The sequence below is a fragment of the Mucilaginibacter sp. Mucisp73 genome (assembly GCF_059491465.1).
In genome coordinates this window covers 5,305,637-5,420,979 of sequence record NZ_CP168507.1, presented here as the reverse complement: position 1 = coordinate 5,420,979, position 115,343 = coordinate 5,305,637, and the positions used below count along the sequence as shown (strand labels likewise).

The 115,343-nt window shown below is 43.1% G+C and carries 110 protein-coding genes (2 of these 110 running past the window's edge); 58 read left to right on the top strand and 52 right to left on the bottom strand.

The window, feature by feature from the left end; genetic code table 11:
* The 3 genes from ACEN82_RS22390 to ACEN82_RS22380 all read right to left on the bottom strand — a co-directional run.
* A protein-coding gene (locus ACEN82_RS22390) for an aminopeptidase P family protein (RefSeq protein WP_413322617.1) crosses the window boundary here: on the bottom strand, window positions 1-278 show its beginning. It extends 1,339 nt beyond the left edge of the window; only the first 278 of its 1,617 coding nucleotides appear in the window; it begins with the start codon at window positions 276-278; the stop codon falls past the left edge of the window.
* Window positions 279-530: 252 nt separating this feature from the next.
* Complete coding sequence (locus ACEN82_RS22385; protein WP_413322616.1) at window positions 531-1,526, bottom strand: glycoside hydrolase family 43 protein; 996 nt, start codon at window positions 1,524-1,526, stop codon at window positions 531-533.
* A gap of 203 nt (window positions 1,527-1,729) precedes the next feature.
* Window positions 1,730-2,959 carry a DEAD/DEAH box helicase gene (locus tag ACEN82_RS22380; protein WP_413322615.1) on the bottom strand — a complete coding sequence of 410 codons (1,230 nt, stop codon included), beginning with the start codon at window positions 2,957-2,959 and terminating at the stop codon, window positions 1,730-1,732.
* Window positions 2,960-3,122: 163 nt separating this feature from the next.
* Here ACEN82_RS22380 and ACEN82_RS22375 point away from each other — a divergent pair, with 163 nt between their 5' ends.
* Window positions 3,123-3,650 carry a GNAT family N-acetyltransferase gene (locus ACEN82_RS22375; RefSeq protein WP_495644024.1) on the top strand — a complete coding sequence of 176 codons (528 nt, stop codon included), beginning with the start codon at window positions 3,123-3,125 and terminating at the stop codon, window positions 3,648-3,650.
* 37 nt (window positions 3,651-3,687) lie between these two features.
* Here ACEN82_RS22375 and ACEN82_RS22370 read toward each other — a convergent pair whose 3' ends face one another.
* From ACEN82_RS22370 to ACEN82_RS22345, 6 genes are all read right to left on the bottom strand, one after another.
* Entirely contained in the window at window positions 3,688-4,128 is a 441-nt protein-coding gene (locus ACEN82_RS22370) for a low molecular weight protein-tyrosine-phosphatase (RefSeq protein WP_413322891.1), read from the bottom strand.
* Between the two features lie 86 nt (window positions 4,129-4,214).
* On the bottom strand, window positions 4,215-5,009 hold the full coding sequence (locus ACEN82_RS22365) for a S1/P1 nuclease (RefSeq protein ID WP_413322892.1): 795 nt from the start codon (window positions 5,007-5,009) through the stop codon (window positions 4,215-4,217).
* Window positions 5,009-5,593: a fumarate hydratase gene (locus ACEN82_RS22360; RefSeq protein WP_413322893.1), complete on the bottom strand. Its 585-nt coding sequence runs from the start codon at window positions 5,591-5,593 to the stop codon at window positions 5,009-5,011. The genes ACEN82_RS22365 and ACEN82_RS22360 overlap by 1 nt, the downstream gene beginning before the upstream one ends.
* 54 nt (window positions 5,594-5,647) lie before the next feature.
* Entirely contained in the window at window positions 5,648-7,045 is a 1,398-nt protein-coding gene (gene fumC, locus ACEN82_RS22355; protein WP_413322894.1) for a class II fumarate hydratase, read from the bottom strand.
* Window positions 7,046-7,570: 525 nt separating this feature from the next.
* Window positions 7,571-8,230 carry a DUF6624 domain-containing protein gene (locus ACEN82_RS22350; RefSeq protein ID WP_413322895.1) on the bottom strand — a complete coding sequence of 220 codons (660 nt, stop codon included), beginning with the start codon at window positions 8,228-8,230 and terminating at the stop codon, window positions 7,571-7,573.
* A 39-nt stretch (window positions 8,231-8,269) separates the two neighbouring features.
* On the bottom strand, window positions 8,270-8,875 hold the full coding sequence (locus tag ACEN82_RS22345) for a hypothetical protein (protein ID WP_413322896.1): 606 nt from the start codon (window positions 8,873-8,875) through the stop codon (window positions 8,270-8,272).
* Between the two features lie 196 nt (window positions 8,876-9,071).
* Here ACEN82_RS22345 and ACEN82_RS22340 point away from each other — a divergent pair, with 196 nt between their 5' ends.
* The 5 genes from ACEN82_RS22340 (at window position 9,072) to ACEN82_RS22320 (ending at window position 13,714) form a co-directional block, all read left to right on the top strand.
* Window positions 9,072-9,680, top strand: coding sequence for a DUF4142 domain-containing protein (locus ACEN82_RS22340; protein ID WP_090530637.1), 609 nt, complete (start codon window positions 9,072-9,074; stop codon window positions 9,678-9,680).
* 121 nt (window positions 9,681-9,801) lie between these two features.
* Window positions 9,802-10,818, top strand: coding sequence for a Gfo/Idh/MocA family oxidoreductase (locus tag ACEN82_RS22335; protein WP_413322897.1), 1,017 nt, complete (start codon window positions 9,802-9,804; stop codon window positions 10,816-10,818).
* Window positions 10,819-10,857: 39 nt separating this feature from the next.
* A complete protein-coding gene (locus ACEN82_RS22330) occupies window positions 10,858-11,346 on the top strand; it encodes a TlpA family protein disulfide reductase (protein ID WP_176625400.1) in 489 nt (162 codons plus the stop codon).
* Between the two features lie 472 nt (window positions 11,347-11,818).
* Window positions 11,819-12,904: a glycine cleavage system aminomethyltransferase GcvT gene (gcvT, locus tag ACEN82_RS22325; protein ID WP_176625398.1), complete on the top strand. Its 1,086-nt coding sequence runs from the start codon at window positions 11,819-11,821 to the stop codon at window positions 12,902-12,904.
* A 51-nt stretch (window positions 12,905-12,955) separates the two neighbouring features.
* Entirely contained in the window at window positions 12,956-13,714 is a 759-nt protein-coding gene (locus ACEN82_RS22320; RefSeq protein ID WP_413322898.1) for a 2-phosphosulfolactate phosphatase, read from the top strand.
* Window positions 13,715-13,849: 135 nt separating this feature from the next.
* Here ACEN82_RS22320 and gltX read toward each other — a convergent pair whose 3' ends face one another.
* A complete protein-coding gene (gltX, locus tag ACEN82_RS22315; protein WP_413322899.1) occupies window positions 13,850-15,382 on the bottom strand; it encodes a glutamate--tRNA ligase in 1,533 nt (510 codons plus the stop codon).
* Between the two features lie 214 nt (window positions 15,383-15,596).
* Between gltX and ACEN82_RS22310 the strand changes: the two genes are divergently transcribed.
* Together ACEN82_RS22310 and ACEN82_RS22305 are read left to right on the top strand one after the other, a co-directional pair.
* Window positions 15,597-16,814 carry a sensor histidine kinase gene (locus ACEN82_RS22310; protein WP_413322900.1) on the top strand — a complete coding sequence of 406 codons (1,218 nt, stop codon included), beginning with the start codon at window positions 15,597-15,599 and terminating at the stop codon, window positions 16,812-16,814.
* Entirely contained in the window at window positions 16,789-17,304 is a 516-nt protein-coding gene (locus tag ACEN82_RS22305) for a DinB family protein (RefSeq protein WP_413322901.1), read from the top strand. Before ACEN82_RS22310 ends, ACEN82_RS22305 begins: the two co-directional genes overlap by 26 nt.
* A gap of 104 nt (window positions 17,305-17,408) precedes the next feature.
* Here the strand turns inward: ACEN82_RS22305 and ACEN82_RS22300 are convergent, their stop codons facing one another.
* Complete coding sequence (locus ACEN82_RS22300) at window positions 17,409-17,783, bottom strand: DUF6249 domain-containing protein (RefSeq protein WP_090530618.1); 375 nt, start codon at window positions 17,781-17,783, stop codon at window positions 17,409-17,411.
* Window positions 17,784-17,955: 172 nt separating this feature from the next.
* Here ACEN82_RS22300 and pdeM point away from each other — a divergent pair, with 172 nt between their 5' ends.
* The 5 genes from pdeM (at window position 17,956) to ACEN82_RS22275 (ending at window position 22,839) form a co-directional block, all read left to right on the top strand.
* The gene (pdeM, locus tag ACEN82_RS22295; RefSeq protein ID WP_413322902.1) at window positions 17,956-18,615 is read left to right on the top strand and encodes a ligase-associated DNA damage response endonuclease PdeM; all 660 of its coding nucleotides are present in this window, start codon (window positions 17,956-17,958) and stop codon (window positions 18,613-18,615) included.
* A gap of 181 nt (window positions 18,616-18,796) precedes the next feature.
* Window positions 18,797-19,588, top strand: coding sequence for a succinate dehydrogenase cytochrome b subunit (locus tag ACEN82_RS22290; protein WP_090530615.1), 792 nt, complete (start codon window positions 18,797-18,799; stop codon window positions 19,586-19,588).
* Between the two features lie 41 nt (window positions 19,589-19,629).
* Entirely contained in the window at window positions 19,630-21,564 is a 1,935-nt protein-coding gene (locus ACEN82_RS22285; protein WP_188834344.1) for a fumarate reductase/succinate dehydrogenase flavoprotein subunit, read from the top strand.
* Window positions 21,565-21,653: 89 nt separating this feature from the next.
* Window positions 21,654-22,007 (top strand): four helix bundle protein, encoded by a 354-nt coding sequence (locus tag ACEN82_RS22280; RefSeq protein WP_354484390.1) that lies wholly within the window; start codon window positions 21,654-21,656, stop codon window positions 22,005-22,007.
* 49 nt (window positions 22,008-22,056) lie between these two features.
* Entirely contained in the window at window positions 22,057-22,839 is a 783-nt protein-coding gene (locus ACEN82_RS22275) for a succinate dehydrogenase/fumarate reductase iron-sulfur subunit (protein ID WP_354484388.1), read from the top strand.
* Window positions 22,840-23,018: 179 nt separating this feature from the next.
* Here the strand turns inward: ACEN82_RS22275 and ACEN82_RS22270 are convergent, their stop codons facing one another.
* The 7 genes from ACEN82_RS22270 to ACEN82_RS22240 form a co-directional block, all read right to left on the bottom strand.
* A complete protein-coding gene (locus ACEN82_RS22270) occupies window positions 23,019-23,336 on the bottom strand; it encodes a 2Fe-2S iron-sulfur cluster-binding protein (protein ID WP_413322903.1) in 318 nt (105 codons plus the stop codon).
* Between the two features lie 2 nt (window positions 23,337-23,338).
* A complete protein-coding gene (locus tag ACEN82_RS22265) occupies window positions 23,339-24,349 on the bottom strand; it encodes an NAD(P)/FAD-dependent oxidoreductase (RefSeq protein WP_413322904.1) in 1,011 nt (336 codons plus the stop codon).
* Window positions 24,350-24,426: 77 nt separating this feature from the next.
* On the bottom strand, window positions 24,427-25,326 hold the full coding sequence (locus ACEN82_RS22260) for a LysR substrate-binding domain-containing protein (protein WP_354484384.1): 900 nt from the start codon (window positions 25,324-25,326) through the stop codon (window positions 24,427-24,429).
* 223 nt (window positions 25,327-25,549) lie between these two features.
* Window positions 25,550-26,590, bottom strand: coding sequence for an IS110 family RNA-guided transposase (locus ACEN82_RS22255; protein ID WP_413323217.1), 1,041 nt, complete (start codon window positions 26,588-26,590; stop codon window positions 25,550-25,552).
* 481 nt (window positions 26,591-27,071) lie between these two features.
* A complete protein-coding gene (locus ACEN82_RS22250; protein WP_413322183.1) occupies window positions 27,072-27,611 on the bottom strand; it encodes a DUF4199 domain-containing protein in 540 nt (179 codons plus the stop codon).
* 111 nt (window positions 27,612-27,722) lie between these two features.
* Window positions 27,723-28,190 (bottom strand): response regulator transcription factor, encoded by a 468-nt coding sequence (locus tag ACEN82_RS22245; RefSeq protein WP_413322182.1) that lies wholly within the window; start codon window positions 28,188-28,190, stop codon window positions 27,723-27,725.
* Between the two features lie 142 nt (window positions 28,191-28,332).
* The gene (locus tag ACEN82_RS22240) at window positions 28,333-28,701 is read right to left on the bottom strand and encodes a hypothetical protein (RefSeq protein WP_413322181.1); all 369 of its coding nucleotides are present in this window, start codon (window positions 28,699-28,701) and stop codon (window positions 28,333-28,335) included.
* Between the two features lie 163 nt (window positions 28,702-28,864).
* Between ACEN82_RS22240 and ACEN82_RS22235 the strand changes: the two genes are divergently transcribed.
* The 3 genes from ACEN82_RS22235 (at window position 28,865) to ACEN82_RS22225 (ending at window position 33,215) form a co-directional block, all read left to right on the top strand.
* Window positions 28,865-30,808, top strand: a complete 1,944-nt coding sequence (locus tag ACEN82_RS22235; protein WP_413322180.1) for a DUF1800 domain-containing protein — start codon at window positions 28,865-28,867, stop codon at window positions 30,806-30,808.
* A 19-nt stretch (window positions 30,809-30,827) separates the two neighbouring features.
* The gene (locus ACEN82_RS22230; protein WP_413322179.1) at window positions 30,828-32,099 is read left to right on the top strand and encodes a DUF1501 domain-containing protein; all 1,272 of its coding nucleotides are present in this window, start codon (window positions 30,828-30,830) and stop codon (window positions 32,097-32,099) included.
* Window positions 32,100-32,714: 615 nt separating this feature from the next.
* Entirely contained in the window at window positions 32,715-33,215 is a 501-nt protein-coding gene (locus tag ACEN82_RS22225) for an RICIN domain-containing protein (protein WP_413322178.1), read from the top strand.
* A gap of 89 nt (window positions 33,216-33,304) precedes the next feature.
* Here ACEN82_RS22225 and ACEN82_RS22220 read toward each other — a convergent pair whose 3' ends face one another.
* Complete coding sequence (locus tag ACEN82_RS22220) at window positions 33,305-33,910, bottom strand: YceI family protein (RefSeq protein ID WP_413322177.1); 606 nt, start codon at window positions 33,908-33,910, stop codon at window positions 33,305-33,307.
* A gap of 124 nt (window positions 33,911-34,034) precedes the next feature.
* Between ACEN82_RS22220 and ACEN82_RS22215 the strand changes: the two genes are divergently transcribed.
* From ACEN82_RS22215 to ACEN82_RS22200, 4 genes are all read left to right on the top strand, one after another.
* A complete protein-coding gene (locus tag ACEN82_RS22215) occupies window positions 34,035-34,910 on the top strand; it encodes a winged helix-turn-helix domain-containing protein (RefSeq protein WP_413322176.1) in 876 nt (291 codons plus the stop codon).
* 329 nt (window positions 34,911-35,239) lie between these two features.
* Window positions 35,240-36,061, top strand: a complete 822-nt coding sequence (locus tag ACEN82_RS22210; RefSeq protein WP_413322175.1) for an alpha/beta fold hydrolase — start codon at window positions 35,240-35,242, stop codon at window positions 36,059-36,061.
* A gap of 140 nt (window positions 36,062-36,201) precedes the next feature.
* Window positions 36,202-36,780 (top strand): Crp/Fnr family transcriptional regulator, encoded by a 579-nt coding sequence (locus ACEN82_RS22205; RefSeq protein ID WP_413322174.1) that lies wholly within the window; start codon window positions 36,202-36,204, stop codon window positions 36,778-36,780.
* A gap of 75 nt (window positions 36,781-36,855) precedes the next feature.
* A complete protein-coding gene (locus ACEN82_RS22200) occupies window positions 36,856-37,752 on the top strand; it encodes an SDR family oxidoreductase (RefSeq protein WP_413322173.1) in 897 nt (298 codons plus the stop codon).
* 158 nt (window positions 37,753-37,910) lie between these two features.
* Here ACEN82_RS22200 and ACEN82_RS22195 read toward each other — a convergent pair whose 3' ends face one another.
* From ACEN82_RS22195 to ACEN82_RS22185, 3 genes are all read right to left on the bottom strand, one after another.
* The gene (locus tag ACEN82_RS22195) at window positions 37,911-38,093 is read right to left on the bottom strand and encodes a LytTR family transcriptional regulator DNA-binding domain-containing protein (RefSeq protein ID WP_413322172.1); all 183 of its coding nucleotides are present in this window, start codon (window positions 38,091-38,093) and stop codon (window positions 37,911-37,913) included.
* A 364-nt stretch (window positions 38,094-38,457) separates the two neighbouring features.
* Window positions 38,458-38,964 (bottom strand): anti-sigma factor, encoded by a 507-nt coding sequence (locus tag ACEN82_RS22190; RefSeq protein WP_413322171.1) that lies wholly within the window; start codon window positions 38,962-38,964, stop codon window positions 38,458-38,460.
* The gene (locus tag ACEN82_RS22185; RefSeq protein WP_413322170.1) at window positions 38,961-39,542 is read right to left on the bottom strand and encodes an RNA polymerase sigma factor; all 582 of its coding nucleotides are present in this window, start codon (window positions 39,540-39,542) and stop codon (window positions 38,961-38,963) included. Before ACEN82_RS22185 ends, ACEN82_RS22190 begins: the two co-directional genes overlap by 4 nt.
* 547 nt (window positions 39,543-40,089) lie before the next feature.
* Here ACEN82_RS22185 and ACEN82_RS22180 point away from each other — a divergent pair.
* The 3 genes from ACEN82_RS22180 to ACEN82_RS22170 all read left to right on the top strand — a co-directional run bounded on the left by ACEN82_RS22180 (window position 40,090) and on the right by ACEN82_RS22170 (window position 42,529).
* The gene (locus ACEN82_RS22180; RefSeq protein ID WP_413322169.1) at window positions 40,090-41,052 is read left to right on the top strand and encodes a hypothetical protein; all 963 of its coding nucleotides are present in this window, start codon (window positions 40,090-40,092) and stop codon (window positions 41,050-41,052) included.
* 3 nt (window positions 41,053-41,055) lie between these two features.
* Window positions 41,056-41,877 carry a TerC family protein gene (locus ACEN82_RS22175; protein ID WP_413322168.1) on the top strand — a complete coding sequence of 274 codons (822 nt, stop codon included), beginning with the start codon at window positions 41,056-41,058 and terminating at the stop codon, window positions 41,875-41,877.
* Between the two features lie 184 nt (window positions 41,878-42,061).
* On the top strand, window positions 42,062-42,529 hold the full coding sequence (locus ACEN82_RS22170) for a phosphatidylglycerophosphatase A family protein (RefSeq protein WP_176625358.1): 468 nt from the start codon (window positions 42,062-42,064) through the stop codon (window positions 42,527-42,529).
* A 134-nt stretch (window positions 42,530-42,663) separates the two neighbouring features.
* Here the strand turns inward: ACEN82_RS22170 and ACEN82_RS22165 are convergent, their stop codons facing one another.
* The 3 genes from ACEN82_RS22165 to ACEN82_RS22155 all read right to left on the bottom strand — a co-directional run bounded on the left by ACEN82_RS22165 (window position 42,664) and on the right by ACEN82_RS22155 (window position 45,877).
* The gene (locus ACEN82_RS22165; protein ID WP_090531325.1) at window positions 42,664-43,356 is read right to left on the bottom strand and encodes a response regulator transcription factor; all 693 of its coding nucleotides are present in this window, start codon (window positions 43,354-43,356) and stop codon (window positions 42,664-42,666) included.
* Between the two features lie 118 nt (window positions 43,357-43,474).
* On the bottom strand, window positions 43,475-45,286 hold the full coding sequence (locus ACEN82_RS22160) for a sensor histidine kinase (protein WP_413322167.1): 1,812 nt from the start codon (window positions 45,284-45,286) through the stop codon (window positions 43,475-43,477).
* 222 nt (window positions 45,287-45,508) lie between these two features.
* Complete coding sequence (locus ACEN82_RS22155) at window positions 45,509-45,877, bottom strand: DUF3127 domain-containing protein (RefSeq protein ID WP_090530546.1); 369 nt, start codon at window positions 45,875-45,877, stop codon at window positions 45,509-45,511.
* Window positions 45,878-45,964: 87 nt separating this feature from the next.
* Here ACEN82_RS22155 and ACEN82_RS22150 point away from each other — a divergent pair, with 87 nt between their 5' ends.
* The 5 genes from ACEN82_RS22150 to ACEN82_RS22130 all read left to right on the top strand — a co-directional run bounded on the left by ACEN82_RS22150 (window position 45,965) and on the right by ACEN82_RS22130 (window position 50,177).
* Entirely contained in the window at window positions 45,965-47,140 is a 1,176-nt protein-coding gene (locus ACEN82_RS22150; RefSeq protein WP_413322166.1) for a THUMP domain-containing class I SAM-dependent RNA methyltransferase, read from the top strand.
* Window positions 47,141-47,638 carry a hypothetical protein gene (locus ACEN82_RS22145; RefSeq protein ID WP_112651102.1) on the top strand — a complete coding sequence of 166 codons (498 nt, stop codon included), beginning with the start codon at window positions 47,141-47,143 and terminating at the stop codon, window positions 47,636-47,638.
* A gap of 194 nt (window positions 47,639-47,832) precedes the next feature.
* Window positions 47,833-48,129: a helix-turn-helix domain-containing protein gene (locus tag ACEN82_RS22140; RefSeq protein ID WP_413322165.1), complete on the top strand. Its 297-nt coding sequence runs from the start codon at window positions 47,833-47,835 to the stop codon at window positions 48,127-48,129.
* Between the two features lie 53 nt (window positions 48,130-48,182).
* Window positions 48,183-48,833, top strand: a complete 651-nt coding sequence (locus ACEN82_RS22135; protein ID WP_413322164.1) for an HD domain-containing protein — start codon at window positions 48,183-48,185, stop codon at window positions 48,831-48,833.
* Between the two features lie 36 nt (window positions 48,834-48,869).
* Window positions 48,870-50,177 carry a carbohydrate porin gene (locus tag ACEN82_RS22130; protein ID WP_413322163.1) on the top strand — a complete coding sequence of 436 codons (1,308 nt, stop codon included), beginning with the start codon at window positions 48,870-48,872 and terminating at the stop codon, window positions 50,175-50,177.
* A gap of 117 nt (window positions 50,178-50,294) precedes the next feature.
* Here ACEN82_RS22130 and ACEN82_RS22125 read toward each other — a convergent pair whose 3' ends face one another.
* From ACEN82_RS22125 to ACEN82_RS22115, 3 genes are all read right to left on the bottom strand, one after another.
* Window positions 50,295-50,690, bottom strand: coding sequence for an HIT family protein (locus ACEN82_RS22125; RefSeq protein ID WP_413322185.1), 396 nt, complete (start codon window positions 50,688-50,690; stop codon window positions 50,295-50,297).
* A 135-nt stretch (window positions 50,691-50,825) separates the two neighbouring features.
* The gene (gene greA / locus ACEN82_RS22120) at window positions 50,826-51,299 is read right to left on the bottom strand and encodes a transcription elongation factor GreA (RefSeq protein ID WP_090530524.1); all 474 of its coding nucleotides are present in this window, start codon (window positions 51,297-51,299) and stop codon (window positions 50,826-50,828) included.
* Window positions 51,300-51,646: 347 nt separating this feature from the next.
* Entirely contained in the window at window positions 51,647-53,182 is a 1,536-nt protein-coding gene (locus ACEN82_RS22115; protein WP_413322162.1) for a carboxylesterase/lipase family protein, read from the bottom strand.
* Window positions 53,183-53,406: 224 nt separating this feature from the next.
* Between ACEN82_RS22115 and pafA the strand changes: the two genes are divergently transcribed.
* The 8 genes from pafA to ACEN82_RS22075 all read left to right on the top strand — a co-directional run bounded on the left by pafA (window position 53,407) and on the right by ACEN82_RS22075 (window position 62,396).
* On the top strand, window positions 53,407-55,089 hold the full coding sequence (gene pafA, locus ACEN82_RS22110; protein ID WP_413322161.1) for an alkaline phosphatase PafA: 1,683 nt from the start codon (window positions 53,407-53,409) through the stop codon (window positions 55,087-55,089).
* A 109-nt stretch (window positions 55,090-55,198) separates the two neighbouring features.
* Window positions 55,199-55,825 (top strand): thiamine phosphate synthase, encoded by a 627-nt coding sequence (locus ACEN82_RS22105; protein WP_413322160.1) that lies wholly within the window; start codon window positions 55,199-55,201, stop codon window positions 55,823-55,825.
* Window positions 55,826-56,100: 275 nt separating this feature from the next.
* The gene (locus tag ACEN82_RS22100) at window positions 56,101-56,673 is read left to right on the top strand and encodes a thiamine diphosphokinase (protein ID WP_413322159.1); all 573 of its coding nucleotides are present in this window, start codon (window positions 56,101-56,103) and stop codon (window positions 56,671-56,673) included.
* Window positions 56,674-56,823: 150 nt separating this feature from the next.
* A complete protein-coding gene (locus ACEN82_RS22095) occupies window positions 56,824-57,942 on the top strand; it encodes a DUF6515 family protein (RefSeq protein WP_176844523.1) in 1,119 nt (372 codons plus the stop codon).
* Window positions 57,943-58,099: 157 nt separating this feature from the next.
* The gene (locus ACEN82_RS22090; protein WP_091171641.1) at window positions 58,100-58,444 is read left to right on the top strand and encodes a four-helix bundle copper-binding protein; all 345 of its coding nucleotides are present in this window, start codon (window positions 58,100-58,102) and stop codon (window positions 58,442-58,444) included.
* Window positions 58,445-58,726: 282 nt separating this feature from the next.
* The gene (locus ACEN82_RS22085) at window positions 58,727-60,007 is read left to right on the top strand and encodes a replication-associated recombination protein A (protein ID WP_413322158.1); all 1,281 of its coding nucleotides are present in this window, start codon (window positions 58,727-58,729) and stop codon (window positions 60,005-60,007) included.
* 192 nt (window positions 60,008-60,199) lie between these two features.
* Window positions 60,200-61,675, top strand: coding sequence for a DUF5687 family protein (locus tag ACEN82_RS22080; protein ID WP_090530492.1), 1,476 nt, complete (start codon window positions 60,200-60,202; stop codon window positions 61,673-61,675).
* 4 nt (window positions 61,676-61,679) lie between these two features.
* The gene (locus tag ACEN82_RS22075) at window positions 61,680-62,396 is read left to right on the top strand and encodes an ABC transporter ATP-binding protein (protein WP_413322157.1); all 717 of its coding nucleotides are present in this window, start codon (window positions 61,680-61,682) and stop codon (window positions 62,394-62,396) included.
* 119 nt (window positions 62,397-62,515) lie between these two features.
* On the opposite strand, the gene ACEN82_RS22070 is transcribed toward ACEN82_RS22075, so the two are convergent.
* A complete protein-coding gene (locus ACEN82_RS22070; protein WP_413322156.1) occupies window positions 62,516-63,757 on the bottom strand; it encodes a peroxiredoxin family protein in 1,242 nt (413 codons plus the stop codon).
* 57 nt (window positions 63,758-63,814) lie between these two features.
* Window positions 63,815-64,954: an acyl-CoA dehydrogenase gene (locus ACEN82_RS22065; RefSeq protein ID WP_413322184.1), complete on the bottom strand. Its 1,140-nt coding sequence runs from the start codon at window positions 64,952-64,954 to the stop codon at window positions 63,815-63,817.
* A gap of 408 nt (window positions 64,955-65,362) precedes the next feature.
* On the opposite strand from ACEN82_RS22065, the gene ACEN82_RS22060 reads away from it, so the two are divergent.
* Together ACEN82_RS22060 and ACEN82_RS22055 are read left to right on the top strand one after the other, a co-directional pair.
* On the top strand, window positions 65,363-65,602 hold the full coding sequence (locus ACEN82_RS22060) for a helix-turn-helix domain-containing protein (protein ID WP_413322155.1): 240 nt from the start codon (window positions 65,363-65,365) through the stop codon (window positions 65,600-65,602).
* Window positions 65,603-65,690: 88 nt separating this feature from the next.
* Entirely contained in the window at window positions 65,691-67,745 is a 2,055-nt protein-coding gene (locus ACEN82_RS22055) for a M13 family metallopeptidase (RefSeq protein ID WP_413322154.1), read from the top strand.
* A 226-nt stretch (window positions 67,746-67,971) separates the two neighbouring features.
* On the opposite strand, the gene ACEN82_RS22050 is transcribed toward ACEN82_RS22055, so the two are convergent.
* The 4 genes from ACEN82_RS22050 to groES all read right to left on the bottom strand — a co-directional run bounded on the left by ACEN82_RS22050 (window position 67,972) and on the right by groES (window position 72,987).
* Window positions 67,972-69,597: an NADP-dependent glyceraldehyde-3-phosphate dehydrogenase gene (locus ACEN82_RS22050; protein ID WP_413322153.1), complete on the bottom strand. Its 1,626-nt coding sequence runs from the start codon at window positions 69,595-69,597 to the stop codon at window positions 67,972-67,974.
* A 179-nt stretch (window positions 69,598-69,776) separates the two neighbouring features.
* Window positions 69,777-70,568, bottom strand: a complete 792-nt coding sequence (locus tag ACEN82_RS22045) for a mechanosensitive ion channel family protein (RefSeq protein WP_090530472.1) — start codon at window positions 70,566-70,568, stop codon at window positions 69,777-69,779.
* A 366-nt stretch (window positions 70,569-70,934) separates the two neighbouring features.
* Window positions 70,935-72,566, bottom strand: coding sequence for a chaperonin GroEL (gene groL / locus ACEN82_RS22040; protein WP_413322152.1), 1,632 nt, complete (start codon window positions 72,564-72,566; stop codon window positions 70,935-70,937).
* Window positions 72,567-72,711: 145 nt separating this feature from the next.
* Entirely contained in the window at window positions 72,712-72,987 is a 276-nt protein-coding gene (gene groES / locus ACEN82_RS22035; RefSeq protein WP_090530466.1) for a co-chaperone GroES, read from the bottom strand.
* A gap of 509 nt (window positions 72,988-73,496) precedes the next feature.
* Between groES and ACEN82_RS22030 the strand changes: the two genes are divergently transcribed.
* Window positions 73,497-74,504: an IS110 family RNA-guided transposase gene (locus tag ACEN82_RS22030; protein WP_495644001.1), complete on the top strand. Its 1,008-nt coding sequence runs from the start codon at window positions 73,497-73,499 to the stop codon at window positions 74,502-74,504.
* Window positions 74,505-74,716: 212 nt separating this feature from the next.
* Here the strand turns inward: ACEN82_RS22030 and ACEN82_RS22025 are convergent, their stop codons facing one another.
* A complete protein-coding gene (locus ACEN82_RS22025) occupies window positions 74,717-75,478 on the bottom strand; it encodes a hypothetical protein (RefSeq protein ID WP_373615188.1) in 762 nt (253 codons plus the stop codon).
* 173 nt (window positions 75,479-75,651) lie between these two features.
* Window positions 75,652-78,390 (bottom strand): DNA gyrase/topoisomerase IV subunit A, encoded by a 2,739-nt coding sequence (locus ACEN82_RS22020; protein WP_413322530.1) that lies wholly within the window; start codon window positions 78,388-78,390, stop codon window positions 75,652-75,654.
* A gap of 295 nt (window positions 78,391-78,685) precedes the next feature.
* Between ACEN82_RS22020 and ACEN82_RS22015 the strand changes: the two genes are divergently transcribed.
* The 4 genes from ACEN82_RS22015 to ACEN82_RS22000 all read left to right on the top strand — a co-directional run bounded on the left by ACEN82_RS22015 (window position 78,686) and on the right by ACEN82_RS22000 (window position 82,880).
* Window positions 78,686-79,390 carry a hypothetical protein gene (locus ACEN82_RS22015; RefSeq protein ID WP_413322529.1) on the top strand — a complete coding sequence of 235 codons (705 nt, stop codon included), beginning with the start codon at window positions 78,686-78,688 and terminating at the stop codon, window positions 79,388-79,390.
* Between the two features lie 272 nt (window positions 79,391-79,662).
* Window positions 79,663-81,561, top strand: coding sequence for a DNA topoisomerase IV subunit B (locus ACEN82_RS22010; protein ID WP_413322528.1), 1,899 nt, complete (start codon window positions 79,663-79,665; stop codon window positions 81,559-81,561).
* A 168-nt stretch (window positions 81,562-81,729) separates the two neighbouring features.
* Window positions 81,730-82,221, top strand: coding sequence for a cytidine deaminase (locus tag ACEN82_RS22005; protein ID WP_413322527.1), 492 nt, complete (start codon window positions 81,730-81,732; stop codon window positions 82,219-82,221).
* Window positions 82,221-82,880, top strand: a complete 660-nt coding sequence (locus ACEN82_RS22000; RefSeq protein ID WP_413322526.1) for a GDSL-type esterase/lipase family protein — start codon at window positions 82,221-82,223, stop codon at window positions 82,878-82,880. Before ACEN82_RS22005 ends, ACEN82_RS22000 begins: the two co-directional genes overlap by 1 nt.
* A gap of 250 nt (window positions 82,881-83,130) precedes the next feature.
* Here the strand turns inward: ACEN82_RS22000 and ACEN82_RS21995 are convergent, their stop codons facing one another.
* Entirely contained in the window at window positions 83,131-83,559 is a 429-nt protein-coding gene (locus ACEN82_RS21995) for a nuclear transport factor 2 family protein (RefSeq protein ID WP_413322525.1), read from the bottom strand.
* A 173-nt stretch (window positions 83,560-83,732) separates the two neighbouring features.
* On the opposite strand from ACEN82_RS21995, the gene ACEN82_RS21990 reads away from it, so the two are divergent.
* From ACEN82_RS21990 to ACEN82_RS21975, 4 genes are all read left to right on the top strand, one after another.
* Window positions 83,733-84,245, top strand: coding sequence for a YdeI/OmpD-associated family protein (locus ACEN82_RS21990; RefSeq protein ID WP_413322524.1), 513 nt, complete (start codon window positions 83,733-83,735; stop codon window positions 84,243-84,245).
* A 47-nt stretch (window positions 84,246-84,292) separates the two neighbouring features.
* Entirely contained in the window at window positions 84,293-84,628 is a 336-nt protein-coding gene (locus tag ACEN82_RS21985; RefSeq protein ID WP_413322523.1) for a winged helix-turn-helix domain-containing protein, read from the top strand.
* 170 nt (window positions 84,629-84,798) lie between these two features.
* The gene (locus tag ACEN82_RS21980; RefSeq protein WP_413322522.1) at window positions 84,799-85,293 is read left to right on the top strand and encodes a molybdopterin-dependent oxidoreductase; all 495 of its coding nucleotides are present in this window, start codon (window positions 84,799-84,801) and stop codon (window positions 85,291-85,293) included.
* A 225-nt stretch (window positions 85,294-85,518) separates the two neighbouring features.
* Complete coding sequence (locus ACEN82_RS21975; protein ID WP_413322521.1) at window positions 85,519-85,968, top strand: hypothetical protein; 450 nt, start codon at window positions 85,519-85,521, stop codon at window positions 85,966-85,968.
* A 177-nt stretch (window positions 85,969-86,145) separates the two neighbouring features.
* On the opposite strand, the gene ACEN82_RS21970 is transcribed toward ACEN82_RS21975, so the two are convergent.
* Both ACEN82_RS21970 and ACEN82_RS21965 read right to left on the bottom strand, forming a co-directional pair.
* Window positions 86,146-86,448, bottom strand: a complete 303-nt coding sequence (locus ACEN82_RS21970; protein ID WP_090530427.1) for a DUF4286 family protein — start codon at window positions 86,446-86,448, stop codon at window positions 86,146-86,148.
* 122 nt (window positions 86,449-86,570) lie between these two features.
* Window positions 86,571-88,379, bottom strand: coding sequence for a tetratricopeptide repeat protein (locus tag ACEN82_RS21965; protein ID WP_413322520.1), 1,809 nt, complete (start codon window positions 88,377-88,379; stop codon window positions 86,571-86,573).
* Between the two features lie 184 nt (window positions 88,380-88,563).
* Between ACEN82_RS21965 and ACEN82_RS21960 the strand changes: the two genes are divergently transcribed.
* From ACEN82_RS21960 to ACEN82_RS21950, 3 genes are read left to right on the top strand one after another with little or no spacing between them, the layout of a single operon-like run.
* Entirely contained in the window at window positions 88,564-90,426 is a 1,863-nt protein-coding gene (locus ACEN82_RS21960) for a S9 family peptidase (RefSeq protein WP_413322519.1), read from the top strand.
* Window positions 90,427-90,432: 6 nt separating this feature from the next.
* The gene (locus ACEN82_RS21955) at window positions 90,433-92,079 is read left to right on the top strand and encodes a sensor histidine kinase (protein WP_413322518.1); all 1,647 of its coding nucleotides are present in this window, start codon (window positions 90,433-90,435) and stop codon (window positions 92,077-92,079) included.
* A 3-nt stretch (window positions 92,080-92,082) separates the two neighbouring features.
* Entirely contained in the window at window positions 92,083-92,775 is a 693-nt protein-coding gene (locus tag ACEN82_RS21950; protein ID WP_090530416.1) for a response regulator transcription factor, read from the top strand.
* Window positions 92,776-93,000: 225 nt separating this feature from the next.
* Here the strand turns inward: ACEN82_RS21950 and ACEN82_RS21945 are convergent, their stop codons facing one another.
* The 6 genes from ACEN82_RS21945 to ACEN82_RS21920 all read right to left on the bottom strand — a co-directional run bounded on the left by ACEN82_RS21945 (window position 93,001) and on the right by ACEN82_RS21920 (window position 99,648).
* Window positions 93,001-93,624: a class I SAM-dependent methyltransferase gene (locus ACEN82_RS21945; protein WP_413322517.1), complete on the bottom strand. Its 624-nt coding sequence runs from the start codon at window positions 93,622-93,624 to the stop codon at window positions 93,001-93,003.
* 3 nt (window positions 93,625-93,627) lie between these two features.
* The gene (locus ACEN82_RS21940; protein ID WP_413322516.1) at window positions 93,628-94,518 is read right to left on the bottom strand and encodes a UbiA prenyltransferase family protein; all 891 of its coding nucleotides are present in this window, start codon (window positions 94,516-94,518) and stop codon (window positions 93,628-93,630) included.
* A gap of 33 nt (window positions 94,519-94,551) precedes the next feature.
* Window positions 94,552-95,820 carry a metallophosphoesterase gene (locus ACEN82_RS21935; protein ID WP_495644023.1) on the bottom strand — a complete coding sequence of 423 codons (1,269 nt, stop codon included), beginning with the start codon at window positions 95,818-95,820 and terminating at the stop codon, window positions 94,552-94,554.
* A gap of 39 nt (window positions 95,821-95,859) precedes the next feature.
* Window positions 95,860-97,365 carry a sigma 54-interacting transcriptional regulator gene (locus ACEN82_RS21930; RefSeq protein ID WP_413322514.1) on the bottom strand — a complete coding sequence of 502 codons (1,506 nt, stop codon included), beginning with the start codon at window positions 97,363-97,365 and terminating at the stop codon, window positions 95,860-95,862.
* 118 nt (window positions 97,366-97,483) lie between these two features.
* The gene (locus tag ACEN82_RS21925) at window positions 97,484-98,581 is read right to left on the bottom strand and encodes a vWA domain-containing protein (RefSeq protein ID WP_090531322.1); all 1,098 of its coding nucleotides are present in this window, start codon (window positions 98,579-98,581) and stop codon (window positions 97,484-97,486) included.
* A 188-nt stretch (window positions 98,582-98,769) separates the two neighbouring features.
* Complete coding sequence (locus ACEN82_RS21920) at window positions 98,770-99,648, bottom strand: carbohydrate kinase family protein (protein ID WP_413322513.1); 879 nt, start codon at window positions 99,646-99,648, stop codon at window positions 98,770-98,772.
* Window positions 99,649-99,830: 182 nt separating this feature from the next.
* On the opposite strand from ACEN82_RS21920, the gene ACEN82_RS21915 reads away from it, so the two are divergent.
* Window positions 99,831-100,250, top strand: a complete 420-nt coding sequence (locus ACEN82_RS21915; protein ID WP_413322512.1) for a YybH family protein — start codon at window positions 99,831-99,833, stop codon at window positions 100,248-100,250.
* A gap of 124 nt (window positions 100,251-100,374) precedes the next feature.
* Window positions 100,375-100,857 carry an adenylyltransferase/cytidyltransferase family protein gene (locus tag ACEN82_RS21910; RefSeq protein WP_413322511.1) on the top strand — a complete coding sequence of 161 codons (483 nt, stop codon included), beginning with the start codon at window positions 100,375-100,377 and terminating at the stop codon, window positions 100,855-100,857.
* Between the two features lie 35 nt (window positions 100,858-100,892).
* Here the strand turns inward: ACEN82_RS21910 and ACEN82_RS21905 are convergent, their stop codons facing one another.
* Entirely contained in the window at window positions 100,893-101,744 is an 852-nt protein-coding gene (locus ACEN82_RS21905) for a helix-turn-helix domain-containing protein (RefSeq protein WP_413322510.1), read from the bottom strand.
* Window positions 101,745-101,870: 126 nt separating this feature from the next.
* Here ACEN82_RS21905 and ACEN82_RS21900 point away from each other — a divergent pair, with 126 nt between their 5' ends.
* Entirely contained in the window at window positions 101,871-102,839 is a 969-nt protein-coding gene (locus ACEN82_RS21900) for a phytanoyl-CoA dioxygenase family protein (RefSeq protein ID WP_413322509.1), read from the top strand.
* Window positions 102,840-102,973: 134 nt separating this feature from the next.
* Here the strand turns inward: ACEN82_RS21900 and ACEN82_RS21895 are convergent, their stop codons facing one another.
* From ACEN82_RS21895 to hemW, 4 genes are all read right to left on the bottom strand, one after another.
* Window positions 102,974-103,855: a cupin-like domain-containing protein gene (locus ACEN82_RS21895; RefSeq protein WP_091215547.1), complete on the bottom strand. Its 882-nt coding sequence runs from the start codon at window positions 103,853-103,855 to the stop codon at window positions 102,974-102,976.
* Window positions 103,856-103,980: 125 nt separating this feature from the next.
* On the bottom strand, window positions 103,981-104,859 hold the full coding sequence (locus ACEN82_RS21890) for a cupin-like domain-containing protein (RefSeq protein ID WP_091171709.1): 879 nt from the start codon (window positions 104,857-104,859) through the stop codon (window positions 103,981-103,983).
* Between the two features lie 268 nt (window positions 104,860-105,127).
* Window positions 105,128-105,673 carry a fasciclin domain-containing protein gene (locus ACEN82_RS21885; RefSeq protein WP_413322508.1) on the bottom strand — a complete coding sequence of 182 codons (546 nt, stop codon included), beginning with the start codon at window positions 105,671-105,673 and terminating at the stop codon, window positions 105,128-105,130.
* 100 nt (window positions 105,674-105,773) lie between these two features.
* Window positions 105,774-106,895 carry a radical SAM family heme chaperone HemW gene (gene hemW / locus ACEN82_RS21880; protein ID WP_495644022.1) on the bottom strand — a complete coding sequence of 374 codons (1,122 nt, stop codon included), beginning with the start codon at window positions 106,893-106,895 and terminating at the stop codon, window positions 105,774-105,776.
* Between the two features lie 197 nt (window positions 106,896-107,092).
* Here hemW and ACEN82_RS21875 point away from each other — a divergent pair, with 197 nt between their 5' ends.
* From ACEN82_RS21875 to istB, 4 genes are all read left to right on the top strand, one after another.
* Window positions 107,093-107,665 carry a phage integrase SAM-like domain-containing protein gene (locus ACEN82_RS21875; protein WP_413322506.1) on the top strand — a complete coding sequence of 191 codons (573 nt, stop codon included), beginning with the start codon at window positions 107,093-107,095 and terminating at the stop codon, window positions 107,663-107,665.
* 105 nt (window positions 107,666-107,770) lie between these two features.
* Window positions 107,771-109,114 carry an IS21 family transposase gene (gene istA, locus ACEN82_RS21870; RefSeq protein ID WP_495644021.1) on the top strand — a complete coding sequence of 448 codons (1,344 nt, stop codon included), beginning with the start codon at window positions 107,771-107,773 and terminating at the stop codon, window positions 109,112-109,114.
* Between the two features lie 9 nt (window positions 109,115-109,123).
* Complete coding sequence (locus ACEN82_RS21865) at window positions 109,124-109,300, top strand: hypothetical protein (RefSeq protein WP_495644020.1); 177 nt, start codon at window positions 109,124-109,126, stop codon at window positions 109,298-109,300.
* Window positions 109,301-109,320: 20 nt separating this feature from the next.
* On the top strand, window positions 109,321-110,067 hold the full coding sequence (gene istB / locus ACEN82_RS21860) for an IS21-like element helper ATPase IstB (RefSeq protein WP_495644019.1): 747 nt from the start codon (window positions 109,321-109,323) through the stop codon (window positions 110,065-110,067).
* Between the two features lie 142 nt (window positions 110,068-110,209).
* Here the strand turns inward: istB and ACEN82_RS21855 are convergent, their stop codons facing one another.
* The gene (locus ACEN82_RS21855; protein ID WP_495644018.1) at window positions 110,210-112,504 is read right to left on the bottom strand and encodes a glycoside hydrolase family 95 protein; all 2,295 of its coding nucleotides are present in this window, start codon (window positions 112,502-112,504) and stop codon (window positions 110,210-110,212) included.
* A gap of 205 nt (window positions 112,505-112,709) precedes the next feature.
* Window positions 112,710-113,651, bottom strand: a complete 942-nt coding sequence (locus tag ACEN82_RS21850) for an AraC family transcriptional regulator (protein ID WP_413318909.1) — start codon at window positions 113,649-113,651, stop codon at window positions 112,710-112,712.
* A gap of 335 nt (window positions 113,652-113,986) precedes the next feature.
* Here ACEN82_RS21850 and ACEN82_RS21845 point away from each other — a divergent pair, with 335 nt between their 5' ends.
* Window positions 113,987-115,343 carry the 5' portion of an alpha-amylase family protein gene (locus ACEN82_RS21845; RefSeq protein ID WP_413318907.1) on the top strand. 899 nt of this gene lie beyond the right edge of the window, so the window shows 1,357 of its 2,256 coding nt (coding positions 1-1,357); its start codon is at window positions 113,987-113,989; its stop codon lies beyond the right edge, outside the window.

Genomic DNA, 115,343 nt, shown 5'->3' with positions numbered 1-115,343 from the left:
AACACTGAGTTGGGTTCTTTATATCCTGAAAAATAATACAGATCGGGATTAGGATGATAAACGTAGTTAACATCGTTCGAAAACACCTGTTCAGGGTACGAGAAGATCACCATCACCGAATTAGCGGGCATCAGGTCGCGAAGGGCCTGTCGCCTTCCGGCATGAAATTCTTTGCTTAAATAATCGGTGGGCAGGTTTTCGGCGGCTTGTCCGAAACACCGGTTGCTGCCTGTGAGGGCAAGTAAAATTACTAATGCCCGAAAAAATGATCGCGTCATAATGATAAAGGAATAATGTCAGTCAAAAAAACGGTTTAAGATACTAAATATCAGGAATTATCATGCTCACCCTTTTAGGGGGAGATGAATGATGTGCAAATGGCAAGATTTCAGATGTGCAAATTAGCGGATGCCATATCAATGCAAAAGCCAACAACAGCAAAAAAGAAACTTACGAAGTTTTTGAAACTTCGTAAGTTTTGCCCGGGGTCACGCGCATTGCAAACTCCCCCTTTAGGGGGGTGGGGGGCTTTATTTAATCTTCCTCGCCGCCACACCCTCATTGGTGATCTTAACCGGCAGGATCTTGCCATCCTTATCAAAGTACATTTTGTCGATACAGGTAACACGGTGGTTGCCATCAGTTTCGGTTAAGGGACGGCGGTGGTAAACAATATACCATTCATCCTTCCCTGGCACCTGGATCACCGAATGGTGACCTGCACCTGTAGCAATATTCGCGTCCTGTTTTAATATTGTCCCGATACGGTTAAAAGGACCAAACGGCGAATCGCCGATGGCATAAGCTACGCGGTAATCCGGGCCGGTCCAGCCGCCTTCGCTCCACATAAAATAATATTTGCCTTTGCGTTTAAACATCACCGGGCCTTCAACATAATCTTTGGGGGTGATCAGTTTATAGGTTTCTCCGTCTTTAAACGGCTCGATACCTGTAAAGTCGTTTTTTAGCTTTACGATATTACATTGGCCCCAGCCACCATATATCATATAATACTGACCATCGTCATCCTTAAAAACAAACTGGTCGATAGGTTGCGCTTTATTGATGATCTGGCCAATGAGTGGTTTGCCCAAAAGGTCTTTGAACGGGCCTTCAGGTTTATCGCCAACGGCAACACCTATACCACCAATTTCATTGTTGTTCTGGATATCGTTGGCGCCAAAAAAGATATAGTATTTGCCATCCTTTTCTGTCACAGCAGGGGCCCACATAGCACGTTTTGCCCATTTTACTGCAGCAGTATCAATAACACGGGGATGCTTAGTCCAGTTAACCAGATCGGGTGATGAAAAGGCATCCATAAATACCTGGTCGTTATATTTAGCCGAATAGGTTGGATATACCCAGTATTGTTTATTGAAGATTTTGGCTTCCGGGTCGGCATACCAGCCTTCAACAATAGGATTACCTGATGTTTTCTTCTCCTGTGCTAATGCCTTGTTTTCAGATATGATAATTGCCGCACCAAACGTTGCCAGTAAAACCAATTTTTTAGGAATGATCATTGGGAAATAGATTTTTGGTCTAAGATATTAAAATAGATAAAACGTTTTAGTAATGAAACGCGAATTTCTTCGAATTGAAGCGAATTACACGAATTAAGAATCCTGTTCCCCGCCGGCATCCTCTGTGAGAGCCCTAAAGGAACAGAGTTCGTGTAATTCGATTAAATTAAATCAACATCCAAAATGGTATTCGTGAAAATCTTTTAGTTACCCGTATTCTGCTGTTTCGGCTTCTTTCTTCCCCAGCGTCGATTAGGTTTCTTTTTAGCATCCCCTTGTACCGGTTCGGGCCTTAGCGGCTGTATCGTGGCCAGTTCATCCGGCAGCGCCATCAGCTTTATCGGTTTTTCAATCAGTTTTTCAATATTTTTAAGCTTGCGCTCATCGCGGTGGTTAACGAAGGTTATTGCGGTACCGGTGGTAGCGGCGCGGGCCGTACGACCAATACGGTGGATATAATCTTCCGGATCGCCGGGAACATCGTAGTTGATCACCAGATCGATGCCCTCCACATCAATGCCGCGCGAAAGGGCGTCGGTACCGATGATAACCGGTAATTGCTTGTTTTTGAATTTAAGGAGGATCTCTTCGCGCTCTTTCTGTTCCAGATCGGAATGGAACGACATGGCGTTGATCTTGATGGCTTTAAGCTCCTTGTATAATGCTTTAACGATCTCCTTGCGTGATGCAAAGATGATGATACTTGTAAATGCCGAATCTTTCAGGATATGCTGTACCAACGGCGTTTTTTGTTGATCATGAACCCTGTAAACCTGCTGATCGATACCAACGGCCGGCTGCGAAATAGCGATATTGATCTGCTCCGGATCTTTCAAAATAGCTTTGGCCAATGAACGGATACGACCTGGCATGGTAGCCGAAAACAACAGCGTTTGCCTCTCTTTTGGCAGGTAGCTGATAATTTTCATGATATCATCAGAAAATCCCATATCCAGCATCCGGTCGGCCTCATCAAGCACCAAATGGGTAAGGTGATTAAGCTTCAGCACGCCCGATGTAAGGTGGGCTATCAGCCTGCCGGGGGTAGCAACAATAATATTTACATTGTTTTGAATGCCACGGCGCTGTTGTTCGTAAACAATGCCGTCGCCGCCGCCAAAAACAGCAATAGAGCTGATACCGGTAAAATAGGCAAGGCCTTCAACCTGCTGATCTATTTGCTGGGCAAGCTCACGGGTTGGGGCAAGTATAAGGGCACTGGTATGGTGTTTATTTGTTTTGCTGATGCTGTTTAAAACAGGAAGCAAGTAAGCGCCGGTTTTACCTGTACCGGTTTGAGCGCATGCAATCAGGTCGCGCCCTTCCATAATGGCCGGGATGGCCATAGATTGTATGGGTGTGGGGTTTACGAAACCCATGCTCTCTACACCTTCAAATAATTGCTCGTTAAAATTAAAATCCTGGAAAGTCACTATATCTTATAAGTAAATTATGCAAGGTATAAAAATTTAACGGCAAATGAGGGTTTTAGCATTAATTGACCTTCCCTTAAAGGGGCAAAATAAATCTGGTCACCTTTTATATGACACTCAACTTACCTGTACAATCAATTCAAAAATATATTTTTGAAAACCTATGAATATTATCACTCAAACACCACGCTTGCTGATCCGTGAATTTACAGCCGAAGATGAAGAACTTGTTACCGCAATAGATGCCGATGACCGGCTTACTCAATATGTGAAAAAACGTACTTCGCAAGAGAGTAAACAGGTTTTTAAAGATACGCTTAAGGAATACCAGAACGGATCGGGCCTGGGCAGATGGGGGATTTTTAATATCACAGATAACGATTTTATAGGTGTTTGCGCCCTTAAACCAAGCGATTACGACAAGAGCCACATTGAGCTGGGCTACCGGCTGCATCTCAAATACTGGGGACAAGGCATAGCTACCGAACTTGCCGAAGCACTGATCAGTTATGGATTCAATATAGGGCTAAAAGAGATTTGCGCCGTTACCCATCCGCAAAACGCAGCATCACAAAGGGTGCTGATTAAAGCCGGTTTTGTACGGGAAGGGATTGTGTTTTGGTATGGGGAAGACGTGCCGTTTTTTAGGGTGAAAAACCCCACCCAACCCTCCCCGGAAGGGAGGGCTTAAAGACATTTATTAAAAATCTCCCCAATTGGGGGGAGATTTAGAGGGGGTGTAACTCTTCAATAATATCCCTACATCCGTTTTCAATCAACTCAAAAACCGGTTCAAACTGGTTATCGTCATAATATGGATCGGGGACAACCTTATCACCTAACAGAAGCTTTACTTTAGCAGCCTGTTCTTCGTTGCGGGCCATATCAAGCACATCGCTCAGGTTATTACGGTCCATCACAAAAATATGGTCGAACTCGTCAAAGTCGCTTCGTTTAAACTGGCGGCAAATTTGTTTGCTGATATCAATGCCGTGGTTCCGTGCTACGCGGATTGAACGTCTGTCGGGCGCTTCGCCCACATGCCATCTTCCGGTGCCCGCCGAATCAACATCCCAGCCAAGTCCATTTTCATCTGCCAGGTGCTGCATAACCCCCTCCGCCAGCGGCGAACGGCATATATTGCCCAGGCATACCATTAGTATTTTCATTTTTTTGAGGTAAAAGGCGAAAGGATAAAGGCGAAAGGTTTAGGCAGAAAAGCAACCTTTCAGCTTTAATCTTTCACCTCAAAGAACTATCCAAATATCTGGTTCAGTAAACCGGCCAAACGTACGCCGGCTTTAACCATTTGCTGGTTAAGGGTTGCTATATGGCTAAAGTTGTATTTGTAACTCAGGTTTTCGCCTGGTTTTACATCGATATACAGCTTTTCTGCAAGCTGGTTGCTTTCATACAGCCATTGGCTTATCGGGTCTTTTTGCAGTTTGGCGCGTTGGGCAGCCGTAGTATGATTGATCATGGTTGCGTATTCTGTATAACTCAATTGCTGAAAATCAATCAACTGGCTATCCCAAACAGAGTGCAGGTTACTGTCTTTACCAAACCACTGAACTTTTACATCGTTACCACCCTTATCGCTGGTATGGCCGGTGTGCAGCGGCTGATGTACATCTTCTACAATGTGGATCAGCATACGCAGGTAAAGTAGCTTGTTGGCTTTTGTTGTAGCCGGCTTTTTAAGTTCGGCAATCAAAAAATTCATTTTGGTGTAAGCATCGGTAGCAGTATCGGCCTTTAAATAACTTTGCAGTTCGGGATAGGTATAAGCCTTGTCCAGGTCGATAAAGTGCCAGTTATACAGGTAGCCATAAGCCGGGTCTGATTTAATAAAATCGGCCCAGTTGCTGGTAATGGCAATCGACTCATTACCCAAAATGGCTTGAATAGCTTTACGGGCTTTGGCGGTTAGGTAGCTATCCGCAACCTGGCCGCAAATGCGGTGCCCATTAGTACCCCAGGCCATGCTTTGCAGGGGGATATAAAATATCGCCACCAGCAATAAAAGTTTTTTTAAGGTTCGTGTTTTCATTACAATGGTTTTGGAATGCAGCTTGTTCTTTTTATTAAATGCGCGTTAATAGGTATTACGTTGGATGTACTTACAAACCGGATCAGCGAGTCGCTTTGCTTATGAACCTTAAAATATTCTTCATAATCACCAAACCTGAAACAGCCCTGTTCATTTTTATATGAGCCATCAGCATTGCAAAACTGCCCTTTAATGTGGAGCGTGTCCCGCCGTTGCGAATAAGTTCCCCGTATATATTCATCCCAATGGCCTTTGCTCATACACGTATCAGCCCCGTAATTAACCTTGCTAACGGTACTGATCTTCAAAAGAAATGAATCGCAGCTGAATTTAATATCATATAGCGAATATGTTACCAGGCTTTTTTGCGCAGGTATTGAGTCCTGTTTCCACTCTCCCTGTAAATAGCCCTCACCGGGTGTTTGCTTATCCGGGTTCATGGTACAAGAGCTGAAAGCTGAAAGCAGAAGGCTGAAAGCTATGAGGCAAAAGGCGTTTTTTAAGCTAAAAGCCGAAGGCTGAAAGCTGAAGGCAAAAGGCCTGAAACCGAAAAAAGAAAAGAGAAAGCTATAGCGTTTTTGCATAAGCAGAAATTAAAAGCCCCTCTCCTTTGGAGAGGGGTTGGGGTGAGGTGCTTCTTATTTTAAGCTGCCTATCATATTTTCGGGGCGAACCCACTCGTCAAACTGTTCGTTGGTTAGTAAGCCTAAACCAATAGCAGCTTCGCGCAGTGAACTGCCGTTTTTAAGTGCTGTTTTAGCAATTTTTGCCGCGTTTTCATAGCCGATATGTGGGTTAAGCGCAGTTACCAGCATCAATGAATTTTCAAGGTGTTTTTTGATTCCATCATAATTAGGTTCAATGCCTACAGCGCAATGATCATTGAACGATACGCAGGCATCACCTATTAACCTTGCCGACTGCAGGAAGTTTGCCGCCATAACCGGTTTAAATACATTCAGCTCGTAGTGGCCGTTTGAGCCACCGATAGAAATAGCCACGTCATTCCCCATAACCTGTGCAGCTACCATCGTAACAGCTTCGTTTTGGGTAGGGTTAACTTTACCCGGCATAATTGATGAGCCCGGCTCGTTATCGGGGATATGGATCTCGCCAATGCCCGAACGCGGACCAGAAGCCAGCATCCTGATATCGTTAGCAATTTTCATTAATGAAACCGCAATTTGTTTCAGCGCGCCATGACTTTCAACAATGGCATCATGAGCGGCAAGGGCTTCAAATTTATTTTCTGCTGTGATGAACGGCAAGCCGGTAAACTGGGCAATGTACTCAGCAACTTTTACATCATAACCTTTAGGCGTGTTGATCCCTGTACCTACAGCCGTACCACCAAGGGCCAGTTCTGAAAGGTGATCAAGCGTATTACGCAGGGCTTTTAAGCCGTGGTTCAATTGCGATACATAACCTGAAAACTCCTGGCCCAAAGTAAGCGGGGTAGCGTCCATCAAATGGGTACGACCAATTTTTACTACTGATTTGAAAGCCTCAACCTTAGCCTGCAAGGTATCGCGCAGTTTTTCGATTCCGGGGATGGTTACATCAATCAGGATCTTGTATGCCGCAATGTGCATAGCTGTTGGGTAAGTATCGTTTGATGATTGTGATTTGTTCACGTCATCATTCGGGTGAATAAAGGTTTTGCCTTCGCCCAGTTTATTGCCTTGTAATACGTGTGCACGGTTAGCCACAACCTCGTTCACGTTCATGTTTGATTGCGTGCCCGAGCCAGTTTGCCAGATCACCAGCGGAAACTCCGAAGCAAGTTTGCCGGCCAGGATCTCGTCGCAAACCTGTGCTATCAGGTCGCGTTTTTCAGCCGGTAATACCCCTAAATCTGTATTGGTAAAAGCGGCTGCCTTTTTCAGGTATGCAAAAGCATCGATAATTTCCTTTGGCATTGATGCTTCCGGACCAATTTTAAAATTATTGCGTGAGCGTTCGGTTTGCGCTCCCCAGTATTTGTCGGCAGGTACCTGTACCTCGCCCATGGTATCGTGTTCGGTTCTGAAACTCATGGTATTAAATTTTGCAGGGGCAAAGTTATGTTTTTATATGATGCGGGGGAATGCGGGGTGTAAACTTTTTGATAGGATAAATATATAAAGCCAAGCACAGGGAAACTGCTTTTAACCACATACGAATTGAAAAACAATAAATGAAAATTTTTCACACTAATTTTTACGTATTAATCGACTTACACGAATTGAATCAATTTAAGATTCGTGTAAGTCGATTAATTGTGGAGCGCTTGCAAAGCATTTGTGTTGAAATTTTTAAGCATGAGATTAGTAATAAAGAGCGAATTATTTTCAATGCTCTTTCCCTGTAGCCAAGCACAGGGAAAGAGCATTGCGATTTTTACTATGCCGGTTTAAAAATTGACATAAAAATCCTAAAAATCATGGTTCAGATACGGGCGTTGCCTCCGGCCGGGCTTTCCGCTCATACGCCTGCAGGCATTATGCTCGTGGGCCGGTATCCGCTTCAATCCCTAACGCAAATTGGGGTTCAATTGAGCAGTTCTATTTATTAAATCATGGCTACCACTTCACGTCTTCAATTTTCACAACCTTGTAATCAAAGCCCAACCTTTTAGCGTTCTGTTCAACAGTTTGATCAAAACCGGCTTGCTTACGGCGTTCATTTACACCTGCCTCGTCTTTTATCGGCCAAACATAATAACCAATTTTTTGGCCGTTACGTAATGGCTTTGACGTAGCCTGCGAACCGTAGATTTGCTCTTTACCTTCATACATCAGCTGCCTGTCGAGCATCATGGCGTACAACCTGAAAGGCAGTTCTTTGTTTTCGGCAGCGGTTTTCATGAGGGGCATGTATTGATTTATTTTAGGTGAGTGCTGGATTACATACCAAGCTGCCTCATTGGTTGGTTCTCCAACAAGCGATTTACCGGGATAGCCGTATTTCGCAAATACATTCTCGATAAAAATCAAATTGGTCGAATCGGCCTGGCTCTGAAGCTTCCAGTAATAGCCTGTAGCTTCTTCCGGTTTAACCGGTAATGTTTTCAACACCGAATCCTTTTTGCTCGGATCCATCAGATAAGTTAAGATCTCGCGATATTTCTGATCAAGTGCCAATACGCTGTCAAGCTGTCTCTTTAAAACAGGGTTAAACTTTTGTTGAGCAGATGCTGTGCCTGTCGTTATAATTAACAACACGATGATCAGGTTTTTCATGGTCAATAAGGTTTAAGCAAATAAACGCAAAAACCTGTATTACAAGTATAAGCTATCCGCCTTTTCAAATAGCTTTTTGTTGCATTCGGTGGCACCTAACGAATAATTGAATCGCGATAATGCATACAGCAGCGGCAATTTGGCCGGTGCTATTTCATTTTGCTGCAAATCGGTAAGCCAATCGGCGCCATCAAACTCGGTCCGGTATTTTTTCTCGAGGCGTTCATAGATCCGGTAGGCATCATCATAGCTAAGCCACTCCGGTTTGATGTACAGACCGGTAAGGTCGCCCATTTTTTTTCGTTCCTCCGCTTCTGCCGTATCGGCACTGCCAAATACAAAATAAAAATACAACCACAGGGCCAGGCCAATGGCCCCGATTAACAAAGCTGTTGAATCCCTTTCGCTAAAAAAGAAGATGAAAGCAATAAAGGCTATAATCACCGAAAACATGCGGGCGTAGCCTGCAATGATGCTTTGATGGTTGAGCGGAATATTAAACCCGTTACGGCTTCGCCAGGCCGACCGGGTTACCAGCATGGAGCTGGTTGGGAACAGCGGAATGCCAATAACCACAAATTTGGTCTCTATCCACTGCCCGTTAACCTCATGCACTTTGCCCAAAAACAATGATCCTATTAACATATCAGGTATAATTTAGTCGCGTTATTATAAACCACAACTTATAAAAGTGCTTTTAAACAAATGTTAAATATTTATTAAAAACTAAATATTAGTAAACGGCACTCCAATTACCTGTGTTTCTTATTTTACAAATAAGAAAATCAAACTTAATTAACTAAAAAATGTTAACTGTAAAAACAAATACATAAACACTACTATGAAAAAGTTAAGTTTAATTGCAATGATGGCCCTGGCGGCATTATCATTCCAGGCCTGTAAAGGCGGAGCAAAAAGCGGTAGCGGCGATAGCACAGCAGCTGCAACAACTGACACTGCCGACAGTGCCAACAAAGTAAAAGACACAACTACTACCGGTGCTACAGGCATTGCCGTTACCGCCGATGATGCAAAATTTGCAACCGAAGCGGCCAATGCCGGCTTAGCCGAAGTTGCTGTTGGCCAGTTGGCCAGCGAAAAGGCAACCAATGCCAAAGTAAAAGATTTTGCTAAAATGATGGTTACTGACCACAGTAAAGCAAACGACGAACTAATGGCCATAGCCAAAACCAAAAACATTACCCTGCCATCGGCACCTGATGATGAGCATCAGAAAATGAAAGCCGACCTGGCAGCCAAAACAGGCGCTGATTTTGACAAGGACTATGTTGATGCTATGGTTAAAGGCCATAAAAAAGTTGAATCATTGTTTGAAGATGCTTCAAAAAACTGCAAAGATGCCGACCTTAAAGCCTTTGCAGCTAAAACATTACCTGTTATCCAACACCATTTAGCCGAGATTGAAGCTATTCAAAAAGGCATGAAGTAATCAGCTATTGATTAATTCAAGACAGAAAAAGGGAGATGTAACAATCTCCCTTTTTCTGTTTAATTCCCTTGTACAGGTGTAGCTAAAACGATACTTTTAACACAGCAAAATCTACTTTAATATGTCGAAACCAATAGTAACCGGCCTCATGGCCTATGGAATGTCGGGCAGGATTTTTCATGCCCCGTTTTTAACTACCAATCCGTACTTTACTTTTAAGGCCGTGGTTGAGCGCCATGAAAAAAAAGCCGGCAAAAAATACCCGGATGTGATCAGCTATGATAGCATCGACCAGCTGCTGAATGACGAGGAAATAGAGCTCATCATCGTTAATACCCCTAACAACACCCACTTTGATTATGCTGTACAAGCTCTAAATGCAGGTAAACATGTATTGATTGAGAAGCCCGCAGCCGTAACTTCAAGCGAGGTGAAAGCGCTGTATGATCTGGGTAAAAAGCTTAATTTGAAAGTGATGATCTATCAAAACCGCCGTTATGACAGCGGTTTCCTTTCGGTAAAGGAGGTGATTGAAAGCGGCAGGTTAGGTGAGTTGATCGAGGTTCATTTCAGGCTGGACAGGTACCGCATGGCCATCGGTGCAAAACAATTCAAGGAAACGGCGGGCGTTCCGGGCGGTGGCCTTACCTATGACCTTGGCGCCCATTTGGTTGATAACGCTATCAGTATCTTTGGCAGGCCGTTGAGCTATGAAAAAACTACCGCTGCATTCAGGCCAAACTCGCAGGTTGATGATTATTTCAATATCCACCTTAAATATCCTAATCAGCTTAATGTATACCTAACCTCGGGGTTGCTCATTGCCGAGCATACTTATGGCTTTGTGGTACATGGCACATTAGGCAGCTTTGTAAAAATGCGTACCGATGTACAGGAAGCACAGCTTGATGCCGACATGATGCCTACCGACGAAGGTTTTGGCATCGAACCCGAAGGCAGCGACGGTAAACTGGTGCTTATGGGGGCCGATGGGCAGAAGACCGTGGAATGGATAAAGTCACCCAAAGGTAATTATAACGGCATATTTGATGCCGTATATCATACCGTGCGCGAAAATGCGTTATTCCCGGTAACTGAGGAGCATGTTGCCTGGCAAATTGAATTGCTTGAAAGCTAAAAATGTTGTAACTATGCTTATTAAATGCTAATTAAAATAATGAAGAAACTGTATTTACTGCTTTGTCTGATTATTGCCGCCGGGTGCAGCCAGGCACAAACGCCACCTGCTAATTCCGGCTTGCCGCCATATCACATCCTCACTACAGACAGTGTTTACGTTACTCCTGCCAACCTGAAAAAAAACAAACCGGTAATGGTGATCTATTTTTCGCCCGATTGCAGCCATTGCCAGCACCTGATGTATGATCTGAAACCCGAGCTGCCCAAATTAAAAAATGTGCAGATAGTGATGATCACTTTCATGCCGATGCTTAAAGGAATCCAAACTTTCCAGCGCGATTTTGACCTGGCCAAATACCACAACATCACCATTGGTACCGAAGGTTATACCTACGTTGTGCAAAAGTTTTACAGCGTACAAACCACCCCATACATAGCCATTTATGATAAGTATGGTAAATTATTCCAGTCGTACCCAAAAGTGCCAAAAATTCCGGTGTTGATGGAAACGCTTAAAAAAGTATAAAGTAGCTAACTTATAGCTCAAGCCGGTTAAAGCAACGTTAACCGGCTTTTTTGTTTAACGCCTCGTCAGGATCTCTCGCAGTCTGAGTTACTTCACAAAACTGTTTTGTCGTTTAATCAGCAAGGTGTGTTGTTTTGCCCCGCTGGGGCAAAGGATATTTTTATAACTAACGTCCCATCAGGGTCTCTCGCAGAGGACCCTGATGTATACGCCATGCTGGCTCGTTGTTCTGACTCTTGAACGCGGTAAGCCTCAGGGTCCTCTGCGAGAGACCCTGAGGGGACGTGAGGAGGCTGTTTTTGTTACCTGCTACCAGGGTAATCCTTCAATCCTATAAATCACAGTTCAGAAAAAATCAGTGTAATCGGTGAAATCAAAAATCAATCGGTGTAATCCCCAAAAATCAAAACCAATCAACGGTACCGATTACGCTTCATAATAGTTACCTTTGCGGCCAATATTTAAGTTGACGATGAAGAATACCGCATTAACCGATATCCACGTAAAAGCCGGTGCCAAAATGGTTCCATTTGCCGGTTACAACATGCCCGTTCAATACACAGGCATTAACGCCGAGCACGAAACCGTGCGTAAAGCCGTTGGTGTTTTTGACGTAAGCCACATGGGCGAATTCATTTTAAAAGGAGAGAACGCGCTTGATCTGATTCAGCGGGTAACCAGTAACGATGCCTCAAAACTATACGATGGCAAAGTGCAGTACTCATGCCTGCCGAATGAAAACGGCGGTATTGTTGACGACCTGCTGGTTTACCGGATCGACGAAAAAACCTATATGCTGGTGGTTAACGCTTCAAATATTGAAAAAGACTGGGACTGGATCTCCAAATACAATACCAAGGGTGTAGATATGAAAAACATATCCGACCGGACTTCATTGCTGGCTATTCAGGGTCCCAAAGCTGCCGAAGCTTTGCAAAGCCTAACTGAGGTTGATCTGGTATCGATGGAATACTACACCTTTAAAAAAGGAACTTTTGCCGGTGTTGACAATGTATTGATATCAGCTACAGGCTATACCGGTGCAGGCGGCTTCGAGATCTATTTTGAAAATCAATATGCGGAGCAGATCTGGGATGCAATTTTCAAAGCCGGCGAGCCTTTTGGTATTAAGCCAATTGGTTTAGGCGCACGTGATACCTTACGTTTGGAAATGGGTTTCTGCCTATATGGTAACGACATCGATGATAACACCTCACCGCTTGAAGCCGGGTTAGGCTGGGTAACAAAATTCAATAAAGAATTCACTAATGCTGAAGCATTACAGGCACAAAAACAAGCTGGTGTAAACCGCAAACTGGTAGGCTTTGAAATGATTGATCGCGGCATTCCCCGTCATGATTACCTGATTGTTGATGCGGATGGAAATACCATAGGTAAAGTAACTTCAGGCACGCAATCCCCATCGTTGCAAAAAGCTATTGGTATGGGTTATGTGGATACAGCGTTTGCCAAAGAAGGCACCGAGATTTATATCAGCATCAGGGATAATAAAATTAAGGCACAGATTGTAAAACCTCCGTTTTATAAAGCCCCCTAACCCCCTAAAGGGGGAACTACCTTCAAAGTTTTCTAAATTAATTAAACACAAATGTCTGAAAATACAATTACTCTAACTCCCCCTTTAGGGGGCCGGGGGGCACACGTTTGCCTAACCCCTGTATTACTGCCACTGTTTAATGTGGAGGATTATATTGTAGTGGTTATTGATATTTTCAGGGCAACATCATCTATATGTTATGGTATTGAAAACGGTGCTGAGGCTATTATACCGGTATCACAAGTTGAGGAGTGTGCCGCGTATAGAGAGAAAGGGCTGGATTACCTTCTTGCCGCCGAGCGCGACGGATCGGTAGTTGATGGTTTTGATTTTGGCAACTCGCCATTTTCATATACTAAAGAAAAGGTAGCCGGTAAAACAATAGTGTTAACCACTACCAACGGCACACATGCACTGCATTTATCGCGCAGCGCAAAAAAAATTGTTATTGGTTCGTTCCTGAACCTTTCCGCTTTAAGCAACTGGCTTAATACCCAAAACGAAAATGTGCTGCTGGTGTGTGCCGGCTGGAAAAACAATTTCAATTTGGAGGATACGCTGTTTGCCGGTGCTGTAATTGAGCAGTTAAAAGATAAAGGATTTGTACTGGACGATGCCGCCTTAGCCGCTAACGATCTTTTCCAGGTTGGTAAAAGCGACATCAACGGATATCTCAAAAAAACATCACACGGCGAACGCCTTAAAAAATTAGGCATCGAAAAAGATATCGAATTTTGTTTACAGGTTGATTTAACTACTGCTATCCCTGTTTTGGAAGGGGAGAGGTTGGTGAAGTTGGCGGTGTATTAAAAAACGTCATTGCGAGGCACGAAGCAATCCCAAACGATACATGGCGGACCTGCCAATAGGGGATTGTTTCGTGCCTTACAGCAAAAATAGAAGTCGTTGATGCCTCGAAAGAGCCGGCGTAAGTAAGCACCCCCTTTAGGGGGCGGGGGGGGCAGCAAACTCCACAAGCGCCTTTTCAATCCTGCTGATGGTTTCATCTTTACCCAGCAGGGCAACAATATCAAATACATGCGGGCCAAACTTGCCGCCAACCAGCATAATGCGGAATGGCAGCATCACATCGCCAACTTTTAAACCTTTTTCTTCGGCAAGGGCTTTGAATTTAGCTTCCAGGTCATGCGCTTTAATAACTGCTTCGTTATTTAGCAAGGCGATAAACGCATGATAAAACGCTGTTTTGGTATCAGTCCATTTAGGTTTTACAGCGTTAAGGTCATACTCCCTGGGCTGCTCAAAAAAGAAACCCGCCTGCTGGTAAAAATCAGGCATTAGTACGCAACGGTCTTTAATTAAACCGATAACCTTGGCCAAATACTCATCATCATTAACGTTAACACCCTTATCAGCAAATACTTTTATAACATCTGACTTCAGACTTTCGACTTCAGACCTCTTAATCCACTCGGCATTGAACCATTTGGCTTTCTCAAAGTCAAACTTGGCGCCCGATTTATTAACGCGTTCTATCGAGAATTTTTCTATCAACTCGTCAAGCGTAAAAATCTCCTGCTCGGTACCGTCGTTCCAGCCCAAAGTTGCCAGCAGGTTCAGGAAAGCTTCCGGTAAAAAACCTAATTCACGGAAACCCGGGGTCAACTCGCCTGTTTTTGCATCAAACCAGTTCATGGCATACACCGGGAAACCCAGTCGGGCTCCATCACGTTTGCTCAGTTTACCGTGACCATCCGGTTTCAGGATTAACGGTAAATGCGCCCATTGTGGCATATCGGCCTTCCAGCCAAGGTATTCCCAAAGCAGCAAATGTACCGGAGCCGACGGCAGCCATTCTTCGCCGCGAAAAGCATGTGTGATCTTCATCAGGTAATCATCAACCACAACGGCCAGGTGGTAAGTAGGCATGCCATCGGCTTTTAATAACACTTTATCATCAACCAGGCCGGTTTCAAAGCTCACATATCCGCGAATCATATCATTGAAACTCACGGTTTCGCCCTCCGGCATTTTAATGCGGATCACATGCGGGGTACCTGCATCAAGCAAGGCATCAACCTCGTGCTGAGGCAATGAAAGCGAGTTTCTTAGAGTATGGCGATAGGCCAGGCCGTATTGAAAATTGGGGATCTCCTTCCGGTTTTTGTCCAGCTCTTCGGCGGTATCAAAGGCATAATAAGCATGCCCTTCCATAACCAGGCGTTCGGCATATTCGCGGTAAAGTGGTTTACGCTCGCTTTGGCGATATGGCGCGTAAGGGCCGCCGGCAACCGGGCTTTCGTCGGGCTGAAGGCCGCACCATTTAAGGCAATCTAAAATATATTCTTCGGCACCTTCCACGTAGCGGGTTTGGTCGGTATCCTCAATTCGCAAAACAAAATCACCGCCATGTTTTTTGGCGTATAAATAGTTAAACAACACGGTGCGCACACCGCCAAGGTGTAAACCACCGGTAGGGCTTGGCGCAAAACGAACTCTTACTTTTTTATCGGTCATGATAGGGGCAAAGATAAGAGGGAAAGTCCATAGTCCATAGCCGATAGTTCATAGTATTATTTAAGCGTGGCTATGGTTATTAGTCGATGGTCGATAGTCCATGGTGATACTTGAAACATACCATGGACTATCGACTATGGGCTATGGACAATCTCTCCACAACAAAAAATTATATTTTACAAAGCAATTTTACGTTATTTGGGCTGTGCCCAGCATGAACCCATATCAACAGAAAAAACGTTGGAAATATTTACTTCTTGCATTTGCCGTGGTAATTGCAATTGGCTCATTACTTTATACCCGTTACCTGGTAAAAAACATTGAACGTTCGGAACGTACCCGGGCCCAGGTTTGGGCCATAAGTATGCGCCAGATCCTTGCCTCAGATGATAATGACTTTTTAAACTATGTAATAGCCGTGCGCGATAGCCTTACCGTACCCGCCATTGTAACTGATGGAAAAGGCGAAATAGTTTTACAGCGTGGCTTAGACACTACAAAGACTTTTATCAAGCTGGAAGCCGAAAACAACAAGAGGAAAAAATATGATCCGGCTTACTTTAAAGAAGAGCTCGCCTATATGAAGGGTCAACATCCTCCTATTAAGCTCCAGGTTTTGGGCGAAGAAAACTTTGTTTACTATAAAGATTCGCCGCTGCTTACACAGCTGCGTTTATTCCCTTATGTACAGCTCACGGTAATTGCTATATTTTTATTGATGGCGTATACAGCCTTCAGTTCATCGCGTAAATCAGAGCAGGACCAGGTTTGGGTTGGTTTAGCCAAAGAAACTGCTCATCAGTTGGGTACGCCTATATCATCGCTTATTGCATGGATTGAGCTGATGAAGGAGAAATTTAATGCTGAAGACGATGTGCTGGTGGCCGAAATGGAGAATGACGTAAAGCGCCTTGAAATTGTGGCCGATCGCTTTTCAAAGATTGGCTCCAAACCGGTATTGGACGAACACGGAGTTTATGCCGTAGTGAAAGATTTTGTTGATTATTTCAAGGTACGTGTTAGTAAAAACATCAGCTTTGAAATGACGGGTAATCCGCACCTCAAGGCCGGGCTCAATATTCCACTATTTGACTGGGTATTGGAAAATTTGCTGAAGAATGCTGTTAATGCCATTGAGGGTAAAGGAAGCATTAAGGTTGAGATTAGCGGCAATAAAGTTAAAAACCAGATTTTTATTGATGTTACAGATACCGGCAAAGGTATCTCCCGTTCTAAATTTGATACCGTTTTCCAACCTGGGTATACCACCCGTAAACGCGGTTGGGGATTAGGCTTGTCGCTCACCAAACGCATAATAGAGAATTACCATAACGGGCAGATCTTTGTGAAAGATTCGGAAATAGGTAAAGGAACAACCTTCAGGATAGTATTAAAAAACACGCGCAATGATAACAAAACCAAAACCAGGTGATTATTCGCCATTTGCAGCGGGATATGTGGGCCTTGTTGGCGACAATGATGTAATTAACATGCTTGAACAGCAAATGGACAGCAGTTACCAGCTATTCAGTAATTTAACCGACGGGCAGGGACTGTATACCTATGCACCCGGTAAATGGACGGTTAAGCAGGCATTGGGCCATATGATAGATACCGAACGTACCTTTGCCTATCGTGCCCTCGTGTTTTCGCGCAATCATATCGAACTGCCGGGTTTTGACCAGGATATTTATGTTAACAATACCGATTTCAACAGTCAAAATATAAAAGACCTTGCCGAAGAGTTCCGTGCATTGCGCCAGGCAAACCTTTATATGATTAAAGCATTCAGCGCTGAGCAGCTAAATCGTAACGGTATTGCCAGCAACCATTTGTTTACCGTTGCCGCATTTGTATTTATGCTGGCCGGGCATGAGCGCCACCATTTAAATTTATTTAAAGAGCGGTACGGGATAGGATAAGATATTTATATCGTACATCGTTAGGCCGTTAAACATAAAGACTTACGAAGTTTTTAAAACTTCGTAAGTCTGGGTTCTCCAACCTGCCCCGGGGGGGCGATTTTTTATTTCTCTTTGTACAATTCTTCTTTATCCAGCACTTCTCTTTTCTCGATGCGGTATGATAAGAACAAACCTGCCCCTCCAAAAATAGCGATCAATGCTACGTATAAAAAGAAAACATCATCGTCAAAACTATTGAATATGCCACGGTTTAAAACGTAGGCCAAAAATAGCCCGATACCCGAACCAATGAGCAGTAAGCCCCATTTTAAATTTTGGTAAGGAGCCGATTGCGGTTTATAACTCCTCGGATCCATGTTTCGTTCAATCATAGCTAATTTCTCCCGTTTGTTTAAGTAAACGATCCCGAAGATCATTGCGAATAAGCTGAGGGGTATTATAATTCCTGCTAATACGCCCAATTCACCTGCGCCCATAATATTTGTTTTTTTTAATTAAGTTAATATTGTTTTTTCTCTCTGTAAATACGCCATTGCGGTGTATTTGTAAGCTATGACCACATGTTTTTTAAACAGGTTACACCCTGATTAAAAAAAATTATTGCTCCTCCCTTCAGGAGGGCGGAGGGCATTTATTAACTTTGCCTTAATGATAAGTGTGGCTACTCCTTTTAACCTGCTGGGGCAGGATCTTTTATTATTACCACAAAAAGCTATTTACTGGCAGCAGCAAAGCGCCCTGATAATTGCCGATGTGCATTTGGGCAAAGTGGGCCATTTCCGTAAAGCCGGCATAGCAATACCAAGGGATATGGAGCAGAGTGACCTGGCCGTACTTTCCGATCTTATTTATGAACACAAGCCGGAAAAGTTAATTTTTTTGGGCGATCTGTTCCATAGCGATATGAATAACGATTGGGATTGGTTTATCCTTTGGCGCAGCCAGTTCCCTGCGTTGCAGATCATGCTGGTCCGCGGCAACCATGATATCATTGCAGATAAGCATTATCATAACCTGAATATCGAACTGCACGACGAATTGTTGATCGGCCCTTTCCTCATGATGCACCATCCTCTTGCCAATGACCAGGACGAAAAAACGGGTTACGTTTTTTGCGGGCATATCCACCCTGGGGTAAACTTAAGCGGCCGGGCACGTCAAAGCATTACGTTGCCTTGCTTTGCCTTTGGCAATAAACAGGGAATTTTACCATCCTTCGGGAAATTTACCGGGCGGGTAGCTATCCGGAGCCTTCAAAACGACAGGATCTTTGCCGTTTTGAAAGATAAAGTTGTGGCTATAGCCTGATTTTCATCTACAAAATGCACTAAATTCATCAATTTCCCTGTCATCGTATTGTATTTGGATGTTGAATACCAGGACATTATTTTAGATTGATTCTAAATAGCTTTTTGGTCTCCAATAAGCCAAAACCTCTTCTATGTTTTGTTATTTAATAAATACTTTTGCCTAATAAATCCAATTCATAATGAGCGAATTCAAACAAACCTTAAACTCGTCGCTGGGCAAAAAGCTGATCATGGCTTTAACAGGCTTGTTTCTGTGTACCTTTTTAATTGTGCACGTAGGCGGCAACCTGTTGTTGTTTAACAACGATAACGGTTTCAGTTTTAACGTGTATGCCAACTTCCTTACGCATTTTCCGCCTATTGAAGTTATAGCATACCTGTTGTACCTTTCCATTTTAGTGCATGCACTATACGGTTTGATCCTGACTGTCAAAAACCGTAAAGCCCGCCCTGTACGCTATGCGGTAGCGGCAAAATCTGATGCCTCATGGTCATCAAAAAACATGGGCCTGCTGGGTTCAGTCCTGTTCCTGTTCATCGTTATCCACATGGGCGATTTCTGGTTCCGTTACCATAACGACAAAACCATGGGCTTTAAAGAGTACCGTACCGATCTGGCAACAGGCGAAACAAAGGTTAGCGATTACACACCGGCCAATGCCGAATTCAGCCACTCGGTATCAACCGAAAACAATGTGGAAGTTGTAAGGGTAAAAGACCTGCACGCGCGTGTTGCTTACAGTTTCAGCAACATTATCTACGTTATATTTTACGTAATAGCCATGGGCGCTGTAGCATTTCACTTGTTACATGGTTTCCAGAGCGCGTTCCGTACGCTGGGCTGGGTACACCGTAAATATACACCGGTAGTTTACTTTATTGGTACATGGCTGTTTGCAGTTATCATTCCGCTGCTTTTTGCCGCCATGCCGGTTTATTATTACTATTTATCAACCCAGGGAGCTCACTAAGTTAGCTGGCCCAAAGCCACAAACATAAATACAAAGAAGAGATGACATTAGATGCTAAAATTCCTCAAGGCCCATTAGCCGAAAAATGGAGCAAGCATAAATTTGATCTGAAGCTGGTTAACCCCGCCAACAAGCGTAAATACGATATCATCATTGTAGGTACCGGTTTGGCAGGCGCTTCGGCAGCTGCCACTTTAGGCGAGCTGGGTTACAACGTTAAGGCATTTTGTTTCCAGGACAGCCCCCGCCGTGCACACTCTATTGCTGCACAGGGTGGTATCAATGCCGCTAAAAACTACCAAAACGACGGCGATAGCGTTTTCCGTTTATTTTACGATACCATTAAAGGTGGTGACTACCGCGCCCGTGAAGCCAACGTTCACCGTTTGGCCGAGGTTTCAGTAAACATCATTGACCAGTGCGTTGCACAAGGTGTACCTTTTGCCCGCGAATACGGCGGTTTGCTGGATAACCGTTCATTCGGTGGTTCGCAGGTATCGCGTACATTTTACGCGAGGGGTCAAACAGGACAACAATTATTGTTAGGTGCGTACTCTGCCCTTAACCGCCAGATCCACGCTGGTAAAGTAAAAATGTACACCCGTCACGAAATGTTAGACGTGGTAACTATCGATGGCCATGCCAAAGGTATTGTTACCCGTAATATGCTCACCGGCGCTATCGATACGCATGCAGGCCATGCGGTATTATTGTGTACAGGCGGCTACAGCAACGTTTTCTACCTGTCAACAAACGCTATAGGCTCAAATGTAACGGCAGCCTGGAGGGCACACAAACGTGGTGCTTTCTTCGGTAACCCTTGCTATACTCAAATTCACCCAACCTGTATCCCGGTAACAGGTGATCACCAGTCGAAGCTTACGCTGATGTCAGAGTCATTGCGTAACGACGGTAGGGTATGGGCTCCTAAAACTGTTGAAATTGCCGAGCAACTGCGCAAAGGCACATTGAAGGCGGACCAGGTTAAAGAAGACGACCGTGATTACTTCCTTGAGCGTAAATATCCCGCTTTCGGTAACCTTGTTCCGCGCGACGTGGCTTCACGTAACGCTAAAGAAATGGTTGAAGAAGGCAGAGGCGTAGGAGGTTCTGGCTTCGCGGTATTCCTTGACTTTGCCGATGCTATTAAACGTTTAGGCGAAGAAACCGTTAAAGCCAAATACGGTAACCTGTTTGATATGTACATCCAGATCACCGACGAGAACCCATACAAACAACCAATGCGTATTTACCCTGCGGTTCACTATACCATGGGCGGCCTTTGGGTTGATTATAACCTGAGCACTACAATCCCTGGTTTATATGCTTTAGGTGAGTGTAACTTCTCAGATCACGGTGCAAACCGTTTGGGTGCATCTGCATTGATGCAGGGTTTATCTGATGGATATTTCGTGATCCCTTATACCCTTGGCGATTACCTGGCTAAAATTGGCCCTAAAAAAGTTGATACCAGCCACCCGGCGTTTGAAAAAACCAAACAGGATGTTATCGCACATATAAGTAAATTATTAGCTCTTAAAGGCACTAAAACCACTAACGAATACCACCGCGAACTTGGCCATATTATGTGGGAGTATTGCGGCATGGCCCGCACCGAAGAAGGCCTGAAAAAGGCCAAAGGCCTGATCCAGGCTTTGAAAGCTGATTTCTGGAAAAATGCTATCGTAACCGGCGAAAACGAAGAAGTGAACGCTTCGTTAGAAAGAGCTGGTCGTGTGGCCGACTTTATCGAACTTGGCGAGCTGATGATCGACGACGCTTTAATGCGTAAAGAATCATGCGGTGGCCACTTCAGGGTTGAATCACAAACTGCAGATGGTGAAGCGCTTCGCGATGACGAAAACTTCGCGTTTGTAGCTGCCTGGGAGTTTAAAGGCGAGAACCAACCAGAAGAGTTACATAAAGAGCAGCTGACATTTGAAGCAGTTCACCTGTCTCAAAGAAACTATGCTTAATTAGATTTGAGATATTAGATGTGAGATTTGAGACAAAGTAAATCGTTTAAGGTCTCTCATCTAAACCTCGATTTTAATATTTGAAGAACATGCACAACTTAAAAGAATTGAAAATTTGGCAAAAAGCCATTGATTTAGCGGTCTTGGTTTACAAAGCAACCGTAAACTATCCTGCTGATGAGCGATTTGGCTTAACAAGCCAGATAAGGCGTGCAGCCGTTTCAATTCCTTCAAATATTGCTGAAGGAGCCGGGCGCAACTCTAATAAGGAGTTTTGCCACTTTTTAGGCATTGCTAATGGTTCTTCATATGAGCTGCAAACACAATTAGTTATATCAAATAAATTAGGCCTTTTAAAAGACGACGAATTAAACGATCTGCTTAAACAGATCGAGGAATTGCAGAAGATGAATTATGCTTTTCAAAAAATGCTGTCAAACTAACTGATAAAAAGTCTCATGTCTCAAATCTCATATCTCAAATCTAAGTAGAATGAACGGAAATATGAACCTGACGCTTAAAGTATGGCGTCAAAAAAATGCTCAAACCCCGGGTAAATTCGTAAGCTATAAAGCTGAGAACATTTCTCCCGACATGTCGTTCCTTGAAATGCTCGACGTGGTTAACGAAAGCCTGATCCACAAAGGCGATGAGCCAATTAACTTTGACCACGACTGCCGCGAAGGTATTTGCGGGATGTGTTCATTATATATCAACGGTCACCCACACGGACCAAAACGTGGTATCACTACCTGTCAGCTGCACATGCGTACCTTCCACGATGGTGAAACTATCACCATTGAGCCATGGCGCGCGGAAGCATTCCCTATCGTAAAAGATTTAGCGGTTGACCGCTCTGCATTTGACAGGATCCAGCAAGCTGGTGGTTATGTTTCGGTGAACACCGGTGGTGTACCTGATGGTAACGCTATCCCAATCCCTAAAGTTATTGCTGATGAAGCTTTCAACTCTGCTACCTGTATTGGCTGCGGAGCCTGCGTTGCTGCCTGTAAAAATGCCTCGGCTATGTTGTTTGTATCGGCTAAGATCACCCAGTTAGGCTTATTGCCACAAGGTCAGCCTGAGCGCTACCGTCGCGTGCAATCAATGGTTGCCCAAATGGACGAAGAAGGTTTTGGCAGCTGTACTAACACCGGTGCCTGCGAAGCCGAGTGCCCTAAGGAAATTAAATTGACTAACATTGCCCGTATGAACAACGACTATTTTAGCGCGAAACTGTTCAGGGAAGAAGAAGTACATGAGCAGGGTCATTAATTGATCCTCTTTTAGGATATAGTAAACGACCCGGCTTGTCCGGGCCGTTTTATGTTTTACTCAGAAGTTTTTAAAACGGCTTGATAAAATGAGATAATAAAAATGCTCCTGGGTTTTTGGGGAACAAGCACGCAAATTTTTTTGATCTGGCTCAAGACTTAGAACTCGGGACTTTCGGCTTATTCCTCTCCCACCAGCTTAAATACCATCCCATCCATATCTTCGGAGATCCTGATCTGGCAAGCCAGTCTGCTTGCAGGTGGAGCGTAGGGCAGCGTATCCAATACGTCGAGCTCGGTATCTGTCGCGATAAAATATTCCTCGGGACCTTCTATCACCTGTACGTGACAGGTGGCACAAAGCGCCATACCACCGCAGGTGGCCAGTATATCGTACTCAGATGCCTTCAGTACTTCCATCAGGCTCAGGTTTATGCCTTCCGGAATTTCAATGGGCCTGCTGCCTCCGTCGCGGTCAATTATGGTTAAATTTATCATGGCTAAAAAGCGCTTACACCGTAAACGGTGGTGTATTTAAAACTCAGTTTTTGCTCGGGGTAAACATATTTGAAAGCACTTTGGGCCATTAACGCACTTTCATGAAAACCGCAGAGTATCAGCTTAAGCTTACCCGGGTAGGTATTGATATCACCAATGGCATAAATGCGTTCGATATTGGTGCTGTAATCAACTGTATTTACCGCGATGGCTGATCTGTCGATATTCAACCCCCAGTCGGCAATAGGGCCAAGCTTAGGGCTAAGGCCAAATAAAGGAATGAGGTGGTCGGCTTCAATATGGCTTACCTGCTGGTCCCGGTCAAGCAGGGTGATCTCCTGCAAGCGGTCATCGCCGGTTAAGGCAACTACATTTGATTTAAGGATCAGGTCGATCTTGCCTTCCCTGGCCAGTTCAAATACCTTTTCGGCACTATCGGGCGCTCCGCGGAAAGTATCCCCCCGATGAACCAGTGTAACCCGCTCGGCTACATTGCTTAGAAAAACGGCCCAGTCCAGGGCGGAATCGCCGCCACCTGCAAGCACCACTTTTTTATCCCGGAAATGTTCGGGATTTTTCACCATGTAGGCTACGCCTTTTCCCTCAAAATCCGTAAGGTGGTCAATTTCTGGTTTGCGGGGTTCAAAACAGCCAAGGCCGCCGGCAATCACTACTACCTGGCAATGTACAAGCGTACCATCGCTAGTAATGATGTTATAGGAACCGTCATCATTGCGTTGCAGGTTTTCTACCCGCTCGCCCAAACTAAAGGTAGGGTGAAACGGGGCTATCTGCAGCATCAAATTATCCACCAGTTGCTGTGCGGTAACATCAGGATAACCGGGAATATCATAAATAGGTTTATGCGGATAGATTTCGGAAAGCTGGCCGCCAACCTGTGGCAGCACATCGATAAGATGGCAGCGCATTTTTAGCAGCCCGGCTTCAAAAACAGCAAATAAACCAACAGGTCCCGCGCCTATAATGCAGATATCGGTAGTAATTTTTTCCATGTATGATCGCCTTTGATTCAGCAATCAAATTTGCCGCTAAACCAACTGGCAATCAAATGATATAAAGTAATATAAGATTACTTTAAGTTATAATTGGCAAGGCAAAAACGCTTAAATAACTCTATCAGTTTGCTGTGTTTGCCATGCAATTGTATGAACTGAAAAGTGCGGAAAATCTCTAATCCTTTAACATCAATAATGGTGAGCTCGTTGTACTTTAACTCGCTTACTACCGATTGAATGGAAAGAAATGTCGCTGTTTCTGAGTATAAAAGGTATTGTTTTATGGCGATACTGCTCTCCAGTTGAATCTCGATGTTCAGGTCTTTAGGGTTGATCTGCACGGCGGCCAGGGCATTGAAGATAACATCCAGGGTGCCCGATCCGGCTTCCCTTAAAACCAACGGGATAGCGGGTAATTGTTTGGGAGTGATCTCGGTCTTTTTGGATAACTTATTGTTAGCACTGGTTACCAGTACAATTTCATCTTTAATAAAATCGGTATAGGATAATTGCGGCGAATGGGCAGCCCCTTCTACAATGGCAATATCTATTTTTTCGGCCAGTACCAGCTGCGAGATCTGATCGGTATTGGCCTGGATAAAATTGAAAGTAACCTTGGGATATGTTTTTTTAAACATAGCCAACAGTTTGGGCAAAATAGTTTGCGCCACGGTGGTACTGGCCCCTATGTGCAGTGTACCGGCTTCCAGGTTGTTAAGCTGTGCCAGTTCAGTTTCCAGGTCGGTATAGGTTTGGAAAATCTTTTCGGCATATTTTTCAAGGATCTTGCCGGCGGCGGTAAGGGAAATATTATTGCCGTTTCGTTTAAACAACTGTACACTGAGCTGCTGCTCCAACTCCTTGATATGTTTGGTGACCGCTGGCTGGGTAATAAACAGTTCGGATGCAGCCTTGGTAAAGCTTAACCGCTGTGATACCGTATAAAAAACCTTCAGCCTGAAATCAAATATCATTGGGCCAATTTAGGAATAAATAGTTTATCCGGTATGGCATTGTGAGTAAGCATCAAGGCAACCTGAAAAAAAATAGTTATGACATAAGGAATTTATTTTAAGGATGTTCTGCGAAGGCCGCGTTAGATTCTGTGTTGATATGCAAAAGTTATTTTTTATTTTTGAGTCTTAGGCAGCTTTATGTTAGCCTGTTTAGGGCAGTCCTTCAATTGAAGCGACTGCTCTAACTATTTTCGGATATGTGTGCATTCTGTTGAAGGTAGTGTTTTTCGAATGGTTTGTTGGTTTTGTATATAGTGTATACCATCTCCAATAATTTTCTTTGTACTGCTACAGTAGCTTTCATTTTCACGCTATTTCGGGATACGATCCGGACAAATATAGCTTTATATCTTTCTGAATGTCTTATGGCCGCTAATGCAGGTAAGTGCATGGCTTTTCGTAAATGCTTGTTCCCCCTTTTAGATATCTTGGGTTTGCCCTTAACGGATGAGCCGGATTCTTTTTCCCTGACATCCAGCCCGGCGTAACTGGTCAGCTGCTTTTTACTCCTGATCAGCTCAAAGCCGTTTGTTTCGGCTATGATCACAGTGGCCGTTAATAAGCCGACTCCAGGAATAGTGGTAATGGTAGCCAGTGTTTGTTTTAAATGTTTGTCCTGTGCTACAGCTGTTCTAATCTCAGTAAGTATTTCTTTAAGTTGTTCACCAATCATCTTTATCCTGTCCATCATTCTGCGGATAGTATCTTCCCCCGGAAAAGCTTCGGACTGTTCAGCATGTAGCTGGTTCTTGATCATGGTTCTTTCTGCAATAAGTTGTTCTCTTTCACGGGTTATCTGCCGCAGAGTCCTGAACACCCTTTTGGGTTGTACCCAGTTATCCAGTTTCTTTTCAAGTCCGAACATGGCTATGGCAAAAGACATTGATTTATCGGTAATTGTTTTGATCTCCAGTGTCTTGAAGAAGTTCGAGATCTTGTTGGGCATGACAATACTTACAGCATACCCTTTGCCGGCCAGATAATAAGCAAGGCGCTCGTGGTATACACCTGTGGCCTCCATTACATATCTTAATGGATATTGGGGGATGCTTTGCTTGTTTATCCATACTTCCAGGTTTGCAAATCCTTTTTCATTGTTTGGAAAAATCTTGTTCGCATAAACTGTTATAACTGCCTGCTCATCCATCTTGCCGATAGAAACCACCAGCTCTTTTTGAGCCACATCAATACCTACTACTTGTTTTAATAATCTGCTTGCCATTGATCAAAGTTTTTAACTGTTATAAGTGAAAACCTTTCTTCGTTTTTCCTCCTGTTGGTTATCCTGGATATACTGCCTGGTCGTATTCCTTACATTCTGTTCAAACTCAAAAAAGTAAAGGAGTGAGGCTATATCTAACGCTCAACATGCTCAAGGCTGTTTGGGATTGCTGTGCTCTCACTCTTTTCACTCATAAAATCATTACAATAATATTAGATGTAAACATAGGAGGGATTGCAGTGTAAAGCCCACAGCGTGTAGAGGGATTGCGGGCGGGAAAAGCGAGGACTTGTAACGGAAAGCCCGGGCCGCAGGCAACGCCCATTTTATAAAATTGATTTAAAATATACCTATAATCAATAATTTGCAATCACGTCATTATGCGGCGCGGCAATCGCATACTATACAGCGCGACTATGATTCCGTGCGATTGCCACGCTTCGTTTACAGCAATGACATAAAGTTAGGTCAATGTATCTATTTAATTCGTAGCCAATTGCGGGCTGGCATCCTTGCGTTTCAGGATCAAAGCTGTTATCAGCGCAATCACCAGGCCTACGGGCAGTATCTCCATGTAAGTAAGCACGATTACGCCGAAGGGGCTTTTGTACATATTAACATAACCGGCCATGCTTGCTTCCTGTTGCTTAAGTTCGGCAGCCGTAGCACCATGGGCTTTGGCTTCCCTTAAAACATGGGCGACGTATTTGGTCATAAAATCGGGGTAAAAGTTATAGAACTCTATTAACCACACAATCACATAAACTGTTGAGGTGATCAACACAATGTAAAGGCCGATCATAAAAGCTTTGCCGAAACTAATTATGCCTTCGTTGTATTTGTCACGGTAATTTTTGATGGCTACAAATATCAGCGAAAACGCCAGCAACATGGAGCCATAGCCCACCCACATGTTGCCCTGAAAGTTGGGGTTGTTATAGCAAATGGCTCCCGAAATTCCTCCGGTAGCAGCAATGATGAGGCCGGAGATTGATCCAAAAACAAATACATTCTTTTTCATATCGTTTTATGTTTTGATAGAGCAAATTTGGCTTGTCAGAAACTTTTCGGGCTCATACTTTAGGGTGATTTTGAAAAATATGCTGCCATTAGTACTAAAGTATGAAGCGGGTTAAGGAATAATGCTGAGCCGCTTCCCCATTTCCACGGCCTGGGTGCGGCGTTTAACCTCCATTTTTTCAAACACTTTTGCCGAATGTGTTTTGATGGTATTCAACGATACAAATAAGCGCTCTGAAATTTCCTGGTTACTTAACCCTTCGGCCATTAATTGCAAAACATCAAGCTCGCGTTTGCTGAGGCCAAGCTTTTCCACCTCTGTCTGGTTAATGATAAATTCAGGTCCGTTATTTACATAAACCTGTTTTTCTACAACAACTGTTTTGGGTTTGGTAAGTTTAAGCGCCAGCCAAATTCCTAATACGGTAAAAAACACTGCTATGGCACCCATGTAAATTTCATAGGCATTATCAACAATGATCAGTTTAAGCTCAAGCCATTTCAGCAAAAACAACAGCAGTGCAAGCGCTATCGCGTACAGTATGGTATGTTTGTTTTTTGCCAATAAATTTGAAGCCATATTACGATCACATGATTGATCTTAAAATTAGGATTATTTAAGATAACCAGAAAAGCACACAAAACAAAAAAGCGGAAAAACATCCCGCTCTTAAATTTAATCTATCAGGGTAATCCCTTAATTCTGAAAGTCATGGTTCCTTTTATTCATCAGCTTTAGCCGCGTCTTTCTTAGCTTTTTTATCAGCTTTTAATTTTGCATAGGCTTTTTGTTGTTCGGGGGTGAAAATCTTGTTTAAGCCGGCGGCGGTGCGTTGTTTAATCTTTTGATCGGCCAGGTGACTGGTTTTTTTATCCTGTTTCAGTTTTTTCAGGCTATCGATACTTGTTGCCTGGGCAAGCAGGATAACATTGACTTTTTTTGCCTGGTCGGCAGTAAGTTTTAAGTTTTTTTGCAGGTGTTCGGTTTTGTTGGCCGCTTTTTGAGCAGGCGTTTTTTCAACCTTTTTTTGTGCGTTGGCTGCGTAGTTTAGTCCGCAGGCAAGGGCCAGTAGCATCAATAGTTTTTTCATATTTTTTAGTTTTTGCAGATAATTAATTTATTGACAATATAGATGAGTTTTGGTTTAAATGGGTATGTGTATAATTTTCTTTGACAATTAAATTAAACCAAAGGGTTCTTTTATGGTCGTACTAATGCAAAAGTTAAATTTTTAATTTAATAACCCGGATACTATGAAAAAGGCTGTTAAGTACTGGTGTGGCTTTGTTATGTTGTTGTGTTTGTTTCCCGTATTTACTGCCTTTTTGCCGGGCTATCCTAATGCAAGTTTAAAATTTCCATATAAGCAGGCGGGTTTAACACCCGAACAGGCCGCGGCTCATTTACTGAGCCGTTTTACTTATGGGGCAACCCCGGGCGAAGTAGAAGAAGTATCCAAAATCGGCCCCGAAAAGTGGTTTGCCCAACAGTTGGATGCCCAACTCCCGGATGATTCCCTTAATCAACTGTTAAATAAATATGATGCCTTAAAACTGAGCAATACAGAAGTTGTTGCCCAATACCCCAAAGGCGCGCAGGTTTTGCGAATGGCTGTAAGGGATGGTATAGTTAACAAAGATTCGGTAAAAACAGATCGCAAAGCTTATCGCGATCAGTTGCAAAACTACATGCAGCAAAACGGATTAAAGCCCGAGCAGGAACTGTTACGCCAATTCATCAACCAAAAAATATTAAGAGCTGCTTACAGCAATAATCAATTACAGGAAGTAATGACCAGTTTCTGGTTCAATCATTTCAATGTATCTATAGTAAAAAACGACTGTTCGCAATATATCCCCGCTTATGAGCGCGATGTGATCCGCCCTAATGCCCTTGGCAAATTTAATGATTTGTTATTGGCCACTGCCAAATCGCCGGCCATGCTATATTACCTGGATAATTTTAGCAGTTCGGGGAATAAGGACAATATGGAGCAAGGTAACAGGCCGATCCGCCGCCGGCTGATGCAGCAAATGCAGGGTGCGGATACGGATCGTTTTGCCAATATGCCCAAACTAAACAAAACAAAAAAAGCACAGGGGCTTAATGAAAATTACGCCCGCGAGGTAATGGAACTGCATACCCTTGGCGTTGACGGCGGCTATACCCAGCAGGATGTTACCCAGGCGGCTAAAGTACTTACCGGCTGGTCGGTTTACCCGATGGGCACTTACGGACAAGCAGGCCAAAAACTCATGAACCGTATTGGGGATGAAAAACTGCAAAGCCGTGGTTTTGTACATGAGGGCGATTTTCTGTTTAACCCTAACAAACATGATAGCGGCGAAAAGACGGTATTAGGCCATCATTTTGCTGCCGGAGGCGGGTACGAGGAGGGCGTGCAACTGCTTAATATGCTGGCACATCAACAAGCTACGGCGAAATTTATAGCAAAGAAAATAGCTGTGCGCTTTGTGAGCGATAACCCGCCGCAGAGCCTTATTGATAAAATGGCCCGTACCTTTATGAATAAGGATGGGGATATTAAACAGGTACTGATCACCATGGTTGATGCGCCTGAATTTTGGAGCGCGGCAGCCGTAAGGGAAAAAACAAAATCGCCTTTTGAACTGGCCATAGGCTCGGTACGTTCATTGCATGCCGATATTACCCAGCCTTACCAGTTGTTTAACTGGATCAATAAAATGGGCGAAAAGATGTACTATTACCAGGCCCCAACGGGCTTCCCCGATAAAGGCCAATACTGGATCAATACCGGCGCACTGCTTAACCGTATGAATTTTGGTTTGGCGTTGGCATCGGGCCGGATCCCGGGTGTAAAGGTTGATCTTGCAGCACTCAATAACCATCACGAACCCGAAAGCGCACAGGCCGCACTTATCACCTATAGTAAAATCATTATGCCTGGCCGTAAGCTTGATGAAACCATCAAACGGCTTACCCCCATGCTTAACGATCCCAAACTTATGGAAAAGGTTGGCGAAGCCAGCGCTAAAACTCCTGCAGCAACCGCGGTACCAGTAGCTGCCAATGATGAAATGATGGATCAGCAGGCGGGTTTAAAAGGCAAACGGAAAAATAATTTTATAGCGATGCAAAGCACCTCGGGCAATAATTCTATGCTGGCACAGGTGGTTGGCGTTATCATTGGTTCACCCGAATATCAAAGGCGTTAAATAGCAGGAGGATTTAAAAATGGTGTCAAGAAGAGGCTTTTTAAAATCGGGCGGACTGGCCCTTTTAGGTGTAGGATTACTGGGCGGCATACCCGGTTTTTTAGCTGAGGCAGCCGCAAGCGAAAAAATCTTATCGCCCTATAAAAAGAAAAAAACGCTGGTATGTATCTTTCAGCGGGGAGCTATGGATGGCCTGATGGCTGTTACCCCCTTTACCGACGATTATTTGAAAGCTGCCCGGCCAAACCTGTTCATGTCGGCTGCCAAAAGTGGTACAGGTAATCCGCTGATAGACCTGGACGGGCGTTTTGGTTTGCACCCTGCCATGAAGGCCTTTGAACCCCTGTTTCGCGAAAAACGTTTGGGCATTGTTCACGGCATAGGTTCGCCTAATAATACCCGTTCGCATTTTGATGCACAGGATTATATGGAATCGGGCACTCCATTCAATAAAGGAACCTCAAGCGGCTGGCTTAACCGGGCTGTAGGTTTGCTTGGGCATGATGCGCTTACACCATTTACGGCCGTGAGCATGACATCGGCCATGCCACGTTCTTTTTATGGCGACAATCCCTCGGTGGCCATCAGCAATCTCCAGGATTTTGCCATTCAATTGCGGGGCAACCCTGCCGGAGCCAATATCGCGGCCAAAAGTTTTGAAGATCTGTATGATCAAACCGCATCGGGCTTACTGAAGCAAACAGGAAAGGAAAGTTTTGAGGCGATGAAAATGCTGCAGAAAACCGATGTTAAAAATTATACACCGGCCAATGGCGCTGTTTACCCCAGCTCGGCATTGGGCAATTCGTTGAAACAAATAGCCCAACTCATTAAAATGGATGTGGGGCTGGAAGTTGCCTTTGCCGAATCAAACGGTTGGGATACCCACTTTAACCAGGGAACCGAAAACGGCATCTTTGCCCGTAATGTTGCCGACCTAAGCAACAGTATAATGGCGCTGTGGACCGACCTGGGCACCTACCAGGACGATGTTACCATAATGACCATGACCGAGTTTGGCCGTACCGTGCATCAAAACGGGACTGGCGGTACCGATCATGGCCGCGCTTCATGTAACTTTATTTTAGGTAATGATGTAAGCGGCGGTTTAGTGTATGGCGATGTAAAGCCGCTCGCCGTTGAAAACCTTGAAGATGGCCGCGACCTTGCCGTAACTACCGATTTCAGGAGCGTGTTCAGCTCAGTAGCGGATAAGCATCTTGCGATAAATAATGATCATATACTGTTTCCCGACTGGAAAGGGGATAGGGCGAATGTAATGAAGGGATAAAAGCGGGCTGCCGCGGTTTTAGCGATAGCCTAACCCACGATTGAATATCCCTGAAGTTTCTAACTTCAGCTCATTCACTGGCCCAAGTTGTGCGATAACGTAAATCGGCCTAAAACCGGGCAAAGCATTTTGCCTGCGAAAGCAACAACTTTTAGCTATAAAAAATGGTGGCGCTGTTTTGTCAGTACTTTTTTTCCAAAACCTTCCAGGTTTATTTTTGCTCAAAAAATATCAAAAAATCAGTAGCATAAAAGCCTTCGAAAAAGCACTGTTGAAACATTAACTTTGTATTCCCTAAAGTTTTAATCATTGATTGTCAGTTATTTGTCTATGTTTCACTAAAAGCGATAAGGCGTTGATTATCAGCGCATGTGGTGTTTTAATGTGTTTCGTGTTTCACTCTTAAAATTTGGAACATGATGTTGTTTCAGAAAAAAAGGCCTGGGTGTTTTTCCAATTTTTTATGGGGAATTAAAATTTGGGGACACCACATTTGTTACAATCAATTCGCATGCAACACATCTACCGCTTTGATACATATCGACTAAAAACTGAATCAATTTTGATAACAGCTGTTTATAGTTTGTATCTAAATTTGTTTAAATCGATATACCTATGAAAAAATTTGTCTGGCTGTTATGCTTCCTGTTACCTTGCCTCGCGGTTTCGGCCCAACAAATTAAGGGGAGCTATGCTATTAAAAATGAGAAAACCGGGATGCTGTTACGGGTTAAAGACGCACATTCAGAAAATGGTACCCCACTGGTGGCTTACTATCCCGAAAACTGGAAATGCATGACCTGGAATTTTAAACATGTTGCAGGGAATACCTATCAGCTTCAGAATTTGCTTACCAATAAAACATTCCAGCCTAAGGGCGATGCTGATGTAAACGTAGTTTTAGAGGAACAACCGCTTAACGCGAACAGCGCCATTCAGCAATATGAATTTGAGGCGATAGATCATGATACTTACATGATCAAATTGAAAGGGACGAACTTATACATTACGCCATCTGATAAAAAGGGGGCAGTTAACTCACAGATAGTTTTAGCTAAAAAGACAAATACAAAAGACCAGTATTGGGATATTTACGAACAATCGCCTACTATGTGATTCACTATCTGAAGATGGTATGCTAACCGGTAATATTACAACCGGGCCTGAAATAGGATTACGCAACGGTATCTGCCCACAACAGTGCGTTAATCGGCCGTAAATATAAGATTCAACGAAACTGCTATCTCGTCGGTAACAACTGTGTTTTTTACGGCCGAAAAGAAATCCCATGCTTCCCGCCTGGGCTGCATATCGATTTTCCACTTGATACGGTCAATTGTGGTATTTGCCTTAGCGCTGATGATATCGTTCTTTTTAATGATAGCTGCCATAAATTCAATGGGGTTGCTGATCCCTTTTATGGTAAGGATGCCGATCACTTTAAAGTTGATTGACTGGCCTACGCGCGTAATTTCTTTAACAACCATAGTTGCTTCCGGGTACCGGTCTACTGCAAAAAAGCCTTCTTTTTTCAACTCTTCATCTACCTTTTTATTCCCGGCCGCATCGGCATGATCGGTACTGTGCATGGTATTCATATTCAGGCTAAAGGTGCCGTTTTTTGGTTCGCCGCCAGCCGTATACTCCAGGCTGCCCGATTTAAAAAGCAGATAGCCGTAATGGCCGCCCATAGTTTTGCGGGTGTCCCATAAAACTTTGCTTTTTTTAATATCTAAATGGTAGGTTTGCTGTGCAGCGGCTGGGATCAAGGCCATGGACAGCCACAGGATAATCGCGTATTTTCGTAACATAACATAAGTGATTTATTTGGCAAACCTACTCAGCTTCAGTGCGTTTGTTATTGCCGATATTGTAAATAAAATTGTAAACTTTGTAAATTAAATCTCCGGGAATATGGCCGGTTCCAAACTACTAATGAATAAGACAACCAAACGCTTGATGGGGCTTGGTTCCCTGCTGCTCATGACCCTTTTATGTGTTGCTTTCAGCTTTACCGGTAAGGACGACTTTGATATGGCCCGGCAGGAAATTCTGCTCCGGAAAATTGGGCATGAGGTGCTATTATATTCGGGGGATAGTACATCGCGGGTGATGCCGGTGCAAAAGGTTGCTGAAAATGAGTACGAGTTACGGTTTGAGAATGAATTTTCTTTTCAGCCCGATTCGCTCGAAAAAGCAATCAGCAGCGCGCTGGCAAAAGACAACCTGGCTAACGACTATATTGTGAGCGTTTTGAATTGTACAGGGAAGGATGTGATATTTGGCTATGCTATATTCAAAAATAGAAAAGATAACATAATGCCCTGCTCGGGGCGGAAACAACCTAAAAGCTGCTATGTGATCAACCTCAAATTCAAAAGCCAGGGATGGAGTGCACCTCAAAAAAGATATTTAATTGGCGGGATACCTTTATTGGCATTTATCGGGCTTATAATTTCAATGTCGGGTAAAAGCCGGAAAAATGCAGTTTTAAACAGCCCTGCCGCGGAGCATGGTTTTAAAATGGGTAATATAATATTTAACCCAGCCAGGCGGCAGCTGCAAAGTGCCGGAATAATTACCGAACTTACCTTAAAAGAAAATAAACTGCTGCTCATCTTTGCCCGGTCGCCAAATGAGATCATTGAAAGGAGCAGGCTTCAAAAAGAGATTTGGGAGGATGAGGGCGTAATTGTTGGCCGGAGCCTTGACATGTTCATATCAAAACTGCGAAAAAAACTGGAGCATGATCCGGCTATTAAACTGGTGAATATACACGGCAAGGGATATAAGCTGGAAATCAACGGGTAATTACTTTTGTAACTATAAGCTTCGCTGTATATCTGTACCGATAATACACTGTCTAAATACTATAACGTGTTTTTTATAAATGATTTTTAGCAACGATAAACATTGTTAAGCTTTCCGTCAAAAAAATAGCCGATTTATCGCATCCAGGTAAATTTCGATACGATTTTGAAAGGCTCTTCCTTAATTCACTATTTTTGGATGCCGGCCAGCTTTACTTGCGGATATAATAAACATCAAAAGAAAAGCCTAAAGGCATTACATTGATAATCATTTGCTAAAAACGCCCTGCATCTTCAGCGCTTTATTAATCACCATAATTGAAAAACAAAATGAGTAAAATTACAGTAAAAGACGGAACCGAAATTTATTACAAGGACTGGGGAACCGGACAACCATTAGTTTTCCATCACGGCTGGCCTCTATCTGCCGATGACTGGGATGCCCAGATGTTCTTTTTCCTTGAACAAGGTTATAGGGTGATAGCCCATGACCGCCGCGGCCACGGACGTTCAAGCCAAACCGCAACAGGCAATGAAATGGATACTTATGCAGCTGACGTTGCCGAGCTTGTTGAGGCGCTTGACCTGAAGGGTGCAATCCACATCGGTCACTCTACAGGTGGCGGAGAGGTTATCCACTACGCTGCAAAATATGGAAAAGGACGTATCGCCAAAGCTGTGCTGATCAGCGCGGTTCCTCCGGTTATGGTTCAAAGCGAAAGCAATCCTGATGGTGTTCCGATTGCAGTATTTGACGAGATCCGCGAAAATACTGCAACCCAAAGGAATCAATTTTACCAGGACCTGACTATTCCGTTTTACGGCTACAATCGCGAAGGCGCTAAAGTTTCACAGGGTATCAGGGACAACTGGTGGCGCCAGGGTATGATGGGCGGTATAAAAGCACATTACGACTGTGTTAAAGCTTTTTCGGAAACAGATTTTACAGAAGACCTTAAAAGTGTAGATATTCCCGTACTTGTTTTACACGGGGAAGATGACCAGATCGTTCCGTTTGCAAACTCGGCGCTAAAGTCTATAAAGCACTTGAAAAATGGTAAATTGATCTCCTATCCGGGTTTCCCGCATGGTATGCCTACTACCGAGGCTGCAACCATCAACAAGGATCTTTTAGCTTTTATTAAAGAATAATTTTTTCATCAATTACTGTATTGCATAAGGCCGCCTCTTTTGAGACGGCCTTTTTGTTTGTATTGACATATCAATAATCTATCCGAATCTCATTTTATATACATCTGAAAACTTGCTGTTGAAATGTTTATTATTTTTGGATGATGCATCCGGAATTTGAAACATATCTGCGAAGGAGCGACCTGGCTGAGGAGGCGGTCCGCAAGATCAGTAATCTGGCAGTAGCAAGAAAATTGCGCCGTAATGAGCTCCTTTTTAGCGCAGGCGAAATTTGCCGGCACAAGGTATTTGTTGTAAGCGGGCTGCTGTACACCTTCAATATTTCTGCCGGGGGCAATCAGCACATTCTGCAATTTGCGCCGGAAAACAGCTGGACGCTTGATGTTGAAAGTTATGACCGGCAGATACCCTCGCAAGTAAGCATAGGAGCAGTAGAACCCAGCACGATACTCTGCTGGCAAAAAAAGGATTTCGATATGTTGCTGGCGGAGGTGCCGCAACTAAAAAAATTTGCCGAAGGCCTTATTGCCCGTAATATCCACTACAGCCGGAAGCGGATCCTGATTTCATTAAGCGCAACGCCCGAGGAAAAGTATGAAGATTTTATCCAAACCTTCCCGGACTACCTGGCTCGTTTGCCCCTGCGTATGATTGCAGCTTATTTGGGCATCTCCATAAAAACCCTTACCCGTATCCGTCACGCGCAGCTTCAGCGCTAATTTAAATTATGGTCAGCTGACCATCTTTAGCAGGATTTTATTGGAGAATTTTGGATCAAATAAAATCATTGACTTATGCGTGTATTTGTAACCGGGGCCTCAGGATTTGTAGGCTCAGCAATAGTAAAAGAACTTTTAGGGGCAGGCCATGAGGTACTTGGCCTTGTCCGTTCAGATAAAGGCGCTGAACAATTGGCATCAACCGGTGCCGAAGTATACCGTGGCGACGTCAACGACCTGGAACTTATTCAGCAAGGCGCCGCCGCGTGCGATGCTGTAATCCATACGGCCTTTAACCATGATTTTTCACAGTTTAAGGCCAATTGTGAAGCCGACAGGAAGGTAATTGAAGCCCTGGGCGATGCATTGGCCGGAACAAACAAACCCTTAGTTATTACCTCCGGAGTAGGGCTTTTGAATTATGGCCGGCTGGTTACAGAAGATGACGCGCCGCCTGCAGGATCAGATGTTATTCCGCGCGTAGCTTCAGAGGAGGCCGCCGCGGCTGCCGCGGCAAAAGGTGTAAAAGTTTATACGGTGCGCCTGTCGCCGAGTGTGCATGGTGAGGGCGACCATGGTTTTGTACCGATGATCATTAATATGGCCCGGGAAAAAGGAGAATCGGTCTATATAGCTGAAGGGAGCAATCGCTGGCCTGCCGTTCACCGTTCAGACGCCGCAGTTCTATATCGCCTGATTATAGAAAAGCAACCTGAGCTTCGTGTGTTTCACGCCGTAGCCGAACAAGGTATCGCATTTCGCGAAATTGCCGAAACAATAGGTCAGGGTCTGCATTTGCCTGTACTGAGCAAAACAGGTGATGGAGCGGCGGCACATTTTGGCTGGTTTTTGCACTTTGCCTCATTGGGTTGCCCCTCATCCAGCGAAAAAACACGCGCGGCCCTAAATTGGCAGCCTAAAGCTGTCGGGTTAATTGCTGATATGGGAACTGCCGGTTATTTCCAGCAATAACATTGACCAAAACTTTAAGTTTACTCAAAGAACAGAAGCCGTCTTATACTTTTGCGATGGCTTCTGTCCTTTAGTTATTGGGTAATGAGTATTAAAAAAACCAAGCTTAAGTAACCAAACCAAGGATAACTTCATAGTAGGCACCGCTCACCGGCAATTCAATACTTGCCTAATTGCACTTTACGATTTTGTAAGGATTTTATTTTACCTACCGGAACAATATACCTGTGGTGAATGCGCCGAAATTTTGCAGAAGGCAGCTTTTTCAATACCTCTTTTAATGGCATTAGCGTAAGTATGGGCTTGTCATTGGTTAAATGGATCCGGATATAATTTTCCATGCTTTCATATAACCGATGGCGCTCAAATCAATTTTTATAACCCGGTATTCCTATTCGGGGAAATTTTAAATGGAATTTGTTATTGGTTTAAGGGAAGGATCGCCTTTAAAAAATAAAAGCCTCCCAACCTTGCGTCGGGAGACTTTCAACCTAAACCTTATCACAATTAAACCGGTAAGTTTACCAGTTCGCTGTTGTTATTACAATCACTGTGCCAAAACCCGAAACTTTTTAAATTTTTTGTTAATGTATCCTTGTTGATACATTAACAATAGGTTAAAAGGGAATTTACTTTACAAAAAGTGTGTAACTAAGTGTCAAAAAGACACCGTGATTTTTATTGGCATACAGAAAAGTGAACACTTTATGTCTCTTTTGCAGCTTTTTTTCTACGCAGATAACTGTCAGTTAAAAATAGCGCCAAAATTACATCAAACACGAAAAAACTTTTCATGAAAGCGCTATTGAAAATGGCGTTGGCTGCAGGCAATTTTAAATCTGCAGGTAGTTTAATGTTTACAACACTGAACGGATTTCCTGAAATTTGGACATTTGAAAGGGTGATTGCCAGCAGGGCCAATATGCTTAGCACAAAAAAGGCCGCAATACCCAGTATAATCTTTTTATTTATAGTTGATTTTAGAGGTGCCAGTGCCTGATCTGCCCTGATAGCCTCCATTACATTATAGGTAAAGGCCATTGATGGTTCATCAAGTTCCAGGCCGGCAAACTCCTGGTTTAGCACAAGCAGCTCTGTGTACTTTTGTTTGTACAGCTCGTCTTCCTCAATAAGCCGGGAAATGGCTTCCTGCTCAGCCGGTGTGCAGGTACCATCAATATAGTTCCAAAGTTTTTCTTCGATGGTGTTCATATCAGTTCTTTCACCTCGTGTTTTAAATTGCGCTCCAGCTTCTCTTTCAAACGCTGGCGTGCCCTAAATAGTTTAACCTTAACGGTATTTGTTTCAATACCCATTGTTTGGGCAATTTCTTCTAACGATTGCTCCCCCTTATAAAAAAGGGTAATAATAGTGGCATCATCGGGCAGTAATTGCTCAATTGCCTGGTTCAGGTAATATGACCGCGATTTGTTTTCTGCGTTGTTGGTATCATATGCCGATTCATGGCTCTCAACCAGTACCAATGTACCTTCATCATCAATCGAATCGGTATCCACCCGTTTTTTTCTTAAAAATGTCATAGCTGTAGTATAAACTATACTATACAGCCAGGTACTGAATTTTGACTGCCCCTGGAACGAAGCCAGCGAGCGGTACGCTTTCACAAAACAATCCTGCGCAATCTCTTCGGCATCTTCCCGGCCTTTTGCAAAACGCAGGGCCAGCGTAAAAACAAAACGCTGGTGCCGCTTAACCAAATCAGCGTACGCGAACTGGTTACCAGCCAGGGTTTGCTCAATAAGTTCGATATCTGAAAGCTTGCTCTGCATTATATAACCCCTGTGACCACACTTTTACAGACCAGGTTACACCTTTATGTAAATATAATTTATTTTGATGGGAATAGATATGGTATTAGGGGATTGCGCGTAGGGCGCGTTAGGGATTGGAATGTAAAGCCCGGAGCGCGTAGAGAGGTTGCGGGTAGGAAAGGCGAGGACTTGCAACGAAAAGCCCGGGCCGGAGGCAACGCCATTGTCTGAATCAGAATTTGATAATTGACCGAATGCTAAACCAATAAAAAATCCTTAGTTCATTTAGCTCAGGTATGATATTAAAAGAAATCCGAATTTGAAAATCCCAACTCCGAAATCAATCATAGCGTTGCCTGCGGCCGGGCTTTACGCTCATACGCCTGCAGGCATTACGCCCCAGGCCTGTATCCGCTTCAATCCCTAACGCAAATTGGGGTTCAATTTAGATTCTGTTGTTTAAACTCAATAATCCCAATATGCTCCCTTTATTCGTAACATACGCCCCAACATTCAATCTCATAATTTTGTATTTTTACATTTATAAAAGGGATATTGTACGTTGATGGATGAAAACAGGCTAAATATTTTAAATAGCTCAAACAGGATGCTCAGCAAGCTTCAACTGCTGTCGGTATTTTTTGAAGACGAGCTCATTTACAAGATCTATCTGCGCACACAGGTTATCCACAAGCTTTTTGAAACTAATCCCGAAATCGATATCAACAAGCTGGAACTTTTTCATGTGCAATTTACCACCAGTCTGGTCGACCTGCTCCGCAAGATCAAGAAGAACAACGAGAACAATGTCAGCCTTGTGCTCGACGAGATCCAGCTTACCCGGGAGATGGTTGATAAGATGGACGACAATGTGCTCACCGAGCAGGATTTCAAGATTGACAGGCAAAGGCAGGCGCTGAAAGTAAACCTTTCGTTGCGGAAGCTTTACCAGGTACTTTCAGATAACTCAACCGATTATCCTTTCTCCAAAAATATCAATGCCTTCAGCCTGCGCTACGGTTCCGATTTTTTTTATAACATAACTCCAGAGCTGTATAATGAACTTGTGCAACATAACTATAATGATACCTATCATAATAACTACGCTACTATTCAGCGTAAGCTGATGGGGGTATTGTTAAAACGCGAGTTCCGTACAGAGTTTTACTGTGGGTTAAAGGCCGGTAACCTGATACTGGAAGTGTATAAATTTATGGATGAAGACAGGCACTTTTTATTTTCGCCTGCCAATAATTTATTCCTATTTTGCGATGTTACAAAGCTTTCGGGCATCGAGCATAATAACAATCTGTCAAAAAGGGAAAAACTGATGCATGAGCTGCAGGACAAAATTGATAAGCTGCAAAGCGATGTAGTTACCATGAAAGCTTACATGCCGCCCGAAATAAAAAGCCTATTAGCCGAAAACTACAAAAAAATAGCCGACATCAACTTTTTACAAAGCCTGAGCGACGTGGATGTGCAGGCCAATATTTTAAAAGCAATGCTTAATACCGATATTATATAATTTATGGAGTTTTTACATTACCTGCTTGGCCCCGACCTTAAGGCCGGCCTATTGATTGTCCTAAACCTGATTGTTATTGAGAGCCTGCTCTCCGTTGATAATGCCGCCGTACTGGCTACTATGGTACTTGACCTGCCTCCGCATCAGCGTAAAAAAGCACTACGTTATGGTATTATAGGTGCATATGTTTTACGGGGTGTTTGTTTGTTTTTAGCGGCATGGCTGGTATCTGTTTGGTGGCTGAAACCACTTGGAGGCATTTATTTGATATACCTGAGCTTCAATTATTTTAAAGGCAAACTGAAAAAGGCCGACGGCGATGCTGAAGAGGAAACGGTTGATAAAAACAAGAACTGGCTTTACCGCTCAACCGTTGGTTTGATAGGTAATTTGTGGGCAACCATAGCTTTAGTGGAGCTGATGGATCTTGCCTTCTCTATTGATAACGTTTTTGCGGCGGTTGCTTTTACCGACCATAAGATGTTAATTTATATTGGCGTGTTTATCGGGATCCTGGCTATGCGATTTGTTGCCCAGGCTTTTGTGAAACTGATGGAGAAATTTACCTTCCTGGAAACAGTGGCATTTATAGTGATTGGCGTGCTGGGCATTAAACTGGCCTCATCATTATACGTCCACTTTTACCCTGAAGCGGGATTTTCAAAATTGATGGAAGGAGAAAGCGCCGATATTTTCACTTCGGTGTTTACTGTGGCTTTATTTATTATCCCTGTACTTACGTCATTGCTGTTCAACTTCCCAAAAAGACACACTATTGAACCAGAAGTTGCGGAAGCGGCAGAGGATGTGCTGGATAAACAGTAGTTCAGTTGGCAGTGGCAGTTAGCAGCAGGCAGCAGTAAAAAACGCCTTTGGGAGGGTGTAGCGAGAGGTTTCCTGAACTTTGTATGATTTTGCAAAGCGGATAAACCCCTCCCTGCCACAACATCGCCAGCCGCACCCTCCCCGGGGAGGGAAGAAAACATTAATGACTTGATATATAAATTAAATGTTCTTAAATAAAACAATAGCGTCCATTTTCGGCATCGGCTTTTTAAAAGGCGGGGGTACTTACGCCGCTATAGTTACCTGTGGCTTTATCTGGCTGCTGTGGCAAAGTCCGGCTTTGCAAAATCCCTGGTACCTGTTGGCTATTACCATATTTGTTACCGCGCTTGGCGTATTTGTAGGCAATAAGGTTGAACCCGACTGGGGCGAAGACAGCTCGCGTGTGGTAATTGATGAGGTTGCCGGAATGCTGATAGCTATGCTTTTTATCCCTGCCAACTTATATTTCCTTTTAGCCGGATTGGTATTGTTCCGTTTTTTTGATATTGTGAAACCGCTTGGCGTACGCAAAATGGAAGATCTTGGCGGCGGTTTGGGTGTAATGATGGATGATGTGCTGGCTGGCGTTTACTCCAATATCCTGCTTTGGATTGGATATTTTGTGTGGATGAAATTTGGAGCACATTAGTGAAAGAGCGGGTTTGTGAGATTTCCTCTTCCTAACCTATAAAATCAAATATGTGGTTACATAGCTAACTTGGTAAGCCCTCTTGAGGCTTATATCACACAAATAATTTTTTCAAAACAAAATTAACCCTGAGTTCAGTTAATCAGCAGCTTATACCCTCGTCCGTGTACGTTGATGATCTCCACGTTAGGGTCATCTTTCAGATACTTACGAATTTTGCTCAAAAATACATCCATGCTGCGGCCGTTAAAGTAATTGTCATCGTGCCAGATGTTCAGCAGGGCTTCTTCGCGGGTAAGCACTTCGTTTTTATGCACACACAACAGGCGCAGTAATTCAGCCTCCTTGGTGGATAGCTTTTGCTGGTTGTCTGCTGTCATGATCATCTGGGTTGTATAATCAAACGTATATTTCCCAATTTTAAAGGAGGTTTGTTTCTCCTCTTCCTTTTTGCCGATATTATCCGTACGTTTTAACAGCGCATTTATACGAAGCAGTAATTCCTCAATGCGGAAAGGCTTGGTGATATAATCATCCCCCCCCAAATTGAAGGCCTGGGTTTTATCTTCAATCATGCCTTTGGCCGTCGCAAAAATAATAGGCACCTGGGCATTGATCTTACGGATATCCTTACCAAGTGTAAAACCGTCCTTTTTAGGCATCATCACATCCAGTATCAGCAAGTCATATGTTTGTTTGGTAAAGGCGCGTAGGCCTTCTTCGCCATCCTTACATAAAACCACGTCAAACTTACCTTTCAATTGCAGGTAATCTTGCAGTAACAGGCCCAAATTGGCATCATCCTCAACCAGTAGTATTTTCTTCATATGTTTTTTAGTCCGGAAGTCCGAGGTCGGAAAGTCCGGAAGTTCTTTAATCATGTCGGGAGATAGGCTGAGCTTATCTTACGGACTTTCGGACATCCCGACTTTCCGACTCGTAGATCTACGCCACTGCAAACTTCAGCTCAAACTCCGAGCCTTTTTCTTTTTCTGATTTCACGCTTATGGTGCCATTCAGGCGTTTTACTATGGTATTAACATAGCTTAAGCCCAGGCCAAAACCTTTAACGTTGTGTACGTTGCCGGTAGGTATGCGATAAAACTGCTCAAATATCTTTGATTGCTGGTCGCGGCTCATGCCTATACCTTTATCAGCTACTTTAATAACGATCTGTCCGTTTTTAACAAAAGTACTTATCGTTATATCAGGCGCTTCGTTGCTGTATTTAATGGCGTTATCAACCAGGTTGTATAACACGTTCGAAAAATGCAGCTCATCAGCAATAATATAGGCTTTTTCGGCATCAAGGTGCAGTGTGGTTTTAGCATTGCATTTTTGCAGTTTGAGCGCCATGCTATCAAGCACTATGCTCACCATCTCGTTCACATCAACCGGCTTTTTCTCCAGTTTAAAGTCATTGCGTTCAATACGGGCAATGTTTAATACGCGCTCGATATGGCTGCCTAAACGGGCATTTTCTTCAAAAATGATGTTCGCTAAACGGGCTACCCGGCTTTTATCTTCGGCAATTTCATTATCCCTTAAAGCTTCACTGGCAATCATGATGGTTGACACCGGGGTTTTAAACTCGTGGGTCATGTTGTTAATGAAATCGATCTTCATTTCCGAGATCTTTTTCTGCCTCAATATCGAAAATATAGTATAACCGAAGCAAAGGATCAGCACCATGGTAAGGCCGCCGGTTGTAGCCATGGTTGCAGTCATATTGCTTAAGATCAGCGAATTTTTTTGCGGAAACGAAAGCCGGATCTTTCCGGGGTCGTTGATCACCTCTTTGGTAAAAATGGGTGTTTGATAAGTATTTGCCGCTACAAACACAGGCAGCTTTTCGCCCTGGCTGTCGCTGGCATTTGAAAATATGAGCGAGTCGCTGTTGGCGGTTGTAACTTCGTAGCTGAAAGGCAGAAAAATGCCTTTATTATGAAGCTCAAAACGCAGTAACGAATCTATCCAGAAAGGGTTGATCCGTTTATTCAAAGGTTCGCCCGATTTACGGTATTCTTCGGCCAGGTTCTCGATAACGGTGGGCTTATTGCTCAAACTGTTAGCCTTTTCAAGCGAATCGGTCTCCAGCATTTTTTTTATTTGTTGAACCTGCCGTTCCTTTTGCTTACGGGTTTGTTCCTGTACCCACAACGGATTGATGCGTGGCACCGAGATCATTTGTTTGCCAAACTGGGGGTCGACGTAGACATACCTCAGGGTATCATACTTATGAAGTTTTTTAGGATGACCTACCCTGCGGGTAATACGGGTATGCACTATCTCGGGTGTAAGTTGCTCATGTACTACACCAAACTCGTCTGTATATTCTTCAACACGTACTTTAAAATCAACCGTACCTTCTGTTTGTAGTAAGCCGTTAAGCTCATCATCCATTTTTTTACGCCGGATCATGCGCTGCAAACTATCGCGCAGTAAAGCAATCCGTTTTTCGCGGGCAGATGAGTGTTTTTTGGTTTTTGGTATTCCCGCTACTTTTATTGTGCTAATGTCCTGCTCTTCATTATCGGTGCTGATGGTAGCTTGCTGGGTTTTGGTTTTCAAAAAGTTATTCGCATCCTGGCGGGTAACCTTATCTACCACATTGTTCATAGCTTCTCTCACCTGTCGGTCGAATGAATCGGACTGCATCTGGTAAGATTGCCTCAGAAAATAAAATTGCATAGCCATAACGCCCAGCAACGCAAAGCTCATTAAGCCAATAATTAAACCTATGCTCCTTTTCTTCATTTATTAACAAACAAAATTATCCTAAATCCGCACACAAAAATTGCATTTAACAAAATTTAACAAATGTGCATTCAATTTAAAACTCTGCTGCTTAATATTTTATTGTATCAATTAGTGAGATGTCTGTTTAAGGCTGCGGGTTATGACAGGAAGCCTATAAACAACAAAAGACCCTGTTAAAGGGCCTTTTGAAATATTTTACTCAAGCTTTTCTCTATTTTATTAGAATGGCAGATCGTCATCATCGGCCGATGAGCTGATATCAGCTGAAGGTGCTGCGTATTGCGGAGCAGCCGTTGCGTTGTTAGCAGCAGCAAGCGGAGTAATTCTCCATAACTGCAATGAGTTAAAATAGGTTTTTTTGCCCATTTTATCTGTCCACGGGCGACCTTTAAGATTAAAAGAAACCTCTACATCATCCCCAATCTTCACGTTATCCAGTAAATTGCAACGATCCTGTATAGCTTCAAACTTTAAATATTCAGGGTATTGAGGGTTCTCAATATATTCAAGTATAAGTTCGCGTTTTTTAAGTGAATCGGTTACTTGCTGAGTGGCCGACACTTCATGTACCTTACCTTTAACTTCCATAATTAGTCTTCAAATAATTTAAAATGTAAAGTTAATAGTAAGAAATTAAAATAGGGGCTTTTTAATTCTTAATTTTGCCGAATTAATATGCAAGTTTTCCACACCGAAAGTAAAATCATAATTACATGTAACAAAAGGCTTTCGCCTTACCTGCAAAGGGAGGTTGAAGCTTTAGGCTATGAGCCGGTCCGCGTTTTCCCTACCGGGGTTGAACTAAAAGGTACCGTTACAGATACCATTCCGCTTAATTTGAACCTGCGCTGCGCAAGCCAGGTACTGTATTTGTTAAAAACTTTTACCGCCCGCGATCCGAAAGAACTTTACGAAGAGCTGGTAACCATTGAGTGGGAAAAGCTGATTGATTTTACCGGTTACTTTTCGGTATCATCAAATGTAAATAACGAACACATCCTTACACCGCTGTTTGCCAACGTAAAGGTAAAGGATGCTATTGCCGACAGGATCAAATCCATTAAAGGTATCAGGCCCGACTCTGGTCCGGAGGTTAATAAAACCCTGGTACATCTTTACTGGCAGGATGACCGCGCCGAAATTTTCCTGGATACATCGGGCGAAACACTGGCCAAGCACAGTTACCGTAAAATACCGGGTAAAGCACCAATGCTCGAAGCTTTGGCAGCATCAACCATTATGGCTACCAAATGGGATATGAAAAGCACATTCATTAACCCTATGTGCGGCTCGGGTACCCTGGCTATTGAAGCAGCATTGCTGGCTACAGATAAGTCGCCGGGTTTGTTCAGGATGAATTATGCTTTTATGCATATTTTAGGATATGACGAAACGGTATTTTTTGCAGAGCGGCGAGCATTGAAAGATAAATCCAAAAAAGAAACCGGCTTTAAAATCATCGCTACGGATATTTCTGAAGACGCGGTTGACATCGCCCGCAAAAATGCCAGAACAGCCGGCGTAGAACATTTGATCGATTTTGCCGTTTGTGATTTTGAAGATACCGAGGTTCCGGCAGAAACTGGTGTTGTAATGTTTAATCCCGAATACGGTGAGCGTTTGGGCGTACACACTAAGCTGGAGATCACCTATAAACGTATGGGCGATTTTATGAAAAAGAAATGCCTTGGGTATAATGGTTACGTTTTTACGGGCAATCCCGACCTGGCCAAAAAGATAGGCCTGAAGGCAGCCCGAAAAATTGAATTTTATAATGGTAAGCTTGATTGCCGCTTGTTTGAGTATGAATTATACCAGGGCAGCAAACGCGAACCGAAAGAAGAAAATTAAATGAAAAAGATCCTGTTATTTATAACACTTATTTTATCATCAGTACTGGTTAAGGCACAAGCGCAATTAGCATTTCCGTTTCAGGGCGGTAGTCCTATTATGAACCGCTTTTTTAAAGACAGTCTTGTTGTATCACCCGAAATCATTAAAAAGAAAGCAAGCGGAACAGCGGTGTTTAAATTTACCGCTGATGAAAAAGGTTTGATCAAAAAAATAATTGTTTACTATGCGGATGATGCCATACTGGTAGTACCCATCATTGAGGCGCTAAAAAAATCAAATCATAAATGGATCATCCCCGATCATGAAAAACTGCATGATTTTATTTTGCCGTTTTCCATTAACTTTAATGCGCCGGCAAATACAAGCAATGCTACTATAAAAGCGGCATTTGATTATTACAGCAAACGCAAGCCAATCATATCTTATAACCAGGTACCGCTTGAAACGGCTACTTTATTGCCCACGGTAATTGTTAGTTACAATTTAAGCGAGTAGTTTTTTTAATAAAAAGGAATTTGAAAGCGACAGACTTTGCGGCCTGTCGCTTTTTTTGTTTTTATTATTAATTAATATGGTTGTTAAAACCTATGTATTTATACCGGCTCTTATAAAGGGCTATTAATTTTTAATTAAAAAAAGTATAAAATATCAGCTTTTCAATTGGTTAGCCATTAAAAAAATTAAAAATTTTGAAATCCATAACCGCATTATTTTCGTTATTTATAAACGAATTAATATGTAAATGGATGAAAGATGTGCTAAATTTAAAGATTAAGGCCATAGCTGCTAACATAAGGCATACCAGGGAGGGACTAAATTACACCCAGGAATACCTTGCAGCCAAGCTGGGTATATCGCAAAACGCGTATAGCAAAATAGAGTTAGGCTATACAAAAATAACCGTGGAAAGGCTTTTTCAGATCGCTGCTATTTTGGAGATTGAAGTTGTCGAACTCATCGATACAGAAAAAATAGCGGCTGCTTAACGTTTTATACACAACCCCATTGTTCTGTCTTTTGCTTAGTATCTTTGCAAAAGATGGAACACAATAAACTCATTGAAGCCACTGCAAATTTTGTGCGCAACACGCTCAGGGATGCTGAAGGTGGTCACGACTGGTGGCATATTCACCGCGTTTGGACAAACGCGAAACTCATCAACCAAACAGAAAAAACCGATCAGCTGGTAGTTGAACTTGCTGCCCTGCTGCATGACATTGCCGATAGTAAGTTTCATAACGGCGATGAAGAGATTGGCCCGCGTACTGCCGGCAATTACCTGCAAAGCATGAATGTTGATATTGGTATTGCCGAACATGTGCAACAGATCATCAGGCATATGTCGTTCAAGGCCAGCTTTGATAAACCCTCCTTTCATTCGCCCGAACTGGCTGTAGTACAGGATGCCGACAGGCTGGATGCTATTGGAGCAATCGGCATTGCGCGTGCCTTTACCTATGGAGGCTTTAAAGGCCGCGAATTGTACAATCCCGAGATCCCGCCAAACCTTAACATGACCAGGGAAGAATATAAAAACACTACCGCACCAACTATTAATCACTTTTATGAAAAGCTATTACTACTTAAAAATAAAATGAACACGCCTGCCGGTAAAGCACTTGCCGAACAAAGGCACACATTTATGGAGCATTATTTAAAACAGTTTTTTGACGAATGTGGTTCAAGTTAACGCGAAAGCTTACTTTTGCGCCAAAATTGACAGCCCATGAAAAAAATTATACTTACTATAATACCCGTATTAATTACCGCCGTCGCTTTGGGCCAGGATACAGTTAAACGTCAGCGGTTCAACTTCCATTTCCAGCAAACAGTAATTACCCAATACAAACCATCGTTTCATGCCGATTATAACGGCGACAATAGTTTACTTACCAAAGAAGAAACACAAAGCTCAATTACCACTACGCTTTTTGGCGGTGCAAGGCTCTGGAAAGGCGCCGAAGCTTATTTTAATCCCGAGCTTTCGGGCGGATCGGGCCTGAGCAAAACGCTGGGTGCGGCAGGTTTCCCTAATGGCGAAACTTTTCGCGTAGGCGGCGCAGAGCCGAAGATCTACATCGCCCGTTTATATTTTACCCAAAACTTTGAATGGGGCAAGGATAAAGACACCATTAGCGATGATGCCAACCAATTAGCCGGTTTAAAAAGCAAGCGTTACTTTTCGGTCACCGTAGGTAAATTTGGTATGGCCGATTTTTATGACGGCAATGAATTTAGCCATGATCCGCGTACGCAGTTCATGAACTGGAGCTTAATGGATAACGGCGCATGGGATTATCCCGCCAATACCCGCGGGTATGTTATGGGGATCCATACCGAATTAGGGCAACCTAACTGGACTTTGCGTTTCGCCTTTACTATGTCAACCACTACCGCCAACGGCGCCATTTGGGATCAAAAAATTGGTAAAGCAAACACCCAGACCTTAGAATACGAAAAACGCTATTCACTTAACGGCCAAAAAGGTACCTTCAGGATCTTAGGTTTCCGTAATAATGGCAAAATGGGAGATTATCGCCTGGCAATCGCGCAAAGCCCTGTTGCCCCCAATGTTGATACCACACAAGCTTATGGCAGGCACAAATATGGTTTCGGCATCAGCGCCGACCAATATCTGACCAAAGATTTTGGGGTATTTGCCAAAGTGAGTTATAATGATGGTAAAACCCAAACATGGTATTTTACCGAGATTGACCGTTCATTGAGTTTTGGCGGCGTACTTAAAGGAAGTTCATGGAACCGCGGCGATGACGAACTGGGCCTGGCTTTTGTAGCCAACGGCATCTCAAACGCCCATCGTGATTATCTTGCAGCAGGCGGCTACGGTTTCATCATAGGCGATGGCAAGCTTAATTACGGCACCGAATTTATTGCCGAACTTGATTATAAAATAAACGCATATCAAAAAAAGTTCTGGCTTACACCCGGTTACCAGTTTTTGCTAAACCCTGCCTACAATAAGGACAGGGGACCGGTAAATGTCTTTTCGCTAAGGGCACATGTGGAGTTTTAAACATAAAAAGGCCTCGTCTCTTAATATTATGATGAGGCCTTTTTGTCTATATACATAAGCTAAAAGCAGCATGAGCAAAACTTATAGCTAATAGCTTGATTAATGTTATCCCAATTGTTAACCGATTGCCTGTCTGATCTTCTCGGCGGTAGCGTTAAATTGTTCGGGGGTGAATTTTTGTTTGGGGAGCGAAAAGTTAATGCTGCTCATATCATTCATGGGTATAAGATGGATATGCGCATGGGGCACATCAAGGCCCATAACTGCTACTCCAACCCGTGGGCAGGGAACAGCCTTTTTTAAACCGAGGGCTACTTTTTTGGCAAATACCTGTAAGCCTATATAAGTATCATCGTCCAAATCAAAAAGATAATCAACCTCCTTCTTTGGGATCACCAGCAGGTGACCTTCCGTAAGCGGAAAAATATCTAAAAAAGCCAGAAATTCATCGTTCTCGGCCACTTTATAAGCGGGGATCTCGCCTGCAACTATTTTTGAAAAGATGGTCATTATTGGTGAACGGTTGATTATGTTGATTGGGTGAGTAGTTTGTTATGGCATTAATTAAAAGGGTGAGTAGTTAATAATTGATTACGATATCCGGAAAAACCATTCTCTTAATCAATTATTCACTGCTCACCCAATAAATTACCTGCTTATTTCCAGGATCTCGAATTCAATTTTACCTGCAGGTACGGTGATCTCGGTTTTTTCACCAACCTTTTTGCCAAGCAGGCCTTTAGCTATCGGCGACGCTACCGAGATTTTACCGGTTTTAAGATCGGCTTCACTCTCTGATACCAGCTGATAACTCATTGTAGCTCCGTTTTTCAGGTTCTTGATCTTTACTATCGACAATGCAAGCACCTTCGAAACGTCAAGTTTTGATTCATCAAGCAGGCGCGCATTGGCCAGTGTTTCCTGCATCTGGGCTATTTTGGCCTCATGTAAGCCCTGCGCTTCTTTAGCTGCATCGTATTCGGCATTTTCCGACAGATCGCCTTTGTCACGTGCCTCAGCAATAGCTTTTGATATATCGGCACGGCCGGTTGTTTTTAATCTCTGTAGTTCTTCTTTTAATTTCTCTAAACCATCTTTGGTATAGTATGATACCTCTGCCATAACGCAAAAATTAATTAATATTATTACTGTTAATCAACCAAAAAAAACCGCCCTTCCCTGTTTTAAGAAAGGACGCAATGCTTATAAAAGCAAACAAGACTATGTAAGCCCTCTGCTTACATAGTCTTGCGTTTTGGTAATTAACGAAGATAAGTTATTTAAGTTTTATTATCCAAATTTTTAAGAGGGGAATTTTTTTACATTATTCCGGGTTTATACCTTTTTGTTTTATGGTATCCACTAACATTTCAAGCCTGGCTGTCTCATCAGTTTATTAAGCGGGTGTTTAAGACTTCCCTATCTAAATGTATCTGGCAGCGTTTATTATCTGGGTCTTTACCTATGTATTACTTTCCGTTGGCCTTCTTCACCATAAAATCCAAAGCGGTTTTATCCGGCAAAGGTTTTGCGCCCGGCTTCTCACCCAATATCATTATTTTATGATCACTTGTTGTATAAGCCGGCCATGCAAGTACGCCTTTCCCGTTCGGGTTACCGGTTTTAACAAAATTAGCCCAGTAAGTGCTCATTGTATTGGCCAGTTGCTGATCGACCGGTTCCCATGGCCGGTTCAGGAATTTGAGGTTGTCATAGGCATAAGCAACCTCGCCGGTATGGAAAGCGCCGTATTTAACAAAATCGGCAGTGGCTGGCAGGCGGCGGGTAAAACGGTAGACGTAAATTTTAGATTTCCCTTTTTCATTTTGCACATTGGCCCAGGTATAATTCTGCATCCCGAAGATCTGATCGCGGTTTATCCGGGTTTGGGAGGTCGCGGCTTCCTGGTCCGAACCCGCCGGATATAGTTTTAAAAATGCATCAGCATCGGTACCATATTGGCTTTTTATCATCTTTTTATACTCTTCAGCAGTTTTTGGCGGACCTACAAAAGCGTCGTCTTCGTTCCAACCGGTAAGTACAGGCACATCGTTTTGTTTGTGCTCATTAAAAATATCAGCGATGGTTGCGGGTAAAACATAGCCATCAATAACCGGGTGGCTTTCGCCTTTGCCAAGCAGTTGGGCAGCGGGTTTGCTCCTTAGTTCGGCAATGGTGCTTGCACCCAAGGCAGTCGCTGTTTTTACACCGGCTGCCTCTGCTTCCCGCAACCCGCCTGATCCTTGTTGACTGATAAAACTGGCCCCGCTTTCGGCAATTGCACCACTGAAAAGCCCTTTACTTAAGGGCGATGCCACCAAACAATTTACACTCATGGAACCTGCCGATTGCCCCGCTATGGTAACCTTATGCGGGTCTCCACCAAAAGCCGCGATATTCTTTTTCACCCATATTAATGCAGCCAGCTGATCCATCAAACCATAATTCCCTGATGCATTATGCGGGGACTCCCTGGTTAATTCGGGATGGGCGAAGAAACCAAAAATCCCGACGCGGTAATTAATAACCACAAATATGATCCCCTTTTTAGCCATCGCCTCGCCATCATAAATTGGTACGCCTGCTCCGCCACTTACAAATCCACCGCCATAAATATAAACCAGCACAGGGCGTTTTTCTGCCGGTGTTTTTGCGGCAGTCCATACATTAAGGTACAGGCAATCTTCGCTGATGGGCTCATAGGGGATGAGGAACTCGCGCGTGTAAACACCAAAGGGGTCTGGTTTACTCTGCATTGGGCTGGCCGCAAAATCGGTGCATTTTTTAACATCCTCCCAGGGCTTTACCGGTTGTGGTTCCTTCCAGCGTAAATCACCAACCGGTGGCGCTGCAAAGGGAATACCTTTATAAATACGCACATCGCCCGCCTGGTTGGTTAAGCCTGATACTTTACCTGCATCAGTAGCAACAACATCAAGATTTTTATTTTGAGCGATGACAGAACAGCACAGCAGCAAAAGCGGCAATAAAAGGATGCGCTTCATTGATTATAGGTTTAATGATTGGTTTGCTAAACTTACAAAGTTTTGGGCATTTTGTAAACACAGCCCCACCCAAACCCTCCCCGGAAGGGAGGGCTTTAAAGTCTCCCCTTCCGGGGGAGATTTAGAGGGGGCTTCTGTAACAATCCCCTATAATTAACAAAAGCATCACATTGCATTTTAAATGCTTTGCTGATATTTGGCGAAATCAAAAATCTTTTTTCGCGATGAAGTTTAAACATCTGCTGCTTATTTCCCTTTCCTTCGCTACCGTTTCGGTATCGGCCCAAAAAAAGAAAACTACAACGGCTGCCCCGGCATCTGCATCAATTCCACGCCCAAAACTGGTTGTGGGTTTGGTGGTTGACCAAATGCGCTGGGATTACCTGTACCGCTATTATGACCGTTACCAAACCGGTGGTTTTAAGCGCATGCTTAATGAAGGCTTCACCTGCGAAAATACCAATATTGACTATATCCCAACGGTAACAGCTGCCGGCCATACCTGTATCTATACCGGATCCATCCCCGCCATACATGGCATAGTGGGTAACGATTTCATTATCCAGGCTACGGGTAAATCCATGTATTGCACCGACGACAGCACGGTGGTAGCCGTTGGCAGCACTTCAAAAGCAGGGCAAATGTCGCCCCGCAACTTGCTGGTTAGCACAGTTACCGATGAATTGAGGCTGGCTACTAACTTTCGCTCAAAGGTTATCGGCATAGCATTAAAAGACCGCGGCGGCATCCTGCCAGCGGGTCACTCGGCCAATGCTGCTTACTGGTTTGATGATGCCAGCGGTAACTGGATCACCAGTACTTATTACATGAATGACCTGCCCGCCTGGGTTAAAACCTTCAACAATCAAAAAATTGCTGAAAAATACCTGAAGCAGGACTGGAACCCGTTATATCCTATTAATACGTATGTACAAAGCGCACCTGATAACAGCGATCGTTATGAAGGTAAATTTGCCGGTGCCGCTACACCAACCTTACCGGTCAAAACATCCGAACTTTATAAGGGCCATATTGGCATGATCCGTTCTACTCCGTTCGGCAACACCATGACGCTCGACCTGGCTAAAGCTGCTATTGAGGGCGAAAAATTGGGTAAAAATACCGTAACCGACTTTTTAGCCGTGAGCCTTTCATCAACAGATTATGTTGGTCATCAGTTTGGCCCTAACTCCGTTGAGGTTGAAGACACTTATTTAAGGCTTGACCAGGACCTGGCCGCGTTTTTCAGTTATTTAGATGCAACTGTAGGTAAAGGCAATTATTCGGTTTTCCTGAGTGCCGACCATGGCGCTGCCCACAACCCTAACTTCTTGAAAGATCGTAACATCCCTGCCGGTGTTTGGGACGATGGCAACGCAGCAAAAGAAATGAACACGATGATCAATAATAAATACAAAGTAAACAACATGATCATCAGTATGGACAATTACCAGGTTAATTTCAACAATGCAGCCCTCGTAAAAGCCGGTGTTAGCGAAGAGGCTATAAAGTTAGACTGTATCGAATACCTGAAGAAACAACCGGGCATTGCTTATGCAATCGACCTGCAAAAAATACAGGAAGCCAATATTCCCGATGAGCTGCGCAGTATGATCATTAACGGTTATAATGCCGAGCATAGCGGTGCTATCCAGATCATCCTGAAACCGGCATGGTATACCGGTCATGGCACAAACGACCGCGGGCCAACCGGTACTACACACGGTACTTGGAACCCTTATGATTCGCATATCCCATTGGTATTTATGGGCTGGGGCATTAAGCATGGTAGTTTGACCCGCCAAACACATATGACAGATATTTCGGCTACTGTAGCATCGCTACTGCATATCCAGGCTCCTGATGGCTGTGTAGGTAAAACTATCGGCGAAGCACTGAAAAACTAAGTCTGAAGTCAGGAAAGTCCGAAAGTTTACAACACAAAACTTTCGGACTTTTCGGTTAATAATTAAAAACTTTCCGATTTTAGGGCTTGACCGAATTCGGACTTATAAAATGAAAAAATACATTTCTAAATTTCATTATCTTACACATGACCTGCCTGATTTTAGCCACGTACAACAAGTGCAGATAGCTTGCGGCGCGGGTGCAAACTGGATACAATACCGTTGCCTTACCAAACCCGAAGATGAGCTGATTGATGAGATAAACGAAATAGCCGAAATTTGCGACGAATGGGGCGCGACCCTTATCATCGCTAATCATTACGACTTGCTTGACCGGGTTGATGCGCAGGGTGTGCATATAGATGATAGTGATGCCGATCTGGCCAGTATCCGCAAGATTATCGGCCCGGATAAAACTCTTGGCGTATCGGCGGCAGGTGCTGATGAATTATTGAAATTACAAAGTACCGGAGTGGTTGATTATTATGTTTACGGGCCATTTGCATCTACTAATACAGAGGAGCCTGTTGGGCATCACCCGCTTGGTTTTAACGGATATCGCCAACTGGAGAAACTGGGCATCAGTATCCCGGTGATAGCAGCAGGTGGCATCCAGCCGGATGATGTTGAGGCCTTGCTTCAAACAGGCATCGACGGTATTGCGATATCGTCGGCCATTAATTTGGCTGCAGACCCGGCTGCGAAGTTGAAGGAGTTTTACAGGAAGCTGTACTGATAGCTATCTATATCTAAAGAAACGTTGTCATTTCGAAACGAGGAACGAGTGAGAAATCTTATACGACTTATTTTAACTTCGGTGAATGCTTTACCGGGCGTATAAGATTTCTCTTTCGCCCCGGCACGTTATCTGTTCTTCCCACTTTATCGGGATGACATCAGTTCTAAAAATATTATTCTATCGTCATAAAACTTTGATTTGGTTTCACCAATCAATAAAAACCTGATCTTTATATTTTCATTTAATATTCATCTGTTCCATCTACATTAGCAATGTCATCACATCATATAGTTCGCGAAAAACAGGAGCCGGCTTTACTGGTTTTAAGTATGGATGCTTTTGATGAGGAAATGCTGGGGCAGTTGCTGGAGTGGAGCCCGACCGTGATCTGCACCGTCAACACTGCCGAAAAGCTGGATGCGTCAGGCATTAAAATCGACTGGATAATAAGTGATGGTGATACGGAGGATTTACAGTCGGACGTGAAGGTGATGCCTTCGGGAGGTGACAATGCGGCAGGCGCAGCTTTAAAATACCTGGTAACGCATAATTACCCGGCGGTTAATGTAATTACCGATGTGCTGGACCTGAAAGATTTTTTGTTTTATGCTGATAAAATAAACCTGGTGATTTTTAGGGAACGGCAAAAGATCTACCCGGTTAATTCGGGCTTCAGTAAGTGGAAACCCGCAGGTGAGTTCATTGAAGTACTTTCGCATCCGTCGGGCTTACAAATAAGCGGGCTTGAAGCCACAATCACTAATAGGTATAAAACCACCCACGATGGTTTTTTTACCCTGCAGTTTGAGCAACCTTTTTTGTTTATTGCCGAGGATATAGCGTAGCGAAAACAATAACCGGTACGTATAGCTGGTATTGGTTCGCTTTTTGAGTGAAAAATAATTAAAAACGCGTTAAACCGTTTAAACATTTAATAGTCTATATATTTATATCAGCAAAAAATACCATGCTGATCTGTTAAAAAATCTTTCATCATGAAAAGGACATATAAAAATCTATTAACAATTGCATTGGGGGGCTTATTGAGCTTATCCCTGGCATTCAATGCTGATGCACAACGTGGCGGCGGTTCTCGTGGCGGCGGTGGCGGAGGAGGCGGTGGTTCAAGACCGTCAGGCGGTGGTGGCGGAGGCGGTAGTTTTTCCCGTCCTTCCGGTGGTAGTTTTTCCCGCCCCTCAACTTCATTTAATGGTAGCACACGCGGCGCTATCGCGGCTCCGCAACGGAGCTATGGAACTGACTCTCGCGGCAGCATAGGTGCTCCTCAACAACGCAGTTATGGTGGTCGTGATTACGCAATAAGGCCAAATGGCACATCCGTAGCACCCCAGCGTAGCTATGGTAGCACCGGTCGTACCGTATACAATGGTAACCGCAGCTATACTACTGTAGACAGACGCGTTTATAATGGCGGTCGAGGCACTTATTACAGAGGTGGTTCATATGCATACGGTGGTCGCAGGGTTTATCCCGGTACTTACCATTACGGTGGCCGCGGCGGTTATTTTGGCAGTCACTACTATTATCCATATCGTAACTATTATAATTCATTCTATTATCCGCGGTTAGGTTTTAGCATAGGTTTCTTGCCATATGGTTACTATCCTTTCTGGTGGGGCGATTACCAATATTTTTACAGCGATGGTTTGTACTATCGTCAATACAATGACCAGTATACCGTTGTTGAACCGCCAATAGGGGCCGAGATTAAAACCCTGCCTTCAGGTGCCGAATCTATCATGATCAATGGCGAACAGTACTACGAGTTAAATGGTGTTTACTACCAGCCATACACCAAAGATGACGGCTCAACTGTTTACGTAATTGCAGGTAAAGATGGCCAATTAACTACCGATCAGGGCAACGGCGATGGCAGCAGTGTTGACCAGGGCCCGCAAATTGGTGACATTGTAACTCAATTGCCTCCGGATTGCCGCAAGATCAAGATCAATGGTGAAAAACTGTTTGTATCCCCTGATGGTTATTACTACCAGGAAACTCAGGATGACGGCAATAAAGCTTACAAAATTGTAGGCACCCCATCTGATGATCCTGAAAATAACGACAGCGACCAAAACCCTAACCAACAGTAATTAATAAAAATTCAATATATATTATAAAGGCTGCTTCCATTTTGGAAGCGGCCTTTTTTGATTCTTGCAGTGAATCTGAACCGAATAATTCAAATTAATTCAAACTTTTTTTAATTGAAAAGGGTAGTATATTAAGTAATAATTAAAATCTATCATTATGCAAAATCATGATCACCGCGTTATAATTCAAAAATTATTGGATTGCGCTTTAGCTTGCGAACATTGTGCTACTGCATGCCTGCACGAAGAGGATGTTAAAATGATGGCCAACTGCATTAGTCTTGACCGGGACTGCGCTGACATATGTGTCCAGGGAGCCCGCCTATTGCAAAGAGATTCAGTTATTGCCCACCAATACCTGGTTTTATGCGAGGAGATTTGTCGGCTTTGCGCTGCGGAGTGCGGTAAACATCAGCACGATCATTGCCAGGAATGTGCCAAGGCCTGTATTGATTGTGCAGAAGCCTGCCACGCACATCATGAACCCATTACACAGGATTGAGGTATGTTGAGTGATTAAATGCGATGGCTTTTGAAGGAGTGATGACAAAAGGAAGGCCTCTCGGTCAGCCCGTCGAAGTATGACAAGTTGAAGACTTACGAAGTTTTTAAAACTTCGTAAGTCTTCAACCGTTTGTTATTTCCCTTTCATAGCGCACTGATCTAAAATTCCGAAGCACAGGCCTTCCTGAATAATTGCCACCCCTTCGTTTGAACAAACACCAATCTTATAAATTACTAATTTTTTTAGGATTTGGCGTTTTCTTTTCTGAATTTTACTTTTATGAATAACCTCCCGCCATTAGCCGAACGTATGCGCCCCAAATCGCTTGATGATTATGTTGGGCAAAAACACCTTGTTGGGCCGGGAGCAGTGCTGCGTAAAGCTATCGAGTCGGGTTCATTGCCGTCGATGATATTTTGGGGCCCGCCGGGAGTAGGTAAAACTACATTGGCTTATATTATTTCGCAGTCATTGTTTCGTCCGTTTTTTGCTTTGAGTGCTATTAACTCGGGCGTAAAAGACGTAAGGGAGGTGATAGAAAAAGCATCGTTGTTAAAGAAACAAGGCGAGGTGCTGCCGATATTATTTATCGATGAGATCCACCGCTTTTCCAAATCGCAGCAAGATTCATTGTTAGGCGCTGTAGAGCGGGGCATTGTTACGTTAATAGGCGCAACGACTGAAAACCCATCTTTCGAAGTGATCTCGGCTTTGCTGTCGCGTTGCCAGGTGTATATTTTACAGCCGCTATCCGAAACCGATCTGATCGACCTGCTGAACAAGGCTATGAAGGAAGACGTAATCTTAAAGGATAAAAGCATCACCATAAAAGATTACGAAGCTTTGCTGCGCCTTTCGGGAGGGGATGCCCGTAAGCTGCTCAATATTTTTGAGCTGTTGATAAATGCTTTTGACACGCCGGAGATAATATTAACCGATGAGGTTGTATTGGAACATGTACAACAAAACATGGCGTTGTACGATAAAACCGGTGAGCAGCATTACGATATCATTTCGGCTTTTATCAAATCCATGCGGGGCTCTGACCCCAACGGTGCAGTTTACTGGCTGGCGAGGATGATCGTAGGCGGTGAAGACCCTTTGTTTATTGCCCGCCGTATGCTGATCCTTGCATCCGAAGATATTGGCAACGCTAATCCCAATGCCTTGCTGCTTGCACAAAGTTGTTTTGAGGCGGTTAATAAGATTGGTATGCCCGAATCGCAACTGATATTATCGCAGACGGCTATTTACCTGGCAACATCGCCCAAAAGTAATTCGGCTACAACAGCTATTGGTGCGGCTATAGCATTGGTGCGCCAAACCGGCGATTTACCGGTGCCACTGCACTTACGTAACGCACCAACCAAATTCATGAAAAACATAGGCTACGGCAAGGATTACAAATACGCCCATAGCTACGAAGGTAATTTTACCGACCTTGATTTTCTGCCGGATGCTATCCGCGGAACAAAAATTTACGACCCCGGTAACAATGCGCGTGAAAACGAATCAAAAGAAAAGTTAAGAAAACTTTGGGGCGACAGGTATAAATACTAACTTAAGCTTCGCTTTATAAAGCGTGTTAATTAATATCATATAACAAATTGACCAGTATTAATTAATTTATAACTTTAGGCTTTGCGCACCGTACCTGTAGCTTTTATATAGAGCAATTTATAGCTTTGGACTTTGTGCATTCTGCTTTTAGCTTTATAAAACCTATACCTTAACCTTTAATTGTCTATACTTATGATCACTACCTTTCTCGGGCACGAACTTAAAGCTTTCTGGCGGTCAAAAAACACAGGTAAAAGTATTGCTATCCGTGTGGTGATGGGCTTACTTATTCTTTATCTTTTTGGATGTATTTTGCTTGCCGGTTTGTTTTTGAATGAAATTTTGGGGCAGGTTTTTCCGCATGATGACATAGTGGTTTCTTTTTGCGGTATCATCCTGCTTTATTTTTTGTTTGACCTAATGATGCGCATGCAGTTGCAGGAACTGCCAACATTACGGGTGCAACCATATCTTCATTTACCTATAAAAAGGAATACGGTGGTCGGCTATCTGGCCTTTACGGCCATGCTCTCGGTTTTTAACCTGTGGCCCATTATACTTTTTGTACCTTTTATTTTAAAAGTGATCCTTACCGATTCGGGTGTTTTGCCTGCGCTGGTTTTTATATTGGCTATTATCGGTTTCATGCTTTTCAATAACTACATGGCCTTGTTTATTAAACGCAAAGCCAATCTTAACGGCTGGGTTTTCCTGGTGTTCGCAGCGGCTCTCATCCTTATTATTACCGGCGATTTCAGATTTCACCTGTATTCGGTACGTAATATTTCCTATCTGTATTTTGGCCATTTGCTTAATAAACCGGCGTTGGTATTGCTGCCTGTTGTGCTTGCTGCAACCATGTATTACATCAATTTTGCTTACTTAAAACAAAACCTGTACCTCGAAGAGCTGAGCTCACGCAAGGCATCGGCTTATAAAAGCAGTACGGAGTTTCCGCTGTTAAACAGGTTTGGTAAAGTTGGCGACCTTGTCGCAAACGAGCTGAAACTGATATTCCGTAATAAGCGGCCACGATCGGCATTGGTTATGGGGTTGTTCTTTATGTTTTATGGGCTCATATTTTATACCAACAGCCATTACGGGCAAACCTGGTACATTTTTGTGGGCATGTTCATGACAGGTATTTTTATTATTAGTTACGGGCAGTTCATGTACAGCTGGCAGGGCGCTCATTTTGATGGCCTGTTAGTGAGCAAAATTAATTTCCGCGATTTTTTAAAGGCAAAATACCTGCTGTTTACCATGGTATCAACCGTGGCTTTTATATTGACTACGCCTTATGCTTATTTTGGCTGGCGCATTGTTTTGGTACATTTTGTAATGTACCTGTGGAATATCGGCATCAACACAACCATTGTACTGTTTTTTGCTAACCGCAATGCCAAACGGATAGATCTGTCAAAAGGCGCGTCGTTTAATTGGGAAGGGGTGGGGGCAACGCAAATGCTTATTTCGTTTCCCTTGATGATCACGCCGTATATTATTTATCTTCCGTTCTCACTGTTCAAACACGCGGATATCGGCCTGGCCATGCTGGCCGGTACAGGGATCATATTCATTTTAACCCGCGATTTTTGGGTTAAAAAACTGGAAGAGGATTTTATACAAAAACGTTACACCGTTGCCGAAGGCTTCAGAAATAAATAATTCTATGATTGAAGTAAGAAATTTAAAAAAGGTTTATAACGGGATTACCGTTGTGGATGTACCTGCCCTGCAAATTAACAAAGGCGAAAGCGTTGGCCTTGTAGGTAATAACGGCGCAGGTAAAACCACACTGTTCCGGATGGTGCTCGACCTGATTCGCGCCGAAAGTGGCGAAATCCTTTCAAACGGAGAAACTGTAGCCGGTCATGAGAAGTGGAAAGATTACACCGCTGCTTATCTTGATGAAGGTTTCCTGATAGACTACCTTACACCCGAAGAATATTTTTATTTTATAGGAGGGCTGCATGGTCATAACCGCACATATGTTGACGAGGTGTTAGTTAGCCTGACCGATTTTTTTAATGGCGAGATCCTGAAGAAAGGGAAGTACATCCGCGACCTGTCAAAAGGTAACCAATGCAAAGTTGGTGTAGCGGCCTGCCTGTTGCAGGAACCTCAATTGCTCATGCTGGACGAGCCCTTTGCAAATATTGACCCAAGTACCCAGTTCAGGCTTAAAAACCTGCTGAAAGATCTGAACAGGAATAAGGGTGTAACTACCATAGTATCCAGCCATGATCTTAACCACATCACTGATGTGTGCGACCGCATCCTGCTGATGGAAAAAGGCGTGATCATTAAAGATATTGCAACCAGCTCATCAACGTTAAATGAGTTGGAAGCGTATTTTGGCGTTGAGGTTGTCCCTCCCGTCCATTAAAAGGATGACTACCTTCAAGCTACCTTTTTAAGCATAAACAAAAAACGCATTGCCGGCAGCAATGCGTTTTTTGTTTAAAATCTTCTTTTGACAAGCGCGTGTGCATACAAGCACTTGCTTTAGGGGGCGGGCGGGGCCTGGATTAGATCATCCGTCAATTTCTCAAACTCGTTGATAAATTCGGTATAATGCTCCCCCGTACCGGGGCCGCTAAAACCTGTATGGATCTTTTGTACGTCGCCGTTTTTATCAATAATGATGGTGGTAGGGAAGCCAACCACTTTTGATAACATAGGCAGGCTTTGGGCGGTTTGTTTTTTATCGCTGGTATAACCGGTCACCAACAGCGGGTAAGGTACTTTAAACCTGTTTTTTACCTGCTGCAGCGCTTTCTTCGATTTCTCAAAATCGGTGGTGCGCTCATAGGCCAGGCCAATTACCTCAACACCTTTATCGTGATATTTATTATAGTAGTTGACCATATAAGCAGTTTCGTCCATGCAGTTAGGGCACCAAGAGCCCAATATCTGTACAATTACCACTTTGTTTCTGAACCTCGCATCATCAAGCGAGATAGTTTTGCCATCAAGGTCCTTAAAGCTGAAAGTTATTTTTTTATACCCCGGTTTTAATGAAGTGAGTGAATATGCATCGGGAAGTTTGGCATTTTCATCCTTTACAGCAGTCCATGCCTGCACAGATGAATAGCCGGCGAAAAATTTACCGTCGGTTAAGGTCTTATCATCGCTAATGGTAGCAGTAAAAGTATAGGCATGACCACCGTCGAAAGTAGAGAGGTAAAGTTTATTGCCACTTACCGAGCCTTCTAAATAACGGTAATCGCCGGTGGTGGTTAAGAAAGTGCCTGTAAGTTTATTACCGTCCTGCTTAAACTCGCCAACGGTGGTATCGCGGTCCTCGCCCTCACCAAACACTGCCGACCAGCGGCCGCCGATATTAAATGCCGGTTTTTGGGGAGTTTTGAAAAAGCGCCATGAAGTATTAGGCACAGCACTAAACGGAACCAGAAGATCATTATCGGCCAGGTGCCTTACCCAGTTGCCGTTAAGGCTATCTCCGTTAAGTTTCAATTTAAATTCTGAATTGAACAGCGGCATATGGATAAAAACAGAATCGCCTTTGGTAGCAACATCTGTTACTTTAAAATGCTCGGCACCGTTAATGATAGCTAATTGTTGTTTGCTCCCGGTGTTGTTGACCTCGAAATTAAAAGGGATTTCGGTGCCTGATTTAGTTTTAAGCGCACCGCGCCACACACCTGTTTTTAGTTTGGTTTGAGCAAAGCCGGTTTGCAGAAATAGTAATCCGCAAATACCGGCTATAATATTTTTGAAAGTCATACTTAAATATATAGTCTACTTAATCTATATACTTTCAAAGGTATAAAAACAGCGCCGTTATTTCAACAATCCGCGCGAAATGACAATTCTTTGAATTTCAGATGTTCCTTCGTAAATCTGGGTTATTTTTGCATCCCGCATCAGGCGTTCAACGTGATATTCTTTCACATAACCGTACCCGCCATGAATTTGCACCGCTTCGGTGGTGGTACGCATAGCTACTTCCGATGCATACAGTTTTGCCATTGATGATGCCTGGGCATAGGGTTTTCCATGATCTTTAAACCATGCCGCTTTAAGGCACATCAACCGTGCTGCCTCAATTTCAGTAGCCATATCGGCCAGCTTAAATTGGATAGCCTGCTGGTCGGCCAGCGGTTTGCCAAAAGTTTTGCGCTCCTTAGCATATTGCTTGGCCAGTTCATAAGCGCCGGATGCAATACCCAAAGCCTGCGATGCAATACCTATACGGCCGCCATCCAGTACATTCATGGCAAACTTAAACCCAAAACCGTCTTCGCCAATGCGGTTCTCTTTAGGCACTTTAACGTCGGCAAACATCAGCGAGTGAGTATCCGAGCCGCGGATGCCCATCTTGTTCTCTTTAGGGCCGACAGTAAAGCCGGGCATTCCTTTTTCCACAATAAAAGCGTTGATCCCATGGTGCTTTTTTTCGGCATTGGTTTGTGCTATTACAATATAGGTAGATGCGCTGCCTCCACTGGTGATCCAGTTCTTAGTACCATTAAGCAGGTAATGATCGCCCATATCAATGGCTGTAGTGCTTTGTGACGTAGCATCAGAGCCGGCCTCCGGCTCTGAAAGACAGAAAGCGCCGATGCATTCGCCTTTGGCCAGCGATACCAGATATTTTTGCTTCTGTTCTTCGCTGCCATATTTCTCCAATCCATAGCATACCAGCGAATTATTCACAGAAACAATTACTGACGTGGATGCGTCAATCTTTGAAAGTTCCTCCATCACCAGCACATATGATATGGCATCCATGCCAGCGCCGCCATATTGCGGAGATACCATCATGCCCAGGAAACCCAGTTCACCAAGTTTCTTAACCTGTGCGGCAGGGAATTTTTGCTGTTCATCGCGTTCAATAACACCTGGCTTTAATTCTGTTTGCGCAAAATCACGCGCAGCCTGGCGAATCATTTTTTGTTCTTCGGTCAGTTCAAAATACATGGGTATAATTAAAAGCATAAATATATAAAAATTACTATGCATGCATAGTAATTTTTATAAACAAAAAAAGAGAGCTTTTTTTGAAGCTCCCTTTCCCCTAATTAATTTAAACTATTGATTAAACCCAAAACAAAGAACAAAAAATCTCAACTTGGGCGTCTGAGAATTCAATTTAATTTTTCACAGGTAGATGTTACTAAATCTTTTATTTTTTCACAGATGATACAGGGCGAATATCTATATACAAATCCTTTGCCATAATTATAAAATTGTGGCATTAATATTTCATGTTTAAACGTTAGTCGCCCATTTTTATAAAAGAATAATATCTGCATATAAAATGTAATGGTGTTATTTTATATTTAGCTTGCACAAAAAATACAAAGTATCATATTAGCCGATCCAGTCATGCTTTTAACTGATTTTGAATACCTTAACGACACTAATAGTGTATTTAAACGCAAAGTTGCCTTGCAGATAAAAACCTTACGCAAACAAAATCAGGTTACCCAGGAGAAGTTTTTTAACGAAACGCACATAAATATTGCCCGGCTCGAATCAGGTATTATTGATATCAGGTTAGAAACACTTCGTAAAATTTGTTATTATTTTAACGTTTCCTTAGCAGGTTTTTTCCAGGAGATATAATAAATTATCATATTTTAAAAAATAAGCTGTCCTAAATTCTATTTTACCATACAGTTGTTGTATTTTAATTCATACACACACCTAAAAAATGAACAGAAAAACCCAATCCTTATCCATAGTTGCCGCCGCGCTTGGCACCTTACTTAGCGCCTGCAGCCAAACCGACAAAACAAAAGCTTACGAAGCCGGTGACCCAGTGATCCATAATATGGATACCACCGTAAAACCGGGCGATGACTTCTTTAAATATGCCAACGGAACCTGGCTCCGCAAAAATCCTATTCCGGCGGCGTACGCTGCCTGGGGCATCGGCAATGTTGTGCAGGAAGAACTGCGAGACAAGATGAAAAAGATCAACGAGGATGCGCTTAAGGCTAATGCTCCTAAAGGCAGCAACACCCAAAAAATAGGTGATTTTTATTTCAGCGGGATGGATACCGTTAACATCGAAAAACAGGGGCTTGCACCACTGAAAGATGAACTGGATAAAATTGACCGGATAACGGATATCAAAAGCCTGGTTGAGGAGTTTGCACACTTACAAAGGATTGGCGTTACACAGCCTATCGGCGCTTATGTTGGGCAGGATGCTAAGAACAGTGCAAAGATGGCTTTGGGTTTATACCAATCGGGCATTGGTATGCCTAACCGCGATTACTACTTTAATAAAGATGCGCATAGCGTAGCCATCCGTACCGACTATCAAAATAATTACCTGCCCGCCATATTTAAACTGGCAGGCCTGCCTGCTGATAAGGCAACTGCGGCCGCTAAGAAAACTTATTCGCTGGAAACTTTCCTGGCTGATAGCAGCCGGAAACTGGAAGACCTGCGCGATCCTTATCATAACTATAACAAAATGCCACTTGCCGCGCTGAGCAAGCTGGCACCGGATATTGACTGGAAACCCACTTTTGAAAAGATGGACTACAAAAATGCCGACACCGTAATTGTAGGACAGCCTGAGTATTACAGGGCGCTTAATAAAGCACTAAAAACTTTTACTATAGATGATTGGAAGAATTATTTGCGCAAGAGTCTGGTCACTGCTTTTGGGCCATACCTGAGCAAACCGTTTGATCAGGAGGTGTTTCGGTTTTATGATAAGGTGATTTATGGCAGTACAGCCCAACTTCCACGCTGGAAAAGAGTGCTGGATACTGAAAACGGTTTGATGGGCGAGGTATTAGGGCAAATCTTCGTAAAAGAATATTTTCCCGAAAAAACAAAAGAACGCTATGTAAAACTGGTTGAAGAAATGCGCACCAGCTTTAAAGAGCATATTGAAAAGCTGGATTGGATGAGCCCCGAAACTAAGGAGAAAGCTTACTACAAATTATCAAAAGTTGTCCCTAAAGTTGGTTATCCGGATAAATGGAAGGATTTTTCAACTCTGGAAATTAACCGGGGCCCTTACGCCCTCAACGTATTACGGGCAAACGAATGGTGGCATAATTTCAGTGCAGCTAAATTAGGCAAACCTGTCGACCGTACTGAATGGGATATAACGCCTCAAACCTACAATGCTTACTATAACCCGTCAAACAACGAGATTGTATTGCCTGCCGGCATTTTTACCATTCCCGGTTACAAGGATGAAAATATTGATGATGCCGTCATTTACGGCTATGCTGCCGCCTCAACCATCGGCCACGAAATGACCCACGGTTTTGATGACCAGGGCCGCCAGTTTGATGCTGCCGGAAACCTTAAAGCCTGGTGGAAACCGCAGGATTCGGTAAAATTTAGTCAGCGTGCCAAAATGCTTATCGACCAGTTTAATGGTTACAGCATATATGGTTTGCATGTAAATGGCAAAGCCACTCAGGGTGAGAACATTGCCGACCTCGGCGGCATTGTAATAGGCCTTGACGCGTTCAAAAAAACACAGCAATATAAAGAGGGTAAACTCATTAACGGGCTAACACCCTTACAGCGCTATTTTTTAGGATACTCATTAGGCTGGCTTACGCAGGACAGGAAAGAATCACTTTCGAGCCAGATCCTAACCAATGAACATGCGCCCGGTTTTATGCGTGTTAACGGGCCGTTTACCGATGTGCCTGAATTTTACGAAGCCTTTCATATTAAGAAAGGTGATAAGATGTGGATAGATCCGGATAAACGAGTGAAGATATGGTAGCGTAGCGGTAATGATGTAACTGGCCGTTACATGATCACAATGATTACGTTTAAAACAGACACGAAGCAACTCCAAACCATACAGGGCGACTGTAAATCGGGATTGCTTCGTGTCTTATAGTTGTAGTTGTATAACTGTAAGTTGTTAATTGTCATTCGTAATATGTATTGTAGCCCTTTTTCAGGATAGTCCTGGGGGCTACTCCTCATGACGTCCTAACGGTTCCCTACAATATAAACTTCGTGCTTAGGAAATTGGAATCATTGTCATTCACAATTTCATTGATGATGTTTTTGTTGGTTTCGGTCATTTTAGTGGTAACTAATGAGCGGATTGAGAACGACCTTAAGGCATCATGTACCGAAAGTGTACCCTCGGCGCTGTCTTTGCGCCCGGTGAACGGAAATACATCCGGACCGCGCTGGCACTGACTGTTAATGTTTACGCGGCTTACTAAATTCACAAAGGGATCAATCAGTGACGAAATTTCCCTGGCATCATTACTGAAAATACTCACCTGCATACCATGTGGCGAGTCTATCTGGTAAGCGATAGGCTCCTCAATATCTTCAAATGGAATTACTGGGATCACCGGTCCAAATTGCTCTTCGCGGTACAGTTTCATGTTTTCATTAACCGGGTAAACTATGGCCGGGAAAAAGAACGAAGCCGATGTTTCACCTCCGTTTTCGTTAATCACTTTTGCGCCGTTAGCTAAGGCGTCATTTACAATATCGGTAAGGTAAGCCGGTTTATGAGGTTCGGGGAGCGGGGTAAGTTTTACATCCTTTTCCCAGGGCAGTCCGAACTTAAGTTTGGCAACCGCCTCGCTTAATAGTTTTAAAAACTCATCGGCAACGGCTTTATGTACAAATATCACTTTAATAGCAGTACAACGCTGGCCGTTAAATGACAGCGAGCCTAAAATACACTCGCTCACAGCCTGCTGCAGGTCGGCATGTTTGGTGACTATGGCTGCGTTCTTGGCGTCCAGACTTAAAACAGCTCTTAAGCGATTAATTTTAGGGTGACGCTTTTTCAAATCATTTGCTACTTTGCTTGAGCCAATGAAAGCCAGCACATTCACCTTGCCCGATGACATCAGCCCGGGTGTTACCACTGCGCCCCTGCCATAAATGGTGTTCACCACTCCTTTAGGGAATGATTCCTGGAAGGCTTTCAGCAATGGATAATGCAGCAGTGTACCGTGTTTAGGCGGTTTAAATAAAATAGTGTTCCCCATGATCAGAGCGGGGATCAGCGTAGTGAAAGTTTCGTTTAACGGGTAATTAAACGGCCCCATGCAAAGCACTACCCCCAGGGGCGAACGACGGATCTGGGCCACCAGCCCCTCGGCCATTTCAAAGCGTGACGACTGACGGTCAATATCTTTTAACGCGTCGATAGTGGCATTGATGTATTCAATAGTACGGTCAAATTCTTTAGCCGAATCAGCGTATGATTTGCCTATTTCCCACATCAGCAGTTTTACCACCAGCGTACGTTGTTCGCTCATTTTGTAAATAAAGCGCTCCATACATTTAATACGGTCGGCAATGCTCATAGTGGGCCATTCGCCGCGGCCATTGTCATAGGCTTCAAGGGCGGCATCCAGGGCTTCAAAAGCTTCTTTTTCGGTGCAAACCGGGTAGGTACCTATGAGCTTACGGGTAAAAGTACCGTCCTCTGCCCAAAAACCAACAGGTGAGTAAACTTCACTTACTTCGCCGTTCCATAGTTTCATTTCGCCACCGCTCAGGTACTCGCGCTGGTGTACTTCTTCAATTTGGAATTCGGGGGGAATATTATTTTCATCAATAAAAATTGAACTGAGCTGGGTTTTAAAACTCATATTTTTTCAAGGGTTTGATTTCCCTAAGATAAAAAAAGCCTGCTTTAACAAGCAAGCTTTATGTGTTATAAATTGTTTACTGATTTTTAATAGCCGAAGGCATTATTGATGATCCGATCCGCCTTCGTGAAAGAATTATCCTTTTGAAGAGCCTTTGATTCCCGGTTTCCTGCTTCTTTTCAAAATCCTGGTTTAGGGAAATTAACGCCACCTGCGGCAAGCTCTTTAAGCATTTGTTCCTGAAGGTTTATTTTAGCATTGAGGAAATCGGCAGGATCAACCCAAACATTAATAGTAAACCTTACACAATCGTTATCCAGGCTGATAACGCCCACCCGCGCGGCCGGGTCATGAAGGATATCTTTATTGGCATTTACTACGCCGGTCATGATGGCCTTCGCCTTTTCTATATCATTGTTATAGCCTACCCGCAATTCAAAATCAAGACGGCGGCGGCCTTCGCGCGTTATGTTTACAATAACTTCATTAAAAAGCTTTCCGTTAGGGATAATGACGGTTTTGTTATCGGCAGTAATAAGTACAGTATAAAACATCTGTATAGATACCACCCTGCCATCCTGGCCTTGGGCTACAATGCTGTCATCTATTTCAAAAGGTTTTAATAACAGGATCAGCACACCCCCTGCAAAATTTTGAAATGTGCCAGACAAAGCCAAACCGGCTGCTACTGAAAAGGCGCCGATAATGGTGGTGAAAATGCTCATTTCCAGCCCTATGATGTTCATTACCCAAATAATGAGTAAAACATATAAAGCTGTAATGGTTAGGCTTAAAAAAAATGGCTGTAGTGATGAATGAATGCCACGCTTCATCATACGCATGCGAAGCCTTGCACGCAAAAACTTAATAAACCATAAACCAATAAAAAATATGATTAGTCCACCTACATAATTAGGGCCGCGGTTAATAAGCCAATGGTGGAACTCAGTGTAAAATTCGTCCAGTTTCATAACTGGGCGCAAAGTTAATAATTATCTATTAACTGTACAGGGAAACGAAGAGCTCGGGGCCCTTAAACAACACCCACTCAACCAGGGTGCTTTGTATTTGTTTTGTTTTTTGAGATAGACGTTTCATGAGCTGCATTATTCAAATCCTGTGCCTGATTGGCGCTGTATCAGATTTGTTATGCAAAACTACGTATTACGACGCCCGGCGAAGTTGAAAATTAATCAAATGATTAATTAATGGCCATTGAATTACCTTAGGATGACTATAACAGCCTCTTTTAAAGCACAAAACCCTGTATACAAAAGCATACAGGGTTTTGAAAGTATATAAGTTTCTATACACCCCTTCAGGGGGCTTGGGGGCTCTTACATCATGCCGCCCATGCCGCCGCCCATTGGTGGAGCGCCAGCTTTTTCATCTTCAGGATCGTCAGCCAATACTACTTCTGTAGTTAACAACATGGAAGCAATTGAAGCAGCATTTTCTAAAGCTACGCGGCTTACTTTAGTTGGGTCGATAACACCTGCAGCAATCAGGTTTTCGTATTTATCAGTACGTGCGTTGTAACCAAAGTCGGCAGTGCCTTCTTTAACTTTTTGCACGATGATCGAACCTTCGATACCAGCATTTTCGCAGATCTGACGTAAAGGCTCTTCGATAGCGCGACGGATGATCTGGATACCAGTGTTCTCGTCTTCGTTATCACCTTTAAGATCAGCTAAAGCAGCTACTGCACGGATGAAAGCAACACCACCGCCAGCTACGATACCTTCTTCAACAGCGGCACGTGTAGCGTGTAAAGCATCGTCAACACGGTCTTTTTTCTCTTTCATTTCAACTTCGGTAGCAGCACCTACGTAAAGTACAGCAACACCGCCAGATAATTTAGCTAAGCGCTCTTGCAATTTTTCGCGGTCATAATCAGAAGTTGTTGATTCTATCTGTGATTTGATCTGGCTTACGCGGCCTTTGATCTCTTCTGCAGAACCTGAACCATTGATGATAGTAGTATTATCTTTGTCGATAACGATTTTCTCAGCAGTACCTAAGTAGCTAAGATCAGCGTTTTCTAATTTGTAACCTCTTTCTTCAGAGATCAAAGTACCACCGGTAAGGATAGCGATATCCTCTAACATAGCCTTACGACGGTCGCCAAAGCCCGGAGCTTTAACAGCAGCAACTTTCAGGGAACCACGGATTTTGTTAACTACCAAAGTAGCTAAAGCTTCACCGTCAAGATCTTCAGCAATGATCAATAATGGTTTGCCGGTTTGTACTTGTTTTTCAAGGATAGGAAGCAATTCCTTCATCGAAGAGATCTTTTTATCGTAGATCAGGATGTAAGGATTTTCCAGTTCAGCTTCCATTTTATCAGCATTGGTTACGAAGTAAGGAGAAAGGTAACCACGGTCAAACTGCATACCTTCTACAGTTTTAACTTCAGTTTCAGTGCCTTTTGCCTCTTCAACAGTAATAACACCGTCTTTACCAACTTTTTCCATTGCTTCAGCAATTAACGAACCGATAACCTCGTCGTTATTTGCAGAAATAGAAGCAACTTGTTTGATTTTGTTGTTGTCTTCACCAACAGTTTGTGACTGTGATTTCAGGTTTTCAACAACAGAAGCAACAGCTTTGTCGATACCGCGTTTCAAATCCATTGGGTTTGCACCGGCAGCTACGTTTTTAATACCTGCCGTTACGATAGCCTGAGCTAAAACGGTAGCAGTAGTAGTACCATCACCTGCAATATCGGCAGTTTTAGAAGCAACTTCTTTAACCATTTGTGCGCCCATGTTTTCAAGGGCGTCTTTTAATTCAATTTCTTTAGCAACAGTAACACCGTCTTTAGTGATGGCCGGTGAGCCAAATTTTTTGTCGATGATTACGTTACGGCCTTTAGGGCCTAAGGTTACTTTTACTGCGTTAGCAAGGATATCAACACCGCGTTTCAGGGCGTCGCGTGCTTCAACATTGTATTTAACTTGTTTTGCCATGATGTTTTTAAGATTTGAGATTTGAGATTTGAGACATGAGATAAGCTCAGTCCAAAATTCAAATCAATTTAATTTTTTAGGTTTTGACATAAGTATTTGAGGTTATTTTATCTCAAATCTTATATCTAATGTCTCACGTCTATTATTACAGTACTGCGTATATGTCTGATTCACGCATAATTAAGTACTCTTTACCTTCATAGGTAATTTCAGTACCTGCATATTTACCATATAAAACCTGGTCACCAACTTGTACGGTTAAAGGCTCATCAACTTTTCCCTGTCCAACAGCAACGATGGTTCCACGTTGAGGTTTTTCTTTGGCAGTATCAGGAATGAAGATACCTGAAGCGGTTTTCTCTTCGGCTGCTGCAGCTTCCACTACAACCCTATCGCCGATCGGTTTAATGTTTAATGACATAGTTATAACTGTTTATTTTATTTAAGTTTTTCAGCCCGATATGCAACATCAATTATGCCAAGCGGGTATTATGGCAAGTATTGACAGGCTAAACTGTTTTAATGTCAGCAAAAGGTTATTTGCGTTTTGCAGCTTAACAATTTTTTAACCCGATGGTGTCAGGTTGTCAGTATGACTTAGGGATGACGGAGGGGGATGATGCTTAAAAAAAAATGTCATTTCCTTTAGATTAGCTTCAACAAAATAATAAGGGTTATTATTATTGTTGAAGCTTTCTTTTTGCTTCTTTTTCTTTGTTAATAACCTTAGATTTTGTGGATAAAGTTAACAGCGGTAAAGGCGCATTATTGTCATTTCCAGGCTTGTAGGCCTATCGTTCGATTTACTCCTTTACCGCTTGTTTTAAACTGTGGCATCAAATAGAAATTAGAGTTTACGAGGCTCATTAGTAAGGAATTGATGTAGTTTAAAACATGTTAACTGTTTACTAACATAAACAGGGTAAAGATATGGAATTTGAATTTTTCATTGGCATCGATGTGTCCAAAAACGAATTGGACTTTGCTGTCCAGCAAGGCAGCCGGTTTTTATTCCACCAGGAAATTGCTAACGCTCCGGCAGCAATCAATACATTTCTCAAGGAGTTGGGAAAGCTTCTTGGGTTCAGCCTAAGCAAAGCTATTTTCTGCATGGAGCATACTGGTATTTATAACAACCATGCTTTGGCTTGCCTACATAAAAAGAAGGCACACATTTGCTTAGAAGCAGCTACCCAGATCAAGAACTCATTAGGGAATATCCGGGGCAAGAATGACAAGGTAGATGCCATGCGCATCGCCTGGTATGCTTATAAGGAGCGGGAAGGACTGCGTTTATGGGAGCCTAAGCGCGAAGCTGTGCAGCAACTTGCCCATCTTGCAGCTACCCGGTTACGGTTAATAACTGTTAAAAAACAGTTGAAAGTGCCACTAAAAGAGCATGTATCTTTTAGTACCAGCAAAACCAGCAAGCAGAACATACAAGCCTGTAGCCATTCCTTAAAGGCGATCGAAGGGGACATAGCCAGGACAGAGCGGGCTATTGAGGAAATTATTAAAGCGGACAAAGAATTAACCCGGATATTCAAACTGGCAACTTCAGTAAGTGGCATTGGCAAAGTAACCGCCGTACAGGTCATTGTTACTACCAATGAATTCAAGGATATTAGCGACCCTAAAAAGTTCGCTTGCTATTCAGGCGTAGCACCGTTTACAGATGACTCCGGTAAGCTTATTAAAAAGGCAAGGGTATCGCATATGGCCAACAAAAAAGTCAAAACGCTCCTACATCTTGCCGCTATAGTTGCCATACAGCATAACCAAGATCTAAAACGCTTTTACGAACGTAAGGTATTGCAGGAGAAAAAGAATAAAATGAGTGTCATTAATGCAGTTAGGAACAAACTCATATTACGCCTTTTCGCCTGCGTCAACCAAAACAGACCTTACGAAAAAAATTATCAAAAATTAGTTGCTTAAATCATAGAAATCGATAGAGCAGGGAGGGAGGAGTGCGCGGTAGGGCGAAAGAGAAATCTTTTAGGCTTTGCAGAGCGATAATGTATGATTTATACAAGGCGTATAAGATTTCTCCTCACTCCCACACGTATTCCCTCACTTGTTCGTCGAAATGACAATCAGTTTTTATTGGTCGGGAGCGATTAAGAAAGAATGTTGTATCTGAACGAGTCTTACGCCGTTTTCCTCGCCGCTGATAACTTCTTCACTTCATCCTTCGCCTTGGCAAACCACACTTTATTGCTTTTACGTTCAACCGGGCTTAACTGCGATTGTTCATTGAGCATATCGGTAAAAATTTGCCAGGCATCGTCCTCCCGGCCGGCACGGGTAAGGAACATGCCATATTCATAACGGGGCTCAAAGTAGGAGTAACGGCCCTTCATTAGTTTAAACTCATTCTCAGCCTGCTCTTCCTGGTAAGTAAGCTCAAGCGATTTGGCATATAGGATGTGCGCTTTTGAGCGTGCGAACTGTGGTAGTTTATAAAGCTTTTTAGCGATAGGAATAACCTCGTTGTACATTCCTTTTTCAAAGTATGCTACAATAAGTTGCCCCATTACATGTTCGTTTTCGGCAAAGGCGCCGGTAAGGCTGTTCTTATAGCTCTCGAGGGCTTTATCGGTAAGCCCGGCTTCCAGGTAGGCATCTGCCAATTTTACACGGTTGGCAAACGTATCGGTAAACCTAACTTCATCTTCGAGGCGTTTAATTTTGGCCCCGGGGTTGATTACTGCCTCAACGTTTATTTTGGGTGCACGGATACCGCGATTGGACAGGATCTCGCTGTAGATATAATACAAACATCCGAATAAAGGTATTACTATAAGGATCCAAAGCCATTTTTGCTGGGTACCGCGCCGTAGACTGTGAATGATACAAAATGCCTCTAATATCAATATAATATAATAATAATTGCCACCGCCGAAGTACATGCCTGTTTATGATATAAGATTTAGTAATAATCAAAAATAATGAAAATGTACCTGTAAACAAGGGCATTTATAGCTGTAAAATGATTTTTTTGCTAATTGTTTGAGTATTGGATAAACGGGATTAATCGGCAGATAAATAAAAGCCACCGGTTATTGTTGCCGGTGGCTGTATGTTAAAATAGCCCTAATTGTCCCTGGTCATCCATGTCGATATCGTCGGGGTTAGTGATCTCAAAATCGATCTTTTTAGGTGGCTTTGGCGACTCTTCAGATTGATTGGCTGGTGTTGCCGGCCCGTCTTCCTGAGAAACTACAGGCTCATCTTCATTTGTATCTGTTGATGCAAGAGTAGCTTCTTCGTTAATGTCGGTTTCGGCAGTTTCCGTTGCCTGGTTAATGCCATCACTTATCAGTTCGACTGATTTTACCGGATGTTGTGAAAGGCGGTTGCCCATGGCTTTCATTCCTTTTACATCAATAACATCTGCTAAATTCAGTTCGAGGGTTTCAGGTGTTTGATCTTTGCCTTTCAGGTGTGTCATGCTGATTACCGGCGCGGTGTGACCGATCAATACCATTTTTGATCCGGCTTCTTCACTGATCAGGCTTACCTGCTTACCAACGGCTATGTTTTCAAAAGAGAAACGCTTAACAAGATAGTTTTTGGATTTGCCTTCAATGTGTACTATCGAGAACACTGCCTGCGGCTCATACTTTTCGATAAGGATCATCTTATCATCAAAGTGGTTGTTAAGATCAAAACTGCTTAATTCATAAACGCCATTGCTGAGCACGGTGAGAATGCGGTCGTCACCATCAAATTCGCCCAGGTATTTGCCGCGGCCATCTGCGTTCAGGCGCTTTAGGATATCATCATACCAGATCTTACGTCCGGCCAGCGTTGACACACCCTTGCTTTTCAGTATGATTTTTTTAACCGGGTATTTGGTAATGATATTACCCATCGAACCGCGGCCTTTGATAGCTATAGATGCGAAATCCTCATCAAACTGTAGTTTTTTAAGTTTAGAATGAGGTTTAAGCTGTACGTTCACCACCTCGGCCTCGCCGTTAGGGTTAGCGGTAAAGTATAATACTTTTGAACCTTTGGTACCTTTGGTAAGGTCATATTCCTTATCGCGGGTTACACCCACTACCGAGAATCGTTTGATATAACTGATGCCGCTTTCGCCGTCTTTATATATCATATTATAAACGGTTCGTTCGTCATTCTTTTTAAACACTGCAACGTGAATGATGTCCTTGCCCACAAAAACCTTGTCCTGCACTTTGGTAATCATACAGCGTCCATCGCCCCTAAAAACAATGATCTCGTCAATGTCTGAGCAATCGCCAACGTATTCAACCGAGTCATCTTTCTTCAGGCCAGATCCAATAAAGCCGTCGGCCCTGTTAACATATAGCTTGATATTAGCCAATGCTACCTGTGCGGCTTCAACCTTATCAAAGGTGCGCAGTTCGGTTTTGCGCTCTCTGTCCTTACCATATTTATCCTTCAGTTTTTCGAACCAGGCAATAGTATACTCGGTAAGGTGTTTCAGGTGATGTTTTACCTGTTTTATCTCATTTTCGAGCGTTTTCATTTGCTCGTCCGCTTTCTTAACATCAAAGCGGGTGATGCTGCTCATAGGTTTATCTATCAGCTTTTTATAATCTTCGGGCTGTATGGTGCGGTAAAACTGCGGAAAGAAAGGCTCAAACAAGCGGTTCAACACTTCCAACACCACTTCAAAATTGCCCGAGTTTTCGTACTCGGGATTTTTATACATCCCTTCCTGGATAAAGATCTTAAGTAATGAACTGAAGAAGATCTTCTCCATTAAATCTTTCAGCCTGATCTCCAACTCCTGTTTGAGCAGGTCTTTGGTGAAGAATGTGCTTTCGGTAAGCATATCGTTCACGCTCATGAAGCGCGGCTTATCATCCTGTATTACGCAGGTGTTTGGCGATATGGATACCTCGCAATCGGTAAAAGCGTAAAGGGCGTCGATGGTTACATCGGGAGATATGCCTGGTGCCAGATGAATGATGATCTCTACATCCTTAGCGGTATTATCCTCAATTTTTTTGATCTTGATCTTACCCTTGTCATTGGCCGAGATCACACTATCTATCAGGCTGCCGGTAGTGGTGGTAAAAGGTATTTCGGTAATAGCGAGTGTTTTTTTATCGCGCTCAACAATTTTAGCCCTTACCCGCACCTTGCCGCCGCGCTGCCCTTCGTTGTATAAAGAAGTATCGGCCATGCCTCCTGTCGGAAAATCCGGCATGAGGTTAGGGCGTTCACCTTTTAATACGGCTATGGAAGCATCAATTAACTCAATAAAGTTATGAGGTAAGATTTTGGTAGCCAAACCTACCGCAATACCTTCGGCTCCCTGTGCAAGCAGCAAGGGGAACTTTACCGGCAGAGTAATAGGCTCTTTGTTACGGCCGTCATAGCTGGCCTGCCAAACGGTTGTATCCGGGTTAAAAACAACATCAAGCGCAAATTTTGATAAGCGCGCTTCAATATAACGGGGGGCCGCAGCCGAGTCGCCGGTTACCGGGTCGCCCCAGTTACCCTGGCAATCAATCAGCAGGTTTTTTTGACCAATCTGCACCATGGCATCACCAATAGAAGCGTCACCATGGGGGTGATATTTCATAGTGTTACCTATAACATTGGCGGCTTTGTTAAAACGCCCGTCGTCCATTTCTTTCAACGAATGCAGGATGCGGCGTTGTACGGGTTTTAAACCATCGTTGATATGGGGAACAGCCCGGTCGAGAATTACATAGGATGCATAATCAAGAAACCAATTTTCATATAACCCATCGAGTGAGGCAACGGTGTGGAGTTTTTCTTCATTAGGGTTTGGTGTATCGTTTTGATGCAGATCTTCACTCATTATTCAATAAAAACTTTTGGATTGGTAAAGATACGGATTATGTGTTGATGTGCAGATGAAGTGAACTACATTTTAATGTCTTGTTAATATTGGTTTATAACAAAATTGTTACGTTTAGGTAGGTTTGCAACAATTACCAATCACGTCCGTATTAATTATTAATGTAACAAATAATTGATTGATATTGTCGTTAAAGCATAGCGGTTATTTGAATGCGTGAGGGTGTTGATTAATTAATTTGTTTATATATTTACCTATGGTGCTTTACCCAGGTTTTTTCCTGGTTGCCCCTTAAATGAAAACTATTTTGAAGTTAACCCGGCCCTTATTGCTTATGGCTTTGTCGTTGTTGTGCTTTACAAAAAGCACAGCTCAGATAAGTCCAAGGCCGTTATATGCCCAAAATAACAAGAAACATACAACTGCGAAGGTTAAGCCTGGCTACACAAAGCCCAAAACAGCAAGTACAGATCAGTTTAAAGAATTTACCAAGCTTTTGGCTCAGGCCAATGTAATTTATACCCCACCCAGGGGGTTTAAAGAGATTCCCGCTCCCAATGATGAGGATTTTTCATTTGATTATGCGTTGCAGTTGCCGGGGCAGGATTTTGAAGTATGGTTCCAGGTAAAATCCCAGAAACAGAATTATACCAGTTATGAGCAGGGGCAATATGATATTGACCGGGAAACCGAAAATCCCGATTCGATATATATAAACATGAGCAGGGCGCACGCCATAGCCTTTACCGGCGAAAGGGATAACTTTATGCGGAGCATACCGGTTAACGTTTTAAAGAGATATAAAGCTGATGCCGGTAAGTCATACCTGTTAAACCTGCTCGATTTGCCTGCTACCAAGCATTATAAATACGCGCTGCTTATCGCATTACAGCGTAACCATACCGGCACCATTATGGCTGTTTGTTTTACTAATGATAAAGGCCCCGAGTTTTTTAAAAATGTGGACAGGGCAAGTAATTGTTTGAAGTTTAAGCCGTAGTCCTCAGTGTCATACTAAGCAAAGTTCCCCTCTTGAGAGGGGGCGGGATGGAAACGAGTAATGGCAGGGGTGTGTATTCGATTAGTTTATCAAAATAGAAACACACCCCTCCGCCCCTCTCAAGAGGAAATCACACAACCCTCTCTTTTTTCTAAGGGTTCCCAATTCCCCAATGTTGATAAGTTGATATTTGCCCTCCGTTAATTCAGGCGGGAAGTTTTATTTTTGCAGTTAGGCGTATTTTACGCTGTTTAATTTTCTACTTTATATACATGGCAGAACCAGTTAATTATAGTGAAGATAGTATCCGCTCCCTTGATTGGAAGGAGCACATTCGTTTACGCCCCGGTATGTATATTGGTAAACTGGGCGATGGCTCTGCTTATGACGATGGTGTATACGTACTGCTTAAAGAGATCATTGATAACTCGATAGACGAGTTTGTAATGGGATCGGGCCGTACCATTGAAGTGAACATGAGCGACCATAAGGTATCGGTGCGCGACTATGGCCGCGGTATCCCTTTGGGTAAAGTGATCGACTGTGTATCCAAAATAAATACAGGCGGTAAATACGATAGCAAGGCCTTTCAAAAATCGGTAGGTTTAAATGGGGTGGGTACCAAAGCGGTTAACGCACTTTCCAACTCATTTACAGTGCAATCATATCGTGACGGTCGCACCAAACTGGCCGAGTTTGCCAAAGGTGAACTGATTCGTGATGAGAGTGAAAAAGATACCACCCAGCGTAATGGTACCGCTATCAATTTTATACCCGATGATACTATTTTCAGGCATTACCGGTTTATCCCGGAGTTTGTAGAAAGTATGATCTGGAACTACGTGTTCCTGAACGCGGGCCTTACTATCAATTTTAACAATCAAAAGTATTTTTCGGAGCGCGGCCTGTATGACCTGCTTACCCGTAATACGGATGCTGAAACTTTACGGTACCCAATTATCCACCTTAAAGGCGAAGACATTGAGATAGCCATGACCCACGGTCAGCAATACGGCGAGGAATATTACTCATTTGTTAACGGTCAAAACACTACTCAGGGCGGTACGCACCAGGCCGCCTTCCGCGAGGCGGTAGTAAGAACCGTACGCGAGTTTTATAAAAAAGAGTTTGATGCTGCGGATATCAGGGCTTCAATTGTTGCGGCTATTGCCATAAAAGTTCAGGAGCCGGTTTTTGAATCGCAAACCAAAACCAAGCTGGGTTCGCAGAATGTTGGTCCGGATGGTCCGTCTGTACGTGGCTTTATTAACGATTTTGTTAAAAAGGAGCTTGATAATTATCTGCATAAAAACGCAGAAGCGGCTGATGGCTTGCTAAAAAGGATCCTGCAATCAGAACGGGAGCGTAAGGATATTGCCGGTATTAAAAAACTGGCCAACGAGCGTGCAAAAAAAGCATCATTGCATAACCGTAAACTGCGCGATTGCAAAGTGCATTTTGACGATACGCACGAACGTAAACAAGATACAACGTTGTTCATTACCGAAGGTGACTCGGCCAGTGGTTCTATCACTAAATCGCGTGATGTGATGACCCAGGCTGTGTTCAGCTTAAAAGGTAAACCCCTTAACTGCTTTGGCCTAACCAAAAAGGTAGTTTACGAAAACGAAGAATTTAACCTGCTTCAGCATGCACTGAATATTGAGGACGGCCTTGATGCTTTGCGTTACAATAACATTGTGATAGCTACCGATGCCGATGTGGACGGTATGCACATCCGCTTGTTGTTGATGACCTTTTTTCTGCAGTTTTTCCCTGATCTGGTAAAGGCCGGTCACGTTTCCATATTGCAAACACCGTTATTTCGCGTACGAAATAAAAAGGAAACCATTTATTGTTACAGCGATGAGGAACGCCGCAACGCCATAGCTAAATTGGGTAATAAACCCGAGATCACCCGCTTTAAAGGTTTAGGTGAGATCTCGCCCGAAGAATTTGGTTTGTTTATTGGTAAAGACATGCGGCTTGACCCGGTAATATTAAGAGATGCCAACGTTAAGGCACTTCTTGAATATTTTATGGGCAAAAACACTCCAGCCCGTCAAATGCATATCGTTAATAACCTGCGGGTTGAAAAGGATGATGAAACCATCAACCCAACAATAGCTAAAGAAACTGAGACTGAGGAAGAGTTGCAGGTGGCAGTATAAACCTTGATTTGCCTGATTGGAGGATTTCCTTGAGTTGCTTAACATATGAGGATACTTTAATCAGGCAGTTTTTTATCATGGAAATCAAATAATCCTAAAAATCAGGGTTCTTATTGAAAAATTTCCTTATCTTGTTTCCCCCGATTTTTTAACATCGGTTGATAATATATGATAAGTCACGAAATTAAAATAGCCTTTGACGAATATGAGTCACTGGCCGATCTTGATAAAGCCGACAGGCAACTGTGCCTTGAAGCACAGAAAGCGTTAAAAAATTCCCATTCTCCATATTCCAAATTCCGTGTTGGCGCGGCACTTCGTTTGCAAAGCGGTAGAATTATTTATGGCAGTAACCAGGAAAATGTTGCCTATCCATCAGGTTTATGTGCCGAACGTGTAGCATTGTTTAACTGGGGCGCCAACCATCCCGACGATCCTATTGAGGCTATGGCGGTAACCGCACATTCGGATGATTTTCCTATTGTAAAACCAATTACCTCTTGCGGATCATGTTTACAGGTATTAGCTGAATGCGAAAAGCAGCAAAATCAATCAATAAAAATTATATTGCATGCCGAAGATGGACCGGTTTGGATCATCAAAGGCATTGAAAACCAATTGCCGTTTTTATTTTTTGAAGAACGTATAGCTACTCCATAATGAAACTGAAGTTTTTTTTACTCTTCATCGGTATTGCATTCAGCGCCGGTGTATCGGCGCAACAGGGCTTCCCGTTTGATAATGAGATCAGGGCATTTAAACACGAGGATAGCCTGAGCTTTCCAAAACCAGGTGGTATTTTATTTATCGGCAGTTCATCTATCCGTATGTGGACTGATCTGGAGCAACGTTTTGCTGGTAAGCCAATCATCAGAAGAGGGGTAGGCGGTTGTGAATTATCGCAGATAGCTGATTACTACACGCCGTATATCCTGTTTCCTTATAAGCCGCGCAAAATTTTTGTTTATGCAGGTGAAAACGATATTTCAGCCGGTAAATCGGCACAGGCTGTAGTAGCTTCATTTGCAAAACTGTGGGAGTTGATCCATGAGAAATTGCCAAATGCTGAGGTGTATTTTATGTCAATAAAGCCGAGTCCGGTGAGGGCGAAATATTATGATGTAGTTTACGCGGCTAATGAGCTGGTAAAAAATTACCTTAAAGGAAAACCAAAAAGTTATTATGTCGACCTGGTGCCGTCTATTTATAAACCGGGTACTACTCAGCCCGATTCAAGCTTGTTTAATGACGACTATCTGCACTTAAATAGTAAAGGTTATGACAAATGGCAAAAAGTACTTGATCCACTGGTGAAATAAAATAAAAAATTTCCACACTAATTTTTACGTATTAATCGAATTACACGAATCTTAAATTGACTCAATTCGTGTAATTCGATTAATTGTGGATAGCTCGGAAAGCATTTGTGTGAAAATTTTTCAGTATGTTTTTTAGTAAAACAGTTCGAATTATTTAAAACGCGATTTCCCTGACGGGGGCTAATAAAAAAGGCCCCGCACCAACGGGGCCTTTACCTACTTACATATTAAACACTAAACTAAAACTTACTTATTTAAAAACGCTGTACACGTTTGTAATTTTCCAGCCGCTGCCGGTGTTAGTAACGGTTACATAGTTGCTGCGGGTAAAAGTGCTGTATTTCATATCAACTTTTACTACAGCAAGGTCATTATTGCTTTCAACAATTGAAGTGCTGGTAATGCAATCCTGCTCGGTATTTTTATTGGCTTTTAACAAGTCAACTACTTCAGTTTTGGTAAAACTTAATACTTTAGTACCGCGTAACATGCTGAATTTTGCCGATTGATCTACCACTTCGTTAAAGCCCTGTATTTTGCCGCGGGTCATGGCATCTATATAAGTGTTGATGGCGTAGTTTTTGGTTAAATTATCGCCTTCAATTTTATTTGTTGCTTTTGCTGCAGTGCCTATTACTAATAAGGCTAAGCCAAGCATGATTGATTTTAAGGTTTTCATATTGTTGTTGTTTTTTAGGTTTTTAACTTTTAAATTGTTTTTATACTCATAAGACATCGCTACCATGCATTACGTTACAGCCTCTACAACTAAATATGACGATTTAACAAACATTTAACATTTTCGCATATTTTTTAGTGATGATGATAACAATATGCTATTAAATAATACTTATGGTTGATTTTAATACCATTATTTTACAGTTTGCCGAACAGGGCGAAAAAACCGGATGGACCTACATCGAAATTCCCGCCGATGTGGCGCAGGAAATGAAACCCGGAAATAAAAAATCGTTCCGTGTAAAGGGTAAACTGGATGAGTTTGAGGTGCGTGGTATGGCCCTGATGCCAATGGGCGAAGGGAATTTTATCATGGCCCTGCGCCGGGAAATCTGTAAAGCAATCCATAAACATCGCGGGGCCATGCTCCGGGTGCGTCTTGAGCCCGATGATGATTTTAAATACATCGTTCCGGGTGACTTGCTGGAGTGCTTTGAATATGAACCTGAAGGCGGCGAGTTTTTCAATAGCTTGACCGGAAGCCACCGGGGATATTTTATAAAATGGATTGAGAGTGCCAAAACCGAAGTTACCCGCGCTAACCGTATAGCACAAACCGTTAACGCCATGGTGCGCCGTATGGATTACGGGCAAATGCTGCGCGCGCAAAAAAAAGCAAGGGAGTAACTGTGTAGTGTATCAGCTGTAATAAATTTGATGATTAATAATTATTAATGGAAATCCCTTCATTTAAACTTAACGGTCGCATCTGGATAGAAATGGACGAGGAAAAAGTACTTGGCCATGGCCGGGTCGAGTTACTTGAGCGGATCCATGCCTCCGGCTCCATCAGGCAGGCCGCGCTGCAAATGAAAATGTCATACAAGCAGGCCTGGGATTTAGTTAACCACATGAACGACGGTTTTAAGCAGCCGCTGGTAATTTCAAAAAGAGGGGGAAAGGGTGGTGGAGTAGCCTTGCTTACACCATTTGGGCTGGAAATTATCGGGGAGTTTAAAGATCTGCAGCAAAAATTCTCTCAATTTTTAGAAAGTAATAGCAAAAAGTAAAAGTTTTTTCTGGGTTTAGTATTGAAAATTAAAAAACGGTATTCGTGGTGGATTGATTTGTCGATCCTATTCTGCATTTTTGCGTTGTGTTTTTTAAAATATAACGAAATCGCTATATGATATAAACGTTTTGCAGATCTACAGCAATCAACAAATAACTAACATCAGCCATGAAAAAATATACCCTTGTATTGTTTTTACTGATTGTCGGTTTAGCAACCCATGCCCAAACCGCAACTAAAGAGTCAGTAGTAAATGTAACCGGAGAGGTAACAAATCCACTATCCATTGGCCCTGCCGAGTTGCAGCAATACAAGCAAACCACAGTTACCCGTAAGGACAGGGACGGAAAAGTCCGCATCTATTCGGGCGTAATTGTATCCGAAATACTGACTAAAGCAGGTGTTACCCTGGACGCCGACTTACATGGTAAAAACCTGGTCAAGTATCTTTTAGTTGAAGCCAGTGACGGCTACCAGGTACTTTTTACCCTTACCGAACTGGACAAAGGTTTTACCGATCGTACCATTATCCTTGCCGATAAAGTTGATGGCCAGCCGCTGGCTCCGGCTGATGGTCCGTTCCGAATTATTGTTCAGGACGAAAAAAAGCCTGCACGTTGTATAAAACAGGTAACTGCTATGAAGGTGATGTTTGCGAAGTAAATCTTGCTTTGTTAATTCATTCTGTTTAGATGGAACATAGGCAGCGTTCAAGTATCGTGAACAAAAATGAATTGGCGCAAATTGTATTCAATCACAAAATTAAACAGCTTGCAATAGCTAACGGTGAAAGTATTGAAATATTTAGCCCATAATAATTATGCAGGAATGTTACAGATAAATTGCTGCTGAATGCTATCTTAGTTCGTTAATTAATTTAAACCTTTCATGATTCCATATAGCCAGGCTGTAGAACAACTCGAAGAAGAGAAACCTAAAATATACACCCTTAACTCAATCAGGGTAGCAACATTTATATTCGGGCCATTAGCCGCGGGGTATTTGGTATCTCAGAACTACAAAGCGTTTAATCAGAAAGATAAATCAACCACAACCTGGATAATTGCCGTTGTCGCATTGATCGCAATTATTGGCCTGGCTGTTATTACTTCAAATACAGAGCGGTTTCCAAGATTTATATTTCCATTGGCTTATGCCTGGGGGACTTTCCTGCTTGTACAAAAGTTTCAGGGCGAACAAATGAAGGAACATTTTGCTGCTGGAGGTAAAACTTTTACTATATGGCGTGCGTTGCTTGCCGGTCTGATTTGTCTAATTGTGACACTGGCAGCCATATTTTTGATTCTTTTAATGATACCTGGTGCTCTTGAAGAATAGGAGCATGAGAGTTTCTTAATAGATCATGAACTATCAAACTATATCGTAGGGTATATATAATCTCTGAACAGCGAGCCAGCACCAGAGGTGCTAAAGGTTTGTAGAAAATGAAATGAACAGATTTTCAGCGTGCCAGAGGTACGCAACTCCCGTGTTGTATACCCTGGCTCGGTTAACTTACTCCACTTCTTCCATCAGGGTATTAAACATCACAAACTTTTCGTTAAATTTTTCCTGGTGGGTAGCTTGAAATTTGTGCAGGTGGTTCATGTAAAACTGCTGAAAATGCTCAATGCTATCAGCATTGTATTGAATACAGTAGGTAACCCCTTCGTTTGGCGAATCAATAACAGTCAGGATGCGGTACGAACTGAAATGCCCGGTAGCCATGATAGCCGGAATATGGATGGTTTTGATATAGTTAAGCCATTCGTCATGAATGGTTTCGTCAATTATTATGGTATCGTTGTATACAATCATTTTCAAAAATAATCATTTTAGATCAGTCATTAAATCATTTGGTCATTATGTCATTGGTCAGGCATAAAAGTAAAGTCCGTTTGCTAAGTAATAACCTAATGACGCAATGAAACAATGTCCTATCAGGACGCATCCGGTTTATCGCCCCTTAATACTCTGAAACGTTTGCGGGCTTCGTTGATCCAGAGGCTGCCGGGATAATCAGTTATGATTTTTTGGTAGTAGTTCCTGGCAGTGGTTTTATCGTTCAACCTGTTTTCATAAATGTCGCCTAACATAAATACGGCATCATCAGCCCAGAGATCGGCGGGGTGCTCTTCAACAATTTTCTTTAATAAAGGTACCGCTCCGGCATAATCCTTCTGCTGGATCAGAATGCGAGATTTTGACATCATGATATCATCATCTAAAGCATTATTCGGGAACTTTTTGCCAATACTGTCTAATATCATTACTGCCTTTTCGGGATTTTGGGCAAAAATCTGCAAATCGGCCCGGGCGTACACTTTAAGCGCCGACCCGCTGCTATCGGCAGCAAGATTATCCTGGATCAGCAGCAATAGGTTAAGTGCATCATTTGCTATTAATTGCGATGTGGAAACTTTCAGCACATCCAACTGTCCCTTTGCCCAGGTGAAATCTCCGGTATAATAAGCCATTTTCGCGTTTCTGAATAAAGCATCCTGCCCAATGGCAGTAGCCGGGAAATCTTTCTCAACCTGGCTGTAAAGCAGCGTGGCTTCCCAGGGTTGGTTGTTAAGCAGGTAAATATCGCCTAAATCAAGCTTGCAATCGGCTAACAGGTTTGGCCTGATATCATTTAGCCTGGTAGCTTCTTCCAGCAGTTTTTGGGCGTCCTTAAGTTTGTGAAGCTTAAAGGCTTGCAGGTTGGCCAGTTTTTGCATGGCAAAAGCGGTGCTGCTGTTACGGCCAAATTCGGTGAGCAGGTCGTTATAATCCTTTTCAAGTCCAAGCAAATCTTCGGGCAGGTATTTGCCCGATGTTACTTTCAGGTTTTTGGTGTTGATCAGCTCAATCTTTGAGGGGATGTATAAGGAGGTTGTTTTCCCTTTGCTGATAATGTATTCATATCCGCGGATGGCTTCGTCATAAGCCTCATTGGCGATGAAGGTACGGCAGAGGTCATAGATGCTGTTACCATCGTCATTTTGCCGGCGACTTAAGGCAAGTGCCTGGTTAAGGGCCAGATCAAATTCTTTTTGCTGCAGGTATTGCCAGGTAAGCAGATCGGCATAAATGGTTTGCTGCGGATCTTTTTGGATGCGCCTCAGTAAAGCTGTTTTAAGCATATCATAATCAGCGCTACCCTCGTATACATTTGAAAAAGCATTTTCGGCCTGGTTTATAAAATTGGGGTTTTGAGGTAAAAAGTTCAGGTATTCGTCGGTGAGGGATATTTTGTCGCGCTTAAAACGGTAAAGGTTAATAAGCTCATAAGTAAATATGTTATCATTTTTAAGCAGTTTCCGTCCTTGCTGAAAAATTTTGATTGCATAATCAATATTAGCGCTTTGGTAAAATTGGGATGCCAGGGCGGCTATTTCACCCTGGTCGGCCGGGAGGCTTTTGATCAGGTCGTCATAAATAGCGTCAGCTTTGGCCATATTGCCTTCCTGCGTGTAAATGTTACCCAGCATTATAGCATACTGGCGATCATCAGGATGGCGGCGGATCAGTTTTTTGGTGATGCTTTCGGCTTCATCAAATTTTTTAAGGTTGAGCAATGTATTTACGTATACGCTATAGTAATTCTCGTTGTTTTGCTTGTATAACTTTTGATAAATTTCGAGTGCTTTTTGCGGTTCGCCGTTAGCATTGTATTGCCTGGCCAGCAGCAGTTCATTGTCCTGTGCAAGCAGCCTGCCGCTAAAGCAAAAAGCAATAATAATAACAATATATAAAGCCCTCATCTGTTCAAAAATAATCAATTAATAGGATTGCTTAAGCCGGTTTGACATATTATTTATATAACGGTATATAAGGGTAAAATTGTAGTGACATCTTGATAACATCGAACTTATTTATCTAATTTGAGTACGTGAATAAAATGGGGTATTTGTAGCTATGTTGAGCCGGGTCAGATTTTTTCTTATTGTGAGTTGCATTGTCGTCTTCTTTTCCTGCAACAGGAGTAAAGTAAGGCAAATACCTATTATTGACTTTTTTAAAACACCCGAAAGGAGCTTTTACCGAATTTCGCCCGATGGTAAATATGTTTCATACCTTAAGCCATTTAAAGATAAGCAAAACATATTTATACAGTCATTAGCCGATGGTAAAGAGCGGATGGTTACCCAATTTGAAGACTATTCAATCAGAGGGGATTATTTCTGGACTTATAATAACCAGCTTGTTTTTTCGCAGGATCTTATAGCTACCGATTCGGTTAAGATGTATGCCTTTGATGTGGCTACCGATAAAAGCCGTATTATATTATCGCTCGGTAATGTGAGGATAGGCCTGGTTAACCGTAACCGGCAGCAGCCAGATATCATCACCATTAAAACCAATGAGCGCGACCCCGGTAACTTTGACGTGTACCGCCTCAACGTAAAAACCGGCGAAATGAAGACTTACCTGCTTAACCCGGGTAATATTACTGAGTGGTTTGCAGATGCCGACGGCAGGATCAGGCTTGAAAGGGCATCAGACGGGGTTAACGAAACCATCTTATTCCGCGCCGATGAGGATAAGCCCTTTAAGCCTATAATCGAAAATAATTTTAAGAATGCAGTAAGGCCTATAGCTTTTACAGGTATAAAAAATTATTTCTATGCGCTATCAAACGTAAACCGCGATAAGATGGCCCTGGTTGAGATTAATGCGGAGAATGGCAAGGAAGAAAGGACAATTTTTAGTTGCAGCAAAGCGGATATCACCAGTTTTGAATATTCAAAAAATAAACACCGGATAGAGTTTACCGGCTGGGACGAATCAATGCCGCGTAAGCATTTTCTGGCACCTGATGTTGAGCAGATGTATCAAACCATTCAGCAACAGCTTAAGGGTAATGAGATCAGGGTGGTTGACCGCGACAGCTCTGAGAATAAATTTATCCTCAACACTTACACCGACCGTAATCCCGGTTCATACTATCTTTTTGAAAAAAACAATGGCAGGTTAACCAAGCTAAGCGATATTAACTCAAGCCTTGCACCTGCCGAATTATGCGCCATGAAACCTATATCATACCATGCGCGCGATGGCTTGCTGATTAATGGTTATTTAACCTTACCAAGGGGCGATAAAAATGAAAACTACCCTGTAGTAGTTATGCCGCACGACGGCCCGTGGGGACGCGATACCTGGGGATATGATGACCAGGTGCAGTTTTTAGCCAATCGTGGGTATGCCGTGTTCCAGGTTAATTACCGCGGATCAACAGGCTATGGCAAGGCCTTTCGAAGTGCGGGATATAAACAGGTAGGCGGCAAAATTCAGGACGATATTACCGATGGGGTACGCTGGCTTATTGATACTAAAGTTGCAAACCCTAAAAAGATTGCCATTTTTGGCGGGCGTTTTGGCGGCTTTTCAGCGCTTTATGGTGTGTCTTTTCATCCCGAGTTATATAGTTGTGCGGTGGTACAATACGGCCTTATTAACTTTTTCACCTATATCAAAGATGCACCGCCGTTTGTTAAGCCTTATTTAAAAATGACTTACGAAATGGTTGGCAACCCCGAAACTGACGCAGATCAGTTGCGGGCCATATCGCCGGTTTTTCATACCGATAAAATTAAGGTACCTTTAATCATATTCCAGGGTGCCAAAGATCAGCGGGCTAATATCAGCGAGCTTAACCAGTTTGTACGCGAGCTGCGTAAACGTAACGTTGATGTGAAATATTTTTTAAAACCCAATGAACGTGCATATTTCAGGAGCGAACATAACCGTATGGAAATGTATGCCGAAATAGAGAAGTTTTTGGATAAGAATATGCGGGTTAAACCATAAGCCGACATGGCATTACAGAAAAACGCTTACCGGCAAAACTTTACGCTGATCACCATTTTCCTGGTGTTCATTTCCATAACTTTTGTGGTAGCCCTGTTTATATCTTATAATCTCACCGCCAAGTATGTTGAAAATGAGTTTTCCTCAAAAAAGGTTGAGGTACTGGAACAAACCATTAAACCTTATTATGACTTTTTTCAGAATAAAATTCCCGAAATAACTTCATACCAGGGTTTCCTTGATTCAGCGTCGGCAGGTAAATATGCGGCCTCTGTTTTTCATGATTATAATTTTGTGCGCCGGGTTATCTTTTATGATGCCCTCATTGGCGGCAAAACTACGATGACCGTACGTAAAAATAATTTGAACATAGCTGCTAAGGCGGTTTATCAGTATTGGCACGTTAATGACAAGGTGTACGGGGCCGAGCAGCGGAGAACAGTCAATGAAGATGATTTCAGAGAGATGGCTATTAAATTAAGTAATTATATAGCCTTTTCAGATACATCACGCGTATCAAGTCAGGATGAACTTTTTAAAGCTTTTTGGGATGTGAAACCCGACAAGATCAGTTATACCAATGTTCTCAGGCGCGAGGATGTACGTATCTATCGTGACATGCAAATGTTGGGTAACAGCAAAGGGGCTTCATACAAGCAAAACATGATGACCTTTTACCTCGACCCGTACCTGATCAAGGTGAAAAATACGCATCCCGAGCTGTACGAAAATGTATCTATTCAACCCGTAGTATATGACCCTATTGACAGTGAGGGCGATAAACTGATAACCGAGGTGTCATTACCAGTGGCTTTTTCTGATTATAAGCTCTTCTTTAGCTCGGCGCAGGGTTATTTAACTGCCGAAATTAACCGCCGCTTTATGCCTATCGGAGCTATTGTATTATTAATGACCCTGTTTTTAATGCTGATAGGCTGGCTTATATACCGTAACCTGAACGTGAATATGAAACTGTTCAAGCTTCAGTATGATTTTATCAACAACTTTACCCACGAGTTTAAAACACCGGTAAGTGTAATCAAAATAGCCGGTTCAAATTTGCGTGGCGATGGCGAACTTACCGAAAGGCAGCGCCGTCATTATGGCAAAATATTGGATGAGGAAGCTGATAAGCTCAATGAGCTCATGAACAAGCTGCTTTCCTTTACGCAGATTGAAAATAAATCCATTACTTTAAAAGAGGAAGAAATTGATATAGAGAGCTTTATTAGCCGGTATATTGATACCTTTAAAATAAAGTACGCTGATTTTAATATTAAATTTAAAATCAACAGGGTTGAAACTTTTTATACTGATCCTGTATTATTAGGGAGTGTTTTTCAAAACCTTATTGAAAATGCATACAAGTATTCGCACCCTCAGCAAAAGGAGTTGTTCATCAATATTTCACAGGAAAAGCGCAATATTGTGTTTTCGTTTGCTGATAAGGGGATAGGGATACCAAAAAATGAACTGAATAATGTTTTTAAGAAGTTTTACAGAATAGAAAACCAATACAATCAAAACGGGAGCGTTGGCCTGGGTTTGGCATTTTGTAAAGAACTGGTTAATTTTATGAACGGTGATATAACTGTTTACAGTAAGGTTAACGAAGGTTCGGAATTTATAGTTACGCTTCCATACGAAAATTAAGATATGAACAAAGAAATTAAAATTGCGCTGGTTGAAGATGACGAGAACCTGCGTTTCCTGGTTTCAGAGCGTTTGCAATCAGAGGGGTACAAGGTACTGGAAGCCGGTAATGGCAATGAAGCCGAAACCATGATATTGGCCGAGCAGCCTGATATTGTACTGTTAGACTGGATGCTGCCCGGCAAACCGGGCTCGGAAGTTTGCGGCAATATCCGCGAAAAAGGGTTCGATAAACTCATCATTATGATGACCGCTAAGGCCCAGGATGTTGACAAGATAGAAGCCTATAACTTTGGGGTATCTGACTATATCACCAAACCATATAACATGGACGTATTGGTGGCCCTGATTGAAAACAAGATCAAGTTTTCTCTTAACAGCGAAAAGCCCGAATCGTACCGTTTTGCCAACATGGAGCACCTGCCTAACACGCACCTGCTTATCCGCGATGGCCGTAAGATAGAGCTAACTATCCTCGAAAACAGGATCCTGCTTTATTTTCTCAAAAACAAAAACAAGGTTATCAACCGCGAGGAGCTAATGATGGAGGTTTGGGGTTATAACGCCGATGTAAATACCCGCACCCTGGATATGCACATCGTTCGCTTACGTAAAAAAATAGAAACCAATGCCGATTCGCCGCAGTACCTACAAACTGTAAGGGGGATAGGATATAAGTTTGTTTATAACCAGTAATTTTCAGTTTGCAGTTTTAAGTAGGCTGTTTGCAGTTCTGTAAATGAGCCCTTAAAAATTTGTGGTTGAGAGCGAAGCTCGGCAACCGTACGGAAATAGAGCAGCGCTGTATAACATGCAATGCTTCATCGTTCCTCTTGTTCATAACAAGTTGTAGAACCCAGACTTGCGAAGTTTTTAAAACTTCGCAAGTCTTCAACGGCTTCGTTCGTTACAGCGATCATCTTATACAGTCTTCTTGTACACCTTGGCCACAATAAAATCTCCAAAAAATGTTTTATCATCAATTACACTATATCCTTCAGCGTCAAAGCGCTTTTCAATAGCCGGTAACCTGCTGGCTTCTATCCCGCAAAGCAACCTGAAAAAAACAAACATGCTTCTGAGTAGTAAATTTTGCCACCAACGACCGGTAAGTTGAAAATCAGCATTAAGCCACAAACCACCGGTTTTGAGCAGGTTGTGCAAATGGTTAAAAACATTATCAACCGTTTTATCCACGAAATTATCGAACAAAAAGGGGGTGATTATAACGTCAAAATTGGCAATGAGCTTTACGTTTTCAACAGCATCATTAATAAAAGTCACTGTGTTTTGGCCAGTTTGCCTCTTTTGCGAGAGTGCAGTCATATTAGCTGAGATCTCCACATAGGTAATATCTAAGCCTGATGGATGTATTTTGGTAAGCTCTTCCAGGATCCAGCCTGTGCCGCCGCCTGCTATGAGTATTTTACTTTTTAGCGGAATAAAGCCTAATAAATAAACCTGCGCGTTTATCAAAGCTTTGCCGTAAACTATTCTTGAAAGCCGATCATAAAACCATGCCGAGTTGTTATAATTGGCAGCCATGTTTTAATGGAGGAAATATTTAACAGCATTGAATACTATTACAATTACGTACTGTAAGATCAGTACCCCATCCATATAAAAAAAGTAATAATACTCGTTTTTTTCCCAGGCCGATCTGAAGATGAGCCAGCCGGTAAGGAACATAGTAAATGTGAGTGCAAAGAAATCAAGGCTAAAGCCATTTTGCCTGAACAGGAACATGAGTACAATGTAGCCGGTGAGCAATACCTGGCAAAACAGATAGGCATTTTTTTCGCCCCAAACTACCGGGATGGTCTTAAGGCCTACTTTACGGTCGTCGAAAAGGTCCCGGATATCAAAAGGTATTGTCAGCGCTCCTATAAATAAAAAGCGTTTGGCTATGAGTATGGTAGTATCGCGCATGCTGATATCGGTTAGATGATTATGCATTGATTCCAATACCGGGAACAGTACACAGCTCATTGTCCATACCAGGGTTATTAAAAACGGTTTTAAACCGGGGATATTTCTTAAACCAAATTTATGATCGCCTACACTGAACAATGGTAAACCATAACCAAACGATAAAACGCTCAGAAATATGAGCAGGATCTTGGATTCGGTAGTGATGATAAAGAACAGCGGGATCAGAGACAGCAGCGAAACTATAGTAAAGGTCACCATCAGCCTATAGTGTGCAAAAAACCATCGCACCCTTTTGTAAGGCGACCGTTGTGGTTTAGTTGGACGGGTGATGAGGATACAAAAATTATAGATACCCAGTGTTGAAGTAAATAACAAGCCCAAAACAGGGAACACTGGTTTTGATCCTATTAAGTGAAAGGTTAACAAGGCCTGTGCTACAGCACAAAGCGACATGAAAATATTACTGAAGAGCAGAAAATCTAATACAGACTGTAGTAATTTCTTCATCGGTAAAAGGATAGCAGCTTCTGCCTGGATCTTTTAGGAAATTGGTAATGAGGGATCGCGGCCTGCTTTTAATGTAAATATCGTAATCTCCGGCAATATTCCAACCCTGCCGGTTAAACCAACAAAACCAAAACCTACATTTACATATAATTGTTGTTTGTTTTCCTGGTAATGACCAGCCCATTCATTATAAACATATTTTATAGGGCTATATTGAAAATGCGGGGTACGTACGCCAAATTGCATGCCATGGGTATGTCCGGCAAACATGGCATCAATTTGCGGGTATTTAGGTAAAACCTCGGCCCGCCAATGCGATGGATCATGCGAGAGCAGGAGCTTTACCGGCAGGTCATCGGTGTTTTTTACGGCCAGGTCCATGCGCCCGTATTTGGGGAAGCGGCTGTATTCGCTCCAGTTTTCAATACCTAAGATCCCTATTTCTTCTCCGTTGATTTTTAGACGGCGATTTTCGTTCCTGAGCAGGTTCCAGCCCATGTTTTTATGGGTGGTTATCAGGTCATCATGATTTTTCTTTTTATCCGCCGGGGAGTTCCAGTCGCCATAGTCGCCATAATCATGGTTACCCAGGGTTGAAAAAACACCAAGGGGGGCTTTTACTTTAGTGAAAATGTCCTGGTAGCTGGTCATTTCCGATGCTTCATCGTTAACCAGATCGCCGGTAAAAAATATCAGGTCGGGTTTTTCATTCAACAGCATTTCAACACCACCGAGCACCGCTTTTTTATTATAAAAGCTGCCTGAATGAATATCCGAGATCTGCCCGATCCTTAAGCCATCAAAGGCCTTTGGCAGATTAGGCAGATACATAGTTTGATACAGTACATGATAATCATACGAACCTTTGGGCATGGCCTTTTTTATAGCGGCCAGGGGAACGGTTGCGGCAAGTAAGCCTGCTTTTAAAAGAAACTCGGAACGGGGAATGGCATCATCAATATTAGTAGCAGAGGCAGGAGCAGTAGGGAGAGGAATTGAGGTGTCAGTTTTTTTCCTTTTCAGTACAATTTTTTGCCTGATATCATCGGCAAAAATGAATGGTATAAAAGTAAATTTACAGATGAGCAGGATAAATGTTACCAGTAAACAGGCTGCGCGTACACCCGTACCTGCTATGGTAATATAACCTGCAGTTAAAAGCGCGGCCACACACAAGGCCGAAAAGCCCCAATAAAAAATGGCGAATGCTTTTGATTGAAGCAATCGCCATTTTTTGAACGCGCCCCGGATACCGTATAAAACATACCGGTCGGCCAGCAGCTCAATTATGATCCAGAACAATATGCTTAGCGCTTTAAAAATCATATAGCGCCATATATTTTAGTACCGGTCGTCGTCAATATCAAGGTCATCGTCATCGGGCTGCAAGTTAAATAAACTGTTAAACATATCCGAAAACGCGAAGCCATTATCCAGGAAACCTTTGTTCAATTGTGAAAATTCCGACAGGCCGTGAAGCACAAATTCCATCAGCAGCAATTGCTGGCTTTCGCCCAAACGCGGGTGGATCTTTTTTACAAGGTCTTTCAATCCCACAACTTCTTCCAGCACTTTTTTGTATTCCTGCATGGGCATATCATCAACCAAAGCTACATTGTTGCCATCGCCAAACCAGTTAATGATAGCTGCATATGGGTTAGGAGCTTTGGCTTTCTTAGCCTTTTCCGGGTCAGGGAAAAACGATAGCAGTAAGCTTTTGATGGCTTTACCTATCAGGATATTGGCCACTTTGCCTGGTCCCTCCAGTTCACCCTCATAAACCAGCTCAATTTTACCGGTGATGGCAGGGATCACACCTAAAAAGTCGGTAATACGTACAAAGGTAGTTTTTTCGTGGTTGATGATCATCCTGCGTTCGGCATTACTGATCAGGTTTTCATAGGCCGAAATGGTTAAACGCGCAGATACACCCGATTTTTTGTCGATATACTCGGAGTTACGGGCTTCAAAAGCAATCTGTTCCACCAGGTTTTTAACCAAACCATCAGCCTCAATAGCGATACGCTGATCATCGGTAAGGGACGCTTCTTGTTGCGTGATCTTGCGTGAAATCTCAACCGAACGCGGGTAATGTGTTAAAATCTGGCTCTCAATGCGGTCTTTAAGCGGTGTTACTATCGAACCACGGTTGGTATAATCTTCAGGGTTGGCGGTAAACACAAACTGGATATCCAGTGGTAAGCGTAATTTAAAACCACGGATCTGGATATCTTTTTCCTGTAGTATGTTGAACAGCGATACCTGGATCCGGGCCTGCAAGTCGGGCAGCTCATTGATCACAAAAATGCCGCGGTGCGCACGTGGGATCAAGCCGAAGTGGATCACACGCTCATCCGAATAGGTTAATTTTAAAGTAGCGGCTTTGATTGGGTCAACGTCACCAATTAAATCGGCTACGGTAACGTCAGGGGTGGCCAATTTTTCGGTATAACGCTCAGAGCGGTGGATCCAGCCAATAGGGGTGTCATCGCCTTTTTCGGTTATGATGCTATGACCATACCACGATATGGGGTTGTAAGGGTCATCAAACAATTCTGATCCCTCAATATATGGGATATATTCATCAAGCAGGTTAACCAGCAAACGGGCAATACGGGTTTTTGCCTGGCCGCGTAAGCCTAACAGTAAAATATTGTGACGTGACAGGATAGCAGTTTGCAGATCGGGGATAACAGTATCTTCAAATCCGATGATGCCCTCAAAGCCGCCTTCGCGCTTTTTAAGCTGTTCAATAAGGTTGGCACGTAATTCGTCTTTAACCGAACGGCTTTTGTAGCCTGTTTGCTTTAACTGGCCGAGGGTTTTTATATCTAATAATTTACTCATTCTGTTTTTGTAGTCGGGAAGTCGGAAAGTCCGCAAGTCCGAATGTTTATTTTTAATTTAAAGGACAGTTGTTATTCGTAATTTCAGACTTCCAGACGTCGGACTTCCGACTAAAGACTTACCTAACAGTCCTTCTTCTGTTTCTGATGTAATCCTCAAAAATGTACTCACCAAGACCGTTCAGGGAACTGTAAAAGGCTTTGCCTCCGTTTGTTTCTGTGAATTTACGAACAAACTGCTGCAAATAAGGGTCTTTAGCTATCATAAATGTGGTAATAGGTATTTTTAACCGCTTACATTGGGCGGCCATGTTAAGGGTTTTGTTAACCACTTTCCTGTCCAAACCAATGCTGTTTTTATAATACCTGGTGCCTTCCTTTAAGCAGGTTGGTTTGCCATCTGTAATCATGAAAATTTGCTTGTTGTGCGTTTTACGGCGGCGGAGCAGATCGGTAGCCAGCTCTAAACCTGCATAAGTATTGGTATGATAAGGGCCAACCTGCAAGTAAGGTAAATCCTGCAGAGTTATAGGCCATGCATCGTTCCCAAATACAACAATATCCAGCGTGTCCTTAGGATATTTGGTGCGGATCAGTTCGGCAAGGGCCATCGCTACTTTCTTGGCCGGGGTGATCCTGTCTTCGCCGTAAAGAATCATGGAGTGCGAAATATCGATCATGAGCACAGTTGAAGTAAGGGTTTTGTAGTCCATTTCCTCTACCTCAAGATCGCGTTCGGTCATCATGAAATCGCCGATACCGTGATTAACCTGGGCGTTGTGGATAGACTGGGTCATGTCTATCTGATCAAGGCTGTCGCCAAACTCAAATTCGCGGCGTTCGGCATTTTTTTCATCGCCCTGGCCTGATTGCGGCGAGCGGTGATTGCCTTTCCCTGATTTTTTTAGCTTACCAAAAATCTCTTCCAGGGCAGATTGCCTGATGCTTTGCTCAGTTTTTGCCGTAATCCGGAACTCGCCATTCTCATTATTTTCGTCAAGATAACCCTTTTGCTTTAGTTCGTCGATGAAATCGCCCATGCCATAATCATCGTTGGTAAGGTTATATTGTTTATCGAGTTCGTTAAGCCAGGCTAAAGCTTCGCCTGCATCGCCCGATGTATAGTTGAGCAACTCGAGGAATAATTTTAACAATTCGTCAAATCCGCCTTTAGGGATTTGATTGGGCTTAAATTTGGAAAATCCAAAACCACGCATATTTTGTCCTTTCTGTACATAAAGGAACGGAATATTTTTAGGAAAAGTTTCGCTGCGGAAGTGATAAAATAAATTGTTAGTTAAGTATGACAATTAGATTTTTGATTTCGGAATTGGGATTTCGGATTAAAAAGTCATTTTCTATCTCCAAAAATAAATCCAAAATCGAACATTCGAAATCCGAATTCCTAAATGTAAGCCAAACTATTCAGGAGCTCAGGCGGGTATACCGGGTTAGCGCCTCGCTGGCTGGCTACGTATGAGCCAACGGAGCACGCTTTATCTACCACCTGCTGCATGGGTTTTCCCGAAAGGAGGCCGGATACAAATGTTGCCAGGAAGGCATCGCCGGCGCCTACCGTGTCGGCAACTTTTACAGGGCAGCCGGGACTATCATAAAATTCATGGTCGTGCCATACCAGTGCACCATGCTCACCGCGGGTTACGCAAATGGTTTGGCTATGGTATTTGGAACGGAACTCGCCAATTTGATCGTGCAGGGAAGCACTACTTCCACCGATGAGCAGGTTGGCTTCTTCCTCGTTCATTTTTACTACGTCGGCCCGGGCTACCAATGTTTCAATAGTTGACAGGGTGTAATGCGGCGGGCGAAGATTTACATCAAATATTTTTAGCGCCGGGGTTTCATCAAGCAGGTTTAATAAGGTTTCGCGGGTAGTAGCGGTACGGCAAGCCAAACTGCCAAACACAATGGCCCTGGCTGCCTGGGCTGCTTTAGTGAGTGCAGCCGATGGTTGTATGTTATCCCATGAAACGGGTTGGGGAATAATATAAGTAGCGGTGTTGGTTTCATCAAGCTGTACGGTAACTTCGCAGGTTGGAAATTCATCGTCCTGCTGAATCAGGTCCGAATACAGGTCATTGCTTTTTAAAAAGCCTATCAGTGCATCGCCCGAGTTATCCATACCCACAGAGCTCGCAAACGCTGTTTTTACACCTTGCTGTACCAGATGCCGGGCTACGTTCATGGGTGCGCCACCGGCCTTTTTTCCGTCGCCAAAAGCATCCCATAAAACTTCGCCGAAGCTTAATACCTGATTTCCCATAGTTAATTTGTTTTTTTGCTGCCGATGAAAACCAAATATACTGTATTAAGTTGGATTTTATTTTTTGTTTGAACCATGATTTTAGTCATTTTTAGGATTAATGGATTTACTTTGCCGATATAACAACAGGTAATCTATTAATCGGGCAAATCGTAAATCAGAAAATTGTATACCTTTATTATATGAAAATAATATTGCTGGGTTTTGTGTTTATGTTTGCTGCCACATGCTGCTTTGCGCAGAACAGGCAAGCTATTTTGAAAGTAATGCACACACAGGAGGAGGCCTGGAACCGGGGCGATATTGAAGCGTTTATGCAAACTTACTGGAAATCAGACTCGTTGGTTTTTGTAGGAAAAACGGCACCCGCTTACGGCTGGCAAACAACACTTGATCATTACAAACAAACCTATCCCGATAAGGCTGCCATGGGGCAGCTTAGCTTTAAGATCATACAGCTAAAGGTATTGGACGCAACCAATGCTTTTGTTTTGGGAGGATGGAAACTAACCCGTGAAAAAGATACACCAGGCGGCTATTTTACGCTATGGTTTAGGAAAATTAAGGGTGAGTGGAAGATAGTTTGTGACCACACCTCGTAAGGAGATTAGGGGTGGAGATAAAAGATTAAGTGAATAAATACAAGGATTTGGAAGCGTGGGAAATGAGCGATTCCCCTCTCAAGAGCGGAATTTAAAAGATACCGGATCGCAAAAATACTACTGCATGAAAAGAGGTTTAGTAATTGGAAAGTTTTTGCCGCTGCATATTGGGCACATGACTTTGATAAGTTATGCCCTTGAACACTGCGATGAGCTTATAATAGTTATTGGCGCCAGTGATGACGAACCCATTGCAGGCGATGTGCGGCTTGACTGGCTCAAAAAAACATATGCAGGTAATGATAAGGTTAAACCTGTATTATTAAGCTACGATGAAGCTATGCTGCCGGGTGCGGCCGACTCGATAGAAAATATGTCGAGACTTTGGGTCAGCTATCTTAAAAAGAAGCTGCCGCCTATTGATGTGATATTTGCTTCCGAGGCCTATGGCGCTTATATGGGGCGGTTCCTGGATTGTGAAAGCGTTATTTACGAAGAACCCTGCAAAATTGTACCAGTTCCAGCGGCAAGGATCAGGGAAGAGCCTGATTTATACCTGCATCTTTTGCCCGATGCGGTTAAGGATTACTATAAAAAATCAGGCTGAATAATTCTGTTGGCAATATTTACATACGTTATTGATCAATCCTTAGCGAGCCAGTTCCGTTTAAAATCGGAGGGATTTTTTCCAACTATTTTATTAAAGAGTTTATTAAAATATGATAAGCTTTCAAATCCCACAGCGTAACAGGTTTCAGTAACGTTTTTATCCTGCATGAGCAGGTTTTTGGCTACATCAACACGGTATTGGTTCACGAAATCGGTGAAGGTCATTTTAGTTTGTTTTTTAAAATAGCGGCAAAAGGCCGCTGTAGTAAAGTTCACTTTAGCCGCCACTACATTTACATCGGGTTTAAGATTGTAATTACTGCCGATATATTCATAAATAGCCCCCATCCTGATCTTATCTTTTAAAAAAAACTGCAGGTTCGGCTCGTCATTGTTTAAAATCGTAAATTCTTTTGAACCAGCCAGGATATTAAAGATCTCCATTAATCCCATTAATTGCTGAAAAGAATCCATCCCCGGTAAAAGTTTCAGTTTTCGCACTGCCGTAGTCCTGGTATCTCCATAAAAAGCAATACCGTTGGCGGCCTTTTTAAAAAGCTGCCCGATGGTCGAAAATTCGGGAGCGGTGCCTATTGCCGTTCCCATGAAATCCTCTTTTAGCTGCACCACTATCTGATGGTATTCGCTCCGCAGCCGGTAATCAAAGTTAAGGTGGGGAAGGTTACTGCCAATAAGCACCAGGTCATGCTGGGTGTAACCGGAAATATGTGAACCGACGTGCCTGATCCCAGCATCGGCCTCAACATAAACCAATTCGTATTCGGGGTGATAATGCCACAGAAAAGTGTTGCGAAGCCGGGGTGAAAAGAGTTTGAACGATTTGCCAGGTTCAAAATTAATCTTCTCCAACTGGATCTTATCCATGCTATATTGAGCATTAAGTTTTAGTAAAGATAAGAAAAATGATCAATGCAGAGCAAATTTTGGTCATTGTACAGGATAATCCATCTGTCATGCCAACCTAAATTTGAGTTATAAATCAAAAAGAAAATGAAGACCGAAAACGCAGCCATGACCATGGCACCCGCAAATGCCCATAAAGAAATCCCCGGAAATCCATCAACAGCCAAATCAAGCCAGATTAGCCTGAATAAACGGGCTAACAACGAACCGCTAAAAGTGCTTACTGAGGGCGACTGGCAGTTTTGGATAGACAACGGTTATGTGATCATCAGGAACGCTGTACCAAAAGAACAGGTTCAAAAACTGGCCGATTACCTATGGAAATATGAAGGCAAAGATGCCTGCGATATGGAAACCTGGTATAAAAAGCCCAATGCGCAAATGCAGATGACCGAACTGAACAACACCGGTATGGTCGAAATTTATAATCAACAGTTTATGTGGGATAATCGCCAATATCCCAAAGTTCATGCAGCCTTTGCGGATATCTGGGGTACGGAGAAGTTATGGGTAACTATCGACAGGGCTAATCTTAACTTTCCGTTGCGCCCCGGGTTTGAATATAAAGGGTTTATTCATTGGGATTATGATCCTGAAACCAAACCTCAAAACGTACAGGGTGTACTGGCCCTTGCCGATCAAACAGATGAAAACATGGGAGGCTTTCAATGTATCCCTGAATTATATCGAACATACGATACCTGGAAGCTAACTCAACCCGATGACCGTGATCACTATAAGCCCGATACCACTGGCTTTGAAACGGTAAAAGTGAAACTGGAAGCCGGCGATCTGCTGATATTTAACAGTCTGCAACCACATGGTATCCGCCCGAATAAGAGTAACGATAAGGTGCGTATAGCCCAATACATATCCATGATGCCCGCCCAGGAAGATAATGAAGAGTTAAGGCAATGGCGCATCAACAGTTGGCAAAGCCGCGAAGCCATGCAGGGCTACGCCTTTCCCGGAGATCCGCTGGAACGGGAAAAGCAAAATCCGGTAGCTGAGCTTAGCGATCTGGGCAAAAAGCTATTGGGGTTGGAGCGATGGTAGATTGTATCTCATATACACGCTTTCGGGAGCATTTGATAAACAAGCCGGTTGTGAAGACTCGGTCGTGGGTATAAAACAAAATAGCGATGGACAAATCCATCGCTACTCAATATCATGACTTAAGACTTTCGACTTTAAAAAGGTTTCCCTGCGGCGAGCTCTCTATTAGCCCATTTAACGGCCAGCCCTTCGCGGTATTTAGCATATTTGCCTTTGAACATCATTTTTAGAGCGCTGTCAACACCACCTTTAACGGCCAGGTTATACAAGCTTGCCGCTTTACGGCTTATACTGGCATCCCATGCGCGAAGGCTCAGGGAGTATGAACCATCAACATATTTCATCCAGTGCCAGTAGCCGGTAGGCATAAACAAGGTATCGCCATGTTCAAGGAAAACCTCAATGCCTTCCACGCCGTCGAGCGCCGGGAATTTTTTGACGTCAGGATTTAGTACATCATAATCCTCCAGTGCATACGTGGCATTGGGGATACAGTACAGGCGGCGCTTCCACTTGTTTTCAAATAGGATCACATGCTTACGCCCTCCAAAATGGGTATGGAAAATATGCGGAAGATCAATATCGTAATGTAAAAAAGTAACCGAGTTTGAACCTCCGAAAAACATGGCGGGCATGCTTTCCAAAAAGCCCCCCATCAGGTCCTTAGGTAATACAATATCATCCAAAAGTTGTGGCGCTTGCTTAAATATGTTAAAGAAAAAAATCCTTAACTCGGTTGGTTTACTGCGGATAAGGTCGATATATTCATCAAAGGGCATTTCAGTTGCCGATGAATTGATGGGTTTTGAAGGATCGGCCTTTGAATTATCGTACAATGGCACTACTTTATTGCCAACAACCTGCTTTAAATATTCGGGTGTCCATTTTTCGCGGGCAGGCCAGCTTTTGGTAAGCCCTTTGATAACCAACGGGCGACGAGGATCTAAATAATTCTTCTTGAAGTCTTCGGGAGAAATATTTTCAACCGTATCGATCGGGTTAAGAATGAAGCACATAATAGTTTATTACTTTAGGGGGATTACGCTTATTTTAAAATAAAGTTACAATATTGTTTCTTACTTGTTTAAAAGCATTCAAAATAACGAAATAAACCCCAAAGTAGTATAAATATATCTTAATATTATGGCCTGCCTGATACAAGGGCGTTGTTAGCACGTTTGATAGCCAGGCTTTCCTTCCAGTCCATATAATCCTTTTTAAAGCGGGCTTTCATCAGGTTATCGAACTTGCGCTGCACTGTTAAGTTATACAAGCTTTTGGCTTTAATGGCCCATGATTTATCCCAGGCGCGTAACGATATCGAAAATGAACCGGTGAGGTATTTCATCCAGTGCCAGTACCCGGTTGGCATAAACAGTGTATCGCCGTGCTCCAAAATGGCCTCTTGTCCTTCAATGCCGTCAAGTGCCGGAAATTTGGTGAAATCGGGGTTTTCAATATCATAATCTTCCAAAGCATAGGTAGCAAAGGGGATGCAGTACAGACGGTCGGTCCATTTCTGATCGAACAGCATTACATGTTTGCGGCCATTAAAATGTGTATGGAAAATGTGCGCAAGATCGATGTCGTAATGTAAAAATGTTACAGAACCGGCGCCGCCGAAAAACATATTGGGGTATTTATCCAGGAAACCACCCATTAAATCAGATGGCGAACGATAATCTTCCAGCAGTTTTGGGGCATGTTTAATTGGGTCGAAGAGGAAAATTCTTAAATCAGTGGGCTGTTTTTGAATGAGATCGATATAATCGCCAAACTTCATTTCAGTTGCAGATGCATTGATAGCTTTGGAAGGATCGGCCTTTGAGCTGTTATAAAGCGGAACGGTTTTATCTCCAACTACCTCTTTCAAGTATTCAAAAGTCCATTTTTGCAGTGCGGGCCAGCTTTCAGTGGCTTTGCGGATAATAAGCGGTTTACGCGGATTTAAGTAATTGTTAACAAAATCCTCCTTGCTTATATTGTCTACACTATCAATAGGTGTAAGCGTTATACTCATTTTCACAAATTAATTAACGAGCAAAATTAATTCTTTGTAAATAATATGTAAACGATTTGAGCCGATTTTGAAATTGTGCTGACAGTTGTATTTTAGTTGCAGTATAAAGTTGCAGTGGCAATACGTAACTGCAGGCAGTATAAAGTTGCCGGTGAAGTTTCATGGAGTGTAATAAAAAGAGTATATTTTGCCTATCTTCCTCGAATCAGTGTACCGCTTGTACAACTGCCGCTGCCAACTGCTTCTGCCATTACAAACTGCAACTGGCTTAATTAGGTTTCAAAACTGAATTAACTACCTGAATAACACCGTTGCTTTGGGCAACATCGGCTATGGTGATGAATGATTTGCCCCCTTTTTCGTCAACAAGGTAAAGTTTTGCCCCCTGCGACATCACTATAAGTGTACCGCCGCTCAATGTATTAAGCTCCAACTTGCCTTTGCCCTCTTTTACTTTGGTTAACAGGTCGGCCGAGGTTAATTTGCCGGGCACCACATGATAAGTAAGCAGTTTAATAAGATTGGCCTTGCTTGCAGGTTTCATCAGGTTGTCAACCGTGCCTGCAGGAAGCTGGGCAAAAGCTTCATTAGTAGGTGCAAAAACAGTATACGGACCGGCCGCTGATAGGGTAGGCGCCAAGCCGGCAGATTTAATAGCGTTTACGAGCGTAGTATGGTCTTTTGAGCCGGATGCGTTTTGTACGATATTTTTAGCGGGCGACATGACGGTACCGCCCACAGTTTTTTGGGCGAAAGCTTTTGGGGCTATGGTAATAGCTATAAACGATAGAGCGATAATGAGTACTTTTTTCATACTTGCAGGTATATAAAACATTGCGATTTGATAAATATAAACAGTTTTTAAAACCATTTTGCTTTGTAACAAAGTACTGACTGTAAAAAACCTCAAAGGTTTAGAAAAATAATCCGGCTGCAATATGATCGGCATACAGTTTACCTGTTGCGCTAAGATAAATAACATTATCTTTTTGTATGATCCATTCCCTATCGAAATATTCGGCGGCAGCTTTGAGTAATTCGGCTGATGCTCCTTTGGCTATCTGGTTGAGCCTGGCTAAATCAAGCCCCCAGATTGTGCGTAACGAGGTCATGATATATTCGTTCAGGCGGTTCTCTTCGGTTAGCTCCTCGGTTTCGGCCTGTAGTTTTCCGGTTTCAAGCGCCTGCATATATTTCGCGTTGTTAGCTATGTTCCATTGGCGGGTCTCTCCATTGTAAGAATGCGCCGAGGGGCCAATTCCTAAATATTTTACCCCTTTCCAGTAATTCGAATTATGACGGGAGTATTGGCCGGGCTTACAAAAGTTGGAGATTTCGTAATGTTCAAACCCATGTGCCTGCATGGCATCCATCAGCACTATAAATTGCTCTGCGCTTTGTTGCTCATTCATGGGGGGCTGTTTTTTTTTGCTGATAAAGGCTGCCAGTGCAGTTTGCGGTTCAACCGTCATCGAATAAGTAGACACATGCGGAACATTAAGCTCAAATACCTTATCGAGATTTTGCTTCCATTTGGTATCGCTAAGCATAGGATAACCGTAAATGAGGTCGACCGTAATGTTTTCAAAACCGGCGTCCTGGGCACGTTTTACTGATGATTCTGCTTCCTGGCCGCGGTGTACACGGTTCATCCAAACCAAATCCTCGTCAAAAAACGATTGAATCCCTATGCTGAGGCGATTTACCGGTGTTTGCCTCAATGCTTTGAGCTTATCAGGTTTCAAATCATCGGGATTAGCCTCCAAAGTAATTTCGGCTGTAGATGATACCGTGTGTAGTTCAGTAATTGCATTAATGATCTTGCTGATTTCATCGCCGCTTAAAACAGAAGGAGTGCCTCCTCCAAAATAAATGGTTTCGATGGTTTCGCCGTTAAGATAGCCTTTTTGCAGTTTGACTTCACTGATTAACGCATGCAGCATTTCATCTTTGTACTTTAATGTTGTACTGAAATGGAAGTCGCAATAATGGCAAGCCTGCTTGCAAAAGGGAATATGTATATAGATGCCTGCCATGTTTTTAAGAGAATGTATTCCCATAAAGAATGGGATAGATTAATGATATTAATGTGTTGATTATCAATATTTAAATTGTTTATTAGCTTCACTAATCTTTTGATTTCTATTCTATTTTATGTTACTTTTGTTACTCGAGTGTTACTATTCAAGTTTGACGAGTAACAGAAGTAACAAATAAAAAGCAATGGTAACTCATGGTAACTATTAGATACAAAAAGCTAAGTACAGGCAAATTTAGTGTTTATTTAGATGTCTACTCCAATACCGGTGGGGGTAAAGGTAAACGCAGTTACGAGTTCCTTAAGATTTATGTGGATAAAGATTATTCTGATTCAGCAACCCGTGTTAGCGAGACTGATAAAGAAAAGATGAAGATTATTAAAGCGCTTCGTAATAAAAGAGAGGATGAATTGAATTTCTCTGAGCATGGGTATAAGCAACCTGCTAAGATCAATTATTACCTTCAGGATTATCTTGATCAATGCCTTGCAAAGAAGTTTAATTATAAACTGGAATGCCTCATCATTCATCTTGGAAAGTATTGCCCCAAACGAACCATATTATTCCAGGAAGTAGATGAAGAATTTTTAGATAAGTTTCAGAGTTACCTTCTTAATCAGGTTAGCAGAAATACAACTAATGCCTACATGTCAGTGTTTAGGCAGCATTTCAATAAGCTGGTAATTAAAGGTGGAGATTCTGATGAACGTGACCACTCCAATCCGGCGCAAGCTGACCACCCATTCCGGGCGAAACTGACCACCTGATTCCGGGGCAAATTGACCACCGCAAACACGTAGCAAATGCTGTAAAAGAGACCATCTTTTGAGGGCAAAGACACCTTCCTAAGCATGGCCAACTTAACAATCAGCATGAGTAAGATCAGAAAGATACTAAGGATGTACAGCCAGCAGCGGCCATTAATGACCATCGCTGCCCAGGCCGATGCATCGAGAAACACGGTAAAAAAGTATGTAGCAGCCTTTAAAGCAACCGGCTTTACCTTTGATGAGGTTAACGCGTTGAATGACCAGGAACTGGAAGATTTGTTCGGAAAGTCCAAAGAACACCCGCCTAACGCGCGTATGCAGTCCATGCTACGCTGCTTTCCTCACGTGGATAAAGAGCTGAAAAAGACCGGCATGAACCGGCAAATACTATGGGAGGCTTATTACAAAGAGTTTCCTGATGGCTATCTGTACAGCCAGTTTTGCTTTTATTATAACCAGTGGAAGGCCAGGGTTAACCCGACTATGCACATGGATCATAAGGCTGGGGATAAGCTATACGTCGATTTTGCGGGTGAAAAGATGAGTATCACCGATAAGGATACCGGGGAGATCACACCTGTAGAGGTTTTTGTAGCTATTTTGGGCGCAAGCCAGTTAACCTATGTTGAGGCTGTAATGAGCCAGCAGAAGGAAGACTTTATTGCGGCCTGCGAGAACACCCTGCACTTTATCGGCGGCGTCCCTGCCGCCATTGTACCAGATAACCTGAAGGCCGCCGTAACCAAAAGCAGCCGCTACGAACCCACCCTGAACGAAACATTTGAGGACTTTGCAGATCATTACGGAACGACTGTATTACCAGCTCGGGCATACCGCCCTCGTGATAAAGCATTGGTAGAAGGTGCGGTAAAGATTATTTATACCAAGATATACGCACCATTAAACAAACAGGTGTATCATTCTTTAACGGAGCTTAATGCAGCAATCTGGCAGACCCTTGAAGTTCATAACACCCAGATGCTCAAAGGCCGTAACTACAGCCGCAGGTTACAGTTTGAGGAGATCGAACGCAGTGCGCTTGCTCCATTACCCGCCCTGCGTTACCAGTTCAAGAAGCAATTACAGGCCAGGGTGATCAAGAACGGCCATGTTAACCTCGGCCCTGACAAGCATTATTACAGTGTGCCTTACCGCTTTATTGGCAAGCGGGTCAAGTTATTATACTCCCGCACGACGGTAGAAGTGTACTATAACTATGAGCGCATCGCCCTGCATAAGCGCAATAAAAACCCCTATGGCTATACTACGGATAAGGAGCACATGGCCAGTACTCACCGCTTTAAAAGCGACTGGACGCCGGATATGTTCCTGGATTGGGCAGCCTCCATCCACGAGGATGTAAGGCTGTATATCCTTCAAATACTGGAGCGCAAGCAGCACCCGGAACAGGCTTATAAGTCTTGCCTGGGGGTGCTTGGCTTTTAAAAAAAAGAAGTGAACGAAAGGCTGACCATTGCCTGCCAGCGAGCATTGAGCTACGGTGTGTATAACTATAAAACGATACAAACCATACTGGAAAACAAGATGGACAACTACGAGGAAAGCTTATTTGCCGATGAGCTGCCGATGCCAGATCATGGCAATATCCGGGGAGAAGACTATTACAAATAACTATTTAAAACAACAATAACATGAACACAAGCACCTTAGACAAACTGCGGAAGATGAAGTTCTTCGGCATGTTCCATGCCTTTAAAAGCAGCATGGAAACCGGTAAAACAAATGATTACACAGCAGACGAACTGCTGGCACACCTGGTAGAAGCCGAGTGGGACGACCGTCAGAACAGGCGTATTGATCGTACCATCCAGTATGCCAAGTTCCGCTATAAAGCTGCTATAGAGGATGTTCATTACCATGCAGATCGGACAATCGACCGTAATCAGATCATGCGTTTGGCAGACTGTACGTTTATTGATCGCTTTGAGAACCTACTGATAACCGGCAGTACCGGTATCGGTAAAAGCTATGTGGCTTCTGCTATCGGCCACCAGGCCTGCATATTGGGCTACCGGGTACTATATACCAGCACGCCCAAGCTATTCGCTAAACTGAAGATGGCAAAGGCGGACGGTTCCTATATCAAGGAGCTGGCTAAGCTGGAAAGAACACAAGTGCTTATACTGGATGACTTTGGGATACAGCCTTTTGATGCACAGAGCAGAGCCGCATTAATGGAGATCATAGAGGACCGGCATGGCAAGACTTCTCTGATCATTACCTCACAGTTGCCGGTCAGTAAATGGTTCGAGGTGATCGGTGAAAAAACGATTGCTGATGCTATACTTGACCGGATCGTTCATGATGCACACCGCATCGAGTTAAAAGGGGAATCTATGAGAAAAAAACGCAGTATCGAACCGGTAAACAGCCTCTAATGAAATTGCCTTTTAAATAACTATTTTTGTACACGCTTTTACAGCGTTTGCTGCAACTCAAAAGTCAGCTAACCCAGTGGTCAATTTGGCCCGGAACAGGGTGGTCAACATCTCCATAACTTACACACTGCCCATATCAAAATTAAACTTTACAGCTGGTAATTACTTTAATTCGGCCGTTAATTTTAACTTTCACTTTTTTTGCTTGCGGCGACGCGATGCGGCAGAAGGTGATCTTTCCATCTTTCCACTGCATATTAACGGTAAAGTTACCGCGTGCTTTAAGCCCTTCGACCTTGCCTTGCGCTTTCCAGCTATTGGGGATAGCTGGTAGCAGATCAATGTACCCCTCATGGCTTTGTATCAGCATTTCAGCAATGCCGGCGCAGGCACCAAAGTTACCATCTATCTGGAACGGAGGGCCGGCAGACAAGAGGTTAGGATAAATCCCACCGCCCGCCGTGTAGTTGATGCCGGTGCCAGTCACAGGTTTCATTAGCTCATGAAATAGCTTAAAGGCGCGGTTACCATCATGCAATCTCGCCCAAAACAAAAGCTTATAAGCGATCGACCAGCTCGGTCCATCATCGCCACGGACATTCAATGTTTTTTTAGCGGCTTCGGCCAGATTTGGTGTACCGTTGGCAGTTATTTCTGAAGCGGGATAGATGCCATAGAGATGAGACACGTGTCTGTGTGTCGGTTCTGTTTCCGCATAATCTGCAAGCCACTCTTGGATGCGTCCATCTTTGCTGATGATTCCGGCCGGTGGAATCATTGCTAATTGTTTCTTTAGCTGCGCCCGAAAATCCGAATCAACGCCTAATGTTTCTGAGGCAGTAATTACGTTCGTAAATAGCTCGCGCATGATTTGATTATCTATAGTAGCGCCAATACAGATACTGGCGTGTCGTCCGCTGCTGTCCGGCATTAAAAAGCTGTTTTCTGGCGATGACGATGGCGCCGTAACCATATAGCCACTTTTCGGATCTCTAACCAAAATGCTATTGTAGAACTGTGCCGAACCTTTCAATATCGGGTAGATGTTTTTCAAATATACCTTATCAGAAGTAAAAGCATAATGGTCCCAAAGGTTACTGCATAACCAGCCTGATCCTGCTTTGGTTACACCCCATGATGCGCTCTCGCCGGGCTCTGTCCAGCCCCAGATGTTAGTGATTACGTGGGCTACCCAGCCATCAGCATTATAATAAGCTTTGGCAGTTCGTTCGCCAGGTTTTACCATACCGCGTACCAGTTCAACCAAAGGTAGATTCAGCTCAGACAAGTTCGATACTTCTAACGGGAAGTGATTCATTTGTACGTTGACATCCAGATGGTAATCTCCGTTCCACGGCGTACTCGTTTGATTGGCCCAAAGGCCCTGTAGGTTTGGTGGTAGCAAGCCAACGCGAGTACTACAAATGCTTAGGTAACGGCCGTATTGATAAAACAGAACCGGTAGCAGCTTATCTGCATCGGGGTTATTGTGGAAAGCAATCAATCGCTTATCGGTTGTCTCCTCATCTTTGCTGCTGCCTAAGCTGATATTGACGCGATCAAATAGCTTTTTAAATTTAGCAGTATGCTCTTGCTTCAACTGCGCATAAGGTTTTTTAATGGCAGCATTCATGTTCTGCATTACTACCTCTTTAAAGCCTTTATTCTTGTAATCGGTACCGGCTGACAGATAAATGATAACTTCATTTGCATTTTTAATAATGAGGCTGTTGCCGGTGGCAGAGACTGAGCCGCCAGTCAGTTTCGTTTTTAAATAAGCGGTATATCGCATTCCGTTGCCATCCGTGCCATTATCTAACCGGCCTTCCATCTGCAAGGTATCAGCAATAGTTGTGGTAGTTGATCTTTCTGAGCGGCTTAAGCGAATGCTCAGATTCAGCTTGCCCGGTTTGTCCGCCGTTAACCGGATCACATCCACATCATCACTGAAACTGGTGAAATACTCACGTTTGTAAGTTATTCCACCAATCTGGTAGCTGCTGGTAGCAATGGCGTTGTTTAACGAAAGTTGCCTTTGATAGTTGCCGGCTGTTGAAGCGTTGCCCCTGCCATAGTTAAACTTAAGATCTAAATCACCTAACGTTTGGAAGCAGCCCCATTGTTTACCGCCGGATCCCGGACCTTTGCATACAAACTCCTTGTCGATCAGGTTTTGCGCTTCTATATTTTTGCCAGCTAAAAGCAGTGCTTTAATCTCTGGCAGTTTCTTATAAGCTTCATAGTTATTTGCATCTTGGGGCGACCCCGACCATAAAGTAATGTCGTTCAGTGTTATCTTGTCGTCAACTACGCCACTTGTTGGCATCATTCCCAAGCGGCCATTCCCTAGCGGAAGCGTTTGCTCCCAGTTGGCGGCCGGCTTGTCGTAATGTAGCCTAAGTGGCGGTTGCTCCTGCGAAAAGCTTTGTAAAGACACGCTGATAAAGATTATCACAGCTGGCGCAAATTTTTTTAACATCATCAGGAAGGACTTATTATGGTTTATCAAGTAGATACAATGCTATTATAAAATGTAGTTTTTAGAAATAGACAAAAAGTGGTTAATGATGGATATTATGCTTTTAGCTGTAATAAGTGAATTTGCGTTGGATGGCGATTCGATTTGTTTACGTATTTGACCATTAGCCAAATGATTCATTGCTTGTACCGCTAAGACCTGGCGCTGCATTTACTTTTTTTCTGTACTGGTTTGGAGAAATGCCCATTAACTTGGTGAACATCCTGGTAAAGTAATATTGATCTTCTATCCCCAGATCTAACGCTATGCTTTTAATAGACATGGTAGTAAACGAGATAAACTGACAAGCCTTTTGAACCTTCAATTGATTAAAGTATTCAATAGGTGAATAACCGGTTTTAGCTCTGAAAATTGCAGAGTAGTGTGATTTGGAAAGCCCAGCAATGTGGCTAAGTGCGTCAAGCCGTAGCATAGTGTGAATGTTCTCCTGCATGTACCGGATGGTTTTTTCTACCATATCGTTATCATCAGGCTTGTCATCTGAATAGTTAAATTTATCCTCGTATATTAACGACGACAAAAAGTGTGAGAAGATCATATTTACATACCGTAAGGCATCGCTACTATATCCTTTTTCCAGGTTAAAACAGATGTTCTCAAACAGCTTGATCCGATTTTCGTTAAAGGACAAATATGGCTTATAATTTTCAGAATTCTTTAATATAAGTTCCAGGATAAAAGAAGCTATTTCTCCTTTAAAGTGAATCCAGTATATAGTCCATGGTTTATCCATATTAGCGCCATACCTATGCGGCGTGTTAGCCGGGATAGCAATGAATTGCGAGGGTGATACCTCAACCTTTTTCTTGTTAATTTCTAACCAGCCATAGCCCTCGGTGCAATAAATAATAATGTGTTGGTTGATGCCATGTGGGCGCTCCGCATAATGGTGCATAGCTTTTGGATAATAACCAATGTCGGTTATGTAGATTTGTTTGGTAACTAAATCTTTACTTAAAAAGTTAGTAATGATTTTCTTAGGCAGCACAATCAATTTTTGTCCTTCAAAACCGTCTCTGCGTCGTATTACAGTGCTTTTTGCCATGCTAATAAGGTGTATAATTGTAAACTTCCGGATAATTGGTAACTCCGTGGATACAAACATTAATAAAAAATATTAATATATCAGCATCCTATAATAAATTCAGTAAAAACAAGAGACCATAAAAAAGTCCATCATTTCCGTAATATTACCTATTTTATTATCGTGTTTAATCTGTGACATTTACCAGATAACCAATAGCGATATCTGTCCTGTTAATGCTTAATATTTCCGCTTGCGTAATCGTTCGGAGAAAAATGTATTAAAGAATCAACTTTTATTCTGCCATCAAGATGGCTTTAAAGTGTGACAGTGGCTGACAAAAACAACAACCGCAAATGTCCTATTTCAATACATGGATAAATGATCCTAAAATAATGCGCACCGGGCCCACCAATTTGTTCGTCCTTGTTCTTTTAACGTTTATAGGGACCCGTTTACAAGCCCAGGAACTTCAAAAAAGTGCAGATAAAACCTCTATCAGCAGCCCGCAGATAAAAATTTCGGTTGATAAAAAAACCGGTATGGTAAATTACATATTCAGCGATGGCTCGCACATAGATAATGCGGCGGCTTACATTAAAGATGTAAGTTCAGGATACTTGCCAACGAGTGCATTTTCCGGTCACAGTTGCACCATTGAGCCGGTAACCGACCAAATCGGAAAGGGATTGTGCCTTACGGTTAAGCATAGCGATGCACAGCACTACATTAGCTTGACTCAGCAATTTACCCTTTACCAGGGAAAGAAATATGCGTTGATAAAAGTGAGTGCCACATCGGCCGATAGGCCTATCGAAACGAGAGATATCAGCCCTATAGCCATCCTCCCCGCTAGTAAGGGTAAGCTTTTTATCCCGGGTGCCGAGCCCCGCGTCTTGGATGTGCCTTTTGATAACGATGATTGGACACCAACATTGGAAAGACGCTGGCCAAAGGCTAAAGAGCCGAAAAGCAAAGGTATCAGCTATGAATTTTTAGCTGTTTACGACCAGTTGAATAACTCCGGGCTGGTTATCGGGAGCGTTGAGCACGATTTCTGGAAAACCGGCTTGAGCTACCAAACGGCTGCAGAGCTGGGCTACATTGATTCGCTCAGCGTTTTTGGCGGTGTAGCCACGGCCGATGACCCGTCGCTGAAGCCTGGCTATGGTGGATTGGATGGCACACACGACCATACGGAACACGGAACGGCGCTCGGCCAAAAAGTAAGTTCTCCCACAATTTATATCAGCAGTTCGGATGATCTGCACGAGACTTTTAAGGATTTTGGCCGGGTAAATTCCATTATGAACGGCATACAAACCTGGCAGGCTCCAGCACCGGTATATTGGAACAGCTTTGGGGTGGAAGGTGTGCTGGGTTACGAAAAAGTGATGATGCCAAAGGCAGTACATCAAATCTCCGATTTTCTGTATTCGATGCCCAATTTCAGCGCTTATAGTAAGCCGGTATTGAGTGTTGATTCGTATGATCAGGGCATTTACACTACGGAGGTTTTAAAGGAGATTGGCGAATACGGAGCCGAAAACGGGCAGCAGATGGGATTTTACTTTATCCCCTTTGCCATGTGGAGCTGGAAAGATAACATCAAAGGGCATAAGGTACCTGGTTCTGATTACCTACTGGAGGACGTTTTACTACGCGACAAAAATGGCAGGCCTATTATGTATAAGGATGGAGAATGGGGTGCGT

Coding starts and splice junctions, on each gene's coding strand:
- ACEN82_RS21900 (WP_413322509.1), top strand. CDS start 101,871: ATGAAGACCGAAAACGCAGCCATGACCATGGCACCCGCAAATGCCCAT.
- ACEN82_RS21940 (WP_413322516.1), bottom strand. CDS start 94,518: ATGAAGAAATTACTACAGTCTGTATTAGATTTTCTGCTCTTCAGTAAT.
- ACEN82_RS22065 (WP_413322184.1), bottom strand. CDS start 64,954: ATGTATTTTGAACTGACCGAAGAACAAAAAATGATTCGCCAGGCTGCG.
- ACEN82_RS21950 (WP_090530416.1), top strand. CDS start 92,083: ATGAACAAAGAAATTAAAATTGCGCTGGTTGAAGATGACGAGAACCTG.
- ACEN82_RS22265 (WP_413322904.1), bottom strand. CDS start 24,349: ATGGAAAAAATTACTACCGATATCTGCATTATAGGCGCGGGACCTGTT.
- ACEN82_RS21850 (WP_413318909.1), bottom strand. CDS start 113,651: ATGGCAAAAAGCACTGTAATACGACGCAGAGACGGTTTTGAAGGACAA.
- ACEN82_RS22285 (WP_188834344.1), top strand. CDS start 19,630: ATGACATTAGATGCTAAAATTCCTCAAGGCCCATTAGCCGAAAAATGG.
- ACEN82_RS22165 (WP_090531325.1), bottom strand. CDS start 43,356: ATGAAGAAAATACTACTGGTTGAGGATGATGCCAATTTGGGCCTGTTA.
- ACEN82_RS22045 (WP_090530472.1), bottom strand. CDS start 70,568: ATGAAACTGGACGAATTTTACACTGAGTTCCACCATTGGCTTATTAAC.
- ACEN82_RS22230 (WP_413322179.1), top strand. CDS start 30,828: ATGGTGTCAAGAAGAGGCTTTTTAAAATCGGGCGGACTGGCCCTTTTA.
- ACEN82_RS22385 (WP_413322616.1), bottom strand. CDS start 1,526: ATGATCATTCCTAAAAAATTGGTTTTACTGGCAACGTTTGGTGCGGCA.
- ACEN82_RS21905 (WP_413322510.1), bottom strand. CDS start 101,744: ATGGATAAGATCCAGTTGGAGAAGATTAATTTTGAACCTGGCAAATCG.
- istB (WP_495644019.1), top strand. CDS start 109,321: ATGAACACAAGCACCTTAGACAAACTGCGGAAGATGAAGTTCTTCGGC.
- ACEN82_RS22340 (WP_090530637.1), top strand. CDS start 9,072: ATGAAAAAGTTAAGTTTAATTGCAATGATGGCCCTGGCGGCATTATCA.
- ACEN82_RS22020 (WP_413322530.1), bottom strand. CDS start 78,390: ATGAGTGAAGATCTGCATCAAAACGATACACCAAACCCTAATGAAGAA.
- ACEN82_RS22305 (WP_413322901.1), top strand. CDS start 16,789: ATGATAACAAAACCAAAACCAGGTGATTATTCGCCATTTGCAGCGGGA.
- ACEN82_RS22015 (WP_413322529.1), top strand. CDS start 78,686: ATGAAAACTATTTTGAAGTTAACCCGGCCCTTATTGCTTATGGCTTTG.
- ACEN82_RS22250 (WP_413322183.1), bottom strand. CDS start 27,611: ATGAAAAAGAATGTATTTGTTTTTGGATCAATCTCCGGCCTCATCATT.
- istA (WP_495644021.1), top strand. CDS start 107,771: ATGAGTAAGATCAGAAAGATACTAAGGATGTACAGCCAGCAGCGGCCA.
- gcvT (WP_176625398.1), top strand. CDS start 11,819: ATGAAGAATACCGCATTAACCGATATCCACGTAAAAGCCGGTGCCAAA.
- ACEN82_RS22275 (WP_354484388.1), top strand. CDS start 22,057: ATGAACGGAAATATGAACCTGACGCTTAAAGTATGGCGTCAAAAAAAT.
- ACEN82_RS21955 (WP_413322518.1), top strand. CDS start 90,433: ATGGCATTACAGAAAAACGCTTACCGGCAAAACTTTACGCTGATCACC.
- ACEN82_RS22100 (WP_413322159.1), top strand. CDS start 56,101: ATGTCATCACATCATATAGTTCGCGAAAAACAGGAGCCGGCTTTACTG.
- ACEN82_RS22235 (WP_413322180.1), top strand. CDS start 28,865: ATGAAAAAGGCTGTTAAGTACTGGTGTGGCTTTGTTATGTTGTTGTGT.
- groL (WP_413322152.1), bottom strand. CDS start 72,566: ATGGCAAAACAAGTTAAATACAATGTTGAAGCACGCGACGCCCTGAAA.
- ACEN82_RS22085 (WP_413322158.1), top strand. CDS start 58,727: ATGAATAACCTCCCGCCATTAGCCGAACGTATGCGCCCCAAATCGCTT.
- pdeM (WP_413322902.1), top strand. CDS start 17,956: ATGATAAGTGTGGCTACTCCTTTTAACCTGCTGGGGCAGGATCTTTTA.
- ACEN82_RS21890 (WP_091171709.1), bottom strand. CDS start 104,859: ATGAGTATAACGCTTACACCTATTGATAGTGTAGACAATATAAGCAAG.
- ACEN82_RS21965 (WP_413322520.1), bottom strand. CDS start 88,379: ATGAGGGCTTTATATATTGTTATTATTATTGCTTTTTGCTTTAGCGGC.
- ACEN82_RS22370 (WP_413322891.1), bottom strand. CDS start 4,128: ATGAAAATACTAATGGTATGCCTGGGCAATATATGCCGTTCGCCGCTG.
- ACEN82_RS22170 (WP_176625358.1), top strand. CDS start 42,062: ATGTTCTTAAATAAAACAATAGCGTCCATTTTCGGCATCGGCTTTTTA.
- ACEN82_RS22255 (WP_413323217.1), bottom strand. CDS start 26,590: ATGGCAAGCAGATTATTAAAACAAGTAGTAGGTATTGATGTGGCTCAA.
- ACEN82_RS22060 (WP_413322155.1), top strand. CDS start 65,363: ATGCTTTTAACTGATTTTGAATACCTTAACGACACTAATAGTGTATTT.
- ACEN82_RS22225 (WP_413322178.1), top strand. CDS start 32,715: ATGAAAAAATTTGTCTGGCTGTTATGCTTCCTGTTACCTTGCCTCGCG.
- ACEN82_RS22200 (WP_413322173.1), top strand. CDS start 36,856: ATGCGTGTATTTGTAACCGGGGCCTCAGGATTTGTAGGCTCAGCAATA.
- ACEN82_RS22210 (WP_413322175.1), top strand. CDS start 35,240: ATGAGTAAAATTACAGTAAAAGACGGAACCGAAATTTATTACAAGGAC.
- ACEN82_RS22050 (WP_413322153.1), bottom strand. CDS start 69,597: ATGAGTTTTAAAACCCAGCTCAGTTCAATTTTTATTGATGAAAATAAT.
- ACEN82_RS21945 (WP_413322517.1), bottom strand. CDS start 93,624: ATGGCTGCCAATTATAACAACTCGGCATGGTTTTATGATCGGCTTTCA.
- ACEN82_RS22010 (WP_413322528.1), top strand. CDS start 79,663: ATGGCAGAACCAGTTAATTATAGTGAAGATAGTATCCGCTCCCTTGAT.
- ACEN82_RS22280 (WP_354484390.1), top strand. CDS start 21,654: ATGCACAACTTAAAAGAATTGAAAATTTGGCAAAAAGCCATTGATTTA.
- ACEN82_RS22130 (WP_413322163.1), top strand. CDS start 48,870: ATGAAAAAAATTATACTTACTATAATACCCGTATTAATTACCGCCGTC.
- ACEN82_RS22080 (WP_090530492.1), top strand. CDS start 60,200: ATGATCACTACCTTTCTCGGGCACGAACTTAAAGCTTTCTGGCGGTCA.
- ACEN82_RS21970 (WP_090530427.1), bottom strand. CDS start 86,448: ATGATTGTATACAACGATACCATAATAATTGACGAAACCATTCATGAC.
- ACEN82_RS22300 (WP_090530618.1), bottom strand. CDS start 17,783: ATGGGCGCAGGTGAATTGGGCGTATTAGCAGGAATTATAATACCCCTC.
- ACEN82_RS22195 (WP_413322172.1), bottom strand. CDS start 38,093: ATGGAAAATTATATCCGGATCCATTTAACCAATGACAAGCCCATACTT.
- ACEN82_RS22245 (WP_413322182.1), bottom strand. CDS start 28,190: ATGGCTTCAAATTTATTGGCAAAAAACAAACATACCATACTGTACGCG.
- ACEN82_RS22330 (WP_176625400.1), top strand. CDS start 10,858: ATGAAGAAACTGTATTTACTGCTTTGTCTGATTATTGCCGCCGGGTGC.
- ACEN82_RS22175 (WP_413322168.1), top strand. CDS start 41,056: ATGGAGTTTTTACATTACCTGCTTGGCCCCGACCTTAAGGCCGGCCTA.
- ACEN82_RS22025 (WP_373615188.1), bottom strand. CDS start 75,478: ATGTACTTCGGCGGTGGCAATTATTATTATATTATATTGATATTAGAG.
- ACEN82_RS22190 (WP_413322171.1), bottom strand. CDS start 38,964: ATGAACACCATCGAAGAAAAACTTTGGAACTATATTGATGGTACCTGC.
- pafA (WP_413322161.1), top strand. CDS start 53,407: ATGAAGTTTAAACATCTGCTGCTTATTTCCCTTTCCTTCGCTACCGTT.
- ACEN82_RS22150 (WP_413322166.1), top strand. CDS start 45,965: ATGCAAGTTTTCCACACCGAAAGTAAAATCATAATTACATGTAACAAA.
- ACEN82_RS22160 (WP_413322167.1), bottom strand. CDS start 45,286: ATGAAGAAAAGGAGCATAGGTTTAATTATTGGCTTAATGAGCTTTGCG.
- groES (WP_090530466.1), bottom strand. CDS start 72,987: ATGTCATTAAACATTAAACCGATCGGCGATAGGGTTGTAGTGGAAGCT.
- ACEN82_RS22185 (WP_413322170.1), bottom strand. CDS start 39,542: ATGCAGAGCAAGCTTTCAGATATCGAACTTATTGAGCAAACCCTGGCT.
- fumC (WP_413322894.1), bottom strand. CDS start 7,045: ATGAGTTTCAGAACCGAACACGATACCATGGGCGAGGTACAGGTACCT.
- ACEN82_RS22270 (WP_413322903.1), bottom strand. CDS start 23,336: ATGATAAATTTAACCATAATTGACCGCGACGGAGGCAGCAGGCCCATT.
- ACEN82_RS21875 (WP_413322506.1), top strand. CDS start 107,093: ATGGTAACTATTAGATACAAAAAGCTAAGTACAGGCAAATTTAGTGTT.
- ACEN82_RS22290 (WP_090530615.1), top strand. CDS start 18,797: ATGAGCGAATTCAAACAAACCTTAAACTCGTCGCTGGGCAAAAAGCTG.
- ACEN82_RS21930 (WP_413322514.1), bottom strand. CDS start 97,365: ATGAGTAAATTATTAGATATAAAAACCCTCGGCCAGTTAAAGCAAACA.
- ACEN82_RS21885 (WP_413322508.1), bottom strand. CDS start 105,673: ATGAAAAAAGTACTCATTATCGCTCTATCGTTTATAGCTATTACCATA.
- gltX (WP_413322899.1), bottom strand. CDS start 15,382: ATGACCGATAAAAAAGTAAGAGTTCGTTTTGCGCCAAGCCCTACCGGT.
- ACEN82_RS21910 (WP_413322511.1), top strand. CDS start 100,375: ATGAAAAGAGGTTTAGTAATTGGAAAGTTTTTGCCGCTGCATATTGGG.
- ACEN82_RS22375 (WP_495644024.1), top strand. CDS start 3,123: ATGAATATTATCACTCAAACACCACGCTTGCTGATCCGTGAATTTACA.
- ACEN82_RS22345 (WP_413322896.1), bottom strand. CDS start 8,875: ATGTTAATAGGATCATTGTTTTTGGGCAAAGTGCATGAGGTTAACGGG.
- ACEN82_RS22005 (WP_413322527.1), top strand. CDS start 81,730: ATGATAAGTCACGAAATTAAAATAGCCTTTGACGAATATGAGTCACTG.
- ACEN82_RS22000 (WP_413322526.1), top strand. CDS start 82,221: ATGAAACTGAAGTTTTTTTTACTCTTCATCGGTATTGCATTCAGCGCC.
- ACEN82_RS22090 (WP_091171641.1), top strand. CDS start 58,100: ATGCAAAATCATGATCACCGCGTTATAATTCAAAAATTATTGGATTGC.
- hemW (WP_495644022.1), bottom strand. CDS start 106,895: ATGGCAGGCATCTATATACATATTCCCTTTTGCAAGCAGGCTTGCCAT.
- ACEN82_RS22095 (WP_176844523.1), top strand. CDS start 56,824: ATGAAAAGGACATATAAAAATCTATTAACAATTGCATTGGGGGGCTTA.
- ACEN82_RS22055 (WP_413322154.1), top strand. CDS start 65,691: ATGAACAGAAAAACCCAATCCTTATCCATAGTTGCCGCCGCGCTTGGC.
- ACEN82_RS22075 (WP_413322157.1), top strand. CDS start 61,680: ATGATTGAAGTAAGAAATTTAAAAAAGGTTTATAACGGGATTACCGTT.
- ACEN82_RS22260 (WP_354484384.1), bottom strand. CDS start 25,326: ATGATATTTGATTTCAGGCTGAAGGTTTTTTATACGGTATCACAGCGG.
- ACEN82_RS22115 (WP_413322162.1), bottom strand. CDS start 53,182: ATGAAGCGCATCCTTTTATTGCCGCTTTTGCTGCTGTGCTGTTCTGTC.
- ACEN82_RS22205 (WP_413322174.1), top strand. CDS start 36,202: ATGATGCATCCGGAATTTGAAACATATCTGCGAAGGAGCGACCTGGCT.
- ACEN82_RS22220 (WP_413322177.1), bottom strand. CDS start 33,910: ATGTTACGAAAATACGCGATTATCCTGTGGCTGTCCATGGCCTTGATC.
- ACEN82_RS22135 (WP_413322164.1), top strand. CDS start 48,183: ATGGAACACAATAAACTCATTGAAGCCACTGCAAATTTTGTGCGCAAC.
- ACEN82_RS22240 (WP_413322181.1), bottom strand. CDS start 28,701: ATGAAAAAACTATTGATGCTACTGGCCCTTGCCTGCGGACTAAACTAC.
- ACEN82_RS22335 (WP_413322897.1), top strand. CDS start 9,802: ATGTCGAAACCAATAGTAACCGGCCTCATGGCCTATGGAATGTCGGGC.
- ACEN82_RS22155 (WP_090530546.1), bottom strand. CDS start 45,877: ATGGAAGTTAAAGGTAAGGTACATGAAGTGTCGGCCACTCAGCAAGTA.
- ACEN82_RS22310 (WP_413322900.1), top strand. CDS start 15,597: ATGAACCCATATCAACAGAAAAAACGTTGGAAATATTTACTTCTTGCA.
- ACEN82_RS21995 (WP_413322525.1), bottom strand. CDS start 83,559: ATGAAAACCTTAAAATCAATCATGCTTGGCTTAGCCTTATTAGTAATA.
- ACEN82_RS21920 (WP_413322513.1), bottom strand. CDS start 99,648: ATGGGAAATCAGGTATTAAGCTTCGGCGAAGTTTTATGGGATGCTTTT.
- ACEN82_RS22350 (WP_413322895.1), bottom strand. CDS start 8,230: ATGAAAAACCTGATCATCGTGTTGTTAATTATAACGACAGGCACAGCA.
- ACEN82_RS21915 (WP_413322512.1), top strand. CDS start 99,831: ATGAAAATAATATTGCTGGGTTTTGTGTTTATGTTTGCTGCCACATGC.
- ACEN82_RS22320 (WP_413322898.1), top strand. CDS start 12,956: ATGTCTGAAAATACAATTACTCTAACTCCCCCTTTAGGGGGCCGGGGG.
- ACEN82_RS22105 (WP_413322160.1), top strand. CDS start 55,199: ATGAAAAAATACATTTCTAAATTTCATTATCTTACACATGACCTGCCT.
- ACEN82_RS22360 (WP_413322893.1), bottom strand. CDS start 5,593: ATGCAAAAACGCTATAGCTTTCTCTTTTCTTTTTTCGGTTTCAGGCCT.
- ACEN82_RS21895 (WP_091215547.1), bottom strand. CDS start 103,855: ATGTGCTTCATTCTTAACCCGATCGATACGGTTGAAAATATTTCTCCC.
- ACEN82_RS22070 (WP_413322156.1), bottom strand. CDS start 63,757: ATGACTTTCAAAAATATTATAGCCGGTATTTGCGGATTACTATTTCTG.
- greA (WP_090530524.1), bottom strand. CDS start 51,299: ATGGCAGAGGTATCATACTATACCAAAGATGGTTTAGAGAAATTAAAA.
- ACEN82_RS21925 (WP_090531322.1), bottom strand. CDS start 98,581: ATGCGTGGTTTTGGATTTTCCAAATTTAAGCCCAATCAAATCCCTAAA.
- ACEN82_RS21980 (WP_413322522.1), top strand. CDS start 84,799: ATGAAAAAATATACCCTTGTATTGTTTTTACTGATTGTCGGTTTAGCA.
- ACEN82_RS22180 (WP_413322169.1), top strand. CDS start 40,090: ATGGATGAAAACAGGCTAAATATTTTAAATAGCTCAAACAGGATGCTC.
- ACEN82_RS22145 (WP_112651102.1), top strand. CDS start 47,141: ATGAAAAAGATCCTGTTATTTATAACACTTATTTTATCATCAGTACTG.
- ACEN82_RS22215 (WP_413322176.1), top strand. CDS start 34,035: ATGAATAAGACAACCAAACGCTTGATGGGGCTTGGTTCCCTGCTGCTC.
- ACEN82_RS21975 (WP_413322521.1), top strand. CDS start 85,519: ATGATTCCATATAGCCAGGCTGTAGAACAACTCGAAGAAGAGAAACCT.
- ACEN82_RS22030 (WP_495644001.1), top strand. CDS start 73,497: ATGGAATTTGAATTTTTCATTGGCATCGATGTGTCCAAAAACGAATTG.
- ACEN82_RS22365 (WP_413322892.1), bottom strand. CDS start 5,009: ATGAAAACACGAACCTTAAAAAAACTTTTATTGCTGGTGGCGATATTT.
- ACEN82_RS21985 (WP_413322523.1), top strand. CDS start 84,293: ATGGAAATCCCTTCATTTAAACTTAACGGTCGCATCTGGATAGAAATG.
- ACEN82_RS21990 (WP_413322524.1), top strand. CDS start 83,733: ATGGTTGATTTTAATACCATTATTTTACAGTTTGCCGAACAGGGCGAA.